The organism is Vibrio sp. ZF 223 (assembly GCF_003050585.1).
Classification (GTDB): domain Bacteria; phylum Pseudomonadota; class Gammaproteobacteria; order Enterobacterales; family Vibrionaceae; genus Vibrio; species Vibrio crassostreae.
Map to the genome: position 1 here is coordinate 115,343 of NZ_PIGB01000009.1, position 105,670 is coordinate 221,012.

Genomic DNA, 105,670 nt, shown 5'->3' on the forward strand with positions numbered 1-105,670 from the left:
CCGTGAACTTCCCGAATCCGGAAGAAAAAGGCGCGATGGATCTGGTGGTTAACTTAGCAAAAAGTGTCGATGCCGACATTGCTTGTGCCAATGACCCAGATGCAGACCGATTTGCCGTTGCAGTGAGAACAGATGATGACTCATACAAAATGCTCACGGGTGACCAAGTCGGCGTGCTATTCGCTCATTATCTACTCTCAAAGCCGCATACCAAAAACCAGTTAGTTGGCAACAGTATTGTCTCTTCAACCTTACTTGAAAAAGTGGCTCAATCTCATGGTGCGACTTATTTCCAAACGCTGACCGGGTTTAAATGGTTAGCTAATATTGGCATGCAGTTAGAAGATAAGCAGAACGAGTTCTTGTTCGCCTATGAAGAAGCGTTAGGCTACACCATTGGTACTCAGGTACGAGACAAGGATGGGCTATCGGCAATCGTCGTGTTTGCTCAATTGGTTGAAGAGTTAAAATCTCGAGGCCGAACGGTTTGGGATCTCCTTGCTCAGATTTCATTTGAACATGGGGTTCACACCAACGCGCAACGAAGTATTGCCCTCGACCCAGATTCACCGTCGATTGGCTCTAAACTCCGATCGGCACAACCTAATACAATAAACGGAGTCGCTATCTCTGTGATTGAAGATCTACAGTCTTCTTTGCGCTTCGTCATTGGGGGCAATACTGAAGCCATTAACCTGCCTTCCAGTGATGTGCTCATCTATCATCTCGAGGACGGCTCACGCATTATCGTAAGACCTTCCGGCACAGAACCGAAAGTGAAAGTCTATTATGAGACTGTGACAAAGTTCGAAGGGACAGAAACATACGAAGACACTCGCCTACGTGGTGAAGAGTACATGGACAAACTCATCGAGCAACACCAGCAAGAACTGAATTCTTAACGATTAAAAACAAAATGGACGCTCGAAGCGTCCATTTTGTCTCAGCGGCTAACCGCAAAAAGATGTCTGGTTTGATTCGTCTACGAAGTAAAGAAAGAAGACAACATCCAGATAGCCAACACGATGAAGACTCCGCCCATCACTTTCTGTTGATAGGTGCGGAACTTAGCATTTTCTACCAGTGACTTACCGATAGTACCTACCAATGCCACCAGCAAGAAATTGAACGTTAAACCTAAGACATTCAGTAGCAGACCAAGCACTAACATTTGCTCGCCCGAAGTCGCTTCAATATTCGTCGATACAAACTGAGGCAAGAACATCACAAAGAATACCAAGGCTTTAGGGTTAAGCAGATTACTGATTAGCGCTCTTTGATAATAAGCTTTCGCAGCAAAATTATCCGTTAACTCAGGCGCATTACCCTGTTCTGTTCGCAGGCAGTCCCATCCCATCTTCAACAGGTACGCGCCACCTAACAAATGTAGGCCTTTCAACGCAATAGGACTCATCGCAATCAATGTTGAAACACCCATTGCTGCCAATACTGTCAGGATAATTCCGGAAGTCGCGTTACCCAAACTTGCAAACACACCAACCTTGCGGCCATAGCTCATACTTGAGCTCGCGATGAGTAACATATCAGGACCAGGCAAAAGGAGAAGTGCGACAACGGCAGTCAGGTAAACAGGTAGAATGGCTAAGTCGATCATGGGTTTCAGTATTGATAAAAACGGAGGCGGATTTTATATCAATTACTAACACCCTTCCAGATGCAATTAGTTGTAAGATGGTAAATCGTACGAATTAAAAACCAACTTAAACCATTCAAACCAACTTATTAACTAAACATAGAGTATTAATTAACTCGCTACCCACTCGATCTCAATCAATGTCGTATCGCCACACTTTAGGCGACCAAGGAAGATATCGCCTTTGTGTACAGCACCAACACCTTTTGGAGTACCCGTCATCACAACATCACCGTCTAGCAAGGTGGTATAAGAAGACAGCTCTTCTAGGATAGTTTGTGGGGAGTAAAGCATCTGCTCAACATGTCCTTTCTGAACGCGAACACAGTTGATGAACAGCTCTAGATTCAAGTCCGTGAGCTCCAAGCCAGTAGTAGGAACAAAGCGACTGAGAACAGCAGAACCATCAAACGCTTTAGCACGCTCCCAAGGCAAGCCTTTCGCCTTTAAGCTACTTTGTAGCTCGCGCTTGGTAAGATCTAGTCCTAAGCCCACAGCTGAATATTGGCCATTTTCGACGATGAAACAGATTTCGGCTTCGTAGTGCAGTGCTTCTTGATGAAAAGAAGACAGAGATGACGTAACACTGGTACTCGGTTTATTGAAAACCACCATAGCATCAGGGATTGCATTGTTAAGTTCTTCAATGTGATCGACATAGTTACGCCCAACACACAGCACCTTGGTTGGTGTTGCGGTTCGTTTCGAATTCATCAATTGTTCCTGATCTACAACGCTGCTCATAGTTTGTCCCTGAACTATTTTTGGAACGCAGAGTTTACCGCATCATAAAGAGAGAATCTTCGACAAGATGGTTACCAATATCTAAATTCTGATCTTTAGCTCAATTAAATGATTTAAATACTTTTATCCGAAGATCGCGACATATAAGAACTGATAACAAGAGCCATAGCTACGTAGATAAAATGAATGGCTCGGTAACATGAAGGAAAAGCTCAAACAGGTGCGTATAGAACGAAAGAAGCCCTCTCAAACCCAAAAGGCTTGAGAGGGCTTAGCATGGTGTCTAGGACAGTATCCTAAAAGGTAAACTTAAGGAGTAAACACTATGCTAAATAAGTCTGCGACTTATAGGTAGTAACGAGCACCAAGTAGCCACTGGTCGTCAGCATCTTTCTTGTAAAGGCCTGAACCTTGAAGATCAAACTGGTAACCTGCAAAACCTACGAACTGAGATGTGAAGTTGTATTCAGCTTGTAGAGCAGTCGTGCTGTATACAGTTTCGCTGTTCTTGTCGTCTTCTACCGCTTCGTAGTTAACGCTTAGGTTAAGGCTGTTAGATAGAGCGTAAGAAGCTAGTAATTCAATTGCTACAGACTCTTCTAGTACACCAGTGAAGCTACCTACAGTCGCAGAGTTCATGTAGTTGTTCATTGCGTATACACCTGCAAGGTATAGACCTTCCGCGCCGTATGAACCGTAAGTTGCACTTAATACGTGAGAATCAGCAGTTTTTGAGCCAACAAAACCTGCGTAATCAACGTCACCTGTGTTGTAAGCGTAGTTTGCAGTGAAGTCAGCAATAGCGTAGTTCAAAGCGAACTGACCACGGTTTCCGTAATCGTTGCCATTGTCTTTATCTGCCTTACGGCCTTGCCATGCAACAGCTGCACTTAGAGAGCCTGCGTTTCCGAAGTCTAGTGCATTAGCGTAGCTCACCATCTCTTCACCACGGCCAGTACCTAGATTACCGTGATCATCGTAAATAAAGTCGTTTGCGAAAGCGATTGGCATATCAGCAACGCCAGCAACGTTGTAGTAAGGTGCCCATTGAGTACCTACTGCTGCACGACCTAGGTCATCATGAGTTAGACCAACGTAACCTAAACGAGTTGTGAATGCTTCATCACCGCCGTCAAGCATGTTTAGCGCCCATTCACCTTTAGCATCAGCAGTAAAGCCGTTACCTAGTTCATGAGTAGCGTTGAAGTTAATACGTGGAGAAACAGACTCTACACCGATATCATCTTCGTTGATACGGTCACCACTGTTTACGTCACCAACTGCAACTGAAACGTGGCCGCCAACTGAGAATGTTGTGCCGTCTTCGTTGTAAAGTTCTACTGCAACTGCCTGTGTACCAAATACTGCACCAGAAATTGCTAGCGCTAAAAGTTTCTTATTCATTGTCATATCCATTTGTAACTGGGTGAGTTTTTCACTAACAACCTCGTGCTTACGGAGAAGTTGTTACCTGCATTTAACAAGTAGGAAAACACTAATATACGAATGACAAAAAAGTTGCATTAAAATATATAAAATAAAACAAATCACACTATAAAAAAACAAAAAATCAATATTAAACAAAAAGATAGAACACAAACCTGTCGTGACCTTTTTTATATTTTGAGACTGATGGCTCATCAATTTTTGATTTTTCAATCGCAAAAGTAGCATTAAAATTCAAAGCAACATATTACTCATTAGACCATTGAGTGACATATCTTTAACCTTGAAACATTTTGTAACACACAGAACTCAGCTGAAATATTTTTCTTTGTGAAACAATTCCCAATTTGAGCTAGGAAAAATCACTCAATTGAAAGTTCACTAAAAAAAATACAAAAAAAGGGCAACCAATCAGCGACCGGTTGCCCTTAATAACACATCATTAAACTCTTATTTGAAGCAAACTTCAGCCCAGCGAGCTAAACCTGCAGTTACCGAACCGAAATAGTTGCCACTCACAATAGGTACGTTAGGCACAGCTTGTTGTACAGCTTCACGAAGTATCGGTGAACGAGCTGAACCACCCGTCATGTAGATTACGTCTGGCAGTTTCTGACCTTGTTGAATCGCTTCTTTAACCAACTCAATCATCTTAGACTTTGGTGTTTCAATCGCTTCAACCATCTGTTCGATTGAGATGTCCACCTCGACCAATTCAGAGGCAACATTAATCGCAGCACGATATTGAGAGGATTCTGCCAGCGCGATCTTAGCTTCTTCCGCTCTGCGCACAATGCCGTAACCTAAAGTATCATGATAAACCTTCATCAAACGTTCTAGCTTTTGAGGCTCTGACGCTTCTTTACGAAGTAATTTCAATGCTGCTAGGTTTTCTCTTGAATAGAAATTCTTTTGAGCTTCAACATTATTAATCGCAATTGGATTCCAGAATTGAGTCAGTGGCATATCGATACCCGAAATGCCTTTGCTGCCCATACCAAAAGGTGACATCAGTTGTTTGAACGCAAGATAGATATCGAGGTCATTGCCCCCTACCCTTTGTCCACTGTGTGCGAGCAAACTCTGGGTACGATCCGCTTTACCAGACCAAGTTGGTCCCATTTCTAACAATGAACAATCGGTGGTACCACCGCCAATATCCACAACCAATACCGTTTGGTTTTCAGTTAAGGTGCTTTCGTAATCAAGACCTGCAGCTACTGGCTCAAATTGAAAAGCGATATCAAAGAAACCGGCACGCTTAGCTGCGCGAGACAGTATATCTTCAGCTTGTCTGTTCGCCTCTTTTCCACCTCGACCATGAAAGTTAATTGGTCGGCCGATGACGGCTTGTTTGATCTGCTCTTGAGTCGTAAGCTCAGCTTGGTGTTTAATATTTGCCATCATGGCGCACACTAAATCTTCGAAAAAGCTCACCTGAACATCATGCAGTCCACTCGCACCAAGGAAAGACTTAGGGGACTTAACATAATAAACGTCACGAGGGTCTTCTAAATAGAGATCCAACGCAGCCTGACCAAATGCCATATCTTCCGGTACTAGGTCGATACTCTCTTCTCGGTTCAATGCAATCGCACGTCGTAACACTTGCTCACCAACCGCATCACTTGGCTTGATGTTTAAATGGCGAAATAGATGCTCAGAAACACTCTCGCGAGTAGGAGCAAACACAGTTGAGGGAATATAGTGGTTGTCACCTTCTAGTGGTAACAGGCTAGGTTCTCCATTAACCATCGCCGCGACAGAACAGTTCGCTGTTCCATAATCAAATCCAATAAACATAATATCCCCCACGCAACAAAAGGGGCGAGATGCTACATGAAAAGCCTTGAAATTACGAGGTCATTTACTTCTTTCGCTTGGTCATTTTTATTTTTCTGACTCTTAATAGCCAAACAAATATGCTACATTTCAGCCCAAATGAATCACAGGTTAGATAAATGAAAACACCTTGCCGAGCGGCTTGTAAAAATAATGGCGGAATGTGTAGCGGCTGCTTTCGCACAATGGATGAAATTATAGGTTGGAAAGGCTTATCTGAAAGCGAAAGGGATTCTGTTATGGATAACGTCAGTGGCGCGAGTTCAACTCACCAATGTCCCCAATGTAATGAACCCGCTCAATGCGATATCAGCGCTGGTAAAGACACGTGTTGGTGTTTTGAATTAGAGAAGCGCGATACAAGCGGTATTCCAAAGGCTGGAGTTTGTATGTGCCGTAAGTGCTTGTCTGCCCTGCCTGTTCAGTAGTTTATAACCTATTCAGCAAGTTACGAGCAGGTTCAACATATACAAAAAAGCGAGAGATTGCTTTCTCGCTTCAAAATACTGAGATTAAATTTCGACCTAATCGTTACCTGGTTAGTGTCTACTTCGCTTTTTCAAGAAGCGCAGGCTGAGAAAACTGGATACCATTCCAGCCATAAACCATGAAGTTGCGAATATTTTGATGGTCGGTATTCTCTGGAAAACCTAACACGTCGTTACGATAAAATTGACCAAAACAAGCCAATGTTTGCTCTGCTGATAGGCCTTGCTCTAAACCAAAAGCAAAAATCTTACACGAACCGTTATTCTGACCGGCTGCATTCACAACATCACCGTTGCGAAATTCACACTCTGAAAAGTCATAGCGTGCTTCTATCACTTGCATCGTATCTTCAAATTGCACGCTTTCCGGGGTTTCAGCTAACGTGCTTAATAAGGTTTCCAGTTCCATTTACTATTTCTCCATCAAGTAAGTAATGTACAGCAGTGTATCTTTTTTTTCGACAAGAGTAAGCCGTTGTTTACTTAGGATAGCTCGTCATTTTTTTTGTTGTACACGGCTAATTACCTTAATGAAACTAATGACATAGTTTTATCAGGACGTTATATTATTTTATCAGATGGTTAACATTGTTCAGTAACGAATATGCATAAAGATAAAAACTTAGAACTGTTCAGATACCTAAAACCAGGTACAAAAACAGCAGGTGTATTGGAATTTGGCCCAGACGATTCAATCCAGATCAGTACGCTCTATATCGGACACAAACAAGATCAGTACCTTATCCTTGAACTGTCACAAAAAGCGACCGAAGCACTGACACTCAGAAAGCTCATCAATGTCGATACTATAGTTCGCGCCATTACCGATACTGAGCTTGGTCACATCGTCGCATTTAAGACCAATGTATTGGCTCATATCACCTCACCCGCGCATCTTATCTTCCTGCGCCCACCTTCAAGCTTTGCCACTAAACCAATCAGAGAACACGAAAGATACAAGGTACGCCTCAACTGTGAAGTGACCTTTGACACCTTGTCATTGGATGCAACTCTGGTTGATTTTTCAGTGTCAGGTTGCGGGATCTATCTTACTCAGCAATCAGATATCGACGTAGGCTGGAAAATAAAGGTCAACTCTCTCTTGAATGAACACTTAGATAGCGACTTGGTTTACAAAGTAGTGAGTAAGAAAAGACAGGGACAGGGTTGGCTATTCGGCATCCAATTCCCCGAGCACTTAGATATGAGTGACGAGCTAAAAACGCTGCTTTTAGAGCAAGCTTTTGTAGCAGGCTCTATTTAGGCTTTAAATTTCCGCTTCGAAACACTACCTCTTTAAAGCGCGACTTCAGTAAACCGCAGCTTGAGCAAACCAGTGTTTCAGCATGCAACTGTTTAACTAAGCCTCATTCCAATATGAGTTTTTGAAGTGCACAAAGGCCTGATGTAGTGATTGTTCTTTAATGGGTTTTACAATCACGTAATTCGCCCCAGCGGCCATAAAACTGTCTCTTGTTGACTCTTGAGCATCTGCGGTACATGCATAAATTGGGGCTGACACACCCATCTCATCTCTTAGTTGCTGAGTGGTTTCAACACCACCGAGATTAGGAAGTTGGTTATCCATCAAGATCAGATCATAACTTATCATCTTAGCCATCTCTATTGCTTCTAAGCCATCTTTTGCCCAAGTCACGACCATGCCATATTTTTTACAAAAAGCCTGCGCAATAAACGCGTTGGTGTGATTGTCTTCCACCAACAACACATCCAAAGGTCGACTAAACAATGCCTGCGGTTCAACTTCTGCTTGTTGTTTGGCCTCAGCCAATAGCGGTTTGGCGAGCACGATCACAGGGATTTCTATAATGAACTCCGAGCCTTGATCTATCTCGCTGCGAACTTGAATGTCCCCTTCCAACATATCGACCAAACTTTTTACAATCGTTAAGCCTAACCCTGTCCCACCATACTCACGTGTCGTAGTCTCTTCTGCTTGAACAAAGGGTTCAAACACAGCATCAATCTTACTTTCATCAATACCAATACCGGTATCTTTCACTCGAACGATTAAACTGGCGTGCTCTGAGTTAAAGATACTTTCAAGTTCAAAGCTAACAGAAATACCGCCTTGATGAGTAAATTTAAGAGCGTTACTCACGAGATTAAACATAATCTGATTAAGGCGCACTTGGTCGGTGTTGATTTCAATATCATCAGCCAAGTGGTTCACAATAGTGAACGCGACCGATTTATCCTCGCAAAGCGGGCGATAGATACTTTCTAAGGTATTAACTAACTCCCCTAAGCGGAAATTTTTCTTTTGAATATTGAACTGCCCTTGCTCAATCTTTGAAAAATCCAAGATATCGTTAAGTACCGCTAGTAAATGTTCCGCACTATTACACAGTACATCCACCTGATCGCGGTTGTCTTCACTGTGCATAGAGCGTTTCAACAACTGCGACACACCGAGAATACCATTAAGTGGCGTGCGAATTTCATGACTCATCTTAGCTAAAAAGTCTGCACGTACATTGGCAAGGTGCTCTGCTTCTTCTCTTGCTCGATCGGCTTGTCGTTCAGCCTCGATAAGCTTAGTAATATCTTGTCCTTGCACTACCACACCTGTGATGCCGTGTTCTACGCGAATAGCAGACATATTCCAGCGAAACACCTTTTCACCAATGGGGACATTAATACCCGTTAGCTTAGAACCTTGAACCACCATTTGAATGTTAGGCAACATACGATGCTCAAATTCTTGAGCGATTGGGCCATAGTTATCATCGGCGTCAAATAGCGCCATACGAGCCGCGGGGTTCATCTGAATCAAGTCACCTTTATCAGACCAAACCAAGATAGGAGAATGAGCAAAGTTAAAGAGGTCTTGAAACTTTTGATTCTGTTCTGATAAGCGCTCAAAGGTGTCTTCAAGGGTACAACCAATATGATGAAATTCGAAAATATTAGAACCATCGAACTTGTTGTACTCTTCACCATCACTTGCTGAACGAGTGAAATCCATCAGCTTATCTAACTCAGCGGCAACCCTTCTTTGAATCCAAGTTCGCGCAAAGAATGACATCAATATAATCACCACAATCACCACGATGATCGCACGCTGATAATTCTCTTCTAACGCAATGAAATTATTATTTTTTTGAACAGCTCGAATGATTAAAGGAGTTTCAACAGCATTGATCTTAATGGTTGCGATGGTGACAAAATGACGAGGCAACTGCTCGTATATGTGATAATTGAGTATGTCTGTAATGGTATAGCTTTCATCACCACTGAATGTCGATGTAACAGGTGTTCCGTGCGCTTCAATCACGATATTTTCGCTATTACTGCCCTGTTGGATTGACTCAGCCAAAGAGAAGTTGTTATCAAGCACAATGGCGATATAGAGCTGACCAAGGACTTCCCCAGTAGCGTTATCAACAATAGGGGTACGGCGAGCCAACAAGTGACGCTTACCTATATTTGTCCTCAGTTTAATAAAATGCCAATTACTGCTGAACGAAACCTCATCAGAAATATGCTTTAAGCTGGACTCATCTAAACCATAAAATTGACTGTTACCATCTTCCCAAGCCAAACCATCATGGGTAGCCACAAAGCGTAAATCTGGCGCATGATCAGGCTCACGTTGGTCAACACCAAAGAAAAAGTAGCTCAGCACCTCTTCATCGCTCGTATCAAAATACTCTCTGAGAGTGTCACTGTGTGAACTACTGTCTTGGTGGATTTGCAGCACCGACAAACGATAATCAAACATGTTTTGGATCAGGCTTGAGGTTTGCTGAACCGTTCGATTCGTCTCTTGCTTTACGATGTTACTGCTGGTTTCATAATTATGAATAAGCACGCCAAGTGCCATCACGCCTATCACTAAAATAACGATACGCGTAATGAGTCTAGCTAAAGTGTTCCTAGGTGTACTGGCGTAGCTTTTCTTCATTATTGACCTGAGTACCTAAATGCTCGCTGTTTAAGTTCTGAAATACGTTCTGGGGAATCTTCCTTGGTCACAATTTCAAATTCACCAGAGTAAACGGTAGGCACTTCCAAACCGACTAGATCCCATTTGATCGCCTCTGCCATCGCAATGCCCGTATCGTCGTTCATACGCATGATAGTTACATCTAGGTCGCCCCTCGCAATGGCTTCAAGTTCAGCAGAGCCACCTCCCCAACCATTCACTAAGATGTCTCGACCAGATTCGCGAATAGCTTCCGCTGCACCTAGGGCAACATCCGTTGAGCATGCATAGATAAAGTCTAGATCCTTATCGTTCTCTATGCTGATTTTAGCCGCTTGGTAGCCACTGTCTTTGTTTGATTTGGTGTAAAACGAAGACTTAAGGGTAAAGTTAGTATCAGTATTCACTTCATGGATAAAAGTATCTCCACGCGCATCACTGATATAGCCTTGTGAGTAATACAAAACAGAATACTTACTGTCTGGTGGGCTTACTTGTTTAAAATAGTCCGCCAGTTTTAAGCTGCCTGTAGCATGGTCAAAGCCCACATACATAAATGGCTGTCTATCCGCCCAAGCTCGCACTGGCGTCGTAATATTTTGCAGAATCAACTTAGTATCTGTGGAGGTCAACACGTGCTCAATAAACTTGCGGTGACGCGTGGTATCTAGCGTGAAAATCAAATAGTCCGTTTTGTTTTCAATCGCTTCTTGCAATGAAATGCTCTGCTGTGCGAGATCAGCATTAATACGGGTAAATACTTGATTTATTTGGTAGCGAATCTTCAGCCTATCGAGACGCTTCTCAAAAGCTTGAATATTACGAACCCAGTAATCCGAGATCTGTTGACCCGGATACACCACAGAAATCGTAATTGGCTCGTCTTGAATTCTTCTCAGTGGCACAGGGTGATTTTGTACAGCCTCGACCATTTTATCGGTCAATGCTTTTTGTTCTGGAAAATTGGAAAGATAATCTTGGTATTCCCAATATCCATTGAGGACATGAGTACCGTGGGAGAGAGCGGACGCAGAAAATACGGCAAGTCCAAACAACATAAGTAAACGTTTCATATTTTTCTCGTTTTATATGAGCTACTTTGACTCATTTTTTAACCTAGCATGACACCATCTCTTTGTATGGCTAATGGATATTATGTAGGACAACGATGATAAATGATAGCGTCTAACACTAATTAGAACGACATTCTAAATGAGTAATATGTTAATTTTGAATAGAGATTAAGAGCAGCGAGTTGAATCATGATTTCAGACCATTAACAGCAAGAACAATTAACCTTTAAATTCATGCATTTAAATATAATTATTGTAGGCTTTTACATTATTAACATTTTATCAGTAATAAATATTTTGGCTATGAATTATGAGACTTCGATATATTGAATTTTGTCTTGTTGCCACTCAATAATCAGTTTGAGTGATACCAGTTTTTCTTTGCGGGATTTGGGCAATTGCTTGATCGCGTATTCGGTTTTCAACGCCTCACTTTTTGAGCCAACATCAAAACTCCAAACCAGCCTAAGTGGGCCTTTACCTTTTAAAGCTTTGGCGCCTTTACCGGTTTGATGTTGTTCAAATCGACGTTCAAGATTGTTCGTCACGCCACAATAAAGGGCATTGTGACGATTGCGGATCAAGTACACGACCCAATCCGCATTTTTATCAGCGCCTGACATTTAAAGCAGCGATTCAACCAGAGCCTTAAGCTCTGCCACTTCTGCTCGTAGGCTTGCTACTTCAGACTCAAGCTCTTCAAACTTTTCACTCGTCGCAGAGGGTGCAGCCGCGCTTACTGATGCCGTCGCAAACGCTTCAACATCCACTTCACCGCTCAATAAGTGCTGGTAGCGTGATTCACGTTTACCCGCTTCGCGTGGTAGCTTGACCACTAGCGCACCAGCTTCTCTTGCAGCTAGCTTATCTAATGTTGCTTCGACTTCTTTCACATCACTAAAGTTTGCAAGGCGCCCTGTTCGAGTACGGAGTTCACCGGGCGTTTGTGCGCCGCGAAGCAGCATGCAACAGATGATTGCACGCTCTTGCTCTGTAAATTGCAGATCACCGAACTCAGTGTTACAGAAACGGTGCTGATACTTATTAACACGGCTGTTGAAGCTACTTTCATCGCTCACCATACGACGTCCGATCAAACCATCAACCGCATCTAAAACGTCTGACTCAGAAAGAGAGAGAACAGGTTCACGGTTACTCTTTTGATTACATGCCGTGGTTAAGCTGTTCAGTGTCAGTGGGTAATGATCGGGAGTAGTGACTTCTTTCTCGATCAAGCAACCGATAATTCTCGCTTCAATTGGGGAAAGTACTGTGTTCATCGTTTTTCCTTTTTATTATTTTGATAATTCCATCTCAACACTTAACAATGCAGCCAATACTGGCTAGTGCTCAGACAAAATCGGTACTCGTTTCTTTCTGCCTTGTTCATCAATCATTATGATCTTAGAACGGTTTAGCTCTATTTCCACGACTTCCAAATAAGTACGCTCTTGTACATACGCATCACGAAGCTTGTTCTGCTCTGCCGAAGATTCAGTAACATCGTCACCCAAATCTTCTGTTTCCAATTGTTGTTGATTCATTTCACATATCGTATCAATGCAGTATCTACATAGGATACTAACTTGATCGGTAAGATAAAAACAATCGCACATCGGCGAGAGTGACGAATAATTAAACAACCTTACTTTTGCTTTGATCTAAAGACTGTTACATCATCAATTGATGTGCTTTAATCAGAACCAGACAACGTATTTGACGAATAGGAAAAGGAATCTATGAGCAGCGTATTTGAAATTGTTAACCAAGCACGACGTAAGAACAAACTTAAGCGTGAACTTCTAGACAACGAAAAGAAAGTTCGTGACAACCGCAAGCGTGTTGACCTTCTTGATAACCTACTTGATTACATCAAGCCAGAGATGACTCACGACGAGATCCTAGGCATTATCAAGAATATGAAAGCTGACTACGAAGACCGTGTTGATGACCACATCATCAAGAGCGCAGAGATTTCTAAAGCTCGCCGTGACATCAGCCGCCGCATTCGTGAACTAACAGAAGAAGACAAGCAAACGCAAGGTAAGAAGTAATCTAACCTCGCTGATTAACTTGTAATAATGTTAGTAACCCACTCTTTATAGTGGGTTTTTTTGTACATAAATTCCAGTGTCTATACTTAAGCTTACGTATTTACTGATTCAAATATTACTAGCAAAGCCAACGTAAGTAATGGAGCCACCTTATGTACTCAAGCATCCTGATTACCTTAGCGCTATCAACGACTCAACCCTACCCAGAAGAATTTGAAAGGCTGTATACCGAAGAGACTGAAATCACCTACGAGGATCTCGTGGTGGATGTTCATGGCTACAAGGTACCGACTCGCTCGGCATTTCGTGGCTGGATGCTTCTAAATCACGCAGAAGACCAAGTAAGAGAGATCGGACAACAGCTCAAAGATGCGGGAATCACACAAAGCATGCCTTTACATCTGGTGTTGTTGCAAGGAACAGACTGGGCAATGAGTAACACCACCTTGTTTACCCTCCCCAACAAAAAACATGTACCCAACATGATCAACACCTTGAAGTACATTCAAGAATACATCGAGCCTGAAATCGGTGTGGTTATTCCTGTTTCTGGTGAACGTTCAAAACTCTACAATCAACAAGCTGGCGGTGCCCTGCAAAGTAAACACTTAGAGTTCTGCGCCTTAGATCTTGTCCCAGCCAACGGTATTTCTCGAGCAGATTTGCACGTTAAACTCAAAAAAATTCACGCTGAATACGGGCAGAAGAATAACGTAGGGTTAGGCCTGTACGCCGGCGTTCGATTCCATATCGACACTTGCGGCTTCAGAAACTGGTAACTTAAAAAGACACCAAAAAGTCAAATGGACACATCTATTGGCCATGTCTTTTTGACACTACCCATATCTGGATTTTTATTAAACCATTGATATTTAATTAAAGTTAAATATGGAACGCTAATTGCTATTACTAAGTATCAAAAGAAAATAATAGCAATTAGGAATTCAATATGAAGACGATGACTCAACGCTTTCAAACTCTGCTTTCTGTTTCAAACTTCAGTCTAGCTATCACAACCTTGCTTATGCTTCTCAGTATTATAGTTGCTTATCCAATGGCCAATCACTTCTCACTGCCGATTCAAATTGTCGCCCACATCAGCACCATCTTAGTCGCAGCCTTGTTGAAAATCAGTTATGTAGGTCGCTGTCTTGCACAATACAACCTTGGCTTAGAAGTCCGCTAGACGATATCAAGGCTACTGAAAAGATCGTACAACTGGTGAGATTTATAAGGTTTGGGCAAGTAGGCGTTCATGCCCGCTTCAAAACAATCTTTAATGTCTTCTTCCAGGACACTAGCGGTCAAAGCAATAATGGGTAATGGCGCAGCTTGTTGAGTGGTTTCCCACTGTCGAATCGCACGAGTCGCCGTTATACCATCCATAACAGGCATCATGCAGTCCATTAAGATGGCATCAAACTGAGCACCTTGAGTGATGACGTCCACCGCTTCTTGGCCATTACTGGCAATCAAATACTCATAACCCGCTTGCTCAAGGAAGAAGCTCGCTATTTTTTGATTCATCAGATTGTCTTCAACGATCAAAATGCGTCGATTCAGAGAGCGAACCTCTTCATCTTTTGGTTCCACCGCTGATGCTTGCTCTTCACCGACATCAAGCGATTGTAAGCTGTTTAAGAATCGTCGGCCCAAGAATGGCAAGGTATGAGTCGAGTGGACCGTTTCTGTGATTAGGTTGGTTTTGAATAGGTGATGCTGACACACGATGACGCGGGCAAGAGGATATATCGCCTTCAACGTCGCAAGATCTTTCTCCATCGAGTGATGCAAGGTATGACAATAAAGTATCAAGTCGCTTTCTTTTACACTTTCACTAAGGGCAGCAATGGATGACACCACATTGGCTCGAACATTCAAACGCTCACACTCTTTAACAAGCTGATCAAGGTAATTGAAAGAGTTCGAGATGATCGTCGCTCGGCTCAGGTTATCGAAAGTTTGAACAGGCGCTTCTACAACATCGACATACAAACAAAACGTGAATGTAGAGCCCTCTCCTTTCACTGAACGTGCGGTAATGTAGCCCCCCATCAAATCAACAAGCTGTCGACAAATCGCAAGCCCTAGCCCCGTACCACCAAATTGGCGGGTAATGCTGCCATCTTCTTGAGTGAAAGGTTCAAATATGGATTCTAACTTCTCTGGTTCAATCCCAATCCCGGTATCAGACACGCTGCATTCCAGCTTACCCCTGCCCATAGACATAGGGGTATAAGCAATGTCCGTGGTAATTGTGCCCTTGGACGTAAACTTAATGGCATTCGAAAGCAGATTGGTCAGCACCTGTCTCACGCGGTACTCATCGAAAAACAGTTGTTGCGGCGTTTGATAGTCGATATTGATGTCGAGCTCGATATCCTTACTTATCGCTTTCGACAGAATCACACTTACAGAGTCATAGACCGCCTCTCGTAAATCAGCATTGTGTGGTGACAACATCAAGTTACCCGACTCGATTTTAGATAGGTCGAGGATGTCATTAAGTAGGACTAGCAAAGAGTGAGAAGACGATTCAATATCCCCTAATACTTCTTGCTGATTTGCGCTAAGTTGGCTTTGAGATAAGATCTCAGCCATGCCAATAATACCGTTAAGTGGCGTGCGTATTTCATGTGACATATTGGCTAAAAATGCGCTTTTGGCTTTATTGGCCGAAATCGCGTCTTCTTTTGCTGTTATCAACTCTTTATTGTGAAAGTAGTTACGCTCCATCACTCGATTTAGAGTTTCAGTGAACTCGGTGAGTTCATCGTTCCCTTGAATCTGAATCACCTTGGGTTCACCGTAGCTATCTGCGCATTCAGATACCCCTCTTAGGATAATCGATAAGTTTCGATTTAAGCGAAGAGACGTTGCTACACCGAGCCACAACAACACACCTGAAATGGCAAGAATAAGCAAGGTCATGATCAGGGTTTGCTTTTTTTGTAGCGCTATATTGTTGGTCAGATCAAACTGTAATTGCTTGGTATAAGCACCCACTGCCTTTGAAATCGCCAACTTCTTTCGTTCTAAACCTTCCACATGTTCATATATTTCAGGTGAAGAGAAGTCACCTTTGAGGATTCGATCGGTAAATCGGTTTTGAAATTCATCTTTAGAAAACGTACTTAGTAGCTTTCTAATTTCAGACGAGCGACTACCTGATCGGAAAAACATATCTAATAATTGCTGCTGCCTTTCTAAAGCACCAACATAACTCAATAAATATTGATCAATCAGCTCCGGAGAGCGATACAAACGGTAACTCAGCCACGCTTCTCGCTGAGTCCAGAACACGTAATGAGTAAGATTGATAAACATCGCGTTAGCTTGACTGACTTTTTCATCCACAATGTTAATACGATATTCAGATAGCTCCATTAACACGCCTTTTAACAAGTCGAAGGCACGCTCTGTCAATTGCGTGTTGTTATCAGTAACCTGTGATGCGTCCCTGTTAATACTGGAGGTTACACGGGCGAGTCTCTCTAATACACTCTTAAGCTCAACCAGCTGTGGTTCAACAGTCCAATTACTGTCGAACTGTTGAAGCTGTTTCTCGTATTGAGCTAGCCTAGTCAAATCAGTTTTCAGTTTTAAAAGCAGCAGACCTTTCTCTGAAGAGTCATTAGACAGAACCAACCATCGATAAGCATCACTTGAAATCGTATTAAAAGATTGAAGCGCTTCAACCTTAATACGGGTTGTTTCAAGGTGATTCATCTTCTTTTCGTTCTTAAGCACTTCATTCACTGTAAACCCAAACATAATGAGTACAGAAACCGTAGAAAGAAAAATAAGACGCCATCTAATTGATATATTTATCATTTTTATAACTACTCCCTTCCCGAAAGTAATTTACCTAGCCCAGATTAAGGATAGGACATTAACAGGGGGTTATTGATCAAATTGGATATGAACAAACGTTACTCTGAGCCCAGAACGAAAAATTAGAACCAACTGATATCCAGAACGGAGCTTTAAAGCGAAGGAGCATACTTGGAATAAGTGAGCTTTACGCGCGGGAGATTTCTACAAATGAGCTCTAAACGAGAAAGGTTTAAGCAAGCACGATGTAAACAAAAGACACTTTCTCCAGTTGTTATCACCCACATAACAAGTGAACATCCACTTACTACGACTCAACTAAACTGTGAATGATGACTTGCCATAACAAATAATTAGATGATTCAGGTAAAATTGTGACATCCAATCGTTTGCGTGATGGACTTTTTGCACTCGAACTCCGCTTATTCAAAAGTCGAACAAGAAAGGACGTTGATTACCTTATTTGTCGTTTACTCTTTACGTGTAACCTGAGTCAATGATCACATATTTAATGATCACCATGACCTTTATTACATACTACATTTTGATTTGAGTATTTTTTGACGAAAAATAAGTGCTACAGATTGTTAAAGTCAATAGTCTTTATCGACGTTGAAATCTTGATTTTTGGCTAATATAAAGTCAATTTACAGACATTTTGTCTACATTTATTTTTCCTAGCAGAATAACCCGTCGTACCTTACAATCCTGCCACATAAAAATTACAAGTTACACACAAGACATATCAAGCACATTTAAGTGGCAATATAGACCACAGCCTGATGCCTCAAATCCCCTATGCTGATTGGCTTCCCTACAACCGCCATGACTGCAGAAACTTAACGTGAAAGGTCCCGAGTAAAGATGAGTCCCGAAAAGCACCTCCTAGATTGGCAAACTAGTCAAACCATTGCTGAATCCATCGCTCCAACTTTAGGTCAGTTATACCGCCAAAAAGGCGTAGAAGTTATCCTCTTCGGTAAGACCCTAGTTAACGCGACAACTATCGACATCATCAAAGCTCACCGCATCGCAAAACGTTACACTGGCTCACCGCTAACCGCAGAACAAACTCAACCAATTATCCAGCATCTACTATCAATGCGCTTGTCTCCATGCCGCGTTGATGTTGGTCGTCTAGCAGCTCAGTACTGGGAAAACCACGAAGACCTTAGCGCGATGGATGATTTCCTTCAAACAGCTCTAATGGGTTCGCTTGAAGGCGACGCGATGACGAAACCTCGTGACGTCGTGTTGTACGGCTTCGGTCGTATCGGTCGTTTGTTAACTCGTATTCTTGTAGAGAAAAGCGGCCCAGGTTACCCACTTCGTTTACGCGCAATCGTTGTACGTGGCGGCAAAGATGGCGACCTAGAAAAACGTGCTAGCTTACTCCGTCGTGACTCTGTTCACGGCCAGTTCAACGGCAGCATTGTTGTAGACCAAGAACGTAAAGCAATCATCGTAAACGGCAACTTCATCCAAGTTATCTACGCAAACAAACCAGAAGAAGTGGATTACACGGCTTACGGTATTGAAAACGCACTTGTGGTTGATAACACAGGTGTATGGCGTGACGCGGAAGGCCTAAGCCAACACGTAGCATGTAACGGTGCGAAGAAGGTTCTACTAACTGCGCCAGGTAAAGGCGACATCAAGAATGTTGTATTTGGTGTGAATGAAAATGTTATTCAACCAGAAGACACCATCATCTCTGCAGCAAGTTGTACCACCAACGCAATCACGCCAGTATTGAAAGCAGTTCACGACAAGTTTGGCGTACTGTCTGGTCACATCGAAACGGTTCACTCATTTACCAATGACCAAAACCTAATCGATAACTTCCATTCAGGTGATCGTCGTGGCCGTGCTGCGTCATTGAACATGGTACTGACATCGACTGGTGCTGCTAAAGCGGTATCAAAAGCAATGCCAGAAATGGAAGGCAAGCTAACAGGTAATGCGATTCGCGTACCTACGCCAAACGTATCAATGGCAGTAGCAAACCTAAACCTTGAGAAAGGCACAAACAAAGAAGAGTTGAACGAGTACCTACGTGAAATGGCGCTGTCTTCTGCTTTGTCTGCACAAATCGATTACACAGACTCAACTGAGATTGTATCTACAGACTTGGTTGGCTCTCGTCACCCAGGTGTGGTTGACGGTGTGGCGACTATCGCACAAGACAACCGTGCCGTGCTGTACATTTGGTACGATAACGAGTTTGGCTACAGCTGCCAAGTTGTTCACTGTATGGAACAGATGATGGGTGTTCGCTACAAGACATACCCTGAAGTTTAATCAACTTCGCTCTTGTAGATACGTCCATCGCAACAAGCTCCACAACATAATAACTATATCTGCGAAGTCTGTATGGGCTTCGCAACCCCTTTTGTTTTACTCCCCCGTATAAACAAGAGGGTTGCCACTTAGATCTGCTCTCTCTAACTGATCTAGGTGGCCTTTTTACATCTAGCGCCTATGACAAGACCTTGTCTTCATCACTCTTACACTGCTTCACGTCTGTTATAGCTCAACCTCAACATCTGACTGAATGGAGCTTGAACATGCAAGCACGTACCCCTGCTCAATCTGTTCTGGCGTCAATGTCTCTTGGCTGCTTGATTCCACTGACCCTTTGGTCACTTTGCATTTACACGAGCCACAAATCCCGCTGCGACAAGCGATGATAATTGGAACGCCTGCTTTTTCTAATGAATCCGCCAATGGTGTACCAGTTTCCGCTTCAACTTCAGCTCCGAACGCTGGCACAAATACCTTAACAGCACTATTCGTATCGTCAGCAACTTCGGCTTTTGACGCTTCTGATTGAGCATTCTGAGTAGCAGGAGTGAAGCTTTCTTGATAGAAGTTATCCATGTTGAACTCAAGTTCTTTCAGATAACTTTCAATGTCTTGCATGAAGCCTACAGGCCCACACAGGTAAACCGTTCTATCTAAGATATCTGGGCTCAGTTTCACTAACCAGTTTTTATCTAAACGACCTTGAGGAGCCGTTGTTCCTTCGTTGTCTTTTAGCAGCAGTTTTAAGTTGAAATTCGCATGTAATTCATCGAGCTGATGAAGTTCTTGAAAGTAGATAGTCTCAAGCTTGTTGCGTGCCATGTGGACAAAATCAATCTCGATGTCACTGTCTTGAGATAGCCAATACTTGACCATCGCCATTACTGGTGTGATACCACAGCCTGCACTCACTAGCGTTACTTTCTTTGTCGCCGTTGGCATACAATCAATACAGTTAAACGCGCCTGCCGGCTTCAACACAGAAACCTCATCACCTTCATCAAGCTCATCAACAATAAAGTTCGAAACCAAACCACCTTCCACACGCTTGACCGTCAACTTCAGACAGTTATCTTCCGGGCAAGAAGCCACTGAATAAGCACGGTAATCCGTTTTCGTCGGCATATCTAAACCCAGAGTAATAAATTGCCCTGGCTTAAAATTAAAATGTAAGTCTTGTGGAATGCTGCCAAGCTCAAAGCTGACCGTATCTGGCGTCTCATGCCATTTCTTTAAACACACTAAATTGATTGAATCGCTATCCGACCATGCATACATAGTTCGCGTACCTTGCTAATGACTAGATGATTAAATGACTAAGGATTTAAATCGAAAAAGCCCCGCCGTTGTCTGTTTTTGAAAAACGTCACAACAACGGGGCTTAGGAGTTGGCTTAGATTAAGCCGCTAAGATTGTTTTAAGATCTTGCTCTGGCGTTGAGATAGAACGCATATCGAACTCGTCTTGAATAATCTTTAGTAGGTTTTCTGTTAGGAACGCTGGCGCTGTTGGGCCTGTGTAGATGCCTTTCACACCAAGAGCAAACAGAGTAAGCAGGATAACGATCGCTTTTTGCTCGAACCAAGACAGAACAAGTGTTAGAGGCAGTTCGTTGATGCCGCAGTCAAACTCTTTAGACAGTGCTAAAGCAAGCTGAATAGCAGAGTAAGCATCGTTACATTGACCAACATCTAACAGACGTGGGATGCCGTTAATATCGCCAAATTGGTTCTTATTAAAACGGAATTTACCACATGCCAAGGTCAGGATTACTGAATCTTCTGGTGCTTGAGCTGTGAAATCTGTGTAGTAACTACGCTCAGATTTGTCGCCGTCACAACCACCGACTAAGAAGAAGTGCTTAATGTTGCCTTCTTTCACTTGCTCAACAACCGCAGGCGCTGCTTCCATCAATGCGTTACGACCAAAGCCAACAGTGATCATTTGCTCGATCTCGTCATGCTTGAAGCCTTCTTGTGCAAGAGCACAATCGATCACAGCGCTGAAATCGTCACCTTCAAGGTGAGCAACACCCGGCCAGCCAACGATGCTACGCGTAAATAGACGGTCAGCGTATGAGCCTACATCAGGGTTAAGCAAACAGTTAGATGTCATTACGATCGCACCAGGGAAGTTCGCAAATTCTTTTTGCTGGTTCTGCCAAGCGCTGCCGTAGTTACCCGCAAGGTGTGGGTACTTGTTCAGTTCAGGGTAACCGTGTGCAGGTAGCATCTCACCGTTGGTGTAAACGTTAATGCCCCTACCTTCTGTTTGTTGAAGGATCTTTTCTAGATCATGCAGGTCGTGACCGGAAACAAGGATACAGTGACCTTTCTTCGTCTTCACATTCACGGTTGTTGGTTGAGGGTGACCAAATGTATCTGTCTCGCCCTTATCCAGCATTTCCATTACTTTGTAGTTCATCAAGCCAATCTGCATAGACGTATCTAACAGTTGTTTTAGATCTGACGGGTCTGTACCTAGGAACGCCATGATTTCGTGGTATTCAGCAAAAATAGCATTGTCAGTTTGACCAAGAACACGTGCGTGCTCCATGTACGCTGCCGCACCTTTTAAGCCGTATAGGCAAAGAAGGCGAAGACCAATCACATCTTCGTGTTGAGAGTCGTGACCGCGGTTTACCGCCGCTTGAGGGGCAAGCGCCAATAACTCTGAAGAATCTGTTGGAAGATCGAATTGAGCAGCAGCAGAAAGCGCAGGGATCTCAAAACCGGTCAACGTAGCTGCCGCTCGAACTTGTTGTTCTAAACGCTGCTTAAACTCGTGAGATTGCTGAGCAAATTCGATGATGCGAGCAGGATCGAAGTTAACGTTCGTTAATGTTGCGAAAAATGCTTTTGGTGCCCATTCATCAATTTCAGTATCAATAACATCACAAGCACGGCCTAAATTAGCCCAGAAAGAAACACCTTGAAGAGAATGCACCAACACGTCTTGAAGGTCGGATACTTCCGAAGTTTTACCACACATACCTTGTGCGAAAGAACAGCCTTTTACGGTTGGGGTTTGAATTGTTTGTTCACATTGAATACAGAACATATAGGGGCTCCAGTAATTTTTATTAGCTGTAAGTGCTTTGCTTACAGTGACTTATTCCAACCCCTATAGAGCATCAACCGTGCCAACTTTTAACTCATTGATTTTATTAAACTTAGCTGTATTCCATGTTTTTAGTGCGTGATTATGACTACATATAAACTCCCCAAGAGCACACATCCGTGTCATAGTGACTCTCCGAGATTAATTAACGGCGTTCATGTTTCGTTCAGAATAGAAGCGATAAAGTAACAACATAGAAAAAGAGGAATGAATATGAAAAATATATTAGTTACGATTGTTGCATTATTTACTGGCCTTTTGGCACTATTCACAAGCTTGATCCTTGCTATTCCTTTGGCTATTGCAGCTTTAATCACTGGCAAGCGCATTCAGAATCAAATGAAGAAACAAGGTTTCGCAGCTCATATGAACACTCGTCAGTCATCAACCCATGATGCCGGAGTTATTGAAGGTGAGTACGAAGACCTTTCAAGCAGAAAATAATCTAAACTTCAGTTTCAGACATAGTGAAAGCACAACAGAGACAAGATTACATAATGCAAAGAAAGCCCCTCCTAGCACTGCTGGCCTTAACGACTTTAAGTCTCGTTGGTTGCTCCAACGAGACATCAATACCCGCTTACGAAACTTCTCCAGATTTGCCTAGCTATCAGCAAGACAGCTTTGATGCCTACGTCAATGACACCCAAGATTGGTTATTGAAAAACCGTGTGTTCATGACGGAAGACAAACAACTCGAGATCCAACTCAATTCGCCAACCGAGTATCAACCAACCTCGCCAAACGGCAAGGCAGTGTTACTGGTTCATGGATTAGGTGACTCACCCTACTCATTTAAAGACATCGCTACCCATTTGGTTGAGCAAGGTTACTTAGTGAGAACCGTGTTACTGCCGGGTCACGGTAGTCGCGTGGGTGACTTAATGCAGCCGAGCCTAGAAGATTGGCAAGGTGTGGTAGCTCATCATACGAAGTTACTTGAGCAAGAGTATGATTCTGTTTGGCTAGGCGGCTATTCAACCGGCGCGAATCTCGTGACTTCACAGGCGATGCATGATCCAAAGATCTCTGGGTTACTGCTGTTCTCTCCTGCGTTTCAACCGAGCTCGTCAGCCGTTCAATATGCAGAGCTAGCGAGCTACTTTGTTACTTGGGCCGATCAAGATCCTGAAGATAATGTGCTGCGTTACAACTCACTGCCAATGAACGGTGCTTCAGTTTACTACGAGACATCAGAAGTCGTTCGCAATGACTTGGAAGATAAGCACTTTGATAAGCCGGTGTTTATTATGATGAGTGAAGGCGACAGCGTGATTGACACCAACTACGTTCAGCAAGCATTTACTGAATCGATGCCGAATCCAAACAATGTGTTGGTTTGGCAAGGAGAAACGACACTCGAGGATCCTCGCGCTGTTCAGTACAGCATGAAAATTCCAGATCAGCGTATCTCGAACGGCTCTCACATGGGCTTACTGTTCTCACCAAGCAACCCTTACTACGGAATCAATGGTAGCGAGAAGATCTGCTCTAATGGTCAGGCTGAAGGCTTTGAAGAACAATGTAATGCAACCAGTGAAGTTTGGTACTCAGCATGGGGCTATCGCGAAGAAGGGAAGAACCATGCGCGTTTGACCTACAACCCCTACTTCTCAGATTCTATGGCGAAGTTAGATGCCGTGCTGAATTCTGAAGGCTAACAAGCTCAAACCTGTCGAAGCCAATCCATAGAAATCAAAAAGGCTCACTAGATAACGTCTAGTGAGCCTTTTTTAATGAGTATCGTTTCTCGTAACTTACTCTTATCGCTTACTGCTATATCGTCCACACCACACGAACAGCAAGCAGGATCAACACCAAACCTGATAGTCGGTCAATCAGCTGCGCCTTTGAGCGAATACGTTCAACAATCAACGGGCTAGACAGCACCAAGGTGATAAAAGTGTACCAAAGGCCGTCGACAATCAACGGCGTTGAGACAATGATCACTTGATTGCTCAGTTCATTACCTAATGCAACAAATTGGCTGAACAGAGCGATGAAGAACAGCGCAATCTTTGGGCTTAAGATAGAGATCAAGAAAGCCTCGCGAGCAGACTGCATGTAACTCATCTTTTCCCCCGCTTCCAATTTCGCGGCAACACCACCTTTCGAACGCAACGCATTCACGCCGAGATAAAGCAGATACGCAGCACCCGCTAAACTAATACCTTTGAACAACATGGGTGATTGCTCAAGCACAACGGCTAAACCAACAATGGTTGCGAACGCATAAATACCGATACCAGCAGCATGCGACCAAGCTGCGATAAGTCCGTTCATGCGGCCACCAGCCAAGCTGTGCTTAGCGATCATCGCCAAACTCGGGCCCGGAGACATTGCACCCAACAAGCAAATCGCTAATAAAGAAAACCAAATTGTTACTGTCATCATTCCATTCCTAGTAAAATAAAGCGTTCCAGCTGAACACTCTACGCTTAATACTCAATACTTGGCACTTACCATAATCCGCAGAACGTATCATTTGAAATCAAAGGTTATCATTACACTTATGATTTCAAATCATACTGATATTGTAACTCGACTTTTTCATGGCTTGGAATGCCTTTTCTCTCGCCCATTTGTGGGCAGAGTCGTTGTCATATTTAGGGTGCCACATTAACCAATAGGTATGCATTTCCGTATCAAACGGCAAAGAAAAGTAGGTAGTATCGAGGTGTCGACCTAGGTTATAGGCGATATGTTCCGGCACAATCATCAGGTAATCGTCTTGCATCAATACAGTACCAGCCGACGAAAAGAACGGAACCTGTAGCGCGACTCTTCGCTTAAATCCTTGCTTCTTCAATGCTATGTCCGCGTAGCTGTCTTTATCTCCGCCCCCCGTCACCTTTATGTGAGAGTAGTTAACAATGTCTTCTGCACTCAAAACCACTTGTTGAGCTAATGGGTGAGACTTGCGCATCAAACACACCGACTTGTCTTCACCAAGTTTGATGCTTGAAACATGCTCTGGCTTTGTGGGAAACATACTAGAAGCTAAGTGGATCCCCGACTCGTTCAGTGCTTCAAGGTAGTTTGGCTGCCACAGGCGATAAGCCAAATTGATATTCGGCGCTTCAGCGGACACCTCTGCAACAATCACAGGAAGAATATACTGAGCCACATAATCACTCGAAGACAACACCAACTCACCTTGCCAGTCTCGTGGCTCAAAGGGTTTATCGTCTAACAGGTGATCAAACTCTCCAAGCAAGTCATCGAGCTTATCTTTAAGCTGAAGAGCACGATTAGTAGGAACCAGTTTGTTACCATCACGAACCAACAAAGGATCGCCACACAAATCTCTTAGCTGACTAAGTTGGCGGCTAACCGCTGACTGTGTAATATGCAAGCGTTGAGCTGCGCGGCTTACATGACACTCTTCTAGAAGTACATGCAGCGAACGCAGTAGGTTTAAGTTGATATTGCCTAACATGGATGTACCGTCGGATTCAGTTTGTTAAAAAACTCGGTAAGCACAGTATGAGTCATTAGGTGACGCAGATCTGGATAGCTTTGCAGTTGGTCGCGAACTTGATTTAAACGCTCCATGCTTTCCACTTCAACGTACAGCATCATGTCCGTCTCACCGCTGATCGAGTGACACCACTGCACACCATCAATACTCTGGATTCGTTGCGCGTAGGACTCACAACTATGGTCGCTGCTCGACATGTCGAACTTCAACAAAATATAAGCACACACATTCTTCGTTTGATTGGGTTCTGTCACTTGAGCGCAGTAGCCCGTAATCACTTTATCGCTTTCCAGTTTCTTGATTCTGGCGTTCACAGCTGAGCGCGAGAGACTGACATCTCGTGCGATATCACTCACTGAGCATCGAGCGTTGGTTTTGAGAATATCCAAAATCTGGCGATCAAATTTATCCATGCTTCTGATTCTTTCCACTTATTGTTCTATTTATAACGCCTAATTTGACACAACTTTCCTACTTATAACAGCCATTATGACAGCCGACACTTTCACGCTTAATCGGATTAATACCGTTAAAATGACGGTGTCTTACGACGTTTCGCTAGCTGTATTATTGATGGCGACAATGTATGCTCTCATTCATAGCATCACCCAAACATCAGAAGACAGGCAAAAGAAGGCCGATATAATAAGCCAATAGCTAGGAGAGCGAATGACACAACTCAAACAAGAGATCACGCTGATCTCAGGAATAGGACAACTCTCTACGACCTTGCTAGGCACTGGATTATTTATGATTCCCGCTATCGCTGCAGGTATCGCAGGTCAGTTGTCGCTACTGGCATGGTTAATCTTGTTTATCGCCATTTGCCCGATCGCCCTCACCTTTGCTGCCTTAGGAAAACACTACCCGAATGCAGGTGGTACAGCTTACTTTGTACGTCAGGCGTTTAGCGAGCGATTAGAAACAAGCGTGGCGTGGTTGTTTGTGAGTGTTATTCCTGTCGGTATTCCAGCGGCCATTGCACTGGCAGGAGGTTTTGCTCAACAGTTATTACCCTCACCTCTCGACACACCACTTGGGGCTCAATCCTTTACCGTCGCTCTGCTGATTGCCGTCAATTTGATGGGCAGTAAGTCTTCAGGCCGCTTGCAAACGGTGATTGCCTTATCGATTTTTGCCTTGGTTAGCGCTTTTGTTTGGAAAGCCGACATCACGGTAACCGATGTGGCTCTCCCTACCATCTCGTCCGATTCTATGTGGTCCATCGGCGCTGCTTTAGCCGTCATGTTTTGGTGCTTTGTCGGAATAGAAGCTTTTGCTCACATGGGAGAGGAGTTCAAAAATCCACAACGTGACTTCCCAATCGCCATCATTGCAGGCTGTTTTGTTGCGGGGTTAGTGTACTGGGCTTGTTCAGTGGTGATTCTTAAACTGGGGGCTTACGGTTCACCTGAATTCGATGCCGCATCCATCCCTTGGGTAACAGAACAATTGTTTGGTAATGGATTCAAAACCGTCATCAGTGTACTTGGCTTCTTTGCTTGTTTTGCCAGCCTAAACCTTTATACCCAAAGCTTGTCTCGCATGATCTGGGCTCAAGCTCGCCAACACACTCCTACAAGTAGAATGGCTCAACTGAACAGCCGTGGCGTACCACTTTACCCAACATTAGCAATTGGATTTATCGCGCTTATCTCGTGTGTGATTGGTGAACTGTCTAATTTGGACCTTGAATTCTTTCTTAAACTCGCCAATGGTATTTTTGTTTTGGTTTATTTGCTCGCTATGTTAGCGGCTTGCCGATTACTGACAGGTGCATCTAGATACACAGCCATGCTCTCATTGGTCATATGTACCTTAGTGTTTATCTGTTTAAGTTGGTCGATGCTCTATGCCGTGACTATTTTTGTGACATTGTCACTCCCTTGGCGAAAATGGTTGGGTAAGCCCACTGTTTCTATCGACAAGTTGTAACTCGATTAGTGATGAATCAGAAAATTGTAAACAAGCCCTACCAATATTACTGATAAAAAAGCCGAGCGATCTGTTTGATCTTCGGCTTTATCTCAGCCAAACGTATATTTCCAAAACCCAGCACCGCCCCACTCCAATCACGAGCATCACTCGAACCGTACTCATAAAAATCAAACGGACGAATGATGATATTTTCAAGCTCTGCTCTGCGGCTCCACTCATGTTCAGATATTCCGTTGTACCACTTCACCGTTACATGTAGTCCTGCCGCCTGACTGATCACTTCAAGATCACCGTTAAACTCACTTTTAATCGCTTCTATCATCGCTTCATGTTTGAGTTTGTAGGAACGACGCATCTTTCTGATATGACGCAATAAATCACCTTCTCGAACAAAATCCGACAAAGCTTCTTGTGTATGAGACGCCGTGTCTCCAGTGAGTGCATCTTTAATCTCAAGACACTTCGCCACCAGACTTTCTGGCACCACTAAGTAGCCTAAGCGGAGTCCGTTGAACATGACTTTACTCAGCGAACCAACATAAATGATTCGGTCATCAAACCCGAGTTTACCCGCTAAGCCTTGCATACTGGTGTAAGGGCGATGTGCAAACTGAAACTCACTGTCGTAGTCATCTTCAATGATCCATGACTGATGTTTGTTGGCCCAATCGATGAGCTTGAGGCGTTGCTCAGTATTTAAAGTCGTGCCCATTGGGTATTGGTTACTCGGCGTGACATACAGAGCCTTAGCATTACTGAACAACACTTTTTCAATATCTAATCCAACCTTTTCACGGACACTTACGCCATCTAACTCTAACCTCAACAGATCGATAATTTTATGCACTTGTCGATAACCGGGCTCTTCCACCAGGATTTTGTCGCCCATCGCCAACGTCGCCATCAAACCAATTGAGATAGCTTGCTGAGCACCTGCGGTTATGATGATTCTGTCAGCACTACAATGAACTGAACGGCTGCTTGCAAGATACCCGGTCAACGCTTCCCTCAAGGCCAAGCTTCCCTGAACCTCTTGATTGCCCGCAATGTTCTGACGTGCAGAGTGGCGTTGCAACAGCCTCTGCCACTTAGCATAAGGGAACGCATCTAAGTCAGGGACTCCTGGGGCAAAGCTGCGGTTAATGTCGTTAGGTGTCGCTATATTTGCACTCGGCTTACTTATTACGTGCCTAACCTGTACATCCTGAACACTGTTTGGCTGAGACAAACTGAGAAAATGCTCCGGCTGTTCAACCGACACGTAAAAACCCGAGCCTTGCTTACTCTCGATATAGCCTTCAGTGACCAGTTGTTCGTACGCGTAAATCACTGTATTTCGACTCACCGATAACTCGACGGCCAACTTACGTGTTGAAGGTAACTTACTGCCCTTGCTCCATAAATCTTGAACGATCTTCTCTCTTATCGCGTGGAACAAGGCGGTTTGACGCGTGTCGTGTTGTTCGTCTAACTGTAGATCACCGACATCGATAGGCTGCATAACTGGATCCAAATAGTGTTTAAAAGTGGCTCTATTTAATAGACCAGTTAATCGCTACATTAATCAAAAGGCAATGATTAAGGAGCGATTATGTTATCTAACACGAAAAGAACCACGATTAAAAAAGGGGCTCACAAAGCCGTATTTGAACAAGAGAAACTGCACCAAATCATTGATGAGAGCTTAATCGCACACATTGCATTGCAAGGCGAACAAGGCCCAATGGTTATCCCGATGCTCGCGTGGCGAGTGGATGACATGGTCTACATTCATGGGGCTAAAAACAGTCGCTTACTGAAAGGGCTAAAGAAAGGAGAACCAACCTGCTTAACGTTCACTCTGTTCGATGGTTGGGTATTGGCTCGTTCGGCATTTCATCACAGTGCGCACTATCGTTCTGCAGTGGTACTGGGGTCTTTTTCAGTTATTGATGACAACCAAGAAAAGGATCGCTTGCTGAATATCTTTATTGAGCAAATCGCACCGGGAAGAACCGATGAAGTCAGGCTAAGTAATGATAAAGAGCTCACCGCAACCGAGCTATTGGCGATTCCTTTAACAGAAGCCTCCGTAAAAATTGGTAAACATGGCGTGAATGATGATAAGACTGATATGGATATCCCAGTCTGGGCTGGCGTATTACCTTATCGAACGGTAGTAGGGCCACTAGAAACAGTGCCAGAGCAAGAAGGTATTATTGAAACACCTGGTTACCAACAAGCCTATGGTGAACGTTGGTATCAGAATTAACACACGAAGATGGTCAACCAAGAATAATTGTATACAATCTGGCGTATCAAAAATTTAGCATAATGAAATTCTGTCGCCAGATGATGAACACGAATAAGGACACTCTTCCACTTCAAGGCTTGCTCAATGGTATTGGGCAAGTCTATTTCACACCATCTGCTGTAACATCCCTTTTGTTATTGCTAGCTATCTCTATTGAATCAATTCCACTGGCTTGTTTAACTATACTCGGTGTCAGCTGCAGCTACATATTAGCTCGCTATACCCATAACAGCATTAACACCAACAACAAACCAACGAATGATCTTAACAGTGGTATGTATGCGTTAAATGGCGCACTGATCGGTTTGTTCATTGGTAACTTCTTTGGGGTCACCCCAATACTAGCGGCTGTGACAGTCTTCGGTGCCCTACTCACCGTACCAATCGCTAAAATAGTGTTTAGCTTTAAAAAGTACCGCGGTTACACCAGCGCCTTTGTTATCACCTCTTGGGGAATTTATGTTGTCCAATCAACCTTCGAGCTTTCTGCATTTTCAACATCAAGCATTGCGTTGATGCCACTCATTGATATCGGTACAGATGTGAAAAACTACTTACCAACGTTTGTGGTGACCATGCTAAAAGGGATCAGCCAAGTCAGTTTTATCAATAATGAGTTTTCCGGATTGGTTATCTTGGTCGCAATCGCACTGAACAGCTTCATGCACGCTGTTTGGATACTGCTTGCGGTGTTTATTAGTACCCTATTTAGCTCTTTGGTTGGTGCTGACAACGAACTGATCAAGCAAGGTCTTTATGGCTACAACGCCATTCTTGCAACTCTAGCACTTGTGCTCTATCCACGAATTCCTTGGCCGCTAATCCTATTAGGCATGCTGTTGAGTTGCCTTATTACCCTAGGCTTTCACACCTTGGCACTGCTGCCATTAACAGCGCCTTTCATTTTGAGTACTTGGGCTGTGGTTTACTTATCAGGCTTGTTACAGAAACGAAGTCTAGCCTAAAAACATAAACTATAGATCCGTCCAAAACCTCTCGACATATTGCTTTGGCGTTAAACCTCGATGTTTCTTAAACATTCGATTGAAGCTGGCAGTATTGGTATAGCCTAAGCGTTTAGCGACATCTTCAATGGGCAATTTATAACTCAACAATTCCACCGCAACATTACTCAATGCATAACCCATTATGGTAGAAAAATTGACACCCCGTTTGTGTAAACGTCGCTGAAACTGCTGCTCAGATAACCCCAGAAGGCTAGAAACTTTATGCAGAGTCGGCAAACCGAAATGGCGGCTGTAGTTGATCATCTCATAAGTCACCTTATGTTCATCACCGGCATCTGGCATATTGAGGTAGTTGTCTAGGTCGTGAAAATTCATCGCCAGCCCCATTTTACCTACACTTGGCGATTGATTAATAGACAACCTCAACTCACTCCGTATCCAAACCTCTGTACGAGGTTGCCCCCATTGAATCGTACAACCGAAATACTCATGGTAGAGATCAACGTTATCTCGATGGCCGGCAATTGATACCGCCATGGGTTTAAAACCATCCCCTAAATAACGGCGCAAAATCTTCATAATGAAAATGGCCACTCTTATCGAGTCATGTACTTTGCCCGTTTCCGTGTAAGCGGGATTGTCGTAGCACCATTTAATCATGGTTCCGACTTGAGCACCGTATAAGAAAGCACCCGACTGTAAACAATGCAGTCCGATGTTGACTCTGCGGATCGTCGACGCAAGATCGTGACCAGAAAAAAACCAATTGGTTAACGGGCCTAATCTTTCAATATCTACACGATCAGCCAATTTCAATATGATATCCGGATCATTAGTTTGCTCTTCAAGTAGACCATACCATTTGTCCACTTCACTAACGGGAATAAGGTTCATCGGGTTATTAAACACCGATTTAGGAATACCTAATTGCTCGGTATTCACGGCCTTATTGGTCATTGCGTATTGGTAAATACCCAAAATACCCAATGCTCTTAAGAAGTTACAGTTGTTCATTAGCCCCCTACCTAGAAGTCACTATTACAGATCAAATCATATTGACACCATTATTAAAGTAATTGGTAAATTTTCAACCTCTAAATCTGATATCAATCACACTCGGCGCTCAATTTAACCTAGGGTTTATCAATGAGTTTACTTAGTGTCCCATTTGTCGGAACAGGTGCAGATACTGCACTACACGTCGTGGCTGGCGTAGTGTTGGTCGCAACCATCGCGGCAGCATGTTACGGGTTCTGGCGTGTTCATGAATTACCAATCAATAAAGCTCACAGTAAAGATCATCATCAGCTGGGTTTGATTACCGCATTAACATGGATTGGTTTCGTATGGCACTGGGTATGGGTACTCGCTGTAATCTTGGCATTTGTTGATATGGAAAAAGCCATCATCAACCTAAGAGATACATGGAAATCTCCGGCAGCACCGAAGGAACAGGCAACGACCGACAAGCAAGATGAGGAGAGCCAAGTATGTTAGAAGGCTTAGCAATTTGGGCACTGTTCATTTATTTACTCAGACTTATTGGTATGCCTTGGAACAAAGGCACCAAAGCATTCGCGTACCTAGGTGGTACATCTTGGCTATTGTTTGTGTGGGTCGGCCTACTCAACTTTACTCCGATGGATTTATCGGGCGGTTCGGTTGTTCAGTCTCCGCACATTCAATTGCGTCCAGACTCAACCAATGTGTCGGGTAAAACAACGAAAGTCCATATCCATCCCAACCAAGATGTGACAGAAGGACAACTGATCTATGAGATTGACGACACCAAATATGTGATTGCAAGAGACAAAGCAAGTGTTCAACTTGAGTCAGCAAAGGTCGCTTTAGACACGGCTCGCCAAGAAGTGAGCATTGCTAAAGTTAGCTATCGCTCAGCGCTAGAAGACATCAAAGCTTCAATTGCACAAATTGAGTCAGCGAAAACAGATTTAGTACTGCAATCAAAAACGCTTGATCGTTACCAGAAGCAAAACAGTGTCGTACAACACACAATCACTGAAACTGACATCGACCAACAAACGGCAAAGGTAGATTTGGCGACTCACAATGTGACTACGTTAGAATCTCAACTGAGCAAGAAAGAGGTCGATGCAGAAAACGCGAAACTCGACATTCACAAAGCCGAAACTAACGTTAGCAAACAACAAACAGAAGTGGATTCAGCGAAAGCAACCTTGGCTCAAGCACAATGGGATCTTAACAGCACCAAAGTCACGGCACCGACTGACGGCTTTGTAACGAACTTTATTCTTCGTGAAGGTCAGCGCGTTTCAATGATGCCTCGTATTCAAATGTACACCGAAGAGAAGTACGTGCTAATGCGAGTTAACCACCAAGCGATTCGTAATATTAAGGTCGGCCAACCAGCAGAATTTGCGACGGCGGTTTACCCTGGCAAGATATTCTCGGCAACCGTAGAAGGTATTGTTGAGGCGACGGGTGAAGCACAGGCGAGCTTGCTCGGTATCGATGAACAGGTGCGTGTCACCACAGGTCGGAACCTTCAGAACAAGCACCACTTTGTACGTTTAAAGATCGATGAAACAGAAGGCTACGATATTCCTGTTGGTTCTGTCGGGTTAGCGTGGGTAAGTGGTGAGAAACCGATTAGCTTCATGGCGTTCCTAGATGTAATACGCGGGATCATCATTAGAATGAAGTCTCAGCTGTACTTCTTCTACTCTATCTAATATGCCTGATAAGCAAAACAAGACAAAGCCCGTGCGATCTCAAATCGCACGGGCTTTTTTGGTTGCTTGCTTGCACAAAATTCCATATTTTTAGGCATAGGAAGAGTCCATAGAAGGCAAAGAACTCAGAGACACGCTGTGCTCGCCTTTCTTCTTATCTCATCTCATCTCATCTCATCTCATCTCATCTCATCTCATCTCATCTCATCTCATCTCATCTCATCTCATCGCGACACTAGATCATCAACACCTAGATCACCCAACACTATCATTAAATTGCAAATCGCAATTGCATAATGCGACAGGATAATTCTAAAACGCGAATAAAACACCCAAATACGCACCAAATTGCTATTAAACAGCCTATATTCGAGGTTTTAAAAGTTGGCACGCTACCTGCAATGTATAAATCGACCCTTCTTAAGCCGAGGGTCACCTAGCCAACTGACGTTGTTAGTGAACCTTATTCTTGTTCACAAAATATATAAGCCAATTGCGGTTATTGCGATTGGCTATTTTTTTGCCTGCCGTTTGACTAACCGCCCACCTCTCGATACAGACACCCATTCAATCGCATAACAATCAACATTCATAGCCAACTATCGATAGCAGATACCCAACACGCTATGGAAAACGTTTTCTATTTATTTTCATGAAATAAATGGAGAAAATAACCCTATGTTTTACAAGGCATTTAAGATGATAACTGATTCTCAAGCGCCTTTATTGACAAAATTAGCATTGACTATGTGATTTATATCACCATAATGCGCACGTTTGCCTGCAATACGGCGACCGTTAATTTTAATTTTGATCATTTGCGGAGGTAAAAAATGGCTGCTGATAATAACTACAGTCTAGGGCCGGTTCCTACATCGGCTAGGAAAGGAGTCGCTTCACTCACCATGGTAATGCTTGGACTCACTTTCTTCTCTGCAAGTATGTGGACAGGTGGTTCACTCGGGACAGGCCTCTCATTCAATGATTTCTTCCTCGCCGTTCTCATCGGTAACCTAATTCTTGGTATTTACACTTCTTTTCTTGGCTACATCGGCTCATCTACTGGCCTCTCCACTCACCTCCTAGCTCGTTTCTCTTTCGGTACAAAAGGCTCATGGCTTCCTTCTGCTCTACTTGGTGGTACACAAGTAGGTTGGTTTGGCGTCGGCGTAGCAATGTTCGCAATTCCGGTACAGAAAGCCACAGGCATTGATACCAACACTTTGATTATTGTGTCAGGTCTTTTGATGACGGGTACGGTGTACTTCGGTATTAAAGCGCTAATGGTGCTTTCAGCGATTGCTGTTCCAGCGATTGCTATTCTAGGTGGTTACTCAGTGTTGACTGCGGTAGACAGCGTTGGCGGACTAGAACAGCTACAACTGATTGAGCCAGAAACTCCAATGGACTTTTCAATGGCCTTAGCAATGGTTGTAGGTTCATTTGTTAGTGCGGGTACGCTAACGGCCGATTTTGTTCGCTTTGGTAAAAAGCCAGCAAGCGCAGTATTGATTACTATGGTTGCATTCTTCATCGGTAACTCGCTGATGTTTATCTTCGGCGCAGCCGGCGCAGCAGCAACAGGCCAATCAGACATTTCAGATGTGATGATTGCACAAGGACTACTGCTTCCAGCGATCATCGTGCTTGGCTTGAACATCTGGACAACCAATGAAAACGCACTTTATGCATCTGGCCTTGGTTTATCTAACATTACTGGTCGCTCAAGTACTACAATGTCTATCATTAACGGCATCATCGGTACGATTTTCGCGCTTTGGTTGTACAACCACTTCGTAGGTTGGTTAACCTTCCTATCGTTGGCGATTCCACCAATTGGTGGCGTAATCATCGCTGACTTCTTCGCAAACCGTAAACGTTACAAAGATTTTGCAAATGCAGAGTTCCAAACCGTTAATTGGGCTGGCATTATCGCGGTAGCAACAGGCGTAGCCGCTGGTCACTTCCTTCCTGGCGTTGTTCCTTTGAACGCAGTGTTAGGTGGTGCAATCAGTTACCTCGTGCTTAATCCTCTATTGAACAAAAAAGCTCTGAAATCTCAGGCCGCTTAAGGACACACTATGACAACCTTATTAATCAAGAACGCGAAACTTCAAGACCAAGAGGGCTTGAAACAGATTCTGATTGAAAATGGTCAATTTTCTCGCATTCTCGATAATGACGCACAAATCAATCATCAAGGTGACATCCTTGATGCTGAAGGTGGCATTGCCGTTTCTCCTTTCTGTGAACCGCATATCCACCTAGATACGACTCAAACAGCTGGAGAACCTAACTGGAACATCTCTGGCACTTTGTTTGAAGGTATTGAGCGTTGGGCTGAGCGTAAAGAACTGCTATCAATTGAAGACGTAAAATCGCGTGCGAAGCAAACACTGAAATGGCAGATCGCTAACGGTGTTCAACACGTGCGTACTCACGTGGATGTATCTGATCCAACGTTAGTTGCGTTAAGAGCGATGGTTGAAGTTCGTGAAGAGATGAAAGAGTGGGTCGACATTCAGATCGTCGCATTCCCTCAAGAAGGCATTCTTTCATACCCGAACGGCAAAAAGTTGCTTGAAGAAGCAGTGAAGATCGGCGCTGACGTTATCGGTGCTATCCCACACTTTGAGTTCACCCGTGAATACGGTGTTGAATCTCTGCATTACGTGTTCGAACTTGCACGCAAGTACGACTGCCTAATCGACGTTCACTGTGATGAAATCGACGACGAACAGTCTCGCTTTGTTGAAACACTGGCAGCCCTTGCTCATAAATTTGAGATGGGTGAAAAGGTAACAGCAAGCCACACGACTGCGATGGGTTCTTACAACGGTGCTTACGCTTCTCGCTTGTTCCGTCTATTGAAGATGTCTGGTATCAACTTCGTAGCAAACCCGTTAGTGAACATTCACTTACAAGGCCGTTTTGACGATTACCCGAAACGTCGTGGCGTGACTCGTGTGAAAGAGATGCTAGCAGCAAACATCAACGTTTGTTTTGGCCACGATGATGTGTTTGACCCGTGGTACCCACTGGGTACAGCGAACATGCTTCAAGTTCTGCACATGGGACTGCACGTAACACAGGTTATGGGCTACGACCAAATCAACAACTCGCTTGATCTGATCAGCAAAAACTCTGCTCGCACATTGAACATCCAAGACAACTTCGGTATCGAAGAAGGTAAGCCAGGTAGCCTACTGATTCTTCCTGCTGACAATGGCTTTGATGCAGTGCGTCGCCAAGTACCCGTGCAGTATTCAGTGCGCCACGGTAAGGTGATTGCAGAGACTCAGCCAGCGAAAACAAAAATTAACTTAGATCAGACTGAAGATATCAACTTCAAGCGTTAATATCGTCTATACTAATCATGAAAAGGAAGCTTAGGCTTCCTTTTCATTTTGTCACAGCGTGTAATTTTATAAAACTATCAGCTGTTCTAGGTGATTTTTGTTAACAAGCACAACATGACAAAAAAACTCGCTGATTTCTCAATCAATGAGTGTACAACCGGAAAGACTGTGTTAACATGCACTCGCTCTGTTAGCCGGAGTTATTTAAGTTAGATGAATAGTAAAAAATGACATGTAAAATCGTTACCCGTTTTTGTAAGTAGTTTTTCCTTATTTCTTAGCAATATTAAATAATTCAATTATCAGCGCATTGCAGTAATGCAATCAACAATTTAGAAAATTTATGAATAAGGGACAAATTATGTCTAACACAAATACTGGCACTGTAAAATGGTTTAACGAAGAGAAAGGTTTCGGTTTCATTTCTCAAGACAACGGCGGTGCTGACGTATTCGTACACTTCCGTGCAATCGCTTCTGAAGGCTTCAAAACTCTGAAAGAAGGCCAAAAGGTTTCTTTCGAAGTTGAAAACGGTCAAAAAGGCCTACAAGCAGCAAACGTTGTTGCTCAATAATTAGCTTTTAGCTAAAAAGAATTTTAAAGCGCTGATTTTTATCGGCGCTTTTTTGTATCTGCTTATAAATATTTCCACCTCCCTTCTGTATACAAAGCTTCACTCGTTTTACTCTTATCAGCGCAAGTCCTCTAAATCAAAGTTCTCCCAATTCAAGCTATGCCGTCAATTTACTTCGCTACATAAAAAACCACTTTAAGGTCACTGAGTCCACCTTTTGCCAAAAGCTTTGATACAAAATTCAGCCTATGTTCTACGGTGAATAACTAAAAATATGATTAAAGAACAATCTATTAGATTCAATTTATGATTGCGCAATCGATATTCATAATAAAAACGAGTTATTTATCCAATCCTCATCCATTAATCATATAATTTTTAAAGCAAAGACCTGCGAAATCCGCTAACCTTGTCGACAAGTGGCTTGAGTTAGTTTGGTATCTGCAGTAACAATAATGAAAAAAGACGAATTCCAGAAATCCACCGCTAATCTAAAAAAAGCGGTACCTCTTATGATGAAGAACAGGGTGTCCACCACACCTGCAAATTACGCACTTTGGTACACCTATGTCGATAATGCTATCCCGCAGCTAACTAAAGACATGGATGGTGTTTTAGAACACTACGGCATTTGCCCTCCAGCTGTTGGTGAACAGCTTTACAACAATTATGTTGCGAGTAAATCCGAAACCAATATCAACGACCTTCGCGCTAATTTGGAGTTGTTAGTTTCTGAAGTTTCTAACTCGATGAACGACACACTGACCGACACCTCTGCTTTTTCAGAAATGATAGATAAAAGCTTCGAAGATTTAGCTCGTGTTGATAATGAAAGTTTATCGATCGACGAAGTCATGTCTTTGGTTCGTCAGCTAGTTTCTGAGTCTCGTCATATTCGTCACTCTACTCAGTTTCTAAACTCTCAGCTGAACTCTGCTACATCAGAAATTACCAAGCTTAAAACCCAGTTGGTGGAAGTTCAGAAAGATGCGCTCTTTGACAGCACAACGACACTCTATAACCGTCGCTCTTTTGACCGTGATATAGAAACCTTGTGTGAAGCGAAACAATCTCTATGTTTGATCCTTCTTGATATCGATCACTTTAAAAACTTCAACGACACCTATGGCCACTTGTTTGGCGATATGGTTCTTAAAGGGATTGCTCGCAAGCTGAAGCTAAGTTGTCGAGAAGGTATTTCTGCCTATCGATTTGGCGGTGAAGAGTTCGCACTCATTGTACCTAATAAGTCTTTACGTATTGCTCGCCAACTCGCGGATACTAATAGACGCTCTCTAGAGAAGCTGTCGATTAAAGACCGTCGCAGTGGTGAACAAGTCGGTAGTATCACCGCATCGTTTGGTGTCGCTGAACTTGAACCCGGAGAGTCAGCGCAATCGCTGATCGAAAGAGCCGATAAGCTGCTTTACGAAGCAAAATCACTGGGGCGTAACCGAGTAATGCCTTTGTAAGACACACCATCACTGCTCGTATCGACATATTAGTCGGCTCGTATTGAAACTAGAAAGCCCCAAAGACATTATCTTCGGGGCTTTTTCTTTAGCTGTATAAATTGATTTAGCTACCTAGGGTTCACCGTTAGATCTGGAAGCAGTAATTCAGGCAGTAATCTTCACCACTCTTTGCTCTGAACTCTTTATCTTCGCTGCATGCCTTTGGTTTGCCCTTTGCATCACCTTGAATCAAACTGATCCAGTGGCGCATCGCTGCAATGGTCTCTTCTCGCATTGTGGTTGTTGCTTCCATTGGTGATTGGCCAAACGTGGTGCATGACTCCAACTGAATATCATCGATTTCTACCAGTTCAATACAACCTGTCCCTTTATGGCAACCAAACATCACCTCTAGGTGGCTTCCACTACCATCTCTGAACAAGATAGAGTCTGGGTCATTCTTCTCACCCATGTACGCTACAAACTGTTTAGGATGCTTTAGACCGCTGTGCTGACCATCTTTAAAGTAAGCCATGATATGACGGTAATCTACTACATAGCTGGTTACGTCTTGATGTGAGCCATTCTCTAGTGGGAATAGTCGATCAAGCAGCTGCTTTGCTTTCACTTGCTTTTCAGTTTGCTGGTTTGCACTGATTGTCTCCACGGCAAAGACAGCTTCAGCGATAAATGGCTTTGATTGTTTTTGGATTTCTGTTTTATCGAATGTAAGCATATTCATAGTCTTTCCCTCTTGACCAGTCCGGTGATAACCACCGATTTCTACAGCAAAAATGTGTCCTAGAGCAATTATTCCAAACTAACGTTTAATTTATTTGTCATTTTGTGAATTGCTTAGTTTGTAGATTAGCGCTTTTTTACATACAATTTCACAACAAAAATTTTACAATGTGAATTTTACAAATATGGCCTTGTCAAAAAGTTTAGTTCGTCAGTCACACTTCCTAGGTACTAAAATACGTAACCTAAGAAAACGTAACCATTTAACGATGGAAGATCTGTCTGCGCGTTGTATTAGAATCAACCCAGAATACGCACCTTCCGTTTCTTACCTTTCAATGATTGAACGCGGAAAGCGGGTTCCAAGCATCGATATGCTGGAAGTGATTGCGCAGGTCTTTCAGAAGAACCCAACCTGGTTCCTCGACGATGAATCTGAACAACAAGCCATTGCCCCTGATAAAGGGAATCGTGGTGGGATAAGTGGCATGGCACTCGAGCCTAGCTTTCTTTTCTCCAACGACATCCTGCAAATTGCGATTCCTGAGATGCTGTCACAAACGGGGATTTCAGGCCGTCAGTTTGCACACCTCTTGATTAGGGCACACCAAGAGAGCAACCAGAACCACTTCCCTGACCTTGAACGCGCTGCAGAGGAAGTTGGCCTAAAACGTCTCAACCTCAGCGTAGAAGACCTTATAGACATCGCTAGAACCCTTGGAATCAACATCCGTTGGGTAACGCGAACGCCGCAAGACGTAGTTGATGAGCTCGGTATTAATGCCAAGCAACTGGTTACATCATTCTTTGAGCCTCCGGGTACAATCTTCTTAAACGAGATTCTTAAAGAATACCCAACTCGCCTGAAATACGACCTCTCGGTTTATATTGGCCATTGCATTTTGCATAGCAAAGAAGGATTAAAGAGTGTGTTGTCGGTCGGTAACAACAATACATGGGATGACAATCAAGTCTCAGGCTCTTCCCAGCTCAACTCTCAAGACATTCTTCAAGCATGGCGTGACTTTGAATCCAGCTTCTTTGCTGGCGCTCTGTTATGCCCGAAAGTCCCGTTCAGACAGCTGCTCGACCGTACTGGTTACGAAATCGACGTTCACCAAAGAGCAGGGGTTTCCCCCTCTGTTGCGATGCGTCGAATGACGGTAGTATCGCCCTACCCTCACTGGCACTATTTTGATGCTTATGGGCCGGGGAAACTCAAGGCGGTGTACCGCGGGAACGGGATTCCATTGCCTTGGGGAAATATGAGAACAGTCGCTGACCCATGTCAACATTGGGCTGTGTTCCGTCGATTATCTGAACCCCGAGCGGGTAGCTCTGCTCAAATCTCCATTTTAAATGTGGGTGATGAGCCAAGAATCTACTGTTGTGAATCCATCAATATGACGGATCCTGCGGGTAACAATCGCGTTTTGTGTGCTGGTATAGATCTCAATCCAGCGATTGATGCTCAAGGTGGTAATTCGAGAGAAATAGCAGAGCAACTTAAGGCGTCATGCGTCAACAATGGCGGCTCTGTAGCAATACCGCGTAACATCAAGAAAGATCTCACGACAATAGCCAAGATTCTAAATATAAATTGGATTGAACGTGGGATAGAGACAGAGGCGAGGCTTATCTGCTCCAGAGGTGGAGAATGCCCACGCCAACCAAGCTGTTATTCTAAGTGTGGTGGGTAAAAAGTAATAACAAAAATAGAACCTAAAATTCAGGCAAAAAAAAACCAATCACAAAAGGGTGATTGGTCATATATTTTGTGTGAACAATAAAGGTTCACTAACAACGTCAGTTGGCTAGGTGACCCTCGGCTTAAGAAGGGTCACCGTTACTAATGCAGCATGCGTGCCAACTTTTAAAATACGTATTTACTACGCATCTGGACACGTATTAGCCTTAAATTCTTGTTTGTTTTGCAAACTGGAATTGCAAATTGCAAGAATCCACAAAAATGCTAGTGATTATGTTGTTATTAATAAATTATTAAAGATTCATTACCCTTCCCAAAATTGCCGTATTTCCCATAGGTTCAATCACTTTAAACAGCGATTAACCTCTCCTAGGTTATTCAACATAAACGGTTACTAAACATAAACAACGCCCATAAAAAAACGCGAACATTGAAATTCAATATTCGCGCTTATTTGAGTTAGATAGTCACTAATTAACGAGAACTCTCCTAAAAAACATTCTCGTCATTGGACCTCTATAGTCTATCTAGAGACTCTATTTCTGAGGAGCTGGCTTAGAGCGGCTTCTCGATGGTGAAGGTTTGTTGCCCGCCGGCTTATTTGACGACTTGCTTGGACCATAGCTACCGCCGTAGCCGGACTTCTTAGGCTTGCCTGCAGGTTTACCCGCGTTGTTTGACTTACCAGTACCGTTAGATTTACCCGCACCGCTTGGTTTGCTCAGCGTGTTCTGAGAACCCGCGTTATTTGCAGCAGGTTTATTGCCCGCATTGCCGCGTTTAAAGTTACTGCCATTGTTTCTTACTGATTTATCTTCACCAGTCGCGGTTGAATTGTTTTCAGTTGGCTTCTTTCCAGACGTTGGCTTACGCTTTGGCGCAGACCCTGTACCCGGTACGTGACGCTTATTCTTACCTGCTGGCTTGTGACCACGAGCGTTGTCACCAGAACGTTGACCGTCTGCGTGTTCACGTGGTTGTTTCGCTTTCTTCGGCTTCTTAGGCTTGATTGGACGTGTATCCAAACGAGACTCAGGCAGCTTGTTTACTGGCGAGAAGCCTTCAAGCTCACGACGCTCTAGCACTTGTTGAATAAGACGTTCAATACCGAACAGCTCACCCACTTCATCAGCACAAACCAATGAAATCGCTTTGCCTACTTCACCAGCACGGCCAGTACGACCAATACGGTGTACATAGTCTTCTGATACATGTGGAAGATCGAAGTTAACCACTTGAGGCAGTTGTGGGATATCGATACCACGTGCTGCGATGTCTGTCGCTACAAGTACTCGAACCTTACCCGTTTTGAAATTCTCTAGGGCTTTGGTACGTGCGCCTTGGCTCTTATTACCGTGAATAGGCGCCGCTGTGATGTCTTGCTCTTCAAGGAAACGAGCAAGCTTATTTGCACCGTGTTTTGTTTTACTGAACACCAGCACTTGTCGCCAATCATTATCTTTGATCAGCTTCGCTAGCATTGCGCTCTTTTTCTTTTTATCTACTGGGTAGATGCTTTGCTCAACGGTTTTAGCCGTAGAGTTTGCAGGACTTACCGAGATCTCTACTGGGTTATTCACCAAGCCTTTTGCCAAGCTACGGATATCGTCAGAGAAGGTTGCAGAGAACAATAGGTTCTGACGCTTCTTAGGTAAGAAAGCCAAGATCTTACGGATGTCACGGATGAAACCCATGTCTAGCATGCGGTCCGCTTCATCTAACACTAGGATTTCTAGTTGGTCAAAACGCACGGCATTTTGGTTATATAGGTCAAGTAGACGACCCGGCGTCGCCACCAACACATCACTACCTTTACGCAGTTTTTGCATCTGAGGGTTAATCTTCACACCACCAAACACAACCGTAGAAGTAAGTGGTAAGTTAATACCGTACTTCACTACGCTGCCATTTACTTGCGCAGCAAGCTCACGAGTTGGCGTTAACACGAGCGCACGAACTTGGTTCTGACGTACGCGAGAGCCTTTTGATAACATTTCAAGAATAGGTAGCGTGAAGCCTGCAGTTTTACCTGTACCTGTTTGAGCAGCGGCCATAACATCTTTGCCCGTTAGGACAGCTGGTACGGCTTTCTCTTGTATTGGTGATGGCTTATCGTAACCTTGTGCTTCAATAGCTTTAAGGATAGGTTCAGAAAGGCCAAGGGAGGTAAAACTCATAGATTATTTTCTCAGTTGAATAACATTTAGTATGAGCAACGCGTTAAAAAGTGCGTTGCTTCAGCTTTTGCTCGCTAAATACATTGATATGGAGCAAAGCGCGGTATTCTGAGGCTTTTCCCCACATTCAGCAACTAAATTCTAATCGCAGCTCAAATTCAACCTAGATAACTTGTCGCTTCTGTTCGTACATTTTTTCATCCGCCGCTTTCAAGAGCGCATCGACATCATTGTAGTTGTTATTATGAATAACCCAACCAACACTAATTCGAAGATAAATAGAGTGCGCCTCGTAAACAACTGGTGCCGCGCATATCGTCTTTCGTAGTTTAGTGACGATCGAAGATACGTGTTGATCATCGATTATGCGTGGCAATAAAACTAAGAACTCATCACCGCCTATCCTTGCGACGATATCTGAAACTCGTAGTTCACTCCTAATTCGGTTTGCACACTCGATCAATACCTGATCGCCAGCTGCATGACCATAAGTGTCATTGATCGCTTTAAACCCATCGAGGTCGATATTTACAACGGCAAACGTTCTCGCTCGCTGTTTTTGAGTAGTTTTAAAGGCCTGCTTGAGGCTATACATAAAGTATCGACGATTCGGTAACATCGTTAGCTCATCATGCATTGAGCGGCTATCTGCAATGCGGTACAGACGATAGATAGTAAAGAAGGCAAACGCCAGCACTAACATTATTGAGTAGCCCACCAGCCTTACCGCTTGGATTCGGTACCAAGGCTCATCCATCAATACATGTTCGTTTCCGGAGAGAGCAAGATACCAACCACCGTATGGGAAGCTTACCTGTTCGGTGGCAAACGCATTATCGAACACATTCTGAGTGCCATAAAAGATAGCGCCATCTTTACCTGAACTGTTTGCGCCGCGAATCGCGAGTTGGTACTTGTTCTCGATCTTCCCGATTCCGACATCTTCAAACAGTTCATCTAAGCCAATAGCAGCACTGGATACACCCCAGTAATCTTGATTGAAAGGCGGGTCTCGAAAGATCGGGGTGCGCGTAATGAGGGCTTGCCCACCTTGAAACAATTCAAAAGGACCAGCAATAAAGGTGTTGCCAAGGTTACGGGCTATCTCAACGGACTCCCATTGGTCTGGATAATCACGATAATTAATACCGAGAATCTGCTCATTGCCTTCCATAGGGTAAACGAAGTTTAGAATGTCGTCTTTGGCGAGCCCAATAAGTCGAATATGGAAACCATCTTTAATAATATTTTCAGCAATCTTATCCCAATTTTTTACCTCACCATCAGGATTGATGGTCACTAAGGTAGAGAAATTATTGAGGATATACATATCTGACACGATCGCGGCTTCGATCCGAGAACGAATGATGGATAATCGTTTTTTTCCCTCAGAATACGATTCATTCTTAAGAAAAGTTAATTGCTTGGCGTGAAAGAACTCAATCGCGCTTACTATCGCAAGGAAAAAAAGAAAAGATACTACTTTGGCAGACCACTGCTTGCTAGAACCACTTGGCATTTACGAACCTCTAACACTATTGTTCTATATACTGCCTTATAACGGCTCATTTCTGGCTTATAGGTCCAGTATGCCGCTAAGTCATTAAAAATCCATACTAACGTCGACTATGTATCAAATATTGTGCCATTCATCACTTCAGGCTTGTGAGCTAAACTCATTGTTTAATCAAAAAGGGTTAGTGAACCTTATAAAGCTTACATTGTATTGACTCAAGGCTTACATTAAAGGATTCATCAATGTTATTTTACATAGACTAACAATCAGCTTGGTACCTCACAACATGAAGCTAAAAACTCTCACACTGTGCACATTGCTATCTGCCTCAGTTGCGGTTGCCGTTCACGCACAAGATACGCTCAACATACAAGAGAATAAGCAAGCAACAAGCGTACCGAATGGTCAATCCCAAGCCGATTCGCTCAATTCTCAAGAACAATCTTTCAAGCAATCTGCTGACCTCATTCGCACCACCTACGAAAACCAGCTTTACACTCTGCCAGCATTCAAAGAAGGCCACTACGGGCTGCGCATGTATCGCCAGACATTAGATGATAAGTATTCGGCTGCAGTGTGGAGTGACATGGCGCGAGTGGCAAGCAAGCTCAGCACCCTGTCGAATGACGTTCAAACCATGGAACAAATCGTACTCTACTCAGAAAAGCGCGTTGCATCTTATGTTGGCGATAACGATGAGCGCAGTGTTCGACGCTACAACATCACCAAGCACATGCCTGAATACCTGTACCTTGGCGTTGACCTTCTTGGCTCTATGGCGCGCGCCAATGAGTACGGTTTAGAGCACAAAAACGATGCCAAGCTGCGTGAAATCATTCGTCGCTATGACTTCTCACGATACGTGACCAATCAAGACATGGTGAAAGCATGGGCGGCTCAATTAGCGAATCAGGTTTACTGGCTGCGCCAGCTGGGTGAACAGGATGTCGTTGATGAGTTCGTCGCTACCTTCAAGAAAGCATATCCAGACGACAAAGACAAAAAGCTTTCGAGCCAGCAATTTGGCAACAAGATCTATGGTATGACACACGTGATCTTTGGCGATTCCGAATACTATCAGCATCGAGTAAGCGAACAAGATCATCAATGGATCTACGATTACTTCAGAGAAAATATCGATACGATTCTGCTTCGAGCGAAAGAGGATGTGATTGCCGAGGTTGGATTAACCTTCTTATTGGCAGGTTTAGAAGATGATCCAGTAGTAGAGAAAACTCGACTCGCGATTCAAGCCTCAATCGATGAGAAACAGGGCATGATCCCTTCAATTACTGGCGATTTTGACCTGGAGTATGGTGAGCACCGCAACGTGTTAGCCATCATGCTACTCGATTGGCAGCAAGTAAATGAAGCGCCGACTTATGAAGGCAACCCTAAGGTGTTTACTAACGTCCCTTACGGACTCGTTAAAAACCAACCGCTGAAGAACTAGCAACATACCTAGCCGAGGTTGGTCTTAGAACCCAAAAAGCCGCATACCTTTCGAGGCCTGCGGCTTTTTTAATTCTTACCATACCATCATTTCGCTCTGGCTTAAGTTTGAGTTCAGAGGCAGACTTTGTTCATCACTATAGTAAAATCCCCTTCTGCGTAACCTTCTATTAAAGAGACATCCTCACAAAGTGATTTACAGAAGCGATATACGCCCTGAGGGTGATAACTCATCAAGGTATTACGTGAAGGATATTGGCTTGAGTTGAGAAGATTAAAAATCACCGTCTGATTCGCCAATTCATACATGCGAGTAATCATGTTTGTCAGGTAGTCGGAATCACGAGAGGTATAATTCAGTGAACCACTAGCGATAACAATGTCGTGGGCCTCAAGGTTCATTTTGCTCATATCACCAGACAAAAACCGACAACGATCTTCTGTGTAGTTTTGCTTCGCCTTCTTTAGAAAGCCTGCGTGTTGGTCAACACCGGTGTAAGATTGAATGCGGTAGATGCAGTCGAGCAATTCAAACAACTCGCCATAACCACAGCCCAAATCTAAAACGCTCTTCTTATCAAAGTCAGCCGCACGAGCGATCACTTCAAAGCGACACAATTGGCTCTCTTCGCTAGTCCAACCTAAAGCTTTAGCCTTGTCGCCATTCGAGCGGTTAGTCTGTTTCCGATGATAGCGATACACCTTCCAACGATCGAGCCAGTGCATTCAAATCTGCCCCACTTCAATGAACATCAGCACACCTTAATGAGATTAAGCTTTAGAACTTGAAGAAAAGAGTCCACCGATTTTATAACCAATCGCATAACAAACCACGGCAATAGTCACAAACACCAATGCTGAGAAGAAGTATGCCACCGATGCCGCTACGCCTGTGCCCCACACGACGCTGAACACCAAACCGAGATAAGCCTCTTGCGGCCACTGAGAAATAGGAAACTGAGTACCACCAGCAATAAGATAAACCATCGCAAACAAGCCGATAAAGGCGGTGATAAGACCAATGAGAACGCGCATGTTCATGGGAAGACCTTTGAATAATTGGACTTGGTTGCTTTTGTTCTGGTCAAAACCGAATGTTCTCAGCTGAAACCGAACGTTATTAATCGCAACCTAATGATATTCAAGTATATCGGATAAAACAGGCTTGCTCTATTACTCTTCCGAGTGAGCGTAAAACGATATAGAAGTAATAAGATAAGTCGTTAAGTCCGAATGAACTTAACGAGCAGGCATAAAAAACGGACACCCTTCTTACATAAACTTCGTAAGTAAGGTGCCCGCTTTTAGTGAATCTAGCTGTTTTTGCTAAACCTAGCTTAAAGAAGGATGAAGATACCCGCTAAACATGCACTCATTAGGTTTGCTAGCGTACCAGCAGCTACCGCTTTCAAACCTAGGTTAGCAACTTCAGCGCGACGCTCTGGCGCCATGACACCGATTGAACCTAACTGAATCGCGATAGAACCAATGTTAGCAAAGCCACACAGAGCAAAAGTCACGATTACTTGGCTGTGTTCAGATAGCAGAGCTTTGTTCTCAACGAAGTCAATGAAAGCAACAAATTCGTTCATAACGATCTTCTGACCGATGTAAGAACCCGCCATCAACACTTCATCACTTGGGATACCGATTAGCCATGCAAGAGGCGAGAACAGGTAACCGAAGATAGCTTGCAGTGTAATACCCGCAAAACCGAACGTTTCACCTAGGCTTTCTAGGCCAGTGTTGACCATCGCAATCACACTCACGAAGGCAATCAACATAGTACCAACCGCTACCGCAACCTTCATACCGTTCATCGCGCCACTTGCCAATGCATCAATCACGTTGCTTTGGTCAGCTTTATCGAGCTCGATGTGGTCGTAGTCACTCGGTGTGCTGCGCTCAGGAACAATGATCTTCGCCATTAACAGGCTACCCGGAGCCGCCATAAAGCTTGCTGCGATAAGGTATTTAAGCTCAACGCCAAGGCCCGCATAACCACCAAGTACACTACCCGCTACCGACGCCATACCGCCTGCCATTACAGCAAACAGTTCCGAACGAGTCATAGACTTTAAAAAAGGACGAATAAGAAGAGGAGACTCACCCTGAGAAAGGAAGATATTACCTGTAGCAACTAGAGATTCAGCTTTACTTGTACCCAGTAGTTTTTGCACCGCTCCGCCCAAGATTTGAATCACTTTTTGCATGACGCCTAAGTAATAAAGCGCAGAAATCAAAGCACTGAAGAAGATAATGATTGGAAGTACGCGAACCGCGAAAATGAAGCCTTCAGTAGCAAGGTCACCGAAAAGGAAAGCAATACCAGCGTCTGCAAAACCAAGCAGGCTAGAAACACCATTACTTAGGCTTGTTAGCGCCAATTGTCCCCATGGGAAATACAATACCAAGGCCGCAAAGCCGATTTGAAGTAATAGAGCACGAGAGACCGTTTTCCAGTTAATCGAAGAACGACTTTCAGATAGCAGGTACGCGCAAGCAATCAGTGCAAGAACACCGACAAAACCAAATAGAATATTCATAATGTGTCCTAGTAATCCTTAAAGAGTGAACATGAGCCAAGCAAATGACATCAAAGGAACAGGACAAAGAACCGCAAGCAAAACGCTACGCGATGAAGGAGCTAACAGGGTTAGCGAATGTAACAACGAGTTGTTCATGTAAAAAATCACCTTATACAAGCAGTGGAACGTAGCTGGTCCGGTCCGTGGGGTCATTCACATATCCATGTGACGGCTTGTATTGGCTAAGCACCGGCTTAAAACCGGAAAAGAAGTATAAACAGTTAAGTGAGACTTTCATCACATTTTTTTAACGCAAACGATCGCGCGGTTATAAAACACACAAAATCGAACTATTTACCGTGATAATTCACTTTAGCAGCAAGAAATAAGAGAAATAAAAACGCGATTAAAACAAAAAGCCACACGATGTGGCTTTTTCAAAATATGTTAGAAAGTAGGAATGGCTAGTTTAGTAGAGCACTTTTCACTTCAGCATCTCGGAATATCTCTTCAAAGCGCTGTTTGTAGATCAGTTGCATCTCATTGATGATTGCACCGCCATCAGGCACATCATTCTCCCCTTGGAAGTTTTTACTGAGTAGCTTCTTGCCAGCTTCATCATAAATAATCACGTTAACGTTGTACCAAGAGTTGTCCGTAAATGCGTGGAAGTCATACTTCCATTCATTCAAAACGAACATCATCGATTTGTTATCGAACGCTTTCATCTGCTCAGCAACCTTGGTGATATCCTCCTCAGGTGTTGTCTCAATGGACTCGACCGCTACTTGCTGTTTCTTCAAGCCAGCTACCAATCTATCAGTCAAAAATTGAGACATTGGCTGCTGTGTCGCCGTGTTGTAGGTATAAGGAATACCTAACGAACTGCGAATAATTCCCTCAAATTTTGGCTCTTTATCATGATCGAGAACGTATGGTCTCTTATCGATTACAGCGACGGTCAACGCTTTTTCCTGTGGAACTTCATTGAGTTGAGGCGCACTTTGTTCTGCTGTTAATACCGTTGCGCAACCAGAAAGCCCTAACGATACTGCAGCGAGCAGTAAACTGACGAGTTTTTTCATAGATTTACCTATCTTATTGTTTTGAATAGGCTGTTCTAACAAAAATCGACTTAATGAGTAAACATTCATCAAATCAATATTTTACATAATTGTTATTTATATAAATTCGCTCACACATCGGGTTAAATTTATTGAGTCATCAGCCAATAACAGGGGCTTGTAACGGAACGTTATGAAATGAACAGATTATGTTCAAGCTATCAAGCAAAAGCACAAGGACATCGGCGCGTACTATGTTCTAGCACCAAAAATTGCGATGCCTCATGCTCGTCCTGAAGATGGTGTGAACGAAGCATCACTGCAAGTGACAGTATTCAAGAAGGGTGTTGATTTAGAGTCGGAAGACAACGGTGACGTTTATCTTTCAATTACTCTGGCGGCAATGGACTCAGACAGCCACATCCACACGATTATGGCGCTATCAGAGTTGTTCCAAAATGATGATGACATTGATGCCATTATCGCAGCGGAAACTGAGCAAGCGATCATCGAGATCTTAAAGCGCTACTAATCTCGCTCTAACGATCCTGATATTGATCTGATAAGCCCCCCATTAAAAAAGCGATAGCCTCGGCTATCGCTTTTCTGTTTTTGGTATTAAGTCATTTTTCATCGAGCGTGATTTAGGAAGTCACGCATCTAAAAGACTCACTGGCGCTAAAACGCGTACATTCTTTTATCTGTCGATAATTCAAAACAGTATTGCGCATGTTTTTTAAGACACTCAAACACTTCTCTATCCAGCTTAAAGTTATCAACGTGGTCCGTCAAAATAGCCATCGTCTGTTCTAGCGTCATGCCTGCGCGATAAGGGCGAGATTGAGTTAATGCCTGGAACACATCCACCACAGCAACAATTCTACTCGGTTGATCCAACTCTTCAGCCGTTTTGCCCATAGGGTAGCCCGAACCATCTAACCTTTCATGGTGATTAGATGCCCACTGACAAACCTGAGGTGAACTGAACAACTCCTGCAATGCAAATCGAGTATCCGTAGCATGGCGCTTAATACAGCAATACTCTTCTTCAGTAAGTAAATCCGGCTTATGCAGAATATCGTTAGGGGTTTGCAGTTTACCGATATCATGAACCAAACCTGCTAAATAGAGTTTGCGCTGAGTGGTGTAGGAATAACCCAGTTGTTTGGCGAGGTATTCTGAAAGCTGCCCAACTTTCAAAGAGTGCTTAAAGGTAAACGAGCTCTTGGTATCCACAACATTGGCAATAAATTCGGCAAAGGCCACCGTCTCGTCCAGCGACATTTGTTGAGAGAAGAATGGCACAGGTTCAAAGTTATCCCTCATGTTTTCAATGTAAGGGATCTCCATCGAGAACCAAAAATCATCCAAATCAACCAACTCACACATGTGTTGCACAAGGTTGGTTTCGAACATCTCATCCGCTTGTTCTGTTAAACATTCAATGATGCTCGCTTTGCCATCGGGTGTGAGATTTCCATAACGATCTGAAGAGGTAATGCCATACAAGTAGTCAACCCTATCGGCAAGCATCACGATAGCAGCTAGCTCTTTTTCTAACTCACTGATATGAATAGTCTTTAAGTCAGTCCAAGGGGTATGATGATAAAGCACCGGCTTAGCGAATATAGAAAGAACCGGGCACTCTTTTAGAATTTGGTACCCCTTTTGACAATGGTGGTAACTCGAGTCAGGAATGAACCCTGAAACCAAACTACGCTGCTCGTCAATTTGCGATACTCCGCAGTCGTGAATTAACCCCAATGAGAACGCAAGTTGTGCTTGCTCTTCTTCCCACCCCACACTCAGAGCACACCGATACGCGATGTAACCCACCCTCTGTCCATGATTTTTGCTTTCGAAACCGACGTTATCAAGCGCCTTAGCAATACCGAATAGAGCCTTCCTTAGGTCTACGGTCACGTCCTGGCAATGTTGATTCATTATTTAAGCCTAGCATTTTTATAGTTTTTATATATTTAGGCTGCCAATACTAATGCATAGCTAATGATTATATACACAACTATTGTAAGGTTTAATGAGTTTCGTGATAGATCTAACGTATCACGAAAACTCCGTGCTACAAGTGGTTGCATATTAAAAATCATGCGACATTATATCCTGCCGACTAAGATCCAGTAAATCAGCAGCCCTAAGAAAAGGAAAGACATGTTTAAAACAGTTATTGATGACGAACTATCCATCGCATTGGTTGAAGAGAGCTTCGCTTCTCACTACGCGGAAATCTCACAAAGCCAGAATGAGTACCTGAGCCAATGGCTCGTGTGGCCGCCACATTGTAAAACCGAGCAAGACTTTAGGATCTTCATCCAACGCTCGCTGCACGATTATGCAGAGGGCCAAAGCATGACCTGTGCGATTGTATATAAAGATAATATCGTCGGTAACTGTAGCTTCAACACCATTGACCACAATAAGCAGAAAGTCACGATAGGCTATTGGCTGTCTGAAACGTATCAAGGAAAGGGGATTGTTACCCGCGTGGTCGCAAAGCTGATTGATATTGCTTTCAATGAGTTAGATATGGAAAAGGTCGAGATATCAGCCGCAACGGGCAACCAAAGCAGTCGCAAGGTTTGTGAACGCTTACATTTCACCTTAGAAGGCATCATCACGCGCAATGAGAACTTAAATGGTCGCATCGTTGACCATGCTATTTACGGCCTTCACCGTTGTTAGCATTACGTCCCAAGCGCTCACCTCTTGGTAAATGAGCATACTAAAAAGCCACGGTATTCGACCGTGGCTTTGTTGTCTCCGAAACTAGACCTAGAACCGAGACCTAGAGCTTAGGGAACTCTCAAAGCGCCCAGTTATAAGGTCTTAGGAATCACAATACTGAACTTTGCTCCACCATGGCTACTGTCATCAATTTTGATGTCCCAAGAGAGCTTTTTAGCGGCCGATAGAGCAATCGCAAGACCCAACCCCAATCCTCCCGTTGCCGATGTACGACTTGAATCTAAACGAGAAAAAGGAAGAAACACTTCATCGCGTCGCTCTGCTGGGATTCCAGAACCATTATCTTCAATCACCACCAGCCAGTTTTCTGAGTTCTCATCCAGTGTCATCCACACTTTGTCTTGTGTGTAGTTGCCTGCGTTCTTAAGAATGTTATCAAACACCAAGCGCGCCATCGAGCAGTCACATTTTATCGTGCTTTCTTGCTGAACTTTAGAATCGAAGGTCACGTTATCCAACTGAGAATAGCGAATCCTATCTAGACAATACTCAAGCAGGCTAGCTCTCACTTTTACCAGTTCAAAGAAGGAGTTATCCATAACGTTCAGTTTCGACAGCATGATAATTTCGGATGTAAGGTCGTTGATATCCTCAATGTAAGTATCAATGTCATCGAAAAGAACTTGATGATTATCTGGTGCTCCCCTTCTTAGGATATCGGTTGCCAATTGAATACGACTCAACGGCGTACGCACTTCATGTGGGATAGCTTGAGCGAAGATATGACTTTGTTTTACTTTGCTTTCAATCTCTTCAGCCATGAAGTTAAAGCTGCTCGCCAAATCAGACACAGGGTGAATTTCGTCCAATTCAGAGCGAGTACTGAGCTTTCCTTTACCAAACTGTTTCTGCTTCTCGACTAACTGCTCTATTCTTTCTTGAAAACGCCTCACAGGTAAGTAAACACTTGCTCCAATCGCCACAATCACAGCCAGTAACAGCCCTAACAAAAAGTGACGTTCTGAATCCTCATACCATTCAATGTCTGGCGAGAAGAAATCTCCTACCTCACTGAATGCAAAGCTAAATCGAGAATTAGGCAACTGAAAAACGGCTGAATAGAGATTGTTGTCACTCAGATAAATCGGCACGCCATTCAATGTGGTGTATAACTCACATCGTTGGCAAGGCGCTTCGCCCGACCAATTTTCCAACAGGCGTAAATTGAAGATATAAAATTGTTGGTAGCCTATTCTATCGAGTTCTTTATAGAGTGAGTTTTCTTGATTGTGTTGGCGAGTGTACTGCTCAGCAAAGTAGATACCGTCGTTGAGGAAGGTTTCAATCTCGGTTCTTCGCATGTGCCCTTCACCAAGGTTCCAAAACAAAAATATCGTTGCCGACATTCCCGTCACAATCCCAAGGTACAAACGAGCAAACATTGAAACCGAGCGAAGTTTCGCAGTAATGAACTTACGCAACCAGCATGTACCCCTTGTTGCGAACCGTGCGGATCAGCTGTTTGTCTTTCGCATGAATGCGCAGCTTGCGGCGTAAACCAGAAACGCGCATGTCAATCGAACGATCGTTAAACGCGTAATCGATCCCTCGAAATAGCTGACAGCACTGATCTCGCGTCACTACCTGACAGATATTATTCACAAGGAGGTTTAAGATTTCAAACTCAGCAGAGGTAAGCTTGAGGTTTTGTCCATACAAGGTGGCACTTTGAGCCGCACTGTTGATGACAATATCGCACTGCTTCTCAGCCGCAGTTTCTGGCGCTTTTGCAGCAGGCGCAGCTCTACGCAATAACGCTTCAATTCGGGCTAATAAAGCATGGCCACGAATCGGCTTGGCAACATAATCATCCGCACCAAACTTGAATAAGCTGACCTCACTCATTTCATCGGCAGAAGCTGTTAGCACTAAGATCATGCCATTGTAAAACTCACGAGCCTGACGGCAGATCTGTGCGCCGCTCATGCCTGGGAGCATCAAGTCCAACAGCACTAAATCAGGTTCAATACTTCGGATCGCTTCAAGTGCCAAATTCCCTTCATGAACAACGCTAACACTGTAGCCTTCAGCTTCGAGGTAAAGCGTAGTTAAACGAGCAATCTCTTGGTCATCTTCAACAATGAGCACTTTGGTTTTTGACATTCCTATCACCAGTATTTATTAAAAGCGAGGGCAGTATATATACTGGTCATATATCATCAATATTGTTATTAGAGCCTTAACTTTACCGTACGCAAAACATAGTAATCACTTTTGTACATGCACGTTTACAAAATACGGAATTTAGCAACCACTGAGCCTTTCTTTACAAAGGCTGTAGCATAAAGGCTATAGCAGATGAGGGAAGAGTTGACGTGTTTTATGCGCTTATCGCTCACTTACATTTGCTTTATTTTCTTACGCGCACTTACATTTAAGGCGTTTACAAATTCCGATCAAATCAACTATCCGCACACTCAGCTCATATCAGTGAATAACACTATAAAATAACAACGAATCAGTCTAATAAACCTATAGCTCGAGTCTTAAATCAAAAGAAATCGATTACTTATTTAATAAGCCAGTGTTTTCCATTATTGAGCACGCGACAGATCCTGTTAAGCGATAAGTTCCTAACGTAATATTCACTCAACTAATGAATTAACTCATTATTAGACAATTACCACTTGGACACTGGGCCCTCTTTAAGATGAATAAATCGCTTTCACTGTTACTTACAACCACTGCTTTAGTTTCAACACCGCTTATTGCTGACACCAATAAACATGACACAGTGAACAAGATTCAAGAACAAGTCAGTGCTTGGATAGACATTCAGGTGACACCACAAAACAGCATTATTCAGAAGATGGTTTTTAACTGTGAATTCTACAGCGCAACGCCTTCAATCAAGTCGCCAGAAGGCAACGAGAGCAGCAGTGGTTCATACCTATTTTACTCGCACAACGGTGTATTGGGTACGGTGACAGAACCTTACACAACCCAACCATTGCCAGAGTTAACCATGTGCCTTAAGGAAAACTTCGTGGTCACTAACCAAGATGAAGCTCAGCTGTTGTTCGAAGCCATCGAAACCGTCTATCCAAATTATTCGATATTCGATAAGGACTTCCCTAAAGAGATCACAAAGCAACCAAATGGATGGCAGTTGATTGATGGTGAGATATTTGATGACAAAAAAGGCTATGTCATAGAGACCACGCCGCTAGGTAAAGTGACGAAAATCATCCGCTCACTGAACCTGTAAAAGTTGAAATTAAAAATAAAGACAAACAGCCTACTGACGGCATGAGTTCAGTGGGCTTCGTTCAACCCAAATATCCGTGTGCCGAGTTCAATATGATGACAAGTTATCAGCCTTTCGAGTATCTCCAGTGTCCTATTTGGATATATGACATTGATAATAAGAGAATAACTTGGGCAAACAGCAGTGCCCTACCTCTCTGGGAGTCTGAATCTCTGTTTGAGCTGACGTCACGTGATTTCAGCGTCGAGATGTCTAAGGCAATAGAAGCAACGCTCGAAGAATACCAAAGGCAATTTCTACGCAACGAAAGCATCAAGACATGGTGGAACTTCACTCCCAACTACATTTCGAAGCGTGCATTGTGTCTGTTTTCTGGGATCCCACTACCAGACGGCCGAACCGGCATGTTGGTACAAGTCGTCGCGGAAGAAGGTAGTCTAAAGCACGATCTCGCTTGCTCGGATGGTTCAAACCTCTCTCTTCTATTTGATAGATCGGGAGCGGTAGTGAGTGCTAACTCTGCATTTTCCCAGAACTATGGCATGCCGTTTTCCACCCTCTCCGACTTTGTTTCAAGTGAAGAAATTGCAGCCCACTGGTTGTTCTCGGCACGTAAAGGGCGAGAAATTTTAGAAGAAGTCAGCTGCCATATTGGTGATAAGGCCCACCACTTTGATGTGCAAGGAAAATGGCTATTTGATAAGAGTGAACTGCTGTTAAATCTGACTTGTACCACCAAACAGAAAGAGAAGCTGATCAAGGCCAGATACAATGCAGAGCACGACTGTTTAACCGAACTATACAATCGCCGTGGAATCACTAACCTCTTAGAAACCAGTATTGCCTATCGCTCTCCCTTTGAGCTAATCTTCGTTGATCTTGATGGCTTCAAACTGGTCAATGACACCTACGGACACAGTGTGGGTGACCAACTACTCAAACAAGTAGGTGAACGTCTCAAGCAGCTCGTTGACGAAACCTGCATGATTGGTCGATTCGGTGGTGACGAATTCATAGTGATCGCCCACACCTGCCGAAATCAAAACATCCCGCTGCTTTGCACCCGAATTATTGATGCCTTGAACCGAAGCTTCCACATAACCGGCATTGGCACTCTCTCTATCGGTTGTAGCATTGGTACTGCACATTTCCCTGATAACGCCATGGATCAGGAGTCATTGCTTAAACAAGCGGGGATGGCGATGCACATTGCTAAAGCCAATGGTCGAAACCGATTCCAAACCTTCACTCCAGACTTGGCACAAACGCTTCACCGAAAAGTAGAAATTCGCCATCGATTGACTCAAGCCCTAGAAAACGAAGACCTCAATCTGCATTATCAACCGATCATGAATACCAACAGTAACAAGGTTAAGGGCTTTGAAGCGCTACTTCGATGGTCAGACAAAGAGCTAGGTAACATTGGCCCTGATGAATTCATCACCTTGGCGGAAGATACTGGGCAGATAGTGCCACTCGGAAAGTGGGTTCTCAATTCAGCACTTAAACAGCTATCAATATGGCATCGGGAGTTTGATGGCGAGCTAATGATGAGCATCAACATCTCGAGTATTCAGATGCACGCAACCTTTGCCGAGCAGCTATTAGCAATGCTGAACTTCTACAATATCCAACCTCAAAACATCGCACTTGAGATCACTGAGTCTTCGATGATTTTCAAACACGGTGAAGTAAGACAAGCATTAAGCGACATCTCCAAATTAGGCGTTGAACTCCACCTTGATGATTTTGGCACTGGCTACTCTTCCCTCTCTATGCTGCACGACTTACCGATTAGCACCGTAAAGCTTGATAAAAGCTTTGTTCACGGCTCACACAAAGGAAGCAAAGCGATTGTCCAAGCGACCCACGCAATTTGCGACAAGTTGGGGCTCAAAGTGGTGGCTGAAGGCGTCGAGACCGAAACACAAAAAGACTTTTTAATCGACTGTGGATACCAATACCTTCAAGGGTATTTGTTTAGCAAACCAATCCCGTCAAACGAAGTCGAAAGCCAATTTTTATTCGTTCGATAAGTCGGTTAATAAAGTTAACTTTATCAACAAGTTAGAACTTTGAATGATTAATAAACAAGGTAACAGCACCAATGTGAACGCTTACGTATGCTTACATAGCGTTCAACAGTAAGGAATGAAGATTAAACTGTTGTTTATATAGAGAATTCCTTATAAATCAACCCAATAAAACACCAAACCACTATACCTACTAACTGTAATGACTTTGGTATTTAGATTACTCTCATTCCGTCCCTTTAGCAGAGCAAATCATCGGTAAACATGAACAGACAAAACGGCTTCACTCTCTTAGAACTGATCATCTCTGTATTAATCTTAGCGATCGTTTCGGCTACAGCTATGGTCAAGTTCTTAGACGTTCAAGGTAATGCTCGCGCGAGCAAAATACACGATGTGGCTGGCAACCTTCGCACGGGTATCGACATGATTTATGCGAAGTCTGCGATTGCTGGTGTGGAGGGAGAATGTGACTACATTGAAAAAACCGAGATTGAGACCTACTACGTCTGCCACGGCTATCCAATCGCCTATGTTGACTCACTAAGAAGACTGCTCAATATCGACGCAACAGAGCTTCATGTAATCAACAAAGAAGTAGACTCTGGCAGCAATGCAGAAAGAGTTGCCGCTATCTCTTTTGATACGGAGAGTTACACCTATTCACCTGTCGGCGATTTTTGCCAGGTACTCTATCAACCGGAAAAAGAACCGCAAATCGTCGTTCTTGACGGTGCATGTTAAATACTCAACGATTGCACGCTTTCTATAGTTAACACAAATCCACCACAGCAGATCTTTGAATATCATGTGGTTACGCTAACATTTGCTCAAAAATAATACTAATTGATCTAACTTGTTGCTGCTTACACTTTTAGGCAGTGCTCATGGTATAACACCAACCTCATTCATATCTTATTTTCATCACTAGCCGATGAATATTTACATGCACACATATTTGATACATATGTCAATAATAATCCCATTAAAATCCTTTAATCAACACCTTATGATAAACGTCACCCTTTCCCTATTTTAAATATCCCATCTTAAATTTTCACTATTTAAAATTCGTAATAGAATAAATTAAAATCAATTATTAAACAAATATAATTAATTCTATCATTGAATACTTTAATTAAATCACCAAAACAATAAGCCGTTTAAATTATATTAATATCACATAAACTGACATAATTTAATTTTATCCTGAAAAATTCTGATAAATCTGACACATCGATAAGCTGAATGAATACCACCAGAAGCTACATTGGAAACCTCTAAATCCAGTCGCTAAACCTGCCGCATAGAAGCTGTGAAATGGATAAATACCAAAACAAATGGATAAATCCCCTTTACCCCTTGTAAATCATTGGCTTTCATTTATAAATTCAACTTTTGGGTGAACATCTCCATAACCTTTCATTCAAGCCCAAATTCTGCGATTAGTATCAACATCTTAAGAGAAAATGGTGACATTTTGGTTATATTATTTAGATCGAACTCTTGTGTTGAATGACAATCCCACCATCACATATCCATCACGCCAATATAATAACTATCGCTTAGGAGTTGAGCTATGCACTGTTCTTTCAATATAAATAACAATAATGAGAGCTTGCAACTGATCTATAATAAAGAAAAAATATATATAAAAAGAGACAGTAATAAGATATCAGAGGAAACTCTTAATAGTAAAGAGAGTTTTGTTTTCAAATATCTTATTGAACACTCATCAATATCAAACCCTCAATCTGCACGAGATGTTGAAGAATCTTTTAAATTACACTTTGACGAAGAGTTTAGCTTATACGCGTTAAAAAACATTATTGCTTCTATAAGAAAGAAATATCGAAGCTTATGCAAAAAAGCGAAGGTTGATAATAATAGTGAACTTATCTCTAACCTTTATAAGGTAGGTTACTTTATCGACCTCGATAAAAGCTCAACCAACCGTATCGCACCAAAGTACGACATCAACCAATTCAAGCCCAGCCAGGTCGAGATGTTGAAACTGATGTTCAACACCTATCATCGAGAGCTGATCAAGGCTCTGATAACCGTGTTCACCATCTCTTCTTTTTTCCTGTTCGTTGTCTACTTTTTCCAAATCCTTTATACAACGAAGATTGCGAATGAATACAGTGAAAACACCAAACATATTGCAGCAGAGGTCATGGACTACGGTTGTGATAGCCAAGGTGCAGTGCACTCGCTAAGGCACTCGCTCAACCTTGATTCTGTCGTCATGGCAACACCTCATGGCTCATGCTATATCTCTAAAACACGTTCAAAAATGATAGAGCTCGATCAAGCAGACGACTTCTACGATAGTGCTGACTTTGCCTATTCACGCTTCATAGATACCGAACACGACATAGAGATGGTTGCTCGAATATCTAAACGCTCTATCGAAGCTCGATACAAGAACTCACTATTGCCTCTATTAGTCGATTCTATCTCCATCCAGAAGAATGGTTACTACATCTTAAATCTTGGCGAAGAGAGTAAAGTTATTTATCAAACATCCCTGCCAACTGGCGCAACCATCACCTTCTTCAGTGACGATATTGTTGCGTTGTGGATTGCGCTTTCTCTGATAACCGCCACGCTGCTTTATCGCTCTTATATTCTGGGCTTTGTGATCTATCTGTGTCGTTGGCAACACATCTCCTTTGAAGAAGAGCCCATCATCAACACTGAAGACAACAGCGTTTTATATTACGAATTGCTATCTCGTGTACGTAACGTTGGCGTTTTAAGCTTCATCAACACGATGAGACGCACCAACCTACTGACATTTCATACGATTTTACTTATCGAAACGGTCAGAAACGCCAAGTTGAACAACAGCCATGAGGTTTACGGTGTCAACGTCTGCCCAAGTGCTTTAGTTGGGAATAACTTTTCAAAACTTAAAGTGCATTTAGACGCGATGGAAGCGAATGAATTTGTGGTTGAGATAACTGAATACTCAAATATTGGTTACGGATGCGAGGTGATAGACAACATCAAAGCGATCAAAAAGCTGGGGCTCACCATCGCATTGGATGACTTTGGTACGGGCAATAACAACATCGAAATCATCAATGTCATCTCTCCTACCTATCTAAAACTGGATCGCTGTTTTGTTAAGGATATCGAGTCAGGAGAGCACCATCAAGGCGTGTTGCTTAATATATCGGAGATTGGACGCCTATCAAATATCACAATGATTTATGAAGGTGTCGAGACGCGCAGGCAGCAATATATCCTGTGTCAGTTGGGCTACAACCTGCATCAAGGTTACCTATATAGCCGGCCTAATGAGTCAAAGGAACAATAGCCCCACCCTAATAAGAATCTTGATGAGCAACTATTCCCTATTCAAATAATAATCGCTCATACAGCTGCTTGAGAGCCCACAAGGATGTAGGCTTCAAGTACCCTCTCCGCCAAACATGCTTTATCCAACCATAAAAGTTAACATTCAGCTAATTTATAGAAAAAGCTTGTCTATCTTGGGAATTAGGTTAGTGTTATACACATGTATATCACCATGCAGTTTTAATTATGACCGAATGGAAAGACGACCAACCGATCTTTAGGCAGCTTGCTACGAAGATCAGTGACCAAATTCTTCAAGGTGTTTGGTTAGAGCAACAAGCATTGCCTTCGGTGCGTGCCGTTGCTGCTGATCTCAAGATCAACCACCTTACTGTCATGAAAAGCTACCAGTTACTGGTGGATGAAGGCTTGGTAGAGAAAAAACGCGGCCAAGGCATGTATGTGGCCGAAGGGGCACTTCAAAAATTGAAAGAGTCTGCACACCAATCATTCATCAATACACAGATCCCAGCCATCGCTGAGACGCTAAGCATCATTGATATGAGTGTCGAAGAACTTGTGAAACAGCTAGCACAACATATAAAGGACAAGTCATGAGTACTTTACTTTCCGTGAAAAACGTAACCAAAACCTATTCAAATCAAGTGGGTGTCGAGAACATCAGCTTTGAGTTAAAGCCGGGGCAAGTGCTTGGCCTTCTAGGCCACAATGGCGCGGGTAAATCAACTCTCATCAAGTCTCTGCTTGGCGGACACAGCTATCAAGGTGAGATTGAGGTTAACGGTTACCACCCTATCCACCAGCATGCAGAACTCATGCTGCACTTGTCGTACATCTCAGACGTTAACGTATTACCCGAGTGGATGACCGTTAAACAACTGCTTCGTTACACCCAAGGTGTCCACCCAAGCTTCAACAAGCAAAAAGCAGAACAGACATTAAGCAGCACCAACATCAAGCTATCTTCCACTATCAAACAGCTTTCTAAAGGAATGAAGGTACAACTTCACCTTGCGATCATCATCGCAACCGATACTCAAGTATTGATCTTAGATGAGCCAACGTTGGGTCTCGATTTGCTGTACCGCGATACTTTTTATCGCCACCTACTAGAGTGGTTCCACGACGGCGAACGCGCCATGATCATTGCAAGCCATGAGGTTTCAGAGATTGAACACTTATTAACGGATGTGCTGATTTTAAAGCAAGGCCATTGTGTGCTGCAAAAGAGCATGGAAGACATCGAGAACGACTATTTCATTATCGAACTTGCAAACAACCATTCAAGCGAGATCCAGAAGCTCAATCCGCTAACCTCACAGCCAGGGCTAGGAACTACTAAGTGGTTATTGGAAGGTCAATACAAAGCGCAGGTTGAGCCGATGGGCACTATCTACAATGTTGGCCTCGCAGATCTATTCCTTGCAACACAAACGGAGAAGGCATAATGCATCCAAGTTTTTATATGCTAGAAAAAGAACTCATCGAGCACAAAATTAATACTCGATTACCTCTATTTGTCGCGTTATGTGGTTTCTTGCTGTTCGTTAGTCTGTTTTTTAATGGCGCTGCGCAGCATGAGTTTTTCTTCGAAATGCAAGTGAACGGTGACGTGAGCGACATCCATAGAGAGTTCGCGCAAGATCTCAACTCGGTGATCTACTTTGGCGCGGGTCTGATTTCACTGATCCTGTCGACACTTTACATCCCTAAAACGCTGCGTAAAGAGCGCCAAGAAGGCAGTTCGATGTTTTGGAGAAGTATGCCAGTATCTAATGCAATGACTCACGGCGTGAAGTTAGGTTTCGGTTTAGTGGTTATTCCGGCTATCTGTGCGTTGCTCGTGCTGTTCGCCGATTTCCTATTCTGGATATTGAACATCTCAAGCGAACAACAATTGGCGCTACTGGTTGAACAGCAATCTCTATTTTATGTGCTGAGTAACTGGGTGGTGTTCTTTGGGCGAATGCTGTTAGTTGCACTGGTTTTATTACCACTGGCAACCGTTACCCTAGCGATTTCGCAGTTGGTAAACTCTCCATTACTTGTCATTTTCATCTCAAGCTATGCGATTAAGTTCCTCTCTGTCGCCGTGTTTGGGTTCTATGGCATCAATGACTTCCTATCTCTCATCGCATCACTGCCAATGAATGTGCTCATAGCAAGTAACCCATTAAGCGCGATTGCAGAAGCGCCTATTTTATCTTTAAGTATTTACGCACTGATTGGTGTTGGCGGTTATCTGCTGAGCCTAAAGCTAAATAGAACGGATGATGTGAGCTTGAAGACGCTGTTCCAACGCTAGAGTCAGCCCCTAAGCACGAGCCTTTATCGGGCAGTCACATCAGATATCAAAATCTAAATCAAAGCTTCTGAGAAATCGGGAGCTTTTTTTGATCACGACTTTGCTAATACAGGGATGGGTAACAAGGACAAAGGGATTTAATTGGGAGTAACCGAGTGAAGAAACAAGAGAGTCTAAGAGGAGGTATTAATGAGCTGACATTAAATTGCATTGTTGTTAATGCCTGCCAGCTCTTTAGGGATGATTTCTTTAGTCGCCGACCAGATGAAGGTCCTCAAGAGTGCTAATGAAATCGGTTTGTTGCGTTTTACATTTGATTAAGCTTTTCAGCTTTTAAAGCTTTACGATTTAAAGCTTATTTCTTTGATGCTTCTTTTGACGTGTCTTTCCAGTATTGGATACGAACGCGATGAAGCTGTGCTCTTCTCATTTTTTTCATAAGGGATATTTCCTTTTCTTTAACTGCTCTTCATGAGCTATTTTTATTGCCAACCATTCGAATCTAACGGTGTTTGACGCCCAGATCAATGATACAAATCACAAAATATATAGAGTTTTGAGTACCATTTACATCAAAGTATGACCCAGATATCAACTATGGCTCAATTCAATCCTATGAGCCGCTGTTCAAAATTAAGGTTAGTTCTCTCAGATGACAAATTCATTTCAGTATCAATACAGTTCAATGATACTAATTTAATAGACCGGACCAACGCGAATTTAGTTCCAGTGTCTTATCTTTTATTAATCATATTGCCCTTAAAGTTACGATGTAACAAATCCCACATTCAATATGAACAAATAATCGCCACATCAGCCTATACGTCACAACATCAAAATGGGATTATGTTTGTAACGGATAGAGCTTTTGATAGAAAAAAGCCGTAGTGAATAAAATTAAATGGACGTAATTATGAGTAAAGTAATTCTGCAAGGGCATATTCTAGTGCCAGACAACGACCTAGAAGCCGTCACACAAGCCTTGGTTGCGCACAAAGAACTGACACTGGAAGAAGCTGGTTGTATCGTGTTTCGAGTCAGTCAAAGCACCCTTCAACCTAATCGCTTTGAAGTGTATGAAGAATTCACTAGCCAAGAAGCATTCGAAGCGCATCAACAGCGAGTAAAAGCCTCGAAATGGGGTGAAATCTCCCAGAACGTGACGCGTCATTACCAAGTCACCGATGTTCCGACATCATAATGATACATCCACTAGCCAACCACATCATCACATTGATCAAACAAGATCCCTTGCGAATGCAGGTTATAGACTGTGTATCTCAGTTGGATTTACCGCAGTGTTATGTCGCTGCGGGCTTTGTGAGAAACCTCGTTTGGGATCACCTACATGGTTATACCTCCCCGACCCCACTCAATGATATTGATGTGATCTACTTTGATCCCATTGATACTTCCTACGAATCGGATCTTAGATACGAGGCTCTGCTTAAACAACGGTTACCCGAACTGAATTGGCAAGTTCGCAATCAAGCCTGCATGCACACTAGAAATGGCGACAAACCTTACCAAAGCTCATTGGATGCGATGAGTTATTGGCCAGAGAAAGAAACCGCAGTCGCCATAAAACAGAGCCTCACTGGGGATATCGAGTGCATTTCGGCGTTTGGTTTAGAGAGCTTGTTTGGTTTAAAAGTCACCCCCAACCCAAAGCGTAGCCGAGATATCTTTGAGCAAAGAGTACAATCCAAGAACTGGCTGACCCAGTGGCCTAAGTTAACGATTAGTCACCGTTAACTAGCTTTCGAATTCAAGCGCTAAAACCATTGACTAAAAGTCCAATCAGATCGACCATGCCCCACTTGTTAGCTGACTAACTTAGTAGCTTAGTAAGTCAGTCACTAATCAACTCATCAACCACGCGTGGCAACTAACTGCTGCGCCTTCTCGTCATACAGAGTAACGACCATGAACCAACAATACATGCTGCGAGCGCTTGAAGTTTCGCGCCAAGCCTTACCTGATTGCCAACCAAACCCACCAGTAGGCTGCGTTTTGGTGAAGAACGATAAGGTGGTGTCTGTTGGGTACACTCAAAAAGTCGGCGGAAACCACGCCGAGGTTGAAGCACTGAATAGCTATGATGGAATAATGGAAGGGGTTACCGCTTACGTGACATTAGAGCCATGTTCATTTGTCGGCAGAACACCCGCTTGCGCCAATACATTGGTTAAAGCCGGTGTAAAACACGTAATAGTGGCGATGCTAGACCCAGATCCTCGTAATAATGGTCGTGGTGTTGCGATCCTTGAATCACACGGCGTGAAGGTGGATGTGGGGTTATGCCAAACACAAGTGAGCGCTTTTTTAACCCCTTACCTTGGTAAGTCCTAGACCTTAAACAGCCAGTATTAATTCAATTTTACTCGGTAAAGCGGATTGACTGGTTTGTCGACAAAATACGACCAGATATGATTGTAGACCGCATGTTGGTTAGGGAATGGCGCTAATGCTTTTGCCTCTTCTAGATTGCACCAACGGTACTCGGTATGCTCGTCATTCAGTTCAATCGCTTGGTTGGGCGGGCATAGCACTGCAAACACAGGGATTAGTTGAATCACATTCACGTGCGCCTCGTAAAACTGCTCTAGAAACTGCGCGTTATACAAAGCTTCTACTTCAATTTGGGTCTCTTCTTCAAACTCACGCACGATAGCCTGCCAGCCTGTTTCACCCGCTTCAATCGAACCTGCGACATGGCACCAAAACTCGCCCTTCACACGCTTCATTAGTAGCATTTTCATTTGTCCGTCGATCTCTGAAATAGCGACACCGGAGACAATGGAAGTATTGAGTGGAATCATAACGTTACCTTAGTTTTCATAAGAGGGCGGCAAGGCTAACACCCTTCGTTTGTTAAATTGTCTTCTATGATTAAAAACGAGAAGTTACTCATCAATTAATGGCGTTCAAGCCATAACTCATGAGTTCAGTGTTAACCGTCTCGCTTGGCTATCCAATAATAGAACCATTTCTTATTTGAGGCGCTTTTCGATAAAGAGTAGAATCGCCGCCTTGTACTGTGTTTAACGTCTCTAAACATACACAGTAGACTCACAACCATTTATCACCACGATATAAGTATTAATACGACTATGCACTCATCAAAACCAACGCACGACTCAGAAAACAGCCACACACCTGAGCATTGCTTCACTCGTTTTCAACAGCCGATCGAGTCATATTCGTTGCCTGAGCGTTTCACATTCCCGTTCTACTACGAACCACACCCACTGTGTGAAATCGCATCTCATCAGCTTCAACAGCATCTAGAAACACAAACCGACTGGCAACACGACTTCGGGCTGGATTCTGATGAAGGTCGCGGCAAAATGTTTGGTGTGTTGCTGGTTAAAAGCCCTGAAGGTGAGCTTGGTTACTTTTCTGCTTTCTCCGGAAAAATCGCAGACCAGAACCTATTGCCCCACTTTGTGCCACCAGTATTTGACATGCTAAGCAGCGACAGTTTTTTCCATCAAGATACTGCCGACATGATGGCTGTGAATGCAAAATTCAAAGCACTACAAGCTAACGCAGAATACCTTGAGTTGTGCGAGCAACTGGCGCAGAAAAAAACGCAAGCTGAGCAAGAAATTGAAGCTCAACGTCTATTGATTATTGAAGGCCGAAAAACGCGTAAAGAACAACGTGAACAAGGTAAAGAAAACCTTGATGAGCAAGCCTTCGAGCAATTGAACAATGAGTTAAACAAGGCCAGTGTTGCCGACAAGAACCAGCAGAAGTACCTAAAACTCAACTGGGAACAGACCCTGCAAGTATTGCAGGCTAAAGTTGATGTTTTCACAACTCAACTGGCTGAGCTAAAAGAGCAAAGAGCACACATTTCTCATCAGCTTCAACACAAGCTGTTTTCACAATACGCTTTCCAAAATGCGGAAGGAAACGTTGAAGACCTTAACCAGATCTTTGAAAACACGCCAAACAAGATACCACCAGCAGGCTCTGGCGAATGCGCTGCGCCTAAATTGCTGCAATACGCGTACTTAAATGGTTACACACCATTGGCATTGGCTGAATTTTGGTGGGGTCGTTCACCGAAATCTGAAATCCGAAAGCACAAGAAATACTACGCCTCTTGCCAAAGTAAGTGTGTACCGATTTTAGGCCATATGATGAAAGGTCTAGAAGTCGATCCAAACCCATTGCTAGAGAACCCTGCTGAAGGCAAAGAGCTGGATATTCTGTTCCAAGATGAGCACATCGTTGTAATACACAAGCCGGCAGGTTTTCTATCCGTGCCGGGTAAAACCATCAAAGATTCCGCCTACACACGCGTTCAAGAAATGCATCCCGACGTTGAAGGACCATTTGTTATTCACCGCTTAGACATGGCAACCTCGGGTATTCTAATTTTCGCTCTCACACGACGTGCGAACAAGAGCTTGCAGAAGCAGTTCATTACTCGTGAAGTCGAGAAGCGATACGTGGCAATGATTGAAGGCGTTCTAGCAGAAGATGAAGGCTATGTTCGACTGCCATTGCGTGGTGATTTGTATGACCGCCCTCGTCAGATTGTCTGCTTCGAACACGGCAAGCCTGCAGAAACCAAATGGGAAGTGATTGAGCGAAACGAGCAAACCACTAAGGTTTACCTGCACCCTAAAACAGGGCGTACACACCAGTTGCGTGTTCACTGTTCACATGAAGAAGGCCTTAACATGCCTATCGTCGGTGATGGCCTATATGGCAATAAAGCCGACCGATTGCACTTACACGCGGAAAGACTTGCGCTGCACCACCCGGTGACCAAAGAGTGGATGGAGTTTCAGTTCGACGCCGAATTCTAAAATATCTCATTAATAACGAGTCTTAATGAAAGGAGCCACAACGCTTGTGGCTCCTACCTCTTTTGGGTATATATCCGCGCTTATTGCACTACATCAAGATTCACTTTGTTGTGAAGAGTAGCATGCCCACCTTCTTCTCTCCTTGAGGCCTTTGATATGTCATCAGCTGCTTTGAACTTACAACCTAACAAACTGACTTCCCCATTAATTGCGACTCAAGCACCAAGCTTGAAGCCACTTACACCCAAAAAGCCAGACTTGAACTCGGCAATGCTTAACTTAATTGAAGAAGTTAAAAACGAGCTCCCACTTTACGAATCGGAGACGTTTATCTGTGGTCCAAAAGGTAACTGCTCTGGTTGCTCTAAGAAACTACTAGAGATGGTCGACAGTGAGTTAATGTACTGGGAACATAGTATTTCAATTGGCCAAGGGCCAAATTTCGAAGAACTGCGCCGCTTTGGCAAGCTATGCAGCAGCGTAAGACGTGGTTTAGAAAGAAACGGCCTAGTAGAAAAACGCCTTAGAGGCAGGTAACCAGGCTAGGCCGCTAGGTTCGGTACTCAAACACGATTTAGGGCGTCCTCGATCGTGTTTGAGGTCTCGTGATACTTAGCCTTAGCGCATATTAACTCCACTTACCCAATTGGAGTTAAAACCATGAAATACACACATTTACTGTTCACATCCCTACTTTTCCTTTGCAGTTCAGCCATCGCTTCCGGCGTCGGATTCACTCAAGTCACCGTAAATGACGATCCTAATCGCCCGCTAAATACTGCCATTTGGTATCCCACAAGAGATACATCAGGCGTAGCCTTAATTGGCGATAACCCCGTCTTCATCGGCACACAAGTCATCAAATATGCAAACATTCAACCTGGCACTTTTCCAGTAATACTGCTGTCGCACGGCTACCGAGGAAACTGGCGCAATCAAAACTGGCTGGCGACCAAACTAGCGAGTCAAGGTTATATCGTAGCGGCCACTGACCATCCGGGAACCACCTCTTTCGACCACTCCCCAAAGCAAGCAGCAAAATGGTGGGAAAGACCACGAGATGTATCACGTATTCTGGACTACTTGTTATCCGAAGCCCCGTGGAAGCAGTCTGCTAGCGCCGACAATGTTAGCGCAATCGGGCATTCATTAGGTGGTTGGACGGTGATGCAACTGGCGGGAGCGAAAATGGATAGACCAACCTTTGAGGCGAATTGTCTCAACTACCCTAACCCACGAACTTGTGGGCTTGCTAAAGAGCTAGGGCTAGACAAAGTCCAAGATGAAGAGCCTGACCCAAAAGACCTTTCAGATCCTCGGATTCAACGTGTCGTTAGCCTTGACCTGGGGCTTGCTCGCAGCTTTTCAGCCAATAGCTTAAAAGGCATCAATGTACCAGCCTTGATACTGGCGGCCGGGATAGATATAGGAGATCTCCCCCAGGCATCGGAGTCTGGCTATATTGCTGAGCACATGCCACTGAACTCAAGACGCTACAAAGTCTATGAGAAAGCCACCCATTTCAGCTTCATTCAAAGCTGTAAACCCGGTGCTATAGCCATGCTGAATGAAGAAGTGCCAGGAGATGGCATTATTTGTAAAGATGGCATTGGTACATCACGCGACCAGCTACATCAATTGATCTTAAATGACATCATTAGCTTTCTGAATTGATAAACGGAAGCAAACACACTCAATCTAACACTTGTGGCGAACTTCGATACTCACTCGGAGTTTGCCCAGTTATCCTTGAAAACTCGCGATTGAAATTGGACTTGGTCTGAAAGCCGGAACTAAAGAAGATGTCAGTTATCGCTTCATCACTTTGCATCAGGAGAGTCTTAGCGTGCTCAATCCGATAGGCGTTAATCACCTTCGAAATGTTCTCTTGGTGAGTTTGATTAACCGCAGACGATATCTTGCGAGCAGGAATGCCTAGCTTTCGTGCCAAGCGATTGAGAGACAGATCAGGATCTTTAAATAATTGATGATCCCTCATTAATGCATCGAACTTAGCCATGATCTGCGCGGTTTCTTCAGCTTGGTCGTCATCTAAGCTGCTCGCTAGTGTGGTCGATGTATCGACCTCTTCTGGAGAGCGTTGTGACATAGAAGGTAAAGCCTGCACTTGCTTGGTTTTTTCTTCGGCAGGCGTGCTAATACTGACCACCATCACAGCGGACACAATGGCTGGAATAAGAACAAGGTAGCTAATCGATAAGATCAGATTGGTGTGCTGCGCATTCAACAGCAAGATATCGTAAGAGAGCACACTGTCGACCAAAGCGGAGAATAGTAGCATTACACCTGCAACCCGTTCAGCAACCAACACTTTCGAGATATCGGTTAGCCGCACTTGTTCCGGCACTCGCAGCGACGACTTCAGCAGCAAGCCACCATAACCGAGATAGAGCAAGATCAGCAATACATCAAGAGTTCCCGCCCAGAGATGCACATAAAAAAGTGAGCCAACTAAAACAGCAATCGGACCTAGCCAATGCAAATGTGTACTGGATTGGCTTCGATGAGCTCCCGAGAAACAGAGCCAAGCCGCCACAGGAACACAGGCACCGAGAATGGGTTGTAAGAAGCGAAACAACTCAATATCAAACGTCCATCGCAGGCCTACTACCGTAACCATTAACGCGCACAGAATGATAAACCAAAATGGCTTTTGACTGGTTTGTGGGTAACGGCATCGAAGCAGCACACCTGTCATCAATAACAACAGCGCTGCGACAAATGGTAAAGGAATGGCAAGCATCAATAGTCCGTTTGAGTTCGAGAAAATATCACTCAGCTTCAAGCACTTCATTAGCGAAGTAACTGAGCGAACCAGTGATAGATATTGAATATCAATCTATGGTAAATCATTCCTCAGAGAGAAATCTAGAACGAAATCTTGATGGTGTTAAGCCAACGATTTTCATGAAGACTTTTCGAAAGCTGTTTACGTCCTCATAGCCAACTAGGTAGCTGATCTGCTCAACCGATTTATGGGAGCTTTCCAATAACTCACATGCACTTTGAACGCGCACATGTTGGATATAATTGATCGGCGTATAGCTGGTCGCTTTGGTAAATTGACGAATAAAGGTTCTTCGCGTCATAAACGCTTCTTCAGCCAATTGATCAAGAGACAACGAAAGGTGATGGTTCCTTTGAATAAAACGCTGCACCGATACAATCTTGTCATTGCCGTGAGCATAGTTTGGCACAAAGCTCTGATAGTAGCGTTGTTCTCTCAACCCCGTATCAAGCACGAGGTATTTACCTAGATTACGAGTATTGGTCGGCGTTGTGTATTTGGTTAGGATAAACAGAGCCAAATCCATCCACGACATCAAACCACCAGCGGTCATCACATCCGCATCATCAATCAAGATTTTGTCGATATCGACTGCGATCTGTGGGTAAAGCTCCGTAAACTTCTGCTGTGCTTGCCAGTGCGTGGTCACGGTTCGCCCTTCTAACAAACCTGTTTTTGCCAAAATGAACACGCCTGCGCAAGCTGAGCAAAGTATCGCTCCCCTTTGGTGAGACTCAATCAGGTATTCAAGCAAGGTGTCATTCGGCTCTAGATAGTAACAACCATCTAAATTCGGTGGGAGTATGATGACATCGGCGTTTGATACGCTAACACTGTCATACGCTTGGATCTGAACGTTGAATTGAATCTTCTCAGCCGAAGGTTCAAGAGAATTTGCCATCTGCAGAAACTCTTTCACGCCAAACACAGCGCTCTGCAGAGAGCCTGGGTAATCGATAATTTCAACCTTTACTGATTTTGTCACTATTGCCATATAGTCTGTCATTTTTGACGTTCATAAAAAAACACAGAGTAGTCATAATAGCCCCACACCACAAGAAATTAACAACAAAGGTATGGATTATGAGCAATACTGCACTACTACTTATTGATTTCCAAAACGACTACTTCCCTTCATACGAAGGTGCGAAATGGGCACTCTCTGAAACAGAAAAATCGGCAGAAAAAGGCGCGCAATTACTCAAGACATTCCGCAATAAAAAACTGCCAATCGTTCATGTGCGCCATGAGTTTCCAACCAACGAAGCACCCTTCTTCTTACCAAATTCTGATGGTGCTCAAATCCATAACAGCGTGGCTCCTCTAGAAGGTGAACCTGTTATCGTAAAGCATCAAATAAATAGCTTTAGAGATACTAAACTGAACAAGGTACTAAAAGATCAAGGCATTAAGAAACTGATCATCGTTGGCGCAATGAGCCACATGTGTATTGATGCTGTGACTCGTGCAGCAACCGATTTTGGCTATGAATGCCACGTAGCACATGATGCTTGTACTACGTTAGATATGGAATTCAACGGTGTTGAGGTTCCAGCTGCGCATGTCCATGCAGCTTTCATGGCTGCGCTTGGCTTTGGTTACTGCAATGTCGCAACGGCCAGTGAGCTTGAAAGTCTTCTTTAACAAGGAAGCCTAGATTTTCTAGTCTGTTCATTACACACACAAAAAAAGGCTCCTATTAAGGAGCCTTCTTATTAGAGCCTGTGATAGCTCAGTTTGGTCAATTATTACTAAGCTTGTGCCACTTGGCGTGCTGGGTGTTTGATAAACACAGCAACAACAGCCACGATAGCCAGTGCAAAACAGTAGTACGAGTTAGAAACAATCTCTAGCGGAGATAGGTTGAACACAGAACCTAATAGCAATACCTGAGCACCATAAGGCAACACACCTTGAATCACACAAGAGAAGATATCCAACAAACTTGCCGAACGACGCGGAGACACGTTGTTCTCTTCCGCCAGTTGGCGAGCCACACTACCAGATACAATGATCGCTACGGTGTTGTTTGCAGTACACATGTTAACCATTGATACCAAGCCAGCAATACCTAGCTCACTCGCACGGCCATTTGCTTGCTTAGAGTGTGAAGAACCAAACGCACGAATCAAACCGCTCACTAGGTTAGTCAGAAACGCTAATCCACCTTGGCGACGCATCAGCTCACTCAAACCACCAATCAGCATCGACAGTAAGAAGATCTCTTGCATGTTGCCAAAGCCTGCGTAGATGTCTTGAGCGTAATCCGTCAAGCCGTAGTTCTCAACAGAGCCTAAACTCACACCACCCGCCAGCAAGATACCGATCGTCAACACAACGAATACGTTCATGCCTGATACCGCAAGAATTAGGATAGTGATGTACGGCAGGACTTTCAGCCATTCAATTGGGCCTGTTTCAGGAACTTGAGTTGCCGTGCTGTTGAAAGCAAAGATAACAATCGCGATAAGTGCAGCAGGAAGTGCAATGCGGATGTTCTCTTTAAACTTGTCTCTCATCTCACAGCCTTGCGAGCGTGTCGCGGCAATCGTGGTATCAGAGATGATTGAAAGGTTGTCACCAAACATAGCGCCACTTAGCACCACACCAGCGGTTAGAGGAATGCTCATGCCAGCTGAGTCAGCAATGCCTAGTGCCACAGGGGCAACCGCAGCGATAGTACCCATAGATGTGCCCATTGCGGTCGCAATGAAAGCAGAAATAAGAAAGATACCCGGTAGGATCATGCTCGTCGGGATCGCCGACAAACCAAGGTTGACCGTTGCATCAACACCACCAGAAGCTTTAGCCACGGCCGCAAAAGCACCCGCCAGTAGGTAGATCATACACATTGCGATAATGTCTTTGTGGCCTACTCCACTTAAGAACTGTTCGATAGCACGGTTCAATTTATCTTTGCTTAACAACAACGCCAGCATCACTGCAGGCAAAGCCGCAATCGGAGCTGGGAGCTGATAGAAAGCAAAATCGACGCCTTGCAGTGACAAGTACGTACCTACGCCAATAAACAGCGCAAGGAACACGATCAGAGGGATAAGCGCAACTGCCGAAGGGGCAATTACCGCATTAGAATTTTTCGAATTGGACATGGAACGACAACGCTATAGAACAGGAAGGGGAGCAGACTAATGTCACACTTAGAGCTTGTCAACGTCTAGACGTCTAAACGCCCAATTTAATGCAAAGTAATAAGAACCTTATTGAGCATCACATAATAGAAAAGGCTATTTACTCACCAGTAAATAGCCCTTCGAGAATAAATTGCCAATACGCAAAGCAGAGTTCTAGAAAGCTGCTTTCTTAATGAATAGAGCTTATAAATAGCTTAGCGCTTTTGTGTGAAAGTCACGTGGTACTCTCCGATACCATCATAAGCAACGGTTGTTAGCTCGTCGAAGTCAAGCTCAACCACACCACAGTAAGACCCTGTAATAATCGCCTCGCCCGCTTCAAAACTGATTCCACGCTTGGTCATCGTATCGATCAACCAGTAGACAGGGTTTTGAGCTAATGCGTTAGGGTGAGTGCCAGAAAATGCCTGAACTTTTCCAGCTTGGGTTATAGCCACTTCGACCTTAGCAGCAGTAAACGCTTTATCTTTCTCTATTTCAGGACCAAGAAACAGGCCTTGGTTTGCCAAGCAATCGGCTAAAACTTCGTAAAACTCCGCACCAATTCCATCGGCAAAGCGAGATTGAATTAACTCAAGTGCCATATGGCAAGAGCCAATTGCATCATTGATTTGTGCTTCACTGTAACCATTTAAGTTCGCAGGCAAAGGCTTAGTCAGTACAAAAGCGATTTCTGGTTCTACTCGGGCTACCTCTTTGCCTAGCACTGAGCTTGTGTCTGCGAACAATTCACAAACTTCACCTTGCTGTACGTTGTCAGTGAAAATAGGCGCTACGATAAATTTATTTTCTGCAAGAGGTAACAGACACTTCCAGCCCCCCACTCTATCTGCACGAATTTCAATCATTGATTCTTGAATGGCTAACGCATCATCTAAACTGGTTGGGCGATATTGTTCGATTAATCTTGGCGCTTTAGTTCCCGCGGTGCGACGGCTTAATAACTCTTTAGCCGCCTGCTCAAATACACTTGTCATAATATACCGTTTAAATTTAGAACGATTGGAAATAGGTTTAGGTAATTGCATCACTCATACGATGGTTTCACCGTAAAGTGTTCAAAGGCTTATTGTCACATGTACCGCAAGTAAACACATACCGCTAAGTCAATATATCAAAAGAAAAGCCAGCACCTGATGATCGGTTGACTGGCTTGTTGAATGTGTCATTGTTGAAGAAACGCTACTCGCCTTTTAACGTCTTCTTAAGACTTTGCATGAAATTTCTGAAGTGAGGCATGAAATCAATAAACAGAGGGTGTTTTCTATCTTGCATCATCAACGGTCCCAGTAAGCGAATACTTACACCTAGTCTCGTTGCGGATTGCTCATCTAGGCCACTGTCCTGCTTGATCTTCTCTACAATCGCGAACATGTTTTCTCTGTCTTCAATTTCAAACTGCATGGTTTGCAGTTCACGATCTTCCTTGATGTTCACTTCTTCGATAGTGATACGGTAGTGATTGTGTTTGCCTGTGATTGTTTGCATCGTCATTACTGTCTCCTAACTTGAATTTACGAACAATTAAGTTGACAATATCAACCATAAATACAATGGTTGATATTATCAACTATGTTTCTAAGGATCGTTTATGTCTGATAACACATCGTTAGAGTCTATCTTTCGTTTAGTACACTCTTTGAAACGTCAAATGAGTGAACAGATTGAGAGCTTGGATTCTGAGATCGCACCCATGAACATTCGTGTCATGAAGATCATTACTAAGAAATCTCCATGTACGGCTATCGATATCGCGCACTACTTAAACCGCGATAAAGCGCAGGTCACGAGATTAGTTAATGCACTGATCAATCAAGAGCTTGTGAAGAAGTCTCCAAATCCAGAAGACAAGCGCAGCCAGTTATTGATTCTGACCAATAAGGGTCAAGAGGTCATGAGTAAAGTTTCGGATATAGATCGAGACATGCTGAAGAGAATGACCAAAGGCATGGCTGAAGATGAGTTAGAGCGATTCAGAAAAATTGCAAAAAAAATGGCGCAAAACTTAGAGAACTGATTTTCAAAATAAAACGAAAAAGCGCCATCGAATCAAATACTCGGTGGCGTTTTTTGTAGAATTTGGTTTACCTACATATCAGTATGCCAAAATCGACTTTGAAAACGCTTTATCCTACTCGGTAAGAAATTAATCAGCAGACCATACATTCTTGAAGTCGGGCCATCCCCAGTTGGTGATGGCGACGTTTTTCAGAATCCCTTGGAAACGAACGGTCTGCAAGTGATGGAACATAGGCACTAACCAATAATCTGAGATCAGAGTAGACGCGATAGGTTCTAGCTCTGCCAAGTAATTAGGCAGTTCAACGGATGCTTTATGACTATCCAAGCGCTGTTTAAGCCAGTCGCTGTTCATCTCTCCTAAAGCAGAGTGCAAAACAGGATCGTTCATCATCCACGAAAATAGCGAAGACGGGGCATTATCATCGAGATTCAGGTTACACAGCACCAGATCCTCCTTTAACTCGCCACTCTGGGAGAGCAGCGCCAGTTCGCGAAAGCTGTAGGTATTGACCTCAACTTCCACGCCATATCGTTTAAGTATGTCGGATACGCAAATCGCACATCGGTACAACGCATAATAGTCATAAACTGCAATGCTCATTCTTTTCGGAAGTTGAGCCTCTTTCGAAGGCGTTCGATACAATTTATGCCAACTTGGCAGTATATTTTGAGCTAAAGAGACGCTAAACAACCCCTTGTTATGTTCCAACTGAGACAAAATCGCTTGTGGTTTGGTCAGTTCTGAAAGGTATTTTCGCTGCTCATTATTAAGCGGAGTTGCCGCTGAATTCTGATTGAACAGGATAAATAAGCACCCATCCTCGACTCGGCTACGAAGGCCATCTGTGTCTGCTGAAACAAGCTCCGTATCGCTTTTCCCTAACTGATGGAAACAAGAAGAATCTTCATAAGGTGACACCTGCATTTGGCTGTCATCGAAACGAGCACTGCCCGTCATCGACTCTTCGAATTGCCAAATCGTCACTTCATCCGTCAGGGAACGACACCCGTAATAATGTTCGAATGCGGCAAGTTTAATACGTTCGTTATTAGTCTCAACCACTTTAAATGGGCCGGTTCCGATCACGGCATGAGACACCGAATTCAATGGCGATGGCTCACGCGTTACTTGCGCTGCGGGTTGAATCGAATACTTAACGCCAGCCAACAAGCCTGCGAAGCCGGTGTCAGCTTTAGTGAGTTGGAAGCTGATCCTTAACGGCTGCTCACTGTAAACCGAAGCAACATGAGCTAACTCTATTTGATAGAAAGGTAAGGTTTGCAAGGCTGAAAACAGCGAGACTAACTGTTTAGCATCAACAGGTTGGCCATCGTGGAAGGTTAGTCCTGGGCGCAAATAGAAAGTCCAAACTAACTTCTCAGCATCATATTCCCAATGGTGCGCTAGCTCAGGCTTCAACTCGCCCTTACCATTACAAGTGACGAGGCAACTGAATACTTGTCTGATCAAAAATCGTTCGCTGCTGCGGTGAATATGGTGTGGAAACAGGTCTTCAAACTTACGTTTATAGGTTAATTGAACGTGCAGCAGCCCTTCGCGCATCGTCGCACCGGATGTTTCTTGGAGAAGAGAGCCAAACACTGCGCGGTCATTATCCAAAATAGAGAGCGCTTTTTCGTACTTGCCCTGCTCTATCAGCTTGCTGGCAACATGTTGAGTCAGTTGTTGATTGCTAAAACGCAATGTCAGGTTAGAACGTTGATTCCTGCCGACTTTTGGCTCCCACACCACCCATTCAGCCTGATGCATCTTGCCGAGTAAGGTTCGTGCATGGCGCAAACTGGTAAACAGCTTGTCTGCCACCTCAGTCAAAGTCACCGAATGTGAGATGTTTGGCTCGAACGAATCCAGCCGAGTGTAGTAACGCATCATGTTTAAATCAGACAAATAATGAACCTTTTAGAAATAACCCTTCCTCATAAAGCCGATTATAAAACACATTTGTCTTTGAGTGACGGTAAAAGTCAAAAACAGGAACAACCCATTAAAAACCCATCTGTTTATTACTTCCTATTAAACAACCATAATTAATGGGTCAGCAGGGAATGTTGAGTTCCCACCAAAGCCTAATACAAGAGAAGTAATCATCATGAGAAAATACTATCTTAATAAGTTAAAAAGCACCTGTAGCAAGCTCGAAAGAGAAGCACTACGAACACTTATAGAGCTATGTAACTGGCGTTATTAGTACACTTTTTAGCACCGAGTTAACGCGAGTTGAGCACAACCTAATATGCTCCTACCCCCAATATGAGTTAGGTCTCAACTCGCTTTTCCATTCCAAATCCCCTCTCAACCCAGTTGTACCAATCACTCACACATTCGATAAATTTCTGTTGTCGACTCGACAAATTTAATTCGTTTTCTTAGTTAAGCGAAAAGCCTTAAGGTTCGCCCCGAAGCAAGCAAGGAGCCTCAGAAAAAACTGAAAGCTCAGCTAACAACTAATTTATTTGCAGTTACCAATCAGGTATTAACTAAGGAAACGCCATGCGTATCGCAATTCTTTCTCGCAACGAAAATCTATACTCTACTTCTCGCTTAAAAGCGGCTGGAGAAGCACGTGGTCACCAGGTCGATGTTATCGACACGCTGCACTGTGATATAGATATCGCGAGTAACAATCCGAAGATTCGCTACATGGGTGAAGAGCTACCTCAATACGATGCTGTTATTCCACGTATTGGCGCTTCCATTACCTTTTACGGAACTGCGGTTGTTCGCCAATTCGAAATGATGGGCACTTTTTGTATCAATGAGTCAGTAGCAATCAGTCGTTCTCGCGACAAACTGCGCTCACTACAACTGTTGTCTCGTAAAGGTATTGGCTTACCAAAAACAGGTTTCGCTAGCCGCCCAGACAAGATTCAAGACTTGATCAAAAACGTAGGTGGCGCGCCACTGGTTATCAAGCTTCTTGAAGGCACTCAAGGGATCGGCGTTGTACTAGCAGAAACAAACAAAGCAGCAGAAAGCGTTATCGAAGCATTCATGGGCCTAAAAGCGAACATCTTGGTTCAAGAGTTCATTGAAGAAGCAAATGGCGCAGACATCCGTTGTTTTGTTGTTGGCAACAAAGTAATTGCAGCGATGAAGCGTCAAGCTGGTGAGGGTGAATTCCGCTCTAACCTGCACCGTGGCGGTACAGCTCAACTGGTTAAACTAACCAAAGAAGAGCGCGCTACAGCAATCAATGCTGCGAAAATCATGGGTTTAAACCTATGTGGTGTAGATATTCTACAATCTAAGAATGGCCCTGTTGTAATGGAAGTGAACTCTTCTCCTGGCCTAGAAGGTATCGAGAAAGCGACAGGTAAAGATGTAGCAGACATGATTTTCGAATTCATCGAGAAAAATGCAAAACCAAACGCTAACCGTACTCGTGGCAAAGGCTGATTTAACACCGTTAACTCATGATTGGAAATGATATGAACAATAAAATGATCATAGGGAATACTGAAGCACTTTGCTTACCAGAGTTAGGGATAACTGGACTACATACACGTGTTGATACAGGGGCTAAAACCTCTTCTCTACACGTAGACAATCTACTATGTGTAAAAACAGACGGTGAGAACTTCGTGGAATTCGATCTTCATCCAGATGTGTACCACCTAGAAGAGACTGTGCGCTGCAAAGCGAAGCTGAAAACAAGTAAGAAAATCAAATCATCTAACGGTGAAGTTGAACACCGTTGTGTGATTGAAACCATGCTAAAAATGGGTGGTCAGGAATGGCCTATCGATATCACGCTAAGCAACCGTCAAGATATGACTTATATGATGTTGCTTGGTCGTCAAGGCATGAGTGACAAAGTGATTGTTGATCCAGCGGGTGAATTCCTGCTGACTCACTAATCCGAGTCATCGTAACCGCTCCACAGGTTATAGCTAAAGTTAGTCACAACGATATAAGGCCAGTCTCATGACTGGCCTTATTGCGTTCTATTCTTTAATTTCGAGTTGCCGATCTTACTTTGAGCTTATCTATTTCTTAGATTTACCATGAGATTGAAAACCAAATCGCCAAATCGATAACAACAATTTCTTGGTTTTAACTTTTGTCACTCGCCAATGTGTAACAGGCCTTCTTGGCGCACTCATTAACAGATGTTCAAAAGCTTTCTGACTGAAATCGACTTGGCCACCATGCGCCACCAGCAAGGTATCAAGCTGCATCTCATAGATACGAGATACTGACGCTCGGTACTTGTTAGGGTGAAATATAGGGAAAGGCGGAATCAGTTTCTTTTTCACTTCCACCATTAAGTCTGCCACATAGGCAACGCTGTGAGATGGACAATAAACCGAAAGATCTCGGTCAGTGTGCCCCGGCGTTTCTAGAACCAACCAGTCATCAAAACCCGGAATACTCTCACCATCCGACAGCTTGTAGTCCGGCTTTAACTTTCTCGAATACCATAGGTTTGCTTTAGGCTTCCCTAAGCGATTCGCCATCCATCGTGCCAGCGCCAGATCCGTCAAATGCATCAAGATACCATCAATACCGTGATACCAGTCTTTGTCTCGGTTTGCTGCCACCAAGTTACAGTTCGTTAGCTTTCTGAGCTTGTGCGCGGCCCCTGCGTGATCGGGATGCATGTGTGTAACCACAACCGTGTGTAGATCGGAAAAATCACGCAGAAGCTCGGTTTCGATAAAAGTTTTCAAATGGGGGATGTCGGCTCGACATGCGCCATCAAGTAACAGTAATTTGTCTGGATACTCCACCAAGTACATGTCTTGGATGTAACCTTTAATGGTATGCAGCTGCAAAACCGCTCCTTGTGATAAAACAACTGGTCAGACCTATACAATAGCAAATCCAACTTGAATTGTGATCATTTTGTTAAAATCCAAAATCTAAAACTAGAAAGAGAGCTCCAATCAAGATTTCTATTGATATCCACTAACTTACTCAAATCCAATGTTACTCAAATCCCATTCAACTCAGAACAATGAGTACACATTCCAAAGATAAGCATCAATTTAATCCGATATTTTCAGCATTATTGAATGCCTGCATTGCCGTAAACCTTGCTCTATAAGCCATACAACTCAAGCATTCAGCACCATTTATCGTGACGACAAAATACGCGATTTGTTGACCTAAGTTATTAGGACTATATATGCGCTTCTAATTTATTGTCTGAGTGCTATACATGAACCAATTAATCGATGCTCTTTCTACCCAAGGTTACTTTGTTTGGGATGACTTCTTAACGCATGAAGAAGTAGTGGCATTGAGGGATTGCATTCCAGAGAACTGGAAAAAGGCTAGGATTGGCCGTAACGATGAAGTAACGCGAGAGTCGACCATTCGTAGTGACAAGATTCAATGGGTGCGCCGCGACATGGGCGAGCCAGCTTCTCTGTTCCTAGACAAAATGGAGCAAATTCGTTTAGAAGCAAACCAAGCGTTCTTTTTGGGTCTGTTCGAGTACGAAGCGCACTTTGCTAAATACGAAAAAGGCGACTTTTACCAAAAGCACTTAGACTGCTTCAAAGGCAATGAAAACCGCCGCCTGACTACCGTGTTCTATATGAATGATGAGTGGACAGAAGAAGATGCTGGTGAACTTGTGGTTTACGATCTAAAAGACAACCACATAGCGACCATTCCACCAAAGTCAGGCCGCTTATTCGTGTTCTTGTCTGAACAGTTCCCACATGAGGTACTGCCGACAAACACAGAGCGATTCAGTATTGCAGGTTGGTTCCGCATTAACGGCGTGAAAGACAACCAACTCGATATCGCACACTAGAACTGAGCTGATTTTTACAAGCTCTAGCTTATTCAAAGCCTCTCCTTCGAGAGGCTTTTTTATTGAACAAATATTGAGCGAGCATTGAACAACAAACCTCTTAAAAACCGCACACAGTAAATATCAAAACTATCAATAACTTTTCTCTTAAATGAAATCGAAATGAATCTTTCATATCAGTGAAACGGTTTAGCCACGTAAGTGAAATACGTCCTGTTCAAGATAGCTTCAAACGACACCCCTACTGTCTCGTTAAAACTCTAATCCAATACCTCGATATCGATTTCATCCAAAAGGAAACGAAGATGAATAAGCTAATTTTGGCAGGCGTTCTTTCCGCGACAACGGCAATGCCAGCGTTCGCAACGACTCAAGTCACTTGGTGGCACGCAATGGGCGGCCAGCTTGGAGAAACAGTAAACAAAATTGCGACCGACTTTAATGCGTCTCAAGATGATTACGAAATCACGCCAATCTACAAGGGCTCATATACAGAGACCTTAACCGCGGGTATCGCGGCATACCGAGCAGGTGAAGCACCCAATATTCTACAAGTCTTCGATGCAGGCGCAGCAACCATCATGAACGCCAAAGGCGTCGCGAAACCGGTACAGGATATTCTGGTTGAGTCAGGCTACAACTTTAATTCAAACGACTACCTAGCTGGCGTTCGTAACTTCTATGCCGACAACCAAGGCAAGATGGTTGGTATGCCTTTCAACAGTTCGACGCCGGTTCTTTACTACAACAAAGATCTTCTCGCAGAAGTAGGAGCCGAAGCGCCTAAAACTTATGAAGAACTCGAAGTGGTTGCTAAGAAGCTAAAAGCAGAAGGTCACATCGCCTTTTCTCAATCTCTGACGCCGTGGATCATGTTCGAGAACTTTAAGTCTCGCCACAATCTGCCAGTCGCGGACCAAAACAACGGCTACGATGGGTTGTCCACTAAGATCATGTTCAACACCAAAGACATGATGATGCACGTCAGCAAAATGAAAGAGTGGTCAGATTTAGGCTATTACAAGTATTACGGCAGCGACTGGGATGCAAACCAAACACCTTTCGAGCGCCAAGAAGTGGCGATGTGGATGGGTTCTTCAGGCTCATTCGGTGGCTTACGTAACCGCGTACCTTTCGAACTAGGCACTACATACCTTCCATACTGGAAATCAGTTAACCCGGATGCAGGCTTAACCTTCATTGGTGGCGCCGCTCTGTTTGCACTCAATGGCCATGACCAGAAACAAGACAAAGGCGTCGCCGCGTTCTTTGATTACCTGACCAAACCTGAAACTCAAGTTTACTGGCACAAAACTACTGGCTACGTTCCGGTAACGACAGCAGCTTATGACCTAGCGAAAGAGTCTGGCTACTACAAGGAACAACCAGACGCAGAAGTGGGTGTTAAGCAGCTAAGCCTAAAATCGGGCGAATGGACTAAGGGCTATCGCTTAGGTTACTACCCTCAGATTCGTGAAGTGATGCATCGTGAGTTCGACAATATCTTTGCCGACCGATCTAGCGTCGAGAACAGCCTAGACAAAGTAGAAGATGAAAGCAGCAAGCTACTAAAACGCTTCGCTCGTACCATGAACTAGATAGGTTGATAGGCTAGCCCTGTGTCCTGGACTGGCTCTGTTAATGAAACAAAGCAGCTCATTGCTCCTCACTACTTGTCAGTCACCTTGAATCAATAGCGTGATGACGAGTCGTGAGGAGATTCTTCACTCACGCCATTTCTTGCTCCAAAAACTACAATTCAACTGGAAGCACGCCTTGTTATAGCGCGAGTGGTTACGGTAACTAACAGTGGTTCAAACCACTCATTTTGGGATTACCCTGTGGAACGACGTCAGCAATTCTTTCACTCTCCGTTGCCTTACCTATTTTTGGCGCCTCAGATACTCATCATTGCGGTTTTCTTTATCTACCCAGCGGCAAAGGCTGTTTATCTCTCTTTTATGCTAGAAGACCCTTGGGGCACCTCATCTATATTCGTGTGGTTCGAAAACTATCAAATGCTATTCGAATCGAGCGAATATTTGAACTCAATTGGCTTCACCTTAATGTTCGCCATCGTAGTCTCTTTCTTATCGCTTGCCTTAGCTCTGCTGCTCGCCGTAAAAGCCGACAACATCATTCACGGACAAGGCGCTTACAAGGTCACTCTCACTTGGGTTTACGCCGTTGCTCCTGCGATCGCAGGCGTAATCGGTGCTTTCTTGTTTAACCCACACATTGGCGTGTTTACCGAAATATTTGCGGTTATAGGTTGGGACTTTAGTTTCCAGACGGATCCTGTGGATGCCACATTTGCTCTTATTTTGGTTTCGGTGTGGAAACAGGTTTCGGTGAATTTCATCTACTTTCTGGCAGGGCTTCAGTCGATCTCTTACGCAGTAAAAGAAGCGGCGATGCTGGATTGTGTCAGCGACTCGAAACGTTTCTGGACGATTACCTTCCCGCTACTCGCACCAACTGGTTTTTTCCTGCTGGTCATCAACCTTACTTACTCGTTCTTTGAAACTTTTGGCGTCATAGACACCATGACCAACGGCGGCCCGGGTGGCGGCACTACTTCGTTAGTGTACAAGGTGTATCGAGATGGGTTTGTTGGCGCAGATTTAGGCGGCAGCTCTGCACAATCTGTTGTGTTGTTACTACTGGTACTCACTCTTACATTTATCCAGTTTCGCGTTGTAGAAAAGCGTGTTCATTACTAGCCCACTACAGCTAGGTTTTAACGCGACAGGAGTTATTTATGAAAAGTAATAAGATCTCTGACCACCTAATTTTAATTGCTGGGATGCTGTTCATGTTGGTCCCTATTTGGCTAATCTTCGCCAGCTCAACGCATAACCCAAACACCATTGTCAGCGATAGCTTGCAGTGGTTACCGGGCGATAACTTTACAGCCATTTATAGCGAAGCTTGGAACAAAAGCATGGGCTTCAGTGGTGAAGTCACCGCTAGCAAAATGATCGCCAATTCGATGATCATGGGACTAGGTTTTGCGATCGGTAAGATCATCATTTCGATGATGGCCGCGTTTGCTTTGGTCTACTTCAGGCTGCCTTACGCCACGGCTTGGTTTTGGCTGATCTTCGTAACCCTGCTGTTACCACTAGAGGTTCGTATTATCCCATCTTATGAAGTGGTTGCTGGGCTTGGGCTGCTTAATAGCTACACAGGTTTAATTCTACCTCTGATCGCGTCAGCCACCGCAACCTTCTTTTTTAGACAGTTCTTCAAAACCATCCCCGATGAATTATTAGAAGCAGCACAGTTGGATAACGCAGGTCCGTTTCGATTCTTTGTCGACATCTTACTGCCACTGTCTAAAACCATGATCGCCGCGATCTTCATCATCATGTTTGTGGTGGGTTGGAACCAATATCTGTGGCCAATCATGATGACCACGGACGAAGGCTACAACACCATCGTGATGGGCATCAAACAAGTACTCAACAACATCAATGAAACCAGTTTACCGCGCTACGACTATGTTTTTGCCATGGTAATTTTAGCTATGTTGCCACCCGTTTTAGTGGTGGTTGTATTTCAGCGTTGGTTTGTAAAAGGGCTAGTAGAAAGTGAAAAATAACAACGACACAACTCAAATGACCGATAACCGCATTCAATCACTCGATGAGTACAAGACGTCTCACCCAGCTTCTCCGCAAAAATCAGAGGACACCCCGATGCCAAAGTTAAAACAAACGTTAGGGCACACCCAAGCCACTCACGATCGTACGCACAAAGCACCTACCATGTTAGGCATCAAAAACTTGGTAAAGACTTATGAGAACGGTCATCGTGCAGTGAAAGATGTCTCACTTGATATCGAAAAGGGTGAATTTCTTGTGTTGGTTGGCCCATCGGGCTGCGGCAAGTCTTCTATCCTACGTTCAATTGCGGGGCTGGAAAGCATCTCTGGCGGCGAGATTCACTTGGGTGGGCGCCGTGTTGATAACGAAAAGCCAGCTCAACGAGATATCGCAATGGTCTTTCAAAATTACGCACTCTACCCTCACATGACAGTGTACAAAAACCTCGCTTATGGTTTAAAGAACCGAGGTGTAAGCCAACACGTGATTGAAGAGAAGATTGAGAAAGTCGCCAAGACACTGAGAATCGAAGAGTACCTAGACCGCAAGCCAGCCAAGCTTTCGGGTGGTCAGCGCCAGCGTGTTGCTATGGGACGAGCGATTGTACGCGACCCTCAACTGTTCCTGTTTGATGAGCCTTTGTCGAACCTAGATGCCTCATTGCGCGCTCACATGAGATTAGAAATCAAAAAGCTGCAACGCGAGCTAGGCGTAACCAGTGTTTACGTGACTCATGACCAAGTTGAGGCTATGACACTGGCAGATAGAATTGTGGTTCTCAACAAAGGCCAAATAGAACAAGTCGGCACACCAAGAGAGGTCTACCACCAGCCTGCCAGTACCTTTGTAGCAAGCTTCATTGGTAGCCCCGCGATGAACTTCTTAACTGCCACGCTCGATGATGGCTATCTTGAAATCGGCGATCAACAAATGTATCTACCAGAATATGCGCACGTTAAAGGCGCGACTATCACGCTTGGCATTCGCCCTGAACATTCTGAGGTTTGTACCGATTTAATCATGAACGCACTGCCGCTGGAATTACGTATCAGCGTGGTTGAGCCTTTAGGGCCTAATCAGTTAGTTCACGGCTTTGTGAACGAACAACCCTTTATTGCAGTCACACCCGAAACAACTTTGTGCCAAGCTGTCCCCCTCGGTCTAAGCATTGATAAATCCAACCTGCATATTTTTGACAGTCGTGGGAAGCGTATTCAACCAAATAACTTTACTTCACAAGAGTCACGCGAAGAGGTAACAAGCTTAACGACGGCTCTCGCTTAATCGAGTACACTGATATTTAATGCGTTTTTACGGTGCGTCTTTAAGAAGGATTAATTATGTCGTCTATCATCGTAGGTCATCGGGGTGTAGCAGGTACTCACCCAGAAAATACCAAGGCAAGCATTGAACAAGCCGCTAAACTCGGTTTGAAATGGATTGAAGTAGATATTCAGCCAACTCAGGATGATCAACTTGTGGTTTGTCACGACCACACACTTGAGCGCTGCAGCGATGGCAAAGGTCGTGTCGACGAACACACCCTTGCAGAACTGCGTCAGCTTGATTTTGGCAGTTGGAAGTCTGAGCAGTTCGCTGGTGAAAGAATATTGACGCTGGAAGAATTGCTCGCGCTTGTTGAGCAGCATGATCTCAGCGTCAACTTAGAGATTAAAGTCGACAGTCGACATCAAGCCCCTCATGTCGTTGATTTGCTACATACAGAGTTGATTCGTTCAAATCTAGACACCGACAGAGTGCTGCTTTCAAGTTTCAGCCATCAAGTGGTTTCTGAAATGGCTCGTCACCTGCCGAGATACCGCGTTGGTGTAATTACAGAGCAACTGACTCAAGCCGACTTGATGTTGATTGACGAAGTTAAAGCGTTCAGCTGCCACATGAACTACGAGCACGTGATTCAGAGCGATCTCGATACACTAGGTGAAGCAAAAATCCAAACATGGTGCTACACCGTAAACGATCCGTCTCACTTCAAATTCATCTCAAAAGTAGATGCCGTATTCACTGATTTCCCGAATCAATTTACCTCTATAAATTGACCAAGCGAATACTGTAAAAACAACCCCGAGAGGCTTTAAAACTAACTCTCGGGAAACCTCAAAATTAGGTAGCAAACACAAGTGAGCAGGAGTACATTCCGCTACTCACTTGGTTTCATTAGCTCGCTCTATTTAGACAGCTTCATTGGTTACTTAATTTATGGATCTCATTTTTAGTCCAACCTTCCCAATTTTGGGTGCAATCTTCATTTTCGCCGCTATTGTTCGTGGCTTCTCAGGTTTCGGTTTCACCTTAGTGGCATTGCCATTAAGTGCGTTATTCGCCCCTGTTATCGAACTGGTTCCCGTTTTCATGCTAATCGACCTATTGGGCAATATTCAATTGCTGCCTAAGGTTCGAAAACACGTCAACTGGCGCTGGGTTTCAAAGGTATTTATCCCTTGCCTAGCCTTTACGCCTGTCGGCTTACTTCTACTTAAATCCGTTAGCCAAGACACGATCATCTTGATCATCAGTGTCTTCATTTTTGCGTCTGCACTTATGATCTACAGAGGTTTCCAGTACAAAAATGAACCTAGATTTGCTCCCTATATTCTAGGCAGCCTTGCAGGGGTAATGAACGGCGCAGCATCGATGTCAGGGCCTCCGATTGGCACGCACGCATTGGCAAGCCCAGTCGCACCACACATTGCTAGAGCTGGCCTGATTGCCTTCTTTGTATTGGCGGATTCCACCGCGTTTGTTTCAGCATCGATCGCAGGATTGGTCGATCGAGATGTGGTGTGGCTAACTCTCGCGCTCTTACCAAGCAGCATGTTTGGCGGTTATGTGGGTTCTAAACTATTCGAGAGATTTGGGGGAGCGAAATTTAAGCCAGTCACCATTGCACTACTCATCGTGATTGCGATATTCAGTGCAGGTCGAGTTTTACTGTAACTGGCTTTAGCGGTTGACTTTGGAAGTTGGTTTCGCGAATTGACTGCGCTAATTGATTCCGGAAAATGATTGAGAAAATTGGGTACCAATGACTACCATTCGATATGGATAGGGGTACCCATTTTTACAAGTTGGAGAAACTCATCCATATCTTGATTAGTTAATGCGATACAGCCATCCGTCCAATCAAAGCTTTGAATAAAGCTAGGTGAACGGTGCTCTCCGTTTTTGATGCCGTGGATTTTGATGTTCCCGCCAGGGTCCACATCATTTTGCTCTGCCCATTGCATGTCCGAAGGTTGCGGGTAATTAATATGTACTGAGCGATAAAAGTCCGACTCTTTCATCACATAATCGAGTTGGTATTCCCCTTCAGGCGTTCGGTTGTCTCCCTCAAAGCGTTTATGCCCTTTAGGTTGTTTGCCTAGCGCAATACGAAATTCCTGGATCACCTCTTCACCCTTGAGCAGGTACATTCTGCGTTTAGACTTATCAACTTTGACCAAGGTGACCACTTGCAGCAACGAATCTGTATCAGAAGAGGAAGCTGGTAGAGTATAAAACTGTCGAGATGAGCTTTGAGGTGGACGTATAGATGAACCTTGAGACAACTGGGCAACTTGTTCGCCAGAATTACTGCTAAGGACATCATCCACAATAATCACATGTTTGGAGTTTGAATTAGATGAAGACGTTGAGACACGTTGAGAGTGAGCTGGTGCCGACTCGAATACAATCGTCTCGATCGCCGTCGCGTCAGAGACTATTTTCTCGACTACGACCTGCTCAGCATTCGCGTTCGGAACCACAAACAGTAAACACAGTAATAAAGACCAAAACAGACGCACCCTCAAATCTCCTCAAAACGCATGGACATGGTTCGTGACTGAGTTTCCATTCCTAACGACTCATAGAAACCCTTAGCTTGCTGATTAAACTCCATCACTTCTAACCTAAGCTCGATAGCACCACTCGCTTGCGCCCATTGATTGAATGACTTCATCAGCGCTCTGCCGACGCCTTGACTCTGAACCTGATCGTTCACCACAATCGTATTCACCCTTGCCACCTTATGCGACTGAATAAAGCTAACCCCTTTATTCTGCGTTACCTTCCCAGCTAAGAAGCCAACCACCTGTTGATCGTCAACCGCAACAAAGAAAGCGCCAACCGAATCAAGCATCAATCCCAACCAATATTCTTCACTATCACCTAAACCCTGTGAGGCTGGCGCAAACACCATAGGAGCACCAAGGTGGTGTTGACGGTTTATCTGTTCAGAGAGCTCCAAGATCGAGCTAATATCAGTTACCTTGGCGGTCCGGATTTGCATATCATCACCTTGTTTGAATTCAATAACACCTTAGCAAAAATGGCTTAATTGTGCACCGTTACACTGGTCAACTCAGACGCTCTGTGAAGGCGGGTTATTAATATTAGGCTCTAAGTTTAGGTAAATTGTTCCGCAAATCTCAGGCACATTGCCAGCCTTTGAGTGCTACTATCTCTGTAGAATCAATACACTAACGACGACTAACGACTGGATACCCATATGATTAAGTTTGCTGTAATTGGAACCAATTGGATTACACAAAAGTTTGTTCAAGCTGCTCACGAATCTCAATCGATGCAACTTGCTGCGGTTTACTCTCGAAATCTAGACAGTGCGGCACAGTTCGCCCAAGAATTTGACGTTGAAGCGACGTATGACTCACTCGACGCATTGGCAAATGACAAAACGGTTGAAGCCGTGTACATCGCTTCACCGAACTCACTTCATTGCGAGCAATCTATCTTCATGATGGAACACGGTAAGCACGTTATCTGTGAAAAGCCGGTTGCATCAAACATTGATGAAGCAACACGCATGTTCGAAGTGGCTGAGAAAAACGGCGTAGTGTTGTTCGAGGCGTATAAATCTCAATTCCTACCAAACTTTAAGCAAGTCCAACTCGGCCTAGAAAAGATTGGCAAGGTACATAAAGCGCACATCAATTACTGCCAGTATTCATCACGCTACCAAAAATACCTAAACGGCGAGAACCCAAACACCTTCAACCCAGCTTTTTCTAACGGATCGTTGGTTGATATTGGCTTTTACTGCGTAGCCGCAGCAGTCGCGCTATTTGGTGAGCCGGAGAATGCACAAGCTTCTGCGAAGCTGCTTGAGTCAGGTGTCGATGCTCATGGCTGTGCGATCTTCCAGTATCCTGAGTTTGACGTAACGCTTGCTCACTCTAAAGTCAGCGACTCTTATGCTCCAAGTGAGATCCAAGGTGAATTAGGGGCGATCATCATCGATCACATTGCTGAATGCACCGACGTTAAGATCCGCTTGCGTGATGGCACGGTAGAAAACCTTACTCAAGTACAAAGCGAGAACTCCATGAGTTACGAAGCACAAGCCTTTGCTAGCTGCATTGCTGGCGACCACACGACACAAGCGCAAGCCCAACAGCGTGCTTTAACCGTTGCCAAGTTAATTACAGAGATGCGTCAGCAAATTGGTGTCGTTTATCCAGCGGATAAATAACGTCACAGCGTAAGTTAACAAGCTGATTTTTAAGACATACTGATTTATACATAACTAAATTTAATCTTTACGACAAATAACTGGATTAGTTGATTGGGGTGCCATCTGTTTAAATCCGCGTTCGATATCTATCGTATTTATTTAATTTATTGAAGGTGTGTAAAGTGTTTTCAGTTGATGATCGCGTTGTAGCAACAAAAGGTGTTGAACTAGGTGAAATGGTAGTAACTGGCCTAAGTGCTGGTGGTGGCTACGTTCACGTTACAACGGTAGAAGGCGCAATGACGCTTACTTACCCAGCACAAGATCTTAAAAAAGCATAGTTTAACCACTCTGCCCTTTTAGTAGTCACTCTGCTAAAGATAACAAAATTGAGGCTTTGGCTGACTTCACTCTTCTGCATTAGAGTGAGCAGCCAGAGCCTTTTTTATGCCTGCAATTCCTTACCAGTCTTCCCATTAGTATACTCGTCGCAGTAAAACCGAATCCAACAGACAATAGAATCAATCAAAGAGTATTTACACTAAGTACTTATTGTCTGTTGATACACACTGTCTATTAGCGCTTAGTTTTAGCAAGACTTTCTGTTACATTAGCATTAGCTTATATTTATAATAACCTGAACTGAGGGAAGCTATGAAGCTTTACATTTACGACCACTGCCCTTTCTGCGCAAGAGTCGCCTACATTGCTCAATCTCTAGGCTTGGACATCGAGCTTGTCTCTGTCGATTATGATGACGCCCAAACTCTTATCGATTTGATCGGTAAAAAGATGGTACCCGTCTTACAAAAAGACGACGGATCTATCATGGCAGAGAGCCTAGATATTATCGCGTACTTCATGGACCTAAAATCAAGCGACGAGCAGCGTGTACCATCAGAGCAAGCTGCTCTTTTCCAAAGCCGTGCTTTCCCTCTTACTCAACAGATTGGACGCCCACGTTGGTGGAACCTTGACTTGGCTGAATATCGCTCAGCTGGAGCCAAAGAAGCTTGGCGTGCAAGTAAAGAGACCGAAGATTTTAACTTTGAAGAACTCTTAGAAAAGACGCCTCAGTTCGTTCAACTGATTAACCCATTACTGAAAGATGCCGAACTCTTACTGGATATAGAGCATGGTGAGTCATCACAGCCTCTTATCGATCAAGCGGTGTACTTCTCTATGTTGCGCGGTTTCTGCGTAGAGCCAAGCATCACATGGCCACCAGCGCTAGAACGTTGGTTAGAGAAGCAAAGTGAACCGCTGAAGCTCTCTTTACTTCGATAAAAACGGTCTCTGCTTCGCTAGCGCGATTGCAACGAGCACAAACAAAAAATCGAAGCTCTCAGGTATCAACCCTGCTAGCTTCGATTTTCTTTTATCTGGCCATTCTATTTCTCTAAGGCTTTGTCTTACAGCAGACGCCTTCTCAAACCGGTTCGCTCTAAGATTCGGGTCGAGATCTCTTCTACCGATAATGAAGACGTGTTGATATAAGGTATCGCTTCTCGGCGGAACATCGCTTCTACCGTTTGTAGCTCATACAAACACTGCGAATCACTCGCGTATTCACTGCCCGCTAAACGGTTCTCACGAATCTCAGTCAGCCTTTCTGCGTCAATCGTTAAACCAAACAACTTGTGTCGGTATATCTCAAACTCAGGCAGCAGCTTCAAACGCGCTAAATCGTCATGGATGAATGGATAGTTCGCTACGCGTAGACCAAACTGCATCGCCATATACAAGCTTGTTGGCGTCTTGCCACTTCGAGATACACCCAACAAGATGATGTCGGCTTCTTCCAGTCCTTTGAGCGTGATGCCATCATCGTGTGCGAGTGTGTATTCAATCGCAGCAATACGGTCGAAGTACTTCACCGAATCTTTGTTCACACTGCGTGAACGTTGCAGTTTAGGTACAGGTGCCATCTGAATATCATCCTGAACCTTCTGAACGATACTTTCCAACACGTCATAACAGTGCGCTGGCGCTTCAAGCAGCTTAGCCTTGATATCTGGAATCACGATTGAAAAGAACACCAATGGTTCGACTCCGTTATCGCGATACGAAATCTCGATCTCTTTTAATAAATCAGAAAGTTTGTCCTCACTTTCCACAAACGGAAAGGTTTTTTCATTGGCTTTGAAGGGGAATTGACCTAGAACAACATGCCCTAAAGTCTCACATGTTATGGCCGTTCCATCAGAAACATAGAATACATCACGACTTTGAATATCAATTTGCATTTTTTATTTAATGTTTAAAATTATTTTGAGTAGGATGGGAACCATAATATATATAACGAAACCCTGCTGACTATTACGTCCCCCACAGCTTTAGAAAATAATTTACATTTTTTTAAACTGATACGTAATCGTTTGCCTTTAAATCCCTACAATGCTTGCTATGTTTCTGGAGAAATAAATGCAAAATAATACCCTATGGTTCAATGGCCTATCCATGGAAGATGTCGACAAAGTCGGCGGTAAGAACGCCTCACTGGGCGAGATGGTTTCTAACCTGTCCAATGCTGGTGTTTCTGTACCTAATGGTTTTGCTACCACTTCGTATGCGTTTAACGACTTTCTTGACTACAAAGGTCTTGATGAGCGCATCCACCAACTACTTGATGAACTTGATGTTGAAGACGTTGACGCACTGCGTAAGACAGGTGCAACGATTCGACAATGGGTTCTAGAAGCCCCCTTCCCAGAATCACTAGAGCAAGATATCCGTGAGAACTACCGTGAGCTAATTGAAGACAACGAAGAATTGTCTGTAGCTGTGCGTTCATCTGCAACTGCAGAAGACCTTCCAGATGCTTCATTCGCAGGCCAGCAAGAGACCTTCCTTAACGTAAAAGGTATCGATGCAGTACTCGAAGCAACCAAGCACGTTTACGCGTCGCTGTTTAACGACCGCGCGATCTCTTACCGTGTACACCAAGGCTTTGACCACCGTGGCATTTCATTGTCTGCGGGTATTCAACGCATGGTTCGCTCAGATAAAGCTTCTTCAGGTGTGATGTTCACCCTTGATACAGAGTCTGGCTTCGACCAAGTGGTATTCATCACCTCTTCTTGGGGTCTAGGCGAAATGGTTGTACAGGGCGCTGTGAACCCAGATGAGTTCTACGTTCATAAGCCAATGCTAGAAGCGGGTCACTACCCAATCGTTAAGAAGACGTTTGGTTCTAAACTGATCAAGATGATCTACTCAACCAATCAAGAGATCGGCAAGCAAGTTGATATCATCGACACAGACACTCAAGAGCGTAACGAGTTTTCTCTGAACGATGAAGAGATCAAAGAGCTAGCAAAACAAGCGATGATCATCGAGAAGCACTACCAACGTCCGATGGACATTGAGTGGGCGAAAGATGGTATCGACGGCAAGCTATATATTGTTCAAGCACGCCCAGAAACCGTATGTTCTCAAAGCGACCAAAACGTGATCGAGCGTTACGAACTGAACAACAAGGCCGATGTCTTGGTTGAAGGCCGTGCTATCGGTCAACGTATCGGTTCAGGCCCAGTTCGTTTGGTTGACTCTCTAGACCAAATGTCACTGGTTCAAGAAGGCGATGTACTGGTAACAGACATGACAGACCCAGATTGGGAACCTGTTATGAAGAAAGCGTCTGCGATTGTCACTAACCGTGGCGGCCGTACTTGTCACGCTGCAATCATCGCTCGTGAGCTTGGCATCCCAGCGATTGTTGGTTGTGGTACAGCAACAAGCAGCCTAAACGATGGCGATACCGTGACAGTGTCATGTTCAGAAGGCGAAACAGGCTACGTTTACAACGGCGAACTCGACTTTGAAATCAAACGTTCTGAGGTTGATGAGCTACCAATGCTGCCAACCAAAGTAATGATGAACGTGGGTAACCCAGATCGTGCCTTCGATTTCGCGCAAATTCCAAACGAAGGTGTTGGCCTTGCTCGTCTAGAATTCATCATCAACAAGATGATCGGTATTCACCCAAAAGCCCTATTGAACTTCGATGCACAAACTGACGAGCTAAAAGCAGAAATCAGCGAACGTATTCGCGGCTACAAAGATCCTATCGATTTCTACGTAAGCAAGCTAACGGAAGGCATCGCGACTATCGCTTCTGCATTCTGGCCTAAGCGTGTGATCGTACGTATGTCTGACTTCAAGTCGAACGAATACAGCAACCTTGTAGGCGGCAAAACGTTTGAACCACATGAAGAGAACCCAATGTTGGGCTTCCGTGGCGCATCTCGTTATATCTCGCCAGTATTCGAAGACTGTTTCGAGCTAGAAACTCAAGCGATCAAGCGTGTTCGTAACGAGATGGGTCTTAAGAACGTTGAAATTATGATTCCATTCGTTCGCACTCCAAGCGAAGCGGCATCGGTTATCGACATTCTGGCTAAGTTTGACCTACGCCGTGGCGACCAAGGTCTGAAAGTTATCATGATGTGTGAACTACCATCGAATGCAATTTTGGCTGAAGAGTTCTTGAAGTACTTCGATGGCTTCTCTATTGGTTCGAACGACATGACACAGCTGACGCTTGGCCTAGACCGAGATTCAGGTGACGTGGCACACCTCTTCGACGAGCGTAACCCTGCAGTGAAAGCGATGCTGAAAATGGCGATCGATGCAGCAACCAAAGCAGGTAAATACGTGGGTATTTGTGGCCAAGGCCCATCTGACCATGACGACCTAGCGGAATGGTTAATGGAACAAGGCATTAGCTCTGTTTCGTTGAACCCTGACACGGTTATCGATACATGGTTGAAACTGGGTAACGTAGCAAATAAATAAGTAACGCTTCTCGTGATACCTAAACGACAAAAGCCAGTCACGACGACTGGCTTTTTATTCTCCGAAAGCGAACAAAAATAATCTACCTATCACAACAAACATTGGTATCGAGCTGACCTTACGTTATGCTTTACGCAATTCTTCATTGAGATAATTGTCACCACGACAAACCTACCTTCAAGACCAATAAGACAGATATGAATTCGACTACCGCAACGCCCTCGCCTTCTCTTGGCCGACAACTCTATACAATGACATGGCCAATGTTGTTTGGGGTACTTTCCCTAATGAGCTTCCAGCTTGTAGATAGCGCCTTTATAGGTCAGCTAGGCGTACTGCCGCTCGCGGTTCAAGGCTTCACACTGCCAATACAGATGATCATCATAGGTATTCAGGTTGGGTTAGGCATCGCAACCACAGCAGTCATTGCAAGAGCCATTGGTGCCAATGAATTACGTTACGCGAAACAACTGGGCGGGCTAGTGATTGCAATGGGTAGCGTGAGTGTTGCGCTTTTTTCCGTCATCATTTATCTGCTTCGTGGACCCATCTTACAACTACTCGATGCGCCACCGACGGTTTTACCGATCATTGATTCTTACTGGATCTATTGGCTAGTCAGCTCTTGGACAGGTGCGCTGCTCTATTTTTACTACAGTGTGTGTCGAGCTAATGGTAATACCATGCTGCCCGGTTCAATGATGATCGCAACCAGTATCATCAACTTGATATTGGATCCAATCTTCATCTTTACTCTCGACATGGGCATCAATGGTGCAGCTATCGCGACCATCTTAGCTTTTGGTGCGGGCATCTTTATCGTGGCTCCCAAAGTGACCAAGAAACATTGGATGACGTTCGATTGGCACGATCTTGATATCGGCAAGAGTGTTCGATCAATTGGCAACATCATAGGGCCAGCGATGATCAGCCAACTACTGCCGCCAGTCTCTTCTATGTTAGCGACTAAGCTACTTGCTGGTTATGGCACCGCAGCCGTCGCAGCTTGGGCGTTGGGTTCTCGTTTTGAATTCTTCTCTATTGTGGCTGTGCTAGCACTGACGATGTCGATGCCACCTATGATTGGCCGCATGTTAGGGGAAAAGAACCTTGGGAACATACGTAGTCTTGTGAAGATTGCCGTTACCTTCGTGTTAGGTTTCCAATTGGTGATCGCACTGGTGACCTGGTTGTTCTCTGGCGGGTTGGCGAATCTCATGACTAGTGACAACGAAGTCTCAACGATTTTAAACTACCACCTACTGATCGTGCCTATTAGCTTAGGGCCTTTGGGTACCTGTATGCTTATGGTTTCTATCTCGAACGCTTTGGGCAAGTCTTACACCGCCTTGACGATATCTGCATTGCGTCTGTTCGCTTTCTTCTTACCTTGCTTGTGGGTTGGTTCGCAGCTCGCTGGCATTGAAGGCCTATTCTGGGGAGCTATGGTAGGTAATATACTTGCAGGCACCTGTGCATGGTTTATGTACCAGCGAGCTCTTGGGCAAGTCAAGGATAAGCTGGCCAAATAGGCAATTCACGAACTCATCAGTCAGCCATTTCCAACTAAACAAGCAGCTAATTTTAAGGCTGCTTTTTTGTACCTGAAACTTCAGTATATCTTCCATCCATTTAATGAATTTCACATCCCTTTAATTTCGAGAGTTTTTATAACTTGCCCTAGATCATTAAAACCTTCAAAAACGCAACCTTTGGTTTTAAATATGTAAACCTTGATGGGGTTTAAGAAATTAAACCACATCGAAGATGGTTTAGTGATCCTGTTCAAATTTCACTCTTAATTTTGGTTAAATTTCCGCTATTTGTTGGCGTTTTATACGCTTTTATCGGTTTACAGAAGTTTACTGCATCTTGCCTAAATACCACCAAAGGAGTAGATTTCAGTCATTGAGTTCAAAAATGTAAACCGAAATCATGAATGTAAAACAAGTTCGATTCACCGATGAAGACAGAGAATGTTTAAGCAATTACTTCCGCTTGGCGGACACGATTGCCGACTTGATTGGTCCCTACTGTGAGGTAGTTATTCACTCATTTGAAAGCTTAGAAAACTCTGTCGTGAAGATCGTCAATGGTCATCATACTGGTCGTGAAATCGGTTCACCTATTACCGATTTAGGTTTACGTATGTGGAGCACATTCGAAAAAACTGGCGAAGTTTCACCGAAGAGCTATTTCACCAACGCCGCTGATGGTTCCCTACTAAAATCGACCACCTGTGTACTAGCTGGTCCACAACAAAAGCCGATCGGTATGCTGTGTATCAACATGAACTTATCTTTCCCATTCCCAGAAATCGTCAAAACGCTCATGCCACAGTGCAATGTCCCTCAAACCATTGTCAGCGAGACATTCAGCAACAATGCGAACGACGTCATTCAACAAGCATTGAGCTCAGCCATTAACGAGGTTGACCAAGATGAGTCGGTTTCTTCCAAAGGTCGCAACAAAGCCATCATTCGTTGTTTGTTTGATAACGGAGTATTTGAGCTAAAAGAGACGACAACACAAGTATCAGAGCAACTTGGGATCAGCCGACAGGCGGTTTACAAGTTTATCCGTGAATTTAAATCAGAATAAAACCAATAATTTAGGAGTTACATCGTGAAACAGATCATTGCCACTGAACAAGCACCTGCAGCTATCGGCCCTTACTCACAAGGTACGTCTTACGGCGACATGGTTTATACATCAGGTCAATTACCTCTCGTTCCAGAAACGATGCAGTTTGTTGAGGGCGGCATCAAAGAGCAAGCTCGTCAGTCTCTAGAAAACTTAAAAGCGGTATTAGAAGCAAGTAATGCGGGACTGGACACCGTGCTGAAGACAACCTGCTTCCTGTCTGACATGGAAAACTTCGTTGCCTTTAACGAAGTGTACACAGAAGTGTTTGGTACAGAGAACGCACCTGCTCGCTCTTGTGTTGAAGCAGCACGACTACCAAAAGACGCACTGGTTGAAGTTGAAGCCATCGCATACAAAAAATAACCGATTTAGGTATTAATGGGTATCATAGGAGATTCTCATGAGCGTTTCATTTATCGCATTAAGCGTACTGTTCTTTGGGTTCTACGCACTGCTGTCGAACTTCAAAAAGCAAAAGAAAAGTTTTAACTTCCGCGTACTGAGTGCGCTTGCTGCTGGCTTACTGTTCGGTGGTGCAATTCAACTTGTTTTCGGTGTCGGTAACGTTGCAACATCTGGCTTTGCTGAACTAATTTCAGTGTTCGGTAAAGGCTACATCAAACTTCTACAAATGATCGTTATCCCACTTGTATTCGTGGCGATGATCTCTTCGATCATGAACGTTGAAGGCGGTGGTGCGCTATCTCGTATCGCACCAAAGATCATCGGTATTCTACTTTTCACTTGTGCAATCTCAGCAGCCGTTGGTATCGCAAGTATTTACCTATTTGGTATCGATGCGAACGCGCTAGTAAGCACTATCGGCACAAACAGTGCGATTGAAGCTCGCGGTGATTCGCTGGTAGCAACACAAGATGCAATGGCAAGCAGTGGTCTGTCTGGTATGGCTCTGTCTATCATTCCAACCAACATCTTTGACATGCTAACGGGTTCTCAACGTACTTCAACATTATCAACTGTATTGTTCGGTATGTTCCTTGGTTACTGTATCCTTCAAGTGAAGAACCGTAAGCCAGAGAAAGTGCAAAACTTCGTTGATTTCATCAACTCTGCAAAAGAAGTGGTTCTTTCAATGGTTCGTGAAATCCTGAAGCTAACGCCTTACGGTGTATTTGCTCTGATGACCACGTTCATGATGACCAACGACCTGTTCGCACTCGCTGAAATGGGCCGCTTCCTTCTAGCGAGCTACGTAGCAATCGGCGTAATGTTCGGCATCCACTTCGTGATGGTATCTATGTTCGGCCTTTCTCCAGCGAAGTTCATGAAGAAAATCTGGCCTGTATTAGTATTTGGCTTCGGTTCTCGTTCGAGCATGGCGGCTATCCCACTAAACGTTGAAACACAAACTCAACGCCTAGGTGTAGACGAAGAAACAGCAAACATGTCAGCGACTTTCGGTACCAGTATCGGTCAAAACGGCTGTGCGGGCATCTACCCAGCAATGCTCGCTATCATGGCGGCACAAGTAATGGGCATGCCTGTAGACTTAAGCTTCATCCTACAACTGATTGCTGTTATCGCGATTGCTTCATTCGGTATCGCGGGTGTTGGTGGCGGTGCAACGTTCGCTGCAGTAGCAGTACTGACCATCATGGGTCTAGACATCACAGTAGTAGCGATTCTCGTGTCTATCGAAGCGCTAATTGACATGGCTCGTACTGCGCTAAACATCTCTGGCTCTATGTTGTCTGGTGTTCTAACAGCGAAGAAGAATGGCTCACTGGATACTGAACAATACGACGCTGACGTTACAGCGACAGTATCAAAAGAAGCAGCAGTATAATTCTCAAACTTAATTAAGAGCACTCCACTTGAGTGCTCTTCTGTTTTTCCTGAGTTCAGGTTATTTAGGTAGTAAATATGAAAGTTGTTGTTATAGGCGGTAGCGCCGCTGGTATGAGTTTCGCAGCAAAATACAAACGTAATCAACCATCAGACGAAGTCATCGTTTTAGATAAGCGTAGCTACATATCTTTTGGAGCATGCGGTCTACCCTATTTTGCAGGTGGCATGTTTGATGACACAGAACGCATGATTTCTCGTACGCCAGAACAAGCGATTAAATCTGGCTTAGACGTTCGTGTTGAAACAGAGATGGTCGCACTAGACCGCATTGAAAAGCAGATTAAAGTCCGTCACCAAAACGTAGAGACCACTATCGATTACGATATGTTGGTGATTGCGACAGGCGCACGTCCGATCGTTCCATCATTCGGTGAATTCAATCCAGAGTACGTATACACACTCACAAGCATGGAAGATGGCTTAGCAGTAAAGGAAGCGCTTAAAGACGATAGCAAACAACGCGTGTGTGTCATCGGGGCAGGCTTTATCGGGCTGGAAGTCTTCGATGCGGCACATGGCTTAGATAAGCACGTGACGATCATCGAACGTGAACAGCACATCATGAGCCGTCAGTTCAGTCCAGAAATCATTGAAGTAGTCGAAGGTGCTATTCGGGAATCAAGTGCAGATCTTAAAACAGGTTGCAGCGTGTCAGCTATTCGTGATGCTGATCAAGGTGGTTACATCGTTGAAACCGATAACGGCAACGTCGAAGCTGATATCGTTATCCTATCACTCGGCTTCAAACCAAATACTGAAGCATTCGAACTACCAAAAGCTGCAAACGGCGCTCTGTTGGTGAATGAATATGGTGCCACTGAAGATGCTTACATCCATGCTGTCGGCGACTGTGCCGTTGTCCATCATATGGCACTAGGCAAACCTGTTTATGTTCCTCTAGCAACCACAGCCAACAAGCAAGCGCGCATGATGGCCGACAAGCTAGCAGGCAAAGATACTTATATGTCGGGCTTCTTGGGGTCATCTTGTTTGAAAGTGCTCGATTACGAACTGGCGTGTACCGGCATATCTGAACTTCTGGCGAAAGAACATAGCTTAGATGTGAAAGTATCAACGATTTCAGACAAGAACCAAACCGATTACTACCCAGGCCAAGAAGACATCAAGGTCAAACTGGTTTATCACCCGGATACTAAGGTTCTTCTAGGTGGTGAGATCGTAGGTAAGAAAGGAGCAGTTGGTCGCATCAATGCATTAGCAGTTGCTATCACCGCTAAGATGACCACCCAACAGCTTGGTTATATGGACTTCTGCTATGCGCCACCATTTGCGCGTACTTGGGATGCCCTGAACGTGGCTGGTAACGTCGCGAAGTAAACGAAATGACATAGAAGTACCGATAAACAAAAAGCAGAGCGATTACGCTCTGCTTTTGGATGGACTAAAACCTTAACGTTCATCTGATGGAAGAACAAAGTCGACATATAACGCAAAATTTCCGATTCCAGAAGCTTTAATACCACCCAAGTCTAAATCATTTGTCGAATAAATCATGGCAGAAACCCCCATGTTGCTTAGTTCTATCGCCTTCTGATACTCGCTCCCAAGCGAGCCAAGATTATCACCCCGATACGTCACAGCCTTAATTTTATTTAAATCAATCCACTCAAGAATCAATGGTGTATTTAGATCTATATTTAATGCGACATTATTAAAACCTAACTCTATTGCTTCATTATATTTATCTGTGCTGAATACTTCGATAATAGATTTATCTTTATCTATTATATACTTTGAAAGCAAGGCAAGATTTTTTATTTTATCCGTAACTAATACCACATCATTTTTATCTAGAATATCAATAGCTGTCGATATATTTAATGTTTTATATTGATCATAAATTATCTTTGATTCAAACTCTTTAGAACTAATAGACCCAGTATTATTAGAATTTGTCATTTCGTGAAAAGTCTTCCAATCATGAACAGCAACAATCCTTCCATCCGATGAGATAAGTAGATCTAACTCTATCATCTTGAATCCATGTTCAATTGATTGCTCCATCGCTTCTAACGAGTTTGTATATTTTAATCCGTTGATTCCCCCACCGGCATGTGCGATCAAACCACCAGAATTACCGATAATTTTAGGGATGTTATTATGTTCATTTGGGTATGCCTTTACATTGCCTCTCCATACATCAATGACTACACTCATCGAAGGGCCGATAACAAAAGCTACCCAAAAACATATGAGAACTAGACAAAATATTGATATTAAGACTCTGATTCCTTTGAGTATCATGACATTTTACCTGTTGAGAACTGGGGTTGATGATAATGTTTGGTTTACCCTATCAATATTGAGTTTAAACATATTATTTATAGCAACTATAATAGCATTTGTCGGTAATAGATTTGTATTTCTTCTTCTAACGGTAATAATGACTTTTGATTTCTACTTAAGATTAAACTCTCTAAGCTTAGACTTAGGTGTCTTAGGTTCGGTTTTAGAGTCTAATAGAGGTGAGGCACTTGAACATATACAAAGCATTAGCGTCATAACATATGTAAAAATTATTATATTTTCCATTCTACTTTTTTTATCATTTCACTTTACCTTAGGAAAGGTTGGTAAGTCATTTTCATTAATTATGTTGATATTATTTTCCAGCATATTAGTCACAAAATTTTATAGCTTACATGATAATAAAAAGACGACATACATCAATGAAGAATACTTAAAAACAATCCATCATGAAGTGTGGTTTAGTTTTTTAGGGTTAATTACAGTTATTAAACCTATTTCTTTATATTATGAGCTGTCTCTTCTCGAAGGGGGAAAATCCGTAATCTCTTCAAAATGGGAGAATGTTCATACAAACAAAGTATTAAAAGATATTTACATCGTAAATATTGGTGAATCTGTGATCAAAAATCACTACCCATCGTATAACGAAAAAAATGGAAATATAAAAGGAGCATCCATATTTAATGGTGTTATTTCCCCATCCGTTGTTACATATTTCTCAGTCCCTCGAATATTATCAAAGAGCCTAGATGTAAACAGGCATGATAAAAACTTAAATGTGATAGATCTTGCTAATGATGCTGGAATGAAAACTTATTGGATATCAAATCAAGCAAAGATCGGGCAATACGAGACACAGGTATCCGCAATCGCTAGTAGAGCACATTACCAATTTTATAAGAATACGTCTTATGATAAAGCTGAACCCGATAACATTCTCCTACCAGAAGTGATCAAAGCAATTCGTGAAGAGACTAAAAGGCCAAAAGTGATTTTCATCCACACTATGGGGTCTCATTATGATTTTTGTAAGAGATTTGATGAAGAAATTTCACTAAAACCCTCAGATAACAAGTACCTCATATGCTATTCAAAATCAGTGGCTTATGGCGTAGCTTTTATAGAAAGGCTTAGAGACTTACTCACGATCCATGATAAAACATATAAAATCATTTATTTTTCTGACCATGGCCTAACGTCTGTAAACGTTCCACCGTATCTAATTCACGGTACTGGCTCACATTTTACAAGGCAGGCAGTAGAAGTACCTTTCATAGCAATGAGTAATGACCCACAAGAAACGAAAATACATTCGGTCAAATACAATCTGAGAGACTTTTCAGACACATTTGCGCAATGGGTAGGAATATCTTCAGAACAGACAGAGCAACATAAAAGTATCTTCAATACCAAGTACATAGGAAAGGAGTACGACTCAGTGCTAACAAGTGAGTTTAAGATAAGAAAAATCGACTAAGCGAGTAGCTCTGTTACTAAAAAATCATGAATCATCAAAGGTTACGTAGTAAATATCGGCTTCCTAACATTAATCTGACTCTTATTTCGCTCTGTGTAAGCTGATATCAGTTAAATGTCACTTATATAAGACATTCATTGACCTTGTTGGCAACCAACCTAATAAGATGATTTAGGAGCTCTTATAGTATCGGTGAGTGAATAACTGAAAGTTCACTATTTGACTGGATATATAAAGGTTTGAAACGTTAAAACGAAAAAAAGCCCGCTGATTTCTCAGCGGGCTTTTCAATGGTGGTGGAGGGATAGGGATTTGAACCCTAGAACCGCTATTAACGGTTGCCGGTTTTCAAGACCGGTGCTTTCGACCACTCAGCCATCCCTCCAACAAATTGTCGTCAACAGATTTGTGCACTGTTGAGGTTGTTACTTGCTATGCAAATAACGAAGCTTTTTGTCTTCACTTTTAAAAAGTGAAAATAAATTTGGAGCCTGGCGATGTCCTACTCTCACATGGGGAAGCCCCACACTACCATCGGCGCTATTGTGTTTCACTTCTGAGTTCGGCATGGAATCAGGTGGGTCCACAATGCTATGGTCGCCAAGCAAATTTTGCTTTTACTTTCAGCTTTTAAAAAACTGAAGGAAAAATAATCTGGAAAGCTGTTTCTGTTCTATCAAACTCATTCAAGCGTTTGTACTTTGTTTCTGCTTTTAAAAAGCGGAGACAAATAGTTTTGAGTCCACAAAACCCCTTGGGTGTTGTATGGTTAAGCCTCACGGGCAATTAGTACAGGTTAGCTCAATGCCTCGCAGCACTTACA

The 105,670-nt window shown here is 43.7% G+C and carries 95 protein-coding genes, 1 tRNA gene, 1 rRNA gene and 1 pseudogene (1 of these 98 only partly in view); 56 read left to right on the plus strand and 42 right to left on the minus strand.

The window, feature by feature from the left end:
- Nucleotides 1-902: the 3' portion of a phospho-sugar mutase gene (locus tag CWO13_RS17100; RefSeq protein ID WP_108083276.1), read on the plus strand. It extends 805 nt beyond the left edge of the window; only the last 902 of its 1,707 coding nucleotides appear in the window; its start codon lies off the left edge, out of view; the stop codon is at nt 900-902.
- Nucleotides 903-982: 80 nt separating this feature from the next.
- On the opposite strand, the gene CWO13_RS17105 is transcribed toward CWO13_RS17100, so the two are convergent.
- The 4 genes from CWO13_RS17105 to yegD all read right to left on the minus strand — a co-directional run bounded on the left by CWO13_RS17105 (nt 983) and on the right by yegD (nt 5,647).
- The gene (locus tag CWO13_RS17105; protein WP_108083277.1) at nt 983-1,615 is read right to left on the minus strand and encodes a LysE family translocator; all 633 of its coding nucleotides are present in this window, start codon (nt 1,613-1,615) and stop codon (nt 983-985) included.
- Between the two features lie 150 nt (nt 1,616-1,765).
- Entirely contained in the window at nt 1,766-2,398 is a 633-nt protein-coding gene (locus CWO13_RS17110; RefSeq protein WP_102431453.1) for a fumarylacetoacetate hydrolase family protein, read from the minus strand.
- 345 nt (nt 2,399-2,743) lie between these two features.
- Entirely contained in the window at nt 2,744-3,802 is a 1,059-nt protein-coding gene (locus CWO13_RS17115) for a porin (RefSeq protein WP_108083278.1), read from the minus strand.
- Between the two features lie 492 nt (nt 3,803-4,294).
- Nucleotides 4,295-5,647: a molecular chaperone gene (gene yegD / locus CWO13_RS17120; protein ID WP_108083279.1), complete on the minus strand. Its 1,353-nt coding sequence runs from the start codon at nt 5,645-5,647 to the stop codon at nt 4,295-4,297.
- A 158-nt stretch (nt 5,648-5,805) separates the two neighbouring features.
- Here yegD and CWO13_RS17125 point away from each other — a divergent pair, with 158 nt between their 5' ends.
- Nucleotides 5,806-6,114 carry a DUF1289 domain-containing protein gene (locus CWO13_RS17125; RefSeq protein ID WP_102480769.1) on the plus strand — a complete coding sequence of 103 codons (309 nt, stop codon included), beginning with the start codon at nt 5,806-5,808 and terminating at the stop codon, nt 6,112-6,114.
- 118 nt (nt 6,115-6,232) lie between these two features.
- Here the strand turns inward: CWO13_RS17125 and CWO13_RS17130 are convergent, their stop codons facing one another.
- The gene (locus CWO13_RS17130; protein WP_048663329.1) at nt 6,233-6,583 is read right to left on the minus strand and encodes a HopJ type III effector protein; all 351 of its coding nucleotides are present in this window, start codon (nt 6,581-6,583) and stop codon (nt 6,233-6,235) included.
- 195 nt (nt 6,584-6,778) lie between these two features.
- On the opposite strand from CWO13_RS17130, the gene CWO13_RS17135 reads away from it, so the two are divergent.
- The gene (locus tag CWO13_RS17135) at nt 6,779-7,438 is read left to right on the plus strand and encodes a PilZ domain-containing protein (protein WP_102480768.1); all 660 of its coding nucleotides are present in this window, start codon (nt 6,779-6,781) and stop codon (nt 7,436-7,438) included.
- Nucleotides 7,439-7,534: 96 nt separating this feature from the next.
- Here the strand turns inward: CWO13_RS17135 and luxQ are convergent, their stop codons facing one another.
- The 5 genes from luxQ to CWO13_RS17160 all read right to left on the minus strand — a co-directional run bounded on the left by luxQ (nt 7,535) and on the right by CWO13_RS17160 (nt 12,740).
- Nucleotides 7,535-10,102, minus strand: a complete 2,568-nt coding sequence (gene luxQ / locus CWO13_RS17140) for a quorum-sensing autoinducer 2 sensor kinase/phosphatase LuxQ (RefSeq protein WP_102480767.1) — start codon at nt 10,100-10,102, stop codon at nt 7,535-7,537.
- The gene (locus tag CWO13_RS17145; protein ID WP_048659069.1) at nt 10,102-11,196 is read right to left on the minus strand and encodes an autoinducer 2-binding periplasmic protein LuxP; all 1,095 of its coding nucleotides are present in this window, start codon (nt 11,194-11,196) and stop codon (nt 10,102-10,104) included. Before CWO13_RS17145 ends, luxQ begins: the two co-directional genes overlap by 1 nt.
- A gap of 308 nt (nt 11,197-11,504) precedes the next feature.
- The gene (locus tag CWO13_RS17150; protein ID WP_102480519.1) at nt 11,505-11,819 is read right to left on the minus strand and encodes a GIY-YIG nuclease family protein; all 315 of its coding nucleotides are present in this window, start codon (nt 11,817-11,819) and stop codon (nt 11,505-11,507) included.
- Complete coding sequence (locus tag CWO13_RS17155) at nt 11,820-12,476, minus strand: YceH family protein (RefSeq protein ID WP_019823422.1); 657 nt, start codon at nt 12,474-12,476, stop codon at nt 11,820-11,822.
- 63 nt (nt 12,477-12,539) lie between these two features.
- Nucleotides 12,540-12,740, minus strand: coding sequence for a hypothetical protein (locus tag CWO13_RS17160; RefSeq protein ID WP_048659067.1), 201 nt, complete (start codon nt 12,738-12,740; stop codon nt 12,540-12,542).
- A 195-nt stretch (nt 12,741-12,935) separates the two neighbouring features.
- On the opposite strand from CWO13_RS17160, the gene CWO13_RS17165 reads away from it, so the two are divergent.
- From CWO13_RS17165 to CWO13_RS17175, 3 genes are all read left to right on the plus strand, one after another.
- On the plus strand, nt 12,936-13,250 hold the full coding sequence (locus CWO13_RS17165; protein WP_004730049.1) for a DUF496 family protein: 315 nt from the start codon (nt 12,936-12,938) through the stop codon (nt 13,248-13,250).
- 152 nt (nt 13,251-13,402) lie between these two features.
- Nucleotides 13,403-14,029 (plus strand): D-Ala-D-Ala carboxypeptidase family metallohydrolase, encoded by a 627-nt coding sequence (locus tag CWO13_RS17170; RefSeq protein WP_048659066.1) that lies wholly within the window; start codon nt 13,403-13,405, stop codon nt 14,027-14,029.
- Between the two features lie 170 nt (nt 14,030-14,199).
- Entirely contained in the window at nt 14,200-14,436 is a 237-nt protein-coding gene (locus CWO13_RS17175) for a hypothetical protein (RefSeq protein WP_048659065.1), read from the plus strand.
- Here CWO13_RS17175 and CWO13_RS17180 read toward each other — a convergent pair.
- On the minus strand, nt 14,433-17,024 hold the full coding sequence (locus CWO13_RS17180; protein ID WP_108020100.1) for an ATP-binding protein: 2,592 nt from the start codon (nt 17,022-17,024) through the stop codon (nt 14,433-14,435). The two genes, CWO13_RS17175 and CWO13_RS17180, sit on opposite strands and share 4 nt — an antisense overlap.
- A gap of 924 nt (nt 17,025-17,948) precedes the next feature.
- On the opposite strand from CWO13_RS17180, the gene CWO13_RS17185 reads away from it, so the two are divergent.
- The gene (locus CWO13_RS17185; RefSeq protein WP_048608907.1) at nt 17,949-19,385 is read left to right on the plus strand and encodes a glyceraldehyde-3-phosphate dehydrogenase; all 1,437 of its coding nucleotides are present in this window, start codon (nt 17,949-17,951) and stop codon (nt 19,383-19,385) included.
- Between the two features lie 225 nt (nt 19,386-19,610).
- On the opposite strand, the gene CWO13_RS17190 is transcribed toward CWO13_RS17185, so the two are convergent.
- Together CWO13_RS17190 and hcp are read right to left on the minus strand one after the other, a co-directional pair.
- The gene (locus CWO13_RS17190; RefSeq protein ID WP_102432683.1) at nt 19,611-20,666 is read right to left on the minus strand and encodes a hybrid-cluster NAD(P)-dependent oxidoreductase; all 1,056 of its coding nucleotides are present in this window, start codon (nt 20,664-20,666) and stop codon (nt 19,611-19,613) included.
- Between the two features lie 120 nt (nt 20,667-20,786).
- Nucleotides 20,787-22,448, minus strand: coding sequence for a hydroxylamine reductase (gene hcp / locus CWO13_RS17195; RefSeq protein WP_102432682.1), 1,662 nt, complete (start codon nt 22,446-22,448; stop codon nt 20,787-20,789).
- Between the two features lie 273 nt (nt 22,449-22,721).
- Here hcp and CWO13_RS17200 point away from each other — a divergent pair, with 273 nt between their 5' ends.
- On the plus strand, nt 22,722-22,952 hold the full coding sequence (locus tag CWO13_RS17200; protein WP_048659061.1) for a hypothetical protein: 231 nt from the start codon (nt 22,722-22,724) through the stop codon (nt 22,950-22,952).
- 53 nt (nt 22,953-23,005) lie between these two features.
- Nucleotides 23,006-24,169 carry an alpha/beta hydrolase gene (locus CWO13_RS17205; protein WP_102432681.1) on the plus strand — a complete coding sequence of 388 codons (1,164 nt, stop codon included), beginning with the start codon at nt 23,006-23,008 and terminating at the stop codon, nt 24,167-24,169.
- Nucleotides 24,170-24,284: 115 nt separating this feature from the next.
- On the opposite strand, the gene CWO13_RS17210 is transcribed toward CWO13_RS17205, so the two are convergent.
- From CWO13_RS17210 to CWO13_RS17220, 3 genes are all read right to left on the minus strand, one after another.
- Nucleotides 24,285-24,899, minus strand: coding sequence for a LysE family translocator (locus CWO13_RS17210; RefSeq protein ID WP_102432680.1), 615 nt, complete (start codon nt 24,897-24,899; stop codon nt 24,285-24,287).
- A 127-nt stretch (nt 24,900-25,026) separates the two neighbouring features.
- A complete protein-coding gene (locus CWO13_RS17215; RefSeq protein ID WP_108083280.1) occupies nt 25,027-25,947 on the minus strand; it encodes a LysR family transcriptional regulator in 921 nt (306 codons plus the stop codon).
- The gene (locus CWO13_RS17220; RefSeq protein ID WP_065675842.1) at nt 25,941-26,402 is read right to left on the minus strand and encodes an Lrp/AsnC family transcriptional regulator; all 462 of its coding nucleotides are present in this window, start codon (nt 26,400-26,402) and stop codon (nt 25,941-25,943) included. Before CWO13_RS17220 ends, CWO13_RS17215 begins: the two co-directional genes overlap by 7 nt.
- A 256-nt stretch (nt 26,403-26,658) precedes the next feature.
- On the opposite strand from CWO13_RS17220, the gene yjeH reads away from it, so the two are divergent.
- Complete coding sequence (gene yjeH, locus CWO13_RS17225) at nt 26,659-27,924, plus strand: L-methionine/branched-chain amino acid transporter (RefSeq protein WP_102432678.1); 1,266 nt, start codon at nt 26,659-26,661, stop codon at nt 27,922-27,924.
- Between the two features lie 46 nt (nt 27,925-27,970).
- On the opposite strand, the gene pdxR is transcribed toward yjeH, so the two are convergent.
- Nucleotides 27,971-29,428: a MocR-like pyridoxine biosynthesis transcription factor PdxR gene (gene pdxR, locus CWO13_RS17230; protein ID WP_102432677.1), complete on the minus strand. Its 1,458-nt coding sequence runs from the start codon at nt 29,426-29,428 to the stop codon at nt 27,971-27,973.
- Between the two features lie 90 nt (nt 29,429-29,518).
- Here pdxR and CWO13_RS17235 point away from each other — a divergent pair, with 90 nt between their 5' ends.
- Both CWO13_RS17235 and CWO13_RS17240 read left to right on the plus strand, forming a co-directional pair.
- Nucleotides 29,519-30,178, plus strand: a complete 660-nt coding sequence (locus CWO13_RS17235; RefSeq protein WP_108083281.1) for a pyridoxamine 5'-phosphate oxidase family protein — start codon at nt 29,519-29,521, stop codon at nt 30,176-30,178.
- Nucleotides 30,179-30,258: 80 nt separating this feature from the next.
- Nucleotides 30,259-31,185 (plus strand): urea transporter, encoded by a 927-nt coding sequence (locus tag CWO13_RS17240; RefSeq protein ID WP_108083282.1) that lies wholly within the window; start codon nt 30,259-30,261, stop codon nt 31,183-31,185.
- Between the two features lie 9 nt (nt 31,186-31,194).
- Here CWO13_RS17240 and CWO13_RS17245 read toward each other — a convergent pair whose 3' ends face one another.
- The gene (locus tag CWO13_RS17245; protein ID WP_048659051.1) at nt 31,195-32,202 is read right to left on the minus strand and encodes an AraC family transcriptional regulator; all 1,008 of its coding nucleotides are present in this window, start codon (nt 32,200-32,202) and stop codon (nt 31,195-31,197) included.
- Nucleotides 32,203-32,334: 132 nt separating this feature from the next.
- On the opposite strand from CWO13_RS17245, the gene CWO13_RS17250 reads away from it, so the two are divergent.
- From CWO13_RS17250 to CWO13_RS17280, 6 genes are all read left to right on the plus strand, one after another.
- Complete coding sequence (locus tag CWO13_RS17250) at nt 32,335-32,685, plus strand: hypothetical protein (protein WP_048659050.1); 351 nt, start codon at nt 32,335-32,337, stop codon at nt 32,683-32,685.
- Entirely contained in the window at nt 32,679-33,902 is a 1,224-nt protein-coding gene (locus tag CWO13_RS17255; protein ID WP_102432675.1) for an HlyD family secretion protein, read from the plus strand. Before CWO13_RS17250 ends, CWO13_RS17255 begins: the two co-directional genes overlap by 7 nt.
- Nucleotides 33,903-34,735: 833 nt before the next feature.
- The gene (gene codB / locus CWO13_RS17265; RefSeq protein WP_102432673.1) at nt 34,736-35,974 is read left to right on the plus strand and encodes a cytosine permease; all 1,239 of its coding nucleotides are present in this window, start codon (nt 34,736-34,738) and stop codon (nt 35,972-35,974) included.
- 9 nt (nt 35,975-35,983) lie between these two features.
- Nucleotides 35,984-37,261 (plus strand): cytosine deaminase, encoded by a 1,278-nt coding sequence (locus CWO13_RS17270; protein ID WP_102432672.1) that lies wholly within the window; start codon nt 35,984-35,986, stop codon nt 37,259-37,261.
- 361 nt (nt 37,262-37,622) lie between these two features.
- Nucleotides 37,623-37,835 carry a transcription antiterminator/RNA stability regulator CspE gene (cspE, locus tag CWO13_RS17275; protein WP_004730009.1) on the plus strand — a complete coding sequence of 71 codons (213 nt, stop codon included), beginning with the start codon at nt 37,623-37,625 and terminating at the stop codon, nt 37,833-37,835.
- A 455-nt stretch (nt 37,836-38,290) separates the two neighbouring features.
- Entirely contained in the window at nt 38,291-39,307 is a 1,017-nt protein-coding gene (locus CWO13_RS17280) for a GGDEF domain-containing protein (protein WP_048659046.1), read from the plus strand.
- A 127-nt stretch (nt 39,308-39,434) separates the two neighbouring features.
- On the opposite strand, the gene CWO13_RS17285 is transcribed toward CWO13_RS17280, so the two are convergent.
- Nucleotides 39,435-40,031 carry a malate synthase gene (locus CWO13_RS17285; RefSeq protein WP_048608941.1) on the minus strand — a complete coding sequence of 199 codons (597 nt, stop codon included), beginning with the start codon at nt 40,029-40,031 and terminating at the stop codon, nt 39,435-39,437.
- 169 nt (nt 40,032-40,200) lie between these two features.
- Here CWO13_RS17285 and CWO13_RS17290 point away from each other — a divergent pair, with 169 nt between their 5' ends.
- On the plus strand, nt 40,201-41,730 hold the full coding sequence (locus CWO13_RS17290; RefSeq protein WP_080967367.1) for a DUF3612 domain-containing protein: 1,530 nt from the start codon (nt 40,201-40,203) through the stop codon (nt 41,728-41,730).
- Nucleotides 41,731-42,274: 544 nt separating this feature from the next.
- Here the strand turns inward: CWO13_RS17290 and CWO13_RS17295 are convergent.
- On the minus strand, nt 42,275-43,915 hold the full coding sequence (locus CWO13_RS17295; protein ID WP_048659043.1) for a DEAD/DEAH box helicase: 1,641 nt from the start codon (nt 43,913-43,915) through the stop codon (nt 42,275-42,277).
- A gap of 163 nt (nt 43,916-44,078) precedes the next feature.
- A complete protein-coding gene (locus CWO13_RS17300) occupies nt 44,079-45,434 on the minus strand; it encodes a diguanylate cyclase domain-containing protein (RefSeq protein WP_102432670.1) in 1,356 nt (451 codons plus the stop codon).
- A gap of 283 nt (nt 45,435-45,717) precedes the next feature.
- Between CWO13_RS17300 and CWO13_RS17305 the strand changes: the two genes are divergently transcribed.
- The gene (locus CWO13_RS17305; protein WP_108083283.1) at nt 45,718-46,884 is read left to right on the plus strand and encodes a DUF3541 domain-containing protein; all 1,167 of its coding nucleotides are present in this window, start codon (nt 45,718-45,720) and stop codon (nt 46,882-46,884) included.
- Between the two features lie 113 nt (nt 46,885-46,997).
- Here the strand turns inward: CWO13_RS17305 and CWO13_RS17310 are convergent, their stop codons facing one another.
- The 4 genes from CWO13_RS17310 to CWO13_RS17325 all read right to left on the minus strand — a co-directional run bounded on the left by CWO13_RS17310 (nt 46,998) and on the right by CWO13_RS17325 (nt 50,496).
- Entirely contained in the window at nt 46,998-47,609 is a 612-nt protein-coding gene (locus CWO13_RS17310) for a class I SAM-dependent methyltransferase (RefSeq protein ID WP_102432668.1), read from the minus strand.
- Nucleotides 47,610-47,654: 45 nt separating this feature from the next.
- A complete protein-coding gene (locus tag CWO13_RS17315; RefSeq protein ID WP_102432667.1) occupies nt 47,655-47,924 on the minus strand; it encodes a hypothetical protein in 270 nt (89 codons plus the stop codon).
- 296 nt (nt 47,925-48,220) lie between these two features.
- Nucleotides 48,221-49,429 carry a NupC/NupG family nucleoside CNT transporter gene (locus CWO13_RS17320; protein WP_102432666.1) on the minus strand — a complete coding sequence of 403 codons (1,209 nt, stop codon included), beginning with the start codon at nt 49,427-49,429 and terminating at the stop codon, nt 48,221-48,223.
- Nucleotides 49,430-49,875: 446 nt separating this feature from the next.
- Nucleotides 49,876-50,496, minus strand: coding sequence for a hypothetical protein (locus CWO13_RS17325; RefSeq protein WP_102432665.1), 621 nt, complete (start codon nt 50,494-50,496; stop codon nt 49,876-49,878).
- A 187-nt stretch (nt 50,497-50,683) separates the two neighbouring features.
- Here CWO13_RS17325 and CWO13_RS17330 point away from each other — a divergent pair.
- A pseudogene (locus tag CWO13_RS17330) lies at nt 50,684-51,007 on the plus strand (PTS sugar transporter subunit IIA); the annotation flags it as partial.
- A 146-nt stretch (nt 51,008-51,153) separates the two neighbouring features.
- On the opposite strand, the gene CWO13_RS17335 reads toward CWO13_RS17330, so the two are convergent.
- Nucleotides 51,154-52,419: an HD-GYP domain-containing protein gene (locus CWO13_RS17335; protein WP_102432664.1), complete on the minus strand. Its 1,266-nt coding sequence runs from the start codon at nt 52,417-52,419 to the stop codon at nt 51,154-51,156.
- 225 nt (nt 52,420-52,644) lie between these two features.
- Here CWO13_RS17335 and CWO13_RS17340 point away from each other — a divergent pair, with 225 nt between their 5' ends.
- The gene (locus CWO13_RS17340; protein WP_102432663.1) at nt 52,645-53,175 is read left to right on the plus strand and encodes a GNAT family N-acetyltransferase; all 531 of its coding nucleotides are present in this window, start codon (nt 52,645-52,647) and stop codon (nt 53,173-53,175) included.
- Between the two features lie 134 nt (nt 53,176-53,309).
- Here CWO13_RS17340 and CWO13_RS17345 read toward each other — a convergent pair whose 3' ends face one another.
- Nucleotides 53,310-54,659, minus strand: a complete 1,350-nt coding sequence (locus CWO13_RS17345; protein ID WP_102432662.1) for a sensor histidine kinase — start codon at nt 54,657-54,659, stop codon at nt 53,310-53,312.
- Complete coding sequence (locus tag CWO13_RS17350) at nt 54,652-55,341, minus strand: response regulator transcription factor (protein WP_102432661.1); 690 nt, start codon at nt 55,339-55,341, stop codon at nt 54,652-54,654. The genes CWO13_RS17345 and CWO13_RS17350 overlap by 8 nt, the downstream gene beginning before the upstream one ends.
- A gap of 547 nt (nt 55,342-55,888) precedes the next feature.
- On the opposite strand from CWO13_RS17350, the gene CWO13_RS17355 reads away from it, so the two are divergent.
- The 10 genes from CWO13_RS17355 (at nt 55,889) to CWO13_RS17400 (ending at nt 66,463) form a co-directional block, all read left to right on the plus strand.
- Entirely contained in the window at nt 55,889-56,446 is a 558-nt protein-coding gene (locus CWO13_RS17355; protein WP_102432660.1) for a hypothetical protein, read from the plus strand.
- A 41-nt stretch (nt 56,447-56,487) separates the two neighbouring features.
- Nucleotides 56,488-58,482, plus strand: coding sequence for a putative bifunctional diguanylate cyclase/phosphodiesterase (locus CWO13_RS17360; RefSeq protein ID WP_102432659.1), 1,995 nt, complete (start codon nt 56,488-56,490; stop codon nt 58,480-58,482).
- A 261-nt stretch (nt 58,483-58,743) separates the two neighbouring features.
- Complete coding sequence (locus tag CWO13_RS17365) at nt 58,744-59,223, plus strand: type II secretion system protein (protein WP_102432658.1); 480 nt, start codon at nt 58,744-58,746, stop codon at nt 59,221-59,223.
- Nucleotides 59,224-60,058: 835 nt separating this feature from the next.
- Entirely contained in the window at nt 60,059-61,804 is a 1,746-nt protein-coding gene (locus tag CWO13_RS17370) for an EAL domain-containing protein (RefSeq protein ID WP_108083284.1), read from the plus strand.
- 227 nt (nt 61,805-62,031) lie between these two features.
- Nucleotides 62,032-62,403, plus strand: a complete 372-nt coding sequence (locus CWO13_RS17375; protein WP_048661561.1) for a GntR family transcriptional regulator — start codon at nt 62,032-62,034, stop codon at nt 62,401-62,403.
- The gene (locus tag CWO13_RS17380; RefSeq protein WP_048661560.1) at nt 62,400-63,254 is read left to right on the plus strand and encodes an ABC transporter ATP-binding protein; all 855 of its coding nucleotides are present in this window, start codon (nt 62,400-62,402) and stop codon (nt 63,252-63,254) included. The genes CWO13_RS17375 and CWO13_RS17380 overlap by 4 nt, the downstream gene beginning before the upstream one ends.
- Nucleotides 63,254-64,111, plus strand: coding sequence for a hypothetical protein (locus CWO13_RS17385; RefSeq protein ID WP_102431349.1), 858 nt, complete (start codon nt 63,254-63,256; stop codon nt 64,109-64,111). The genes CWO13_RS17380 and CWO13_RS17385 overlap by 1 nt, the downstream gene beginning before the upstream one ends.
- Nucleotides 64,112-65,024: 913 nt before the next feature.
- Complete coding sequence (locus tag CWO13_RS17390) at nt 65,025-65,312, plus strand: putative quinol monooxygenase (RefSeq protein ID WP_102431348.1); 288 nt, start codon at nt 65,025-65,027, stop codon at nt 65,310-65,312.
- Nucleotides 65,312-65,866 (plus strand): nucleotidyltransferase family protein, encoded by a 555-nt coding sequence (locus CWO13_RS17395; protein ID WP_102431347.1) that lies wholly within the window; start codon nt 65,312-65,314, stop codon nt 65,864-65,866. The genes CWO13_RS17390 and CWO13_RS17395 overlap by 1 nt, the downstream gene beginning before the upstream one ends.
- Before the next feature lie 171 nt (nt 65,867-66,037).
- Nucleotides 66,038-66,463: a bifunctional diaminohydroxyphosphoribosylaminopyrimidine deaminase/5-amino-6-(5-phosphoribosylamino)uracil reductase RibD gene (locus tag CWO13_RS17400; protein ID WP_102431346.1), complete on the plus strand. Its 426-nt coding sequence runs from the start codon at nt 66,038-66,040 to the stop codon at nt 66,461-66,463.
- Nucleotides 66,464-66,480: 17 nt separating this feature from the next.
- On the opposite strand, the gene CWO13_RS17405 is transcribed toward CWO13_RS17400, so the two are convergent.
- On the minus strand, nt 66,481-66,933 hold the full coding sequence (locus CWO13_RS17405; protein WP_102431345.1) for an NUDIX hydrolase: 453 nt from the start codon (nt 66,931-66,933) through the stop codon (nt 66,481-66,483).
- A gap of 291 nt (nt 66,934-67,224) precedes the next feature.
- Between CWO13_RS17405 and CWO13_RS17410 the strand changes: the two genes are divergently transcribed.
- The 3 genes from CWO13_RS17410 to CWO13_RS17420 all read left to right on the plus strand — a co-directional run bounded on the left by CWO13_RS17410 (nt 67,225) and on the right by CWO13_RS17420 (nt 70,611).
- A complete protein-coding gene (locus tag CWO13_RS17410) occupies nt 67,225-68,937 on the plus strand; it encodes an RluA family pseudouridine synthase (RefSeq protein WP_102431344.1) in 1,713 nt (570 codons plus the stop codon).
- A 156-nt stretch (nt 68,938-69,093) separates the two neighbouring features.
- Nucleotides 69,094-69,474, plus strand: a complete 381-nt coding sequence (locus CWO13_RS17415; protein WP_102431343.1) for a hypothetical protein — start codon at nt 69,094-69,096, stop codon at nt 69,472-69,474.
- Nucleotides 69,475-69,597: 123 nt separating this feature from the next.
- The gene (locus tag CWO13_RS17420; RefSeq protein ID WP_102431342.1) at nt 69,598-70,611 is read left to right on the plus strand and encodes an alpha/beta hydrolase family protein; all 1,014 of its coding nucleotides are present in this window, start codon (nt 69,598-69,600) and stop codon (nt 70,609-70,611) included.
- Between the two features lie 19 nt (nt 70,612-70,630).
- Here CWO13_RS17420 and CWO13_RS17425 read toward each other — a convergent pair whose 3' ends face one another.
- Both CWO13_RS17425 and CWO13_RS17430 read right to left on the minus strand, forming a co-directional pair.
- Entirely contained in the window at nt 70,631-71,701 is a 1,071-nt protein-coding gene (locus CWO13_RS17425) for a helix-turn-helix domain-containing protein (RefSeq protein WP_108083285.1), read from the minus strand.
- 106 nt (nt 71,702-71,807) lie between these two features.
- On the minus strand, nt 71,808-72,740 hold the full coding sequence (locus CWO13_RS17430) for a GlxA family transcriptional regulator (protein ID WP_108020122.1): 933 nt from the start codon (nt 72,738-72,740) through the stop codon (nt 71,808-71,810).
- Nucleotides 72,741-72,829: 89 nt separating this feature from the next.
- Between CWO13_RS17430 and CWO13_RS17435 the strand changes: the two genes are divergently transcribed.
- Complete coding sequence (locus CWO13_RS17435; protein WP_048663280.1) at nt 72,830-73,390, plus strand: cysteine hydrolase family protein; 561 nt, start codon at nt 72,830-72,832, stop codon at nt 73,388-73,390.
- Between the two features lie 107 nt (nt 73,391-73,497).
- Here the strand turns inward: CWO13_RS17435 and CWO13_RS17440 are convergent, their stop codons facing one another.
- From CWO13_RS17440 to CWO13_RS17450, 3 genes are all read right to left on the minus strand, one after another.
- Nucleotides 73,498-74,856, minus strand: coding sequence for a Na+/H+ antiporter NhaC family protein (locus CWO13_RS17440; protein ID WP_102431340.1), 1,359 nt, complete (start codon nt 74,854-74,856; stop codon nt 73,498-73,500).
- A 236-nt stretch (nt 74,857-75,092) separates the two neighbouring features.
- A complete protein-coding gene (locus CWO13_RS17445) occupies nt 75,093-75,875 on the minus strand; it encodes a 2-keto-4-pentenoate hydratase (RefSeq protein WP_102431339.1) in 783 nt (260 codons plus the stop codon).
- A 205-nt stretch (nt 75,876-76,080) separates the two neighbouring features.
- On the minus strand, nt 76,081-76,386 hold the full coding sequence (locus CWO13_RS17450) for a DUF3861 domain-containing protein (protein WP_108083292.1): 306 nt from the start codon (nt 76,384-76,386) through the stop codon (nt 76,081-76,083).
- A 103-nt stretch (nt 76,387-76,489) separates the two neighbouring features.
- On the opposite strand from CWO13_RS17450, the gene CWO13_RS17455 reads away from it, so the two are divergent.
- Nucleotides 76,490-76,915 (plus strand): MarR family winged helix-turn-helix transcriptional regulator, encoded by a 426-nt coding sequence (locus CWO13_RS17455; protein WP_108083286.1) that lies wholly within the window; start codon nt 76,490-76,492, stop codon nt 76,913-76,915.
- A gap of 129 nt (nt 76,916-77,044) precedes the next feature.
- Here the strand turns inward: CWO13_RS17455 and CWO13_RS17460 are convergent, their stop codons facing one another.
- The gene (locus tag CWO13_RS17460) at nt 77,045-78,829 is read right to left on the minus strand and encodes an SgrR family transcriptional regulator (RefSeq protein WP_108083287.1); all 1,785 of its coding nucleotides are present in this window, start codon (nt 78,827-78,829) and stop codon (nt 77,045-77,047) included.
- Nucleotides 78,830-79,432: 603 nt separating this feature from the next.
- On the opposite strand from CWO13_RS17460, the gene rimK reads away from it, so the two are divergent.
- Both rimK and CWO13_RS17470 read left to right on the plus strand, forming a co-directional pair.
- Entirely contained in the window at nt 79,433-80,338 is a 906-nt protein-coding gene (gene rimK / locus CWO13_RS17465; RefSeq protein WP_019824669.1) for a 30S ribosomal protein S6--L-glutamate ligase, read from the plus strand.
- A gap of 32 nt (nt 80,339-80,370) precedes the next feature.
- Nucleotides 80,371-80,799 carry an ATP-dependent zinc protease family protein gene (locus tag CWO13_RS17470; RefSeq protein ID WP_048661634.1) on the plus strand — a complete coding sequence of 143 codons (429 nt, stop codon included), beginning with the start codon at nt 80,371-80,373 and terminating at the stop codon, nt 80,797-80,799.
- A 129-nt stretch (nt 80,800-80,928) separates the two neighbouring features.
- Here CWO13_RS17470 and CWO13_RS17475 read toward each other — a convergent pair whose 3' ends face one another.
- The gene (locus CWO13_RS17475; protein WP_102431337.1) at nt 80,929-81,717 is read right to left on the minus strand and encodes an MBL fold metallo-hydrolase; all 789 of its coding nucleotides are present in this window, start codon (nt 81,715-81,717) and stop codon (nt 80,929-80,931) included.
- A 386-nt stretch (nt 81,718-82,103) separates the two neighbouring features.
- Here CWO13_RS17475 and CWO13_RS17480 point away from each other — a divergent pair, with 386 nt between their 5' ends.
- The 7 genes from CWO13_RS17480 to CWO13_RS17510 all read left to right on the plus strand — a co-directional run bounded on the left by CWO13_RS17480 (nt 82,104) and on the right by CWO13_RS17510 (nt 89,272).
- Nucleotides 82,104-82,706, plus strand: coding sequence for a 2OG-Fe(II) oxygenase (locus tag CWO13_RS17480; protein ID WP_048669551.1), 603 nt, complete (start codon nt 82,104-82,106; stop codon nt 82,704-82,706).
- 305 nt (nt 82,707-83,011) lie between these two features.
- Complete coding sequence (locus CWO13_RS17485; RefSeq protein WP_108083288.1) at nt 83,012-84,304, plus strand: extracellular solute-binding protein; 1,293 nt, start codon at nt 83,012-83,014, stop codon at nt 84,302-84,304.
- A gap of 243 nt (nt 84,305-84,547) precedes the next feature.
- A complete protein-coding gene (locus CWO13_RS17490; RefSeq protein WP_017064901.1) occupies nt 84,548-85,429 on the plus strand; it encodes an ABC transporter permease subunit in 882 nt (293 codons plus the stop codon).
- A gap of 38 nt (nt 85,430-85,467) precedes the next feature.
- Nucleotides 85,468-86,310, plus strand: a complete 843-nt coding sequence (gene ugpE / locus CWO13_RS17495; RefSeq protein WP_102431335.1) for a sn-glycerol-3-phosphate ABC transporter permease UgpE — start codon at nt 85,468-85,470, stop codon at nt 86,308-86,310.
- Nucleotides 86,300-87,598, plus strand: coding sequence for a sn-glycerol-3-phosphate ABC transporter ATP-binding protein UgpC (gene ugpC, locus CWO13_RS17500; RefSeq protein ID WP_108083289.1), 1,299 nt, complete (start codon nt 86,300-86,302; stop codon nt 87,596-87,598). Before ugpE ends, ugpC begins: the two co-directional genes overlap by 11 nt.
- Before the next feature lie 56 nt (nt 87,599-87,654).
- A complete protein-coding gene (locus CWO13_RS17505) occupies nt 87,655-88,374 on the plus strand; it encodes a glycerophosphodiester phosphodiesterase family protein (RefSeq protein WP_048663262.1) in 720 nt (239 codons plus the stop codon).
- Nucleotides 88,375-88,534: 160 nt separating this feature from the next.
- A complete protein-coding gene (locus CWO13_RS17510; RefSeq protein ID WP_055318354.1) occupies nt 88,535-89,272 on the plus strand; it encodes a sulfite exporter TauE/SafE family protein in 738 nt (245 codons plus the stop codon).
- Nucleotides 89,273-89,364: 92 nt separating this feature from the next.
- On the opposite strand, the gene CWO13_RS17515 is transcribed toward CWO13_RS17510, so the two are convergent.
- Together CWO13_RS17515 and CWO13_RS17520 are read right to left on the minus strand one after the other, a co-directional pair.
- The gene (locus tag CWO13_RS17515; protein WP_057623890.1) at nt 89,365-90,120 is read right to left on the minus strand and encodes a L,D-transpeptidase family protein; all 756 of its coding nucleotides are present in this window, start codon (nt 90,118-90,120) and stop codon (nt 89,365-89,367) included.
- A 2-nt stretch (nt 90,121-90,122) separates the two neighbouring features.
- On the minus strand, nt 90,123-90,605 hold the full coding sequence (locus tag CWO13_RS17520; protein WP_048661625.1) for a GNAT family N-acetyltransferase: 483 nt from the start codon (nt 90,603-90,605) through the stop codon (nt 90,123-90,125).
- A gap of 219 nt (nt 90,606-90,824) precedes the next feature.
- Here CWO13_RS17520 and CWO13_RS17525 point away from each other — a divergent pair, with 219 nt between their 5' ends.
- The 3 genes from CWO13_RS17525 (at nt 90,825) to grxB (ending at nt 93,074) form a co-directional block, all read left to right on the plus strand.
- Nucleotides 90,825-91,805, plus strand: a complete 981-nt coding sequence (locus CWO13_RS17525) for a Gfo/Idh/MocA family protein (RefSeq protein WP_108021188.1) — start codon at nt 90,825-90,827, stop codon at nt 91,803-91,805.
- 164 nt (nt 91,806-91,969) lie between these two features.
- A complete protein-coding gene (locus CWO13_RS17530; protein ID WP_004733064.1) occupies nt 91,970-92,128 on the plus strand; it encodes a hypothetical protein in 159 nt (52 codons plus the stop codon).
- A 313-nt stretch (nt 92,129-92,441) separates the two neighbouring features.
- Nucleotides 92,442-93,074: a glutaredoxin 2 gene (grxB, locus tag CWO13_RS17540; protein ID WP_107899080.1), complete on the plus strand. Its 633-nt coding sequence runs from the start codon at nt 92,442-92,444 to the stop codon at nt 93,072-93,074.
- A gap of 125 nt (nt 93,075-93,199) precedes the next feature.
- Here the strand turns inward: grxB and ppsR are convergent, their stop codons facing one another.
- Entirely contained in the window at nt 93,200-94,033 is an 834-nt protein-coding gene (gene ppsR, locus CWO13_RS17545; protein WP_048661622.1) for a posphoenolpyruvate synthetase regulatory kinase/phosphorylase PpsR, read from the minus strand.
- Nucleotides 94,034-94,211: 178 nt separating this feature from the next.
- Between ppsR and ppsA the strand changes: the two genes are divergently transcribed.
- The 6 genes from ppsA to CWO13_RS17575 all read left to right on the plus strand — a co-directional run bounded on the left by ppsA (nt 94,212) and on the right by CWO13_RS17575 (nt 102,437).
- Nucleotides 94,212-96,584 carry a phosphoenolpyruvate synthase gene (ppsA, locus tag CWO13_RS17550; RefSeq protein ID WP_107899079.1) on the plus strand — a complete coding sequence of 791 codons (2,373 nt, stop codon included), beginning with the start codon at nt 94,212-94,214 and terminating at the stop codon, nt 96,582-96,584.
- A gap of 197 nt (nt 96,585-96,781) precedes the next feature.
- A complete protein-coding gene (locus CWO13_RS17555) occupies nt 96,782-98,116 on the plus strand; it encodes an MATE family efflux transporter (protein WP_108083290.1) in 1,335 nt (444 codons plus the stop codon).
- 403 nt (nt 98,117-98,519) lie between these two features.
- A complete protein-coding gene (locus CWO13_RS17560; RefSeq protein WP_170960781.1) occupies nt 98,520-99,185 on the plus strand; it encodes a helix-turn-helix transcriptional regulator in 666 nt (221 codons plus the stop codon).
- 24 nt (nt 99,186-99,209) lie between these two features.
- Entirely contained in the window at nt 99,210-99,593 is a 384-nt protein-coding gene (locus tag CWO13_RS17565) for a RidA family protein (RefSeq protein WP_017111552.1), read from the plus strand.
- Between the two features lie 37 nt (nt 99,594-99,630).
- Complete coding sequence (locus tag CWO13_RS17570; protein ID WP_017102501.1) at nt 99,631-101,037, plus strand: cation:dicarboxylate symporter family transporter; 1,407 nt, start codon at nt 99,631-99,633, stop codon at nt 101,035-101,037.
- A 77-nt stretch (nt 101,038-101,114) separates the two neighbouring features.
- Nucleotides 101,115-102,437, plus strand: coding sequence for a CoA-disulfide reductase (locus CWO13_RS17575; protein ID WP_102478931.1), 1,323 nt, complete (start codon nt 101,115-101,117; stop codon nt 102,435-102,437).
- Nucleotides 102,438-102,509: 72 nt separating this feature from the next.
- Here the strand turns inward: CWO13_RS17575 and CWO13_RS17580 are convergent, their stop codons facing one another.
- Nucleotides 102,510-103,364, minus strand: coding sequence for a glycerophosphodiester phosphodiesterase family protein (locus CWO13_RS17580; RefSeq protein ID WP_102460916.1), 855 nt, complete (start codon nt 103,362-103,364; stop codon nt 102,510-102,512).
- On the opposite strand from CWO13_RS17580, the gene CWO13_RS17585 reads away from it, so the two are divergent.
- Nucleotides 103,363-104,847 carry a sulfatase-like hydrolase/transferase gene (locus tag CWO13_RS17585; RefSeq protein ID WP_198592492.1) on the plus strand — a complete coding sequence of 495 codons (1,485 nt, stop codon included), beginning with the start codon at nt 103,363-103,365 and terminating at the stop codon, nt 104,845-104,847. The genes CWO13_RS17580 and CWO13_RS17585 overlap by 2 nt on opposite strands.
- A gap of 294 nt (nt 104,848-105,141) precedes the next feature.
- Here CWO13_RS17585 and CWO13_RS17590 read toward each other — a convergent pair.
- Both CWO13_RS17590 and rrf read right to left on the minus strand, forming a co-directional pair.
- Nucleotides 105,142-105,232 (minus strand) — tRNA-Ser (locus CWO13_RS17590).
- 104 nt (nt 105,233-105,336) lie between these two features.
- Nucleotides 105,337-105,452 (minus strand): 5S ribosomal RNA (gene rrf, locus CWO13_RS17595).
- Nucleotides 105,453-105,670: the final 218 nt, after the last annotated feature.

Excerpts from the sequence above, each read along its gene's own strand:
- CWO13_RS17125 (WP_102480769.1), top strand. The coding sequence starts at position 5,806 with ATGAAAACACCTTGCCGAGCGGCTTGTAAAAATAATGGCGGAATGTGT.
- CWO13_RS17150 (WP_102480519.1), bottom strand. The coding sequence starts at position 11,819 with ATGTCAGGCGCTGATAAAAATGCGGATTGGGTCGTGTACTTGATCCGC.
- CWO13_RS17425 (WP_108083285.1), bottom strand. The coding sequence starts at position 71,701 with ATGCTTGCCATTCCTTTACCATTTGTCGCAGCGCTGTTGTTATTGATG.
- CWO13_RS17200 (WP_048659061.1), top strand. The coding sequence starts at position 22,722 with ATGAAAAATATATTAGTTACGATTGTTGCATTATTTACTGGCCTTTTG.
- ppsA (WP_107899079.1), top strand. The coding sequence starts at position 94,212 with ATGCAAAATAATACCCTATGGTTCAATGGCCTATCCATGGAAGATGTC.
- CWO13_RS17580 (WP_102460916.1), bottom strand. The coding sequence starts at position 103,364 with ATGATACTCAAAGGAATCAGAGTCTTAATATCAATATTTTGTCTAGTT.
- CWO13_RS17270 (WP_102432672.1), top strand. The coding sequence starts at position 35,984 with ATGACAACCTTATTAATCAAGAACGCGAAACTTCAAGACCAAGAGGGC.
- CWO13_RS17130 (WP_048663329.1), bottom strand. The coding sequence starts at position 6,583 with ATGGAACTGGAAACCTTATTAAGCACGTTAGCTGAAACCCCGGAAAGC.
- CWO13_RS17240 (WP_108083282.1), top strand. The coding sequence starts at position 30,259 with ATGATGAACACGAATAAGGACACTCTTCCACTTCAAGGCTTGCTCAAT.
- CWO13_RS17155 (WP_019823422.1), bottom strand. The coding sequence starts at position 12,476 with ATGAACACAGTACTTTCCCCAATTGAAGCGAGAATTATCGGTTGCTTG.
- CWO13_RS17520 (WP_048661625.1), bottom strand. The coding sequence starts at position 90,605 with ATGCAAATCCGGACCGCCAAGGTAACTGATATTAGCTCGATCTTGGAG.
- CWO13_RS17110 (WP_102431453.1), bottom strand. The coding sequence starts at position 2,398 with ATGAGCAGCGTTGTAGATCAGGAACAATTGATGAATTCGAAACGAACC.
- codB (WP_102432673.1), top strand. The coding sequence starts at position 34,736 with ATGGCTGCTGATAATAACTACAGTCTAGGGCCGGTTCCTACATCGGCT.
- CWO13_RS17315 (WP_102432667.1), bottom strand. The coding sequence starts at position 47,924 with ATGAACATGCGCGTTCTCATTGGTCTTATCACCGCCTTTATCGGCTTG.
- CWO13_RS17285 (WP_048608941.1), bottom strand. The coding sequence starts at position 40,031 with ATGAATATGCTTACATTCGATAAAACAGAAATCCAAAAACAATCAAAG.
- CWO13_RS17510 (WP_055318354.1), top strand. The coding sequence starts at position 88,535 with ATGGATCTCATTTTTAGTCCAACCTTCCCAATTTTGGGTGCAATCTTC.
- CWO13_RS17350 (WP_102432661.1), bottom strand. The coding sequence starts at position 55,341 with ATGTCAAAAACCAAAGTGCTCATTGTTGAAGATGACCAAGAGATTGCT.
- CWO13_RS17215 (WP_108083280.1), bottom strand. The coding sequence starts at position 25,947 with ATGTTAGGCAATATCAACTTAAACCTACTGCGTTCGCTGCATGTACTT.
- rimK (WP_019824669.1), top strand. The coding sequence starts at position 79,433 with ATGCGTATCGCAATTCTTTCTCGCAACGAAAATCTATACTCTACTTCT.
- CWO13_RS17375 (WP_048661561.1), top strand. The coding sequence starts at position 62,032 with ATGACCGAATGGAAAGACGACCAACCGATCTTTAGGCAGCTTGCTACG.
- CWO13_RS17570 (WP_017102501.1), top strand. The coding sequence starts at position 99,631 with ATGAGCGTTTCATTTATCGCATTAAGCGTACTGTTCTTTGGGTTCTAC.
- CWO13_RS17235 (WP_108083281.1), top strand. The coding sequence starts at position 29,519 with ATGTTATCTAACACGAAAAGAACCACGATTAAAAAAGGGGCTCACAAA.
- yjeH (WP_102432678.1), top strand. The coding sequence starts at position 26,659 with ATGACACAACTCAAACAAGAGATCACGCTGATCTCAGGAATAGGACAA.
- CWO13_RS17410 (WP_102431344.1), top strand. The coding sequence starts at position 67,225 with ATGCACTCATCAAAACCAACGCACGACTCAGAAAACAGCCACACACCT.
- CWO13_RS17325 (WP_102432665.1), bottom strand. The coding sequence starts at position 50,496 with ATGAAAAAACTCGTCAGTTTACTGCTCGCTGCAGTATCGTTAGGGCTT.
- CWO13_RS17145 (WP_048659069.1), bottom strand. The coding sequence starts at position 11,196 with ATGAAACGTTTACTTATGTTGTTTGGACTTGCCGTATTTTCTGCGTCC.
- CWO13_RS17300 (WP_102432670.1), bottom strand. The coding sequence starts at position 45,434 with ATGCCAAGTGGTTCTAGCAAGCAGTGGTCTGCCAAAGTAGTATCTTTT.
- CWO13_RS17310 (WP_102432668.1), bottom strand. The coding sequence starts at position 47,609 with ATGCACTGGCTCGATCGTTGGAAGGTGTATCGCTATCATCGGAAACAG.
- CWO13_RS17420 (WP_102431342.1), top strand. The coding sequence starts at position 69,598 with ATGAAATACACACATTTACTGTTCACATCCCTACTTTTCCTTTGCAGT.
- CWO13_RS17185 (WP_048608907.1), top strand. The coding sequence starts at position 17,949 with ATGAGTCCCGAAAAGCACCTCCTAGATTGGCAAACTAGTCAAACCATT.
- CWO13_RS17320 (WP_102432666.1), bottom strand. The coding sequence starts at position 49,429 with ATGAATATTCTATTTGGTTTTGTCGGTGTTCTTGCACTGATTGCTTGC.
- CWO13_RS17440 (WP_102431340.1), bottom strand. The coding sequence starts at position 74,856 with ATGTCCAATTCGAAAAATTCTAATGCGGTAATTGCCCCTTCGGCAGTT.
- CWO13_RS17205 (WP_102432681.1), top strand. The coding sequence starts at position 23,006 with ATGCAAAGAAAGCCCCTCCTAGCACTGCTGGCCTTAACGACTTTAAGT.
- CWO13_RS17390 (WP_102431348.1), top strand. The coding sequence starts at position 65,025 with ATGAGTAAAGTAATTCTGCAAGGGCATATTCTAGTGCCAGACAACGAC.
- CWO13_RS17455 (WP_108083286.1), top strand. The coding sequence starts at position 76,490 with ATGTCTGATAACACATCGTTAGAGTCTATCTTTCGTTTAGTACACTCT.
- yegD (WP_108083279.1), bottom strand. The coding sequence starts at position 5,647 with ATGTTTATTGGATTTGATTATGGAACAGCGAACTGTTCTGTCGCGGCG.
- CWO13_RS17295 (WP_048659043.1), bottom strand. The coding sequence starts at position 43,915 with ATGAGTTTTACCTCCCTTGGCCTTTCTGAACCTATCCTTAAAGCTATT.
- CWO13_RS17405 (WP_102431345.1), bottom strand. The coding sequence starts at position 66,933 with ATGATTCCACTCAATACTTCCATTGTCTCCGGTGTCGCTATTTCAGAG.
- CWO13_RS17560 (WP_170960781.1), top strand. The coding sequence starts at position 98,520 with ATGAATGTAAAACAAGTTCGATTCACCGATGAAGACAGAGAATGTTTA.
- CWO13_RS17380 (WP_048661560.1), top strand. The coding sequence starts at position 62,400 with ATGAGTACTTTACTTTCCGTGAAAAACGTAACCAAAACCTATTCAAAT.
- CWO13_RS17165 (WP_004730049.1), top strand. The coding sequence starts at position 12,936 with ATGAGCAGCGTATTTGAAATTGTTAACCAAGCACGACGTAAGAACAAA.
- CWO13_RS17385 (WP_102431349.1), top strand. The coding sequence starts at position 63,254 with ATGCATCCAAGTTTTTATATGCTAGAAAAAGAACTCATCGAGCACAAA.
- CWO13_RS17450 (WP_108083292.1), bottom strand. The coding sequence starts at position 76,386 with ATGCAAACAATCACAGGCAAACACAATCACTACCGTATCACTATCGAA.
- CWO13_RS17135 (WP_102480768.1), top strand. The coding sequence starts at position 6,779 with ATGCATAAAGATAAAAACTTAGAACTGTTCAGATACCTAAAACCAGGT.
- CWO13_RS17115 (WP_108083278.1), bottom strand. The coding sequence starts at position 3,802 with ATGAATAAGAAACTTTTAGCGCTAGCAATTTCTGGTGCAGTATTTGGT.
- ugpE (WP_102431335.1), top strand. The coding sequence starts at position 85,468 with ATGAAAAGTAATAAGATCTCTGACCACCTAATTTTAATTGCTGGGATG.
- CWO13_RS17415 (WP_102431343.1), top strand. The coding sequence starts at position 69,094 with ATGTCATCAGCTGCTTTGAACTTACAACCTAACAAACTGACTTCCCCA.
- ppsR (WP_048661622.1), bottom strand. The coding sequence starts at position 94,033 with ATGCAAATTGATATTCAAAGTCGTGATGTATTCTATGTTTCTGATGGA.
- luxQ (WP_102480767.1), bottom strand. The coding sequence starts at position 10,102 with ATGAAGAAAAGCTACGCCAGTACACCTAGGAACACTTTAGCTAGACTC.
- CWO13_RS17160 (WP_048659067.1), bottom strand. The coding sequence starts at position 12,740 with ATGAATCAACAACAATTGGAAACAGAAGATTTGGGTGACGATGTTACT.
- CWO13_RS17335 (WP_102432664.1), bottom strand. The coding sequence starts at position 52,419 with ATGAATCAACATTGCCAGGACGTGACCGTAGACCTAAGGAAGGCTCTA.
- CWO13_RS17505 (WP_048663262.1), top strand. The coding sequence starts at position 87,655 with ATGTCGTCTATCATCGTAGGTCATCGGGGTGTAGCAGGTACTCACCCA.
- CWO13_RS17305 (WP_108083283.1), top strand. The coding sequence starts at position 45,718 with ATGAAGCTAAAAACTCTCACACTGTGCACATTGCTATCTGCCTCAGTT.
- cspE (WP_004730009.1), top strand. The coding sequence starts at position 37,623 with ATGTCTAACACAAATACTGGCACTGTAAAATGGTTTAACGAAGAGAAA.
- CWO13_RS17280 (WP_048659046.1), top strand. The coding sequence starts at position 38,291 with ATGAAAAAAGACGAATTCCAGAAATCCACCGCTAATCTAAAAAAAGCG.
- CWO13_RS17395 (WP_102431347.1), top strand. The coding sequence starts at position 65,312 with ATGATACATCCACTAGCCAACCACATCATCACATTGATCAAACAAGAT.
- hcp (WP_102432682.1), bottom strand. The coding sequence starts at position 22,448 with ATGTTCTGTATTCAATGTGAACAAACAATTCAAACCCCAACCGTAAAA.
- CWO13_RS17220 (WP_065675842.1), bottom strand. The coding sequence starts at position 26,402 with ATGGATAAATTTGATCGCCAGATTTTGGATATTCTCAAAACCAACGCT.
- CWO13_RS17525 (WP_108021188.1), top strand. The coding sequence starts at position 90,825 with ATGATTAAGTTTGCTGTAATTGGAACCAATTGGATTACACAAAAGTTT.
- CWO13_RS17370 (WP_108083284.1), top strand. The coding sequence starts at position 60,059 with ATGCACTGTTCTTTCAATATAAATAACAATAATGAGAGCTTGCAACTG.
- CWO13_RS17480 (WP_048669551.1), top strand. The coding sequence starts at position 82,104 with ATGAACCAATTAATCGATGCTCTTTCTACCCAAGGTTACTTTGTTTGG.
- CWO13_RS17555 (WP_108083290.1), top strand. The coding sequence starts at position 96,782 with ATGAATTCGACTACCGCAACGCCCTCGCCTTCTCTTGGCCGACAACTC.
- CWO13_RS17485 (WP_108083288.1), top strand. The coding sequence starts at position 83,012 with ATGAATAAGCTAATTTTGGCAGGCGTTCTTTCCGCGACAACGGCAATG.
- CWO13_RS17340 (WP_102432663.1), top strand. The coding sequence starts at position 52,645 with ATGTTTAAAACAGTTATTGATGACGAACTATCCATCGCATTGGTTGAA.
- CWO13_RS17250 (WP_048659050.1), top strand. The coding sequence starts at position 32,335 with ATGAGTTTACTTAGTGTCCCATTTGTCGGAACAGGTGCAGATACTGCA.
- CWO13_RS17180 (WP_108020100.1), bottom strand. The coding sequence starts at position 17,024 with ATGTTTGGGTTTACAGTGAATGAAGTGCTTAAGAACGAAAAGAAGATG.
- CWO13_RS17435 (WP_048663280.1), top strand. The coding sequence starts at position 72,830 with ATGAGCAATACTGCACTACTACTTATTGATTTCCAAAACGACTACTTC.
- grxB (WP_107899080.1), top strand. The coding sequence starts at position 92,442 with ATGAAGCTTTACATTTACGACCACTGCCCTTTCTGCGCAAGAGTCGCC.
- CWO13_RS17170 (WP_048659066.1), top strand. The coding sequence starts at position 13,403 with ATGTACTCAAGCATCCTGATTACCTTAGCGCTATCAACGACTCAACCC.
- CWO13_RS17445 (WP_102431339.1), bottom strand. The coding sequence starts at position 75,875 with ATGACAAGTGTATTTGAGCAGGCGGCTAAAGAGTTATTAAGCCGTCGC.
- CWO13_RS17355 (WP_102432660.1), top strand. The coding sequence starts at position 55,889 with ATGAATAAATCGCTTTCACTGTTACTTACAACCACTGCTTTAGTTTCA.
- CWO13_RS17210 (WP_102432680.1), bottom strand. The coding sequence starts at position 24,899 with ATGACAGTAACAATTTGGTTTTCTTTATTAGCGATTTGCTTGTTGGGT.
- CWO13_RS17175 (WP_048659065.1), top strand. The coding sequence starts at position 14,200 with ATGAAGACGATGACTCAACGCTTTCAAACTCTGCTTTCTGTTTCAAAC.
- CWO13_RS17190 (WP_102432683.1), bottom strand. The coding sequence starts at position 20,666 with ATGTATGCATGGTCGGATAGCGATTCAATCAATTTAGTGTGTTTAAAG.
- CWO13_RS17585 (WP_198592492.1), top strand. The coding sequence starts at position 103,363 with ATGACATTTTACCTGTTGAGAACTGGGGTTGATGATAATGTTTGGTTT.
- CWO13_RS17255 (WP_102432675.1), top strand. The coding sequence starts at position 32,679 with ATGTTAGAAGGCTTAGCAATTTGGGCACTGTTCATTTATTTACTCAGA.
- CWO13_RS17360 (WP_102432659.1), top strand. The coding sequence starts at position 56,488 with ATGAGTTCAGTGGGCTTCGTTCAACCCAAATATCCGTGTGCCGAGTTC.
- CWO13_RS17365 (WP_102432658.1), top strand. The coding sequence starts at position 58,744 with ATGAACAGACAAAACGGCTTCACTCTCTTAGAACTGATCATCTCTGTA.
- CWO13_RS17105 (WP_108083277.1), bottom strand. The coding sequence starts at position 1,615 with ATGATCGACTTAGCCATTCTACCTGTTTACCTGACTGCCGTTGTCGCA.
- CWO13_RS17400 (WP_102431346.1), top strand. The coding sequence starts at position 66,038 with ATGAACCAACAATACATGCTGCGAGCGCTTGAAGTTTCGCGCCAAGCC.
- pdxR (WP_102432677.1), bottom strand. The coding sequence starts at position 29,428 with ATGCAGCCTATCGATGTCGGTGATCTACAGTTAGACGAACAACACGAC.
- CWO13_RS17575 (WP_102478931.1), top strand. The coding sequence starts at position 101,115 with ATGAAAGTTGTTGTTATAGGCGGTAGCGCCGCTGGTATGAGTTTCGCA.
- CWO13_RS17430 (WP_108020122.1), bottom strand. The coding sequence starts at position 72,740 with ATGGCAATAGTGACAAAATCAGTAAAGGTTGAAATTATCGATTACCCA.
- CWO13_RS17470 (WP_048661634.1), top strand. The coding sequence starts at position 80,371 with ATGAACAATAAAATGATCATAGGGAATACTGAAGCACTTTGCTTACCA.
- CWO13_RS17245 (WP_048659051.1), bottom strand. The coding sequence starts at position 32,202 with ATGAACAACTGTAACTTCTTAAGAGCATTGGGTATTTTGGGTATTTAC.